General features: G+C 38.8%; 98 protein-coding genes, 1 tRNA gene and 4 pseudogenes (1 of these 103 running past the window's edge). 56 read left to right on the forward strand and 47 right to left on the reverse strand.

The annotated features are described in order from the left end of the window. Positions 1-53: 53 nt before the first annotated feature. The 4 genes from CDG56_RS00005 to gatC all read right to left on the reverse strand — a co-directional run bounded on the left by CDG56_RS00005 (position 54) and on the right by gatC (position 4,447). The gene (locus CDG56_RS00005) at positions 54-1,046 is read right to left on the reverse strand and encodes a hypothetical protein (RefSeq protein WP_087546528.1); all 993 of its coding nucleotides are present in this window, start codon (positions 1,044-1,046) and stop codon (positions 54-56) included. Positions 1,047-1,128: 82 nt separating this feature from the next. Then, on the reverse strand, positions 1,129-2,598 hold the full coding sequence (gene gatB, locus CDG56_RS00010) for an Asp-tRNA(Asn)/Glu-tRNA(Gln) amidotransferase subunit GatB (protein ID WP_087546529.1): 1,470 nt from the start codon (positions 2,596-2,598) through the stop codon (positions 1,129-1,131). Next, positions 2,598-4,076, reverse strand: a complete 1,479-nt coding sequence (gene gatA, locus CDG56_RS00015; protein ID WP_087546530.1) for an Asp-tRNA(Asn)/Glu-tRNA(Gln) amidotransferase subunit GatA — start codon at positions 4,074-4,076, stop codon at positions 2,598-2,600. Before gatA ends, gatB begins: the two co-directional genes overlap by 1 nt. A gap of 53 nt (positions 4,077-4,129) precedes the next feature. Continuing rightward, a complete protein-coding gene (gene gatC / locus CDG56_RS00020; protein WP_087546631.1) occupies positions 4,130-4,447 on the reverse strand; it encodes an Asp-tRNA(Asn)/Glu-tRNA(Gln) amidotransferase subunit GatC in 318 nt (105 codons plus the stop codon). Between the two features lie 133 nt (positions 4,448-4,580). On the opposite strand from gatC, the gene CDG56_RS00025 reads away from it, so the two are divergent. The 6 genes from CDG56_RS00025 (at position 4,581) to CDG56_RS00050 (ending at position 9,333) form a co-directional block, all read left to right on the forward strand. Beyond that, positions 4,581-5,621 carry a rod shape-determining protein gene (locus tag CDG56_RS00025; RefSeq protein WP_087546531.1) on the forward strand — a complete coding sequence of 347 codons (1,041 nt, stop codon included), beginning with the start codon at positions 4,581-4,583 and terminating at the stop codon, positions 5,619-5,621. 17 nt (positions 5,622-5,638) lie between these two features. Beyond that, entirely contained in the window at positions 5,639-6,496 is an 858-nt protein-coding gene (gene mreC, locus CDG56_RS00030; RefSeq protein ID WP_005161943.1) for a rod shape-determining protein MreC, read from the forward strand. Next, positions 6,483-6,974, forward strand: a complete 492-nt coding sequence (gene mreD / locus CDG56_RS00035; protein ID WP_087546532.1) for a rod shape-determining protein MreD — start codon at positions 6,483-6,485, stop codon at positions 6,972-6,974. Before mreC ends, mreD begins: the two co-directional genes overlap by 14 nt. Next, entirely contained in the window at positions 6,962-7,522 is a 561-nt protein-coding gene (locus CDG56_RS00040; protein WP_087546533.1) for a Maf-like protein, read from the forward strand. Before mreD ends, CDG56_RS00040 begins: the two co-directional genes overlap by 13 nt. 48 nt (positions 7,523-7,570) lie before the next feature. Beyond that, positions 7,571-9,025, forward strand: coding sequence for a ribonuclease G (gene rng, locus CDG56_RS00045; RefSeq protein ID WP_087546534.1), 1,455 nt, complete (start codon positions 7,571-7,573; stop codon positions 9,023-9,025). Between the two features lie 134 nt (positions 9,026-9,159). Beyond that, positions 9,160-9,333: a PA1571 family protein gene (locus tag CDG56_RS00050; protein ID WP_005161929.1), complete on the forward strand. Its 174-nt coding sequence runs from the start codon at positions 9,160-9,162 to the stop codon at positions 9,331-9,333. Positions 9,334-9,373: 40 nt separating this feature from the next. Here CDG56_RS00050 and CDG56_RS00055 read toward each other — a convergent pair whose 3' ends face one another. Further along, entirely contained in the window at positions 9,374-10,759 is a 1,386-nt protein-coding gene (locus CDG56_RS00055) for a WS/DGAT/MGAT family O-acyltransferase (RefSeq protein WP_005161926.1), read from the reverse strand. 183 nt (positions 10,760-10,942) lie between these two features. After that, complete coding sequence (locus tag CDG56_RS00060; protein WP_087535743.1) at positions 10,943-11,677, reverse strand: phosphoadenylyl-sulfate reductase; 735 nt, start codon at positions 11,675-11,677, stop codon at positions 10,943-10,945. A 172-nt stretch (positions 11,678-11,849) separates the two neighbouring features. Here CDG56_RS00060 and thrH point away from each other — a divergent pair, with 172 nt between their 5' ends. After that, on the forward strand, positions 11,850-12,467 hold the full coding sequence (gene thrH, locus CDG56_RS00065; protein ID WP_087546535.1) for a bifunctional phosphoserine phosphatase/homoserine phosphotransferase ThrH: 618 nt from the start codon (positions 11,850-11,852) through the stop codon (positions 12,465-12,467). Positions 12,468-12,554: 87 nt separating this feature from the next. Here thrH and CDG56_RS00070 read toward each other — a convergent pair whose 3' ends face one another. Beyond that, on the reverse strand, positions 12,555-13,829 hold the full coding sequence (locus CDG56_RS00070; protein ID WP_087546536.1) for an OmpP1/FadL family transporter: 1,275 nt from the start codon (positions 13,827-13,829) through the stop codon (positions 12,555-12,557). A gap of 296 nt (positions 13,830-14,125) precedes the next feature. Beyond that, positions 14,126-15,325, reverse strand: a complete 1,200-nt coding sequence (locus tag CDG56_RS00075; protein WP_087546537.1) for an OmpP1/FadL family transporter — start codon at positions 15,323-15,325, stop codon at positions 14,126-14,128. A 487-nt stretch (positions 15,326-15,812) separates the two neighbouring features. Between CDG56_RS00075 and kdpA the strand changes: the two genes are divergently transcribed. From kdpA to CDG56_RS00100, 5 genes are read left to right on the forward strand one after another with little or no spacing between them, the layout of a single operon-like run. After that, complete coding sequence (gene kdpA, locus CDG56_RS00080) at positions 15,813-17,504, forward strand: potassium-transporting ATPase subunit KdpA (protein WP_087546632.1); 1,692 nt, start codon at positions 15,813-15,815, stop codon at positions 17,502-17,504. Positions 17,505-17,520: 16 nt separating this feature from the next. Beyond that, the gene (gene kdpB, locus CDG56_RS00085) at positions 17,521-19,533 is read left to right on the forward strand and encodes a potassium-transporting ATPase subunit KdpB (protein ID WP_087546538.1); all 2,013 of its coding nucleotides are present in this window, start codon (positions 17,521-17,523) and stop codon (positions 19,531-19,533) included. 9 nt (positions 19,534-19,542) lie between these two features. Beyond that, entirely contained in the window at positions 19,543-20,178 is a 636-nt protein-coding gene (kdpC, locus tag CDG56_RS00090) for a potassium-transporting ATPase subunit KdpC (RefSeq protein WP_087535746.1), read from the forward strand. Between the two features lie 13 nt (positions 20,179-20,191). Beyond that, positions 20,192-22,840 (forward strand): sensor histidine kinase, encoded by a 2,649-nt coding sequence (locus tag CDG56_RS00095; protein ID WP_087546539.1) that lies wholly within the window; start codon positions 20,192-20,194, stop codon positions 22,838-22,840. 11 nt (positions 22,841-22,851) lie between these two features. Continuing rightward, positions 22,852-23,556, forward strand: coding sequence for a response regulator (locus tag CDG56_RS00100; protein ID WP_005161904.1), 705 nt, complete (start codon positions 22,852-22,854; stop codon positions 23,554-23,556). A 53-nt stretch (positions 23,557-23,609) separates the two neighbouring features. Here the strand turns inward: CDG56_RS00100 and CDG56_RS00105 are convergent, their stop codons facing one another. Continuing rightward, entirely contained in the window at positions 23,610-25,070 is a 1,461-nt protein-coding gene (locus CDG56_RS00105) for a coniferyl aldehyde dehydrogenase (RefSeq protein WP_087535749.1), read from the reverse strand. Positions 25,071-25,198: 128 nt separating this feature from the next. Here CDG56_RS00105 and CDG56_RS00110 point away from each other — a divergent pair, with 128 nt between their 5' ends. From CDG56_RS00110 to CDG56_RS00125, 4 genes and pseudogenes are all read left to right on the forward strand, one after another. Continuing rightward, a complete protein-coding gene (locus tag CDG56_RS00110) occupies positions 25,199-26,263 on the forward strand; it encodes an AraC family transcriptional regulator (protein WP_087546540.1) in 1,065 nt (354 codons plus the stop codon). 111 nt (positions 26,264-26,374) lie between these two features. Next, a complete protein-coding gene (locus CDG56_RS00115) occupies positions 26,375-26,938 on the forward strand; it encodes a phosphatase PAP2 family protein (protein WP_087543251.1) in 564 nt (187 codons plus the stop codon). Between the two features lie 132 nt (positions 26,939-27,070). Then, a complete protein-coding gene (locus CDG56_RS00120; protein WP_087546541.1) occupies positions 27,071-28,483 on the forward strand; it encodes a glutamine synthetase family protein in 1,413 nt (470 codons plus the stop codon). Between the two features lie 413 nt (positions 28,484-28,896). Then, a pseudogene (locus CDG56_RS00125) lies at positions 28,897-29,133 on the forward strand (metal-dependent hydrolase); the annotation flags it as partial. Between the two features lie 86 nt (positions 29,134-29,219). Here CDG56_RS00125 and CDG56_RS00130 read toward each other — a convergent pair. Then, a tRNA-Arg gene (locus CDG56_RS00130) sits at positions 29,220-29,295 on the reverse strand. 70 nt (positions 29,296-29,365) lie between these two features. Beyond that, on the reverse strand, positions 29,366-30,724 hold the full coding sequence (locus CDG56_RS00135) for an amino acid permease (RefSeq protein WP_087535753.1): 1,359 nt from the start codon (positions 30,722-30,724) through the stop codon (positions 29,366-29,368). A gap of 368 nt (positions 30,725-31,092) precedes the next feature. Here CDG56_RS00135 and prpF point away from each other — a divergent pair, with 368 nt between their 5' ends. From prpF to CDG56_RS00165, 6 genes are all read left to right on the forward strand, one after another. Further along, positions 31,093-32,286, forward strand: a complete 1,194-nt coding sequence (gene prpF, locus CDG56_RS00140; protein WP_087546542.1) for a 2-methylaconitate cis-trans isomerase PrpF — start codon at positions 31,093-31,095, stop codon at positions 32,284-32,286. 368 nt (positions 32,287-32,654) lie between these two features. After that, positions 32,655-34,163, forward strand: coding sequence for a hypothetical protein (locus CDG56_RS00145; protein ID WP_087546543.1), 1,509 nt, complete (start codon positions 32,655-32,657; stop codon positions 34,161-34,163). Next, the gene (locus CDG56_RS00150) at positions 34,154-36,220 is read left to right on the forward strand and encodes a hypothetical protein (RefSeq protein WP_087546544.1); all 2,067 of its coding nucleotides are present in this window, start codon (positions 34,154-34,156) and stop codon (positions 36,218-36,220) included. Before CDG56_RS00145 ends, CDG56_RS00150 begins: the two co-directional genes overlap by 10 nt. A gap of 9 nt (positions 36,221-36,229) precedes the next feature. Next, positions 36,230-36,907, forward strand: coding sequence for a hypothetical protein (locus tag CDG56_RS00155; protein WP_087546545.1), 678 nt, complete (start codon positions 36,230-36,232; stop codon positions 36,905-36,907). 254 nt (positions 36,908-37,161) lie between these two features. Next, positions 37,162-38,073 carry a polyprenyl synthetase family protein gene (locus CDG56_RS00160; RefSeq protein ID WP_087546546.1) on the forward strand — a complete coding sequence of 304 codons (912 nt, stop codon included), beginning with the start codon at positions 37,162-37,164 and terminating at the stop codon, positions 38,071-38,073. A gap of 108 nt (positions 38,074-38,181) precedes the next feature. Next, entirely contained in the window at positions 38,182-38,490 is a 309-nt protein-coding gene (locus tag CDG56_RS00165; RefSeq protein WP_227519031.1) for an MmcQ/YjbR family DNA-binding protein, read from the forward strand. Between the two features lie 47 nt (positions 38,491-38,537). Here CDG56_RS00165 and CDG56_RS00170 read toward each other — a convergent pair whose 3' ends face one another. From CDG56_RS00170 to CDG56_RS00185, 4 genes are all read right to left on the reverse strand, one after another. Then, positions 38,538-39,389: an SPFH domain-containing protein gene (locus CDG56_RS00170; RefSeq protein WP_004664547.1), complete on the reverse strand. Its 852-nt coding sequence runs from the start codon at positions 39,387-39,389 to the stop codon at positions 38,538-38,540. Between the two features lie 18 nt (positions 39,390-39,407). Beyond that, positions 39,408-39,869, reverse strand: coding sequence for an NfeD family protein (locus CDG56_RS00175; protein WP_004664545.1), 462 nt, complete (start codon positions 39,867-39,869; stop codon positions 39,408-39,410). A 153-nt stretch (positions 39,870-40,022) separates the two neighbouring features. Then, positions 40,023-40,940: a patatin-like phospholipase family protein gene (locus CDG56_RS00180; RefSeq protein ID WP_087546547.1), complete on the reverse strand. Its 918-nt coding sequence runs from the start codon at positions 40,938-40,940 to the stop codon at positions 40,023-40,025. Between the two features lie 62 nt (positions 40,941-41,002). Continuing rightward, positions 41,003-41,629, reverse strand: coding sequence for a 1-acyl-sn-glycerol-3-phosphate acyltransferase (locus CDG56_RS00185; protein WP_087546548.1), 627 nt, complete (start codon positions 41,627-41,629; stop codon positions 41,003-41,005). A gap of 144 nt (positions 41,630-41,773) precedes the next feature. On the opposite strand from CDG56_RS00185, the gene CDG56_RS00190 reads away from it, so the two are divergent. The 5 genes from CDG56_RS00190 to CDG56_RS00210 all read left to right on the forward strand — a co-directional run bounded on the left by CDG56_RS00190 (position 41,774) and on the right by CDG56_RS00210 (position 48,458). Continuing rightward, positions 41,774-43,021, forward strand: a complete 1,248-nt coding sequence (locus tag CDG56_RS00190) for an MFS transporter (protein ID WP_087546549.1) — start codon at positions 41,774-41,776, stop codon at positions 43,019-43,021. A 337-nt stretch (positions 43,022-43,358) separates the two neighbouring features. After that, the gene (locus CDG56_RS00195; RefSeq protein ID WP_087546550.1) at positions 43,359-44,489 is read left to right on the forward strand and encodes a porin; all 1,131 of its coding nucleotides are present in this window, start codon (positions 43,359-43,361) and stop codon (positions 44,487-44,489) included. Positions 44,490-44,793: 304 nt separating this feature from the next. Beyond that, positions 44,794-46,434, forward strand: coding sequence for a phosphoethanolamine transferase (locus CDG56_RS00200; RefSeq protein WP_087546551.1), 1,641 nt, complete (start codon positions 44,794-44,796; stop codon positions 46,432-46,434). A 14-nt stretch (positions 46,435-46,448) separates the two neighbouring features. Then, entirely contained in the window at positions 46,449-47,126 is a 678-nt protein-coding gene (locus CDG56_RS00205; RefSeq protein ID WP_087546552.1) for a response regulator transcription factor, read from the forward strand. Positions 47,127-47,132: 6 nt separating this feature from the next. Further along, positions 47,133-48,458, forward strand: a complete 1,326-nt coding sequence (locus CDG56_RS00210; RefSeq protein WP_005161867.1) for an ATP-binding protein — start codon at positions 47,133-47,135, stop codon at positions 48,456-48,458. Positions 48,459-48,500: 42 nt separating this feature from the next. Here CDG56_RS00210 and CDG56_RS00215 read toward each other — a convergent pair whose 3' ends face one another. The 3 genes from CDG56_RS00215 to CDG56_RS00225 all read right to left on the reverse strand — a co-directional run bounded on the left by CDG56_RS00215 (position 48,501) and on the right by CDG56_RS00225 (position 51,383). Continuing rightward, complete coding sequence (locus CDG56_RS00215) at positions 48,501-49,304, reverse strand: serine/threonine protein kinase (RefSeq protein WP_087546553.1); 804 nt, start codon at positions 49,302-49,304, stop codon at positions 48,501-48,503. A 61-nt stretch (positions 49,305-49,365) separates the two neighbouring features. Further along, positions 49,366-50,082: a phosphatase PAP2 family protein gene (locus CDG56_RS00220; RefSeq protein ID WP_087546554.1), complete on the reverse strand. Its 717-nt coding sequence runs from the start codon at positions 50,080-50,082 to the stop codon at positions 49,366-49,368. Positions 50,083-50,195: 113 nt separating this feature from the next. After that, positions 50,196-51,383 carry an ammonium transporter gene (locus tag CDG56_RS00225; RefSeq protein ID WP_087546633.1) on the reverse strand — a complete coding sequence of 396 codons (1,188 nt, stop codon included), beginning with the start codon at positions 51,381-51,383 and terminating at the stop codon, positions 50,196-50,198. Between the two features lie 414 nt (positions 51,384-51,797). Here CDG56_RS00225 and CDG56_RS00230 point away from each other — a divergent pair, with 414 nt between their 5' ends. Next, complete coding sequence (locus CDG56_RS00230) at positions 51,798-53,468, forward strand: sensor domain-containing diguanylate cyclase (protein WP_087546555.1); 1,671 nt, start codon at positions 51,798-51,800, stop codon at positions 53,466-53,468. 102 nt (positions 53,469-53,570) lie between these two features. Continuing rightward, positions 53,571-54,590 carry a molecular chaperone DnaJ gene (locus CDG56_RS00235; RefSeq protein WP_087546556.1) on the forward strand — a complete coding sequence of 340 codons (1,020 nt, stop codon included), beginning with the start codon at positions 53,571-53,573 and terminating at the stop codon, positions 54,588-54,590. 57 nt (positions 54,591-54,647) lie between these two features. Here CDG56_RS00235 and CDG56_RS00240 read toward each other — a convergent pair whose 3' ends face one another. The 3 genes from CDG56_RS00240 to CDG56_RS00250 form a co-directional block, all read right to left on the reverse strand. Continuing rightward, positions 54,648-55,310: a hypothetical protein gene (locus CDG56_RS00240; protein ID WP_087543287.1), complete on the reverse strand. Its 663-nt coding sequence runs from the start codon at positions 55,308-55,310 to the stop codon at positions 54,648-54,650. Next, positions 55,303-56,769: an AAA family ATPase gene (locus CDG56_RS00245; RefSeq protein WP_087546557.1), complete on the reverse strand. Its 1,467-nt coding sequence runs from the start codon at positions 56,767-56,769 to the stop codon at positions 55,303-55,305. Before CDG56_RS00245 ends, CDG56_RS00240 begins: the two co-directional genes overlap by 8 nt. 66 nt (positions 56,770-56,835) lie before the next feature. Further along, a complete protein-coding gene (locus tag CDG56_RS00250) occupies positions 56,836-59,736 on the reverse strand; it encodes a valine--tRNA ligase (protein WP_087546558.1) in 2,901 nt (966 codons plus the stop codon). A gap of 404 nt (positions 59,737-60,140) precedes the next feature. Here CDG56_RS00250 and CDG56_RS00255 point away from each other — a divergent pair, with 404 nt between their 5' ends. Both CDG56_RS00255 and CDG56_RS00260 read left to right on the forward strand, forming a co-directional pair. Then, entirely contained in the window at positions 60,141-60,803 is a 663-nt protein-coding gene (locus CDG56_RS00255; protein ID WP_087546559.1) for a hypothetical protein, read from the forward strand. A gap of 18 nt (positions 60,804-60,821) precedes the next feature. Then, the gene (locus tag CDG56_RS00260) at positions 60,822-61,628 is read left to right on the forward strand and encodes an SDR family NAD(P)-dependent oxidoreductase (protein WP_087546560.1); all 807 of its coding nucleotides are present in this window, start codon (positions 60,822-60,824) and stop codon (positions 61,626-61,628) included. A gap of 19 nt (positions 61,629-61,647) precedes the next feature. On the opposite strand, the gene CDG56_RS00265 is transcribed toward CDG56_RS00260, so the two are convergent. From CDG56_RS00265 to sdsA, 8 genes are all read right to left on the reverse strand, one after another. Beyond that, entirely contained in the window at positions 61,648-62,085 is a 438-nt protein-coding gene (locus tag CDG56_RS00265) for a YbjQ family protein (RefSeq protein ID WP_087536966.1), read from the reverse strand. A gap of 8 nt (positions 62,086-62,093) precedes the next feature. Next, positions 62,094-62,444 carry a YbjQ family protein gene (locus CDG56_RS00270; RefSeq protein ID WP_005161831.1) on the reverse strand — a complete coding sequence of 117 codons (351 nt, stop codon included), beginning with the start codon at positions 62,442-62,444 and terminating at the stop codon, positions 62,094-62,096. Positions 62,445-62,553: 109 nt separating this feature from the next. Further along, positions 62,554-64,014, reverse strand: a complete 1,461-nt coding sequence (adeK, locus tag CDG56_RS00275; protein WP_087546634.1) for a multidrug efflux RND transporter AdeIJK outer membrane channel subunit AdeK — start codon at positions 64,012-64,014, stop codon at positions 62,554-62,556. Positions 64,015-64,019: 5 nt separating this feature from the next. Beyond that, a complete protein-coding gene (gene adeJ / locus CDG56_RS00280; RefSeq protein ID WP_087546561.1) occupies positions 64,020-67,193 on the reverse strand; it encodes a multidrug efflux RND transporter permease subunit AdeJ in 3,174 nt (1,057 codons plus the stop codon). 12 nt (positions 67,194-67,205) lie between these two features. Continuing rightward, positions 67,206-68,456: an efflux RND transporter periplasmic adaptor subunit gene (locus CDG56_RS00285; protein WP_087546562.1), complete on the reverse strand. Its 1,251-nt coding sequence runs from the start codon at positions 68,454-68,456 to the stop codon at positions 67,206-67,208. Continuing rightward, a complete protein-coding gene (locus tag CDG56_RS00290; RefSeq protein WP_087546563.1) occupies positions 68,443-69,093 on the reverse strand; it encodes a phosphatase PAP2 family protein in 651 nt (216 codons plus the stop codon). The genes CDG56_RS00285 and CDG56_RS00290 overlap by 14 nt, the downstream gene beginning before the upstream one ends. A 152-nt stretch (positions 69,094-69,245) precedes the next feature. Continuing rightward, the gene (locus CDG56_RS00295; RefSeq protein WP_087546564.1) at positions 69,246-71,297 is read right to left on the reverse strand and encodes a site-specific recombinase; all 2,052 of its coding nucleotides are present in this window, start codon (positions 71,295-71,297) and stop codon (positions 69,246-69,248) included. Positions 71,298-71,311: 14 nt separating this feature from the next. Further along, positions 71,312-72,289: an All-trans-nonaprenyl-diphosphate synthase gene (gene sdsA / locus CDG56_RS00300; RefSeq protein ID WP_005161816.1), complete on the reverse strand. Its 978-nt coding sequence runs from the start codon at positions 72,287-72,289 to the stop codon at positions 71,312-71,314. A gap of 449 nt (positions 72,290-72,738) precedes the next feature. Between sdsA and rplU the strand changes: the two genes are divergently transcribed. The 8 genes and pseudogenes from rplU to CDG56_RS00340 all read left to right on the forward strand — a co-directional run. Then, positions 72,739-73,050: a 50S ribosomal protein L21 gene (gene rplU, locus CDG56_RS00305; RefSeq protein WP_004664501.1), complete on the forward strand. Its 312-nt coding sequence runs from the start codon at positions 72,739-72,741 to the stop codon at positions 73,048-73,050. A 17-nt stretch (positions 73,051-73,067) separates the two neighbouring features. Next, entirely contained in the window at positions 73,068-73,322 is a 255-nt protein-coding gene (rpmA, locus tag CDG56_RS00310; RefSeq protein ID WP_004640422.1) for a 50S ribosomal protein L27, read from the forward strand. A 198-nt stretch (positions 73,323-73,520) separates the two neighbouring features. After that, entirely contained in the window at positions 73,521-74,219 is a 699-nt protein-coding gene (lolA, locus tag CDG56_RS00315; protein ID WP_087546565.1) for an outer membrane lipoprotein chaperone LolA, read from the forward strand. A gap of 120 nt (positions 74,220-74,339) precedes the next feature. Next, positions 74,340-75,104: a DUF3298 domain-containing protein gene (locus tag CDG56_RS00320; protein WP_087546566.1), complete on the forward strand. Its 765-nt coding sequence runs from the start codon at positions 74,340-74,342 to the stop codon at positions 75,102-75,104. Between the two features lie 117 nt (positions 75,105-75,221). After that, complete coding sequence (serS, locus tag CDG56_RS00325; protein ID WP_087536960.1) at positions 75,222-76,493, forward strand: serine--tRNA ligase; 1,272 nt, start codon at positions 75,222-75,224, stop codon at positions 76,491-76,493. A gap of 67 nt (positions 76,494-76,560) precedes the next feature. After that, positions 76,561-77,937 (forward strand): siroheme synthase CysG, encoded by a 1,377-nt coding sequence (gene cysG / locus CDG56_RS00330; protein ID WP_087546567.1) that lies wholly within the window; start codon positions 76,561-76,563, stop codon positions 77,935-77,937. A gap of 133 nt (positions 77,938-78,070) precedes the next feature. Continuing rightward, positions 78,071-78,541 carry a tRNA (cytidine(34)-2'-O)-methyltransferase gene (locus CDG56_RS00335; protein ID WP_004664488.1) on the forward strand — a complete coding sequence of 157 codons (471 nt, stop codon included), beginning with the start codon at positions 78,071-78,073 and terminating at the stop codon, positions 78,539-78,541. Positions 78,542-78,582: 41 nt separating this feature from the next. Further along, positions 78,583-78,909, forward strand: a pseudogene (locus tag CDG56_RS00340) (NADPH-dependent FMN reductase); the annotation flags it as partial. Positions 78,910-78,962: 53 nt separating this feature from the next. On the opposite strand, the gene CDG56_RS00345 reads toward CDG56_RS00340, so the two are convergent. The 8 genes from CDG56_RS00345 to rpoD all read right to left on the reverse strand — a co-directional run bounded on the left by CDG56_RS00345 (position 78,963) and on the right by rpoD (position 87,238). Continuing rightward, on the reverse strand, positions 78,963-80,366 hold the full coding sequence (locus CDG56_RS00345) for an APC family permease (protein ID WP_171063565.1): 1,404 nt from the start codon (positions 80,364-80,366) through the stop codon (positions 78,963-78,965). 252 nt (positions 80,367-80,618) lie between these two features. Then, entirely contained in the window at positions 80,619-81,803 is a 1,185-nt protein-coding gene (locus CDG56_RS00350) for an iron-containing alcohol dehydrogenase (RefSeq protein WP_087546569.1), read from the reverse strand. A 1-nt stretch (position 81,804) separates the two neighbouring features. Continuing rightward, positions 81,805-82,338, reverse strand: a complete 534-nt coding sequence (locus CDG56_RS00355) for a hypothetical protein (RefSeq protein ID WP_005161783.1) — start codon at positions 82,336-82,338, stop codon at positions 81,805-81,807. Positions 82,339-82,419: 81 nt separating this feature from the next. Then, positions 82,420-83,088 (reverse strand): lipoyl(octanoyl) transferase LipB, encoded by a 669-nt coding sequence (gene lipB, locus CDG56_RS00360; RefSeq protein WP_087546570.1) that lies wholly within the window; start codon positions 83,086-83,088, stop codon positions 82,420-82,422. A 133-nt stretch (positions 83,089-83,221) separates the two neighbouring features. Continuing rightward, positions 83,222-83,860, reverse strand: coding sequence for a hypothetical protein (locus tag CDG56_RS00365; protein ID WP_087543314.1), 639 nt, complete (start codon positions 83,858-83,860; stop codon positions 83,222-83,224). Positions 83,861-83,896: 36 nt separating this feature from the next. Continuing rightward, positions 83,897-84,805, reverse strand: coding sequence for a lysozyme inhibitor LprI family protein (locus CDG56_RS00370; protein WP_087546571.1), 909 nt, complete (start codon positions 84,803-84,805; stop codon positions 83,897-83,899). Between the two features lie 122 nt (positions 84,806-84,927). Further along, complete coding sequence (locus tag CDG56_RS00375) at positions 84,928-85,215, reverse strand: YbeD family protein (RefSeq protein WP_004664473.1); 288 nt, start codon at positions 85,213-85,215, stop codon at positions 84,928-84,930. Between the two features lie 139 nt (positions 85,216-85,354). Then, positions 85,355-87,238: an RNA polymerase sigma factor RpoD gene (gene rpoD / locus CDG56_RS00380; protein ID WP_087546572.1), complete on the reverse strand. Its 1,884-nt coding sequence runs from the start codon at positions 87,236-87,238 to the stop codon at positions 85,355-85,357. A gap of 350 nt (positions 87,239-87,588) precedes the next feature. Here rpoD and CDG56_RS00385 point away from each other — a divergent pair, with 350 nt between their 5' ends. Beyond that, the gene (locus tag CDG56_RS00385; RefSeq protein WP_004664469.1) at positions 87,589-87,789 is read left to right on the forward strand and encodes a PA3496 family putative envelope integrity protein; all 201 of its coding nucleotides are present in this window, start codon (positions 87,589-87,591) and stop codon (positions 87,787-87,789) included. 76 nt (positions 87,790-87,865) lie between these two features. Continuing rightward, positions 87,866-88,390 (forward strand): YecA family protein, encoded by a 525-nt coding sequence (locus tag CDG56_RS00390; RefSeq protein ID WP_005161776.1) that lies wholly within the window; start codon positions 87,866-87,868, stop codon positions 88,388-88,390. A gap of 170 nt (positions 88,391-88,560) precedes the next feature. Here the strand turns inward: CDG56_RS00390 and tmpT are convergent. The 3 genes and pseudogenes from tmpT to CDG56_RS00405 all read right to left on the reverse strand — a co-directional run bounded on the left by tmpT (position 88,561) and on the right by CDG56_RS00405 (position 90,945). After that, a pseudogene (gene tmpT, locus CDG56_RS00395) lies at positions 88,561-89,205 on the reverse strand (thiopurine S-methyltransferase). Between the two features lie 47 nt (positions 89,206-89,252). After that, on the reverse strand, positions 89,253-89,864 hold the full coding sequence (locus CDG56_RS00400) for a DedA family protein (protein WP_087546573.1): 612 nt from the start codon (positions 89,862-89,864) through the stop codon (positions 89,253-89,255). A gap of 148 nt (positions 89,865-90,012) precedes the next feature. Continuing rightward, complete coding sequence (locus tag CDG56_RS00405) at positions 90,013-90,945, reverse strand: rhodanese-related sulfurtransferase (RefSeq protein WP_087536951.1); 933 nt, start codon at positions 90,943-90,945, stop codon at positions 90,013-90,015. Positions 90,946-91,054: 109 nt separating this feature from the next. On the opposite strand from CDG56_RS00405, the gene CDG56_RS00410 reads away from it, so the two are divergent. Further along, the gene (locus CDG56_RS00410) at positions 91,055-91,546 is read left to right on the forward strand and encodes a DUF1289 domain-containing protein (protein WP_087536971.1); all 492 of its coding nucleotides are present in this window, start codon (positions 91,055-91,057) and stop codon (positions 91,544-91,546) included. Here the strand turns inward: CDG56_RS00410 and CDG56_RS00415 are convergent. Continuing rightward, entirely contained in the window at positions 91,543-92,199 is a 657-nt protein-coding gene (locus CDG56_RS00415; protein ID WP_087536950.1) for a DUF2306 domain-containing protein, read from the reverse strand. The genes CDG56_RS00410 and CDG56_RS00415 overlap by 4 nt on opposite strands. A 69-nt stretch (positions 92,200-92,268) precedes the next feature. On the opposite strand from CDG56_RS00415, the gene CDG56_RS00420 reads away from it, so the two are divergent. Then, positions 92,269-92,934, forward strand: coding sequence for a YARHG domain-containing protein (locus CDG56_RS00420; protein WP_087546574.1), 666 nt, complete (start codon positions 92,269-92,271; stop codon positions 92,932-92,934). Positions 92,935-93,006: 72 nt separating this feature from the next. Here the strand turns inward: CDG56_RS00420 and gltA are convergent, their stop codons facing one another. Further along, a complete protein-coding gene (gene gltA / locus CDG56_RS00425; RefSeq protein ID WP_005161757.1) occupies positions 93,007-94,281 on the reverse strand; it encodes a citrate synthase in 1,275 nt (424 codons plus the stop codon). A 900-nt stretch (positions 94,282-95,181) separates the two neighbouring features. Here gltA and sdhC point away from each other — a divergent pair. The 9 genes from sdhC (at position 95,182) to sucD (ending at position 107,057) form a co-directional block, all read left to right on the forward strand. Further along, on the forward strand, positions 95,182-95,583 hold the full coding sequence (gene sdhC, locus CDG56_RS00430; RefSeq protein WP_018676974.1) for a succinate dehydrogenase, cytochrome b556 subunit: 402 nt from the start codon (positions 95,182-95,184) through the stop codon (positions 95,581-95,583). Beyond that, positions 95,583-95,948 (forward strand): succinate dehydrogenase, hydrophobic membrane anchor protein, encoded by a 366-nt coding sequence (sdhD, locus tag CDG56_RS00435; protein WP_087546575.1) that lies wholly within the window; start codon positions 95,583-95,585, stop codon positions 95,946-95,948. Before sdhC ends, sdhD begins: the two co-directional genes overlap by 1 nt. A 12-nt stretch (positions 95,949-95,960) precedes the next feature. Further along, positions 95,961-97,856, forward strand: a complete 1,896-nt coding sequence (gene sdhA, locus CDG56_RS00440) for a succinate dehydrogenase flavoprotein subunit (protein ID WP_087546576.1) — start codon at positions 95,961-95,963, stop codon at positions 97,854-97,856. Between the two features lie 14 nt (positions 97,857-97,870). Beyond that, positions 97,871-98,581 carry a succinate dehydrogenase iron-sulfur subunit gene (locus CDG56_RS00445; protein ID WP_005161752.1) on the forward strand — a complete coding sequence of 237 codons (711 nt, stop codon included), beginning with the start codon at positions 97,871-97,873 and terminating at the stop codon, positions 98,579-98,581. A gap of 740 nt (positions 98,582-99,321) precedes the next feature. Then, on the forward strand, positions 99,322-102,162 hold the full coding sequence (locus CDG56_RS00455) for a 2-oxoglutarate dehydrogenase E1 component (protein ID WP_087546577.1): 2,841 nt from the start codon (positions 99,322-99,324) through the stop codon (positions 102,160-102,162). Continuing rightward, positions 102,162-103,358: a 2-oxoglutarate dehydrogenase complex dihydrolipoyllysine-residue succinyltransferase gene (gene odhB / locus CDG56_RS00460; RefSeq protein ID WP_087543331.1), complete on the forward strand. Its 1,197-nt coding sequence runs from the start codon at positions 102,162-102,164 to the stop codon at positions 103,356-103,358. Before CDG56_RS00455 ends, odhB begins: the two co-directional genes overlap by 1 nt. Positions 103,359-103,417: 59 nt before the next feature. After that, a complete protein-coding gene (lpdA, locus tag CDG56_RS00465; protein WP_087546578.1) occupies positions 103,418-104,851 on the forward strand; it encodes a dihydrolipoyl dehydrogenase in 1,434 nt (477 codons plus the stop codon). A gap of 136 nt (positions 104,852-104,987) precedes the next feature. Beyond that, a complete protein-coding gene (sucC, locus tag CDG56_RS00470) occupies positions 104,988-106,154 on the forward strand; it encodes an ADP-forming succinate--CoA ligase subunit beta (RefSeq protein WP_087546579.1) in 1,167 nt (388 codons plus the stop codon). Positions 106,155-106,166: 12 nt separating this feature from the next. Beyond that, on the forward strand, positions 106,167-107,057 hold the full coding sequence (sucD, locus tag CDG56_RS00475) for a succinate--CoA ligase subunit alpha (protein ID WP_004664438.1): 891 nt from the start codon (positions 106,167-106,169) through the stop codon (positions 107,055-107,057). Between the two features lie 121 nt (positions 107,058-107,178). Here sucD and CDG56_RS00480 read toward each other — a convergent pair whose 3' ends face one another. The 3 genes from CDG56_RS00480 to trpS form a co-directional block, all read right to left on the reverse strand. Continuing rightward, on the reverse strand, positions 107,179-108,885 hold the full coding sequence (locus tag CDG56_RS00480) for a flotillin family protein (RefSeq protein ID WP_087546580.1): 1,707 nt from the start codon (positions 108,883-108,885) through the stop codon (positions 107,179-107,181). 30 nt (positions 108,886-108,915) lie between these two features. Continuing rightward, positions 108,916-109,560 carry a YqiJ family protein gene (locus CDG56_RS00485; RefSeq protein WP_087546581.1) on the reverse strand — a complete coding sequence of 215 codons (645 nt, stop codon included), beginning with the start codon at positions 109,558-109,560 and terminating at the stop codon, positions 108,916-108,918. 425 nt (positions 109,561-109,985) lie between these two features. Beyond that, positions 109,986-110,999 carry a tryptophan--tRNA ligase gene (gene trpS / locus CDG56_RS00490; protein WP_087543340.1) on the reverse strand — a complete coding sequence of 338 codons (1,014 nt, stop codon included), beginning with the start codon at positions 110,997-110,999 and terminating at the stop codon, positions 109,986-109,988. A 165-nt stretch (positions 111,000-111,164) separates the two neighbouring features. Here trpS and CDG56_RS00495 point away from each other — a divergent pair, with 165 nt between their 5' ends. The 3 genes and pseudogenes from CDG56_RS00495 to CDG56_RS16830 form a co-directional block, all read left to right on the forward strand. Next, the gene (locus CDG56_RS00495; RefSeq protein WP_087546582.1) at positions 111,165-112,088 is read left to right on the forward strand and encodes a DUF808 domain-containing protein; all 924 of its coding nucleotides are present in this window, start codon (positions 111,165-111,167) and stop codon (positions 112,086-112,088) included. Positions 112,089-112,130: 42 nt separating this feature from the next. After that, positions 112,131-113,024 (forward strand): neutral zinc metallopeptidase, encoded by an 894-nt coding sequence (locus tag CDG56_RS00500; protein WP_005161727.1) that lies wholly within the window; start codon positions 112,131-112,133, stop codon positions 113,022-113,024. Between the two features lie 18 nt (positions 113,025-113,042). Next, a pseudogene (locus CDG56_RS16830) lies at positions 113,043-113,172 on the forward strand (IS5/IS1182 family transposase); the annotation flags it as partial. Positions 113,173-113,448: 276 nt separating this feature from the next. Here the strand turns inward: CDG56_RS16830 and CDG56_RS00505 are convergent. Then, positions 113,449-113,886 (reverse strand): universal stress protein, encoded by a 438-nt coding sequence (locus tag CDG56_RS00505; RefSeq protein ID WP_046738777.1) that lies wholly within the window; start codon positions 113,884-113,886, stop codon positions 113,449-113,451. A gap of 237 nt (positions 113,887-114,123) precedes the next feature. On the opposite strand from CDG56_RS00505, the gene CDG56_RS00510 reads away from it, so the two are divergent. After that, positions 114,124-114,915: a barstar gene (locus CDG56_RS00510; RefSeq protein WP_227519028.1), complete on the forward strand. Its 792-nt coding sequence runs from the start codon at positions 114,124-114,126 to the stop codon at positions 114,913-114,915. Positions 114,916-114,919: 4 nt separating this feature from the next. Here the strand turns inward: CDG56_RS00510 and CDG56_RS00515 are convergent, their stop codons facing one another. Continuing rightward, positions 114,920-115,343: the 3' portion of a CatB-related O-acetyltransferase gene (locus CDG56_RS00515; protein ID WP_087546583.1), read on the reverse strand. The gene runs 203 nt beyond the window's last position; only the last 424 of its 627 coding nucleotides appear in the window; the start codon falls outside the window, past its right edge; the stop codon is at positions 114,920-114,922.

The following is a 115,343-nucleotide window of genomic DNA, read 5'->3' on the forward strand; positions in this document are numbered from 1 at the left end:
CGCTTTAGTATCATGTTTGAAGAGCGTGTAACCAAGTATTTTTAAAACTGTATTTACACAGAATTATTTACACCCTCTATGTTTAATTTTTTCCCATTAATGTCATAGCCTGCCCTATGTGCACAATCATGTCGAATTTTTACAGCATCAATCAACCAACTTAAATTTTCAGGAAGTGTGCAGTTTAAAACGTTTATAAAAAGAGGCATCACTGCTTCAATGTTATGGAATGACATTTCTTCTAATGATTTTTTTACTTTTTCCTTTAATGTATTTTGCCAATTAGGTAATTCTTCAATCTTAAATTTCGTATCCTTAACTTTGCCATCACGGGTTGCTTGTTTGAGAATAAGTTCATTATCACCTAATACTGTTTTAATAAATGTTGTTGATAAATAGTTTTCTAACGTAGCTATCAAGAATCCATGTAGCATAATAAATACATCTTCATTAAGAAAACCGTTATATTTAATAGATACTATTTTATTAGCTTGAGAGATTTGTTCTTGAAAAATTTTCATAGGGCGTGTTTGGTGATATAGCCATAAAAACTCTTCGTGAGACAAAAAACAAAATGTTCTTTGAAAGGATGATTTGAAAAAATCTTCGGTTGTAATTTTCGTTTGTAGATTATTTTTTAATGTTTCTCTAATTTTCATATAAAAATTGGTAATTAAAGCCTCATCATTTGAAAAATAGTTTTCAATATCTTGATAAAAGCTATCATATTCAGGTAAAGAAAAGAAATTATTAGGTAGTTTGTCTAATAAACGACCTTCTATATCTCGGGAAAAATATTCTGTATAAAATTGACCTGAAATTGGCGAGGATGACGGTTTTTGTCCAACAAAACCTACTTTAACTTGTCCTATAGTTCGTGCGGTAGGACTAGTTGTAGAATAATTAACAAGAGATAAATTAAAAGTTGATTTAAAACCGTAATCATCCCATTTTGTCGGTGTAAATACTGCTAAATAACCATTAAATAGTGATAGGTTTGGAAATTCTTTTTCATTTAAATCATTAAAATATAATTTGATACTCATTATTTTATTCCTTTAGTTAATATTATAAAACCCCACATTAAGTGAGGTTTTATATCATGAAATTAATTAACTAGCCAATAAATCAACCAATCAATTTCTTCATTAATTCATTCACTTGAGCTGGGTTAGCTTTACCTTTTGCAGCTTTCATGACTTGACCAACCAGACCGTTAAAGGCTTTTTCTTTACCAGACTTGTACTCTTCAACCATTTTTTCATTGGCTGCAAGCACTTCTTTGATAATCGCTTCAATCGCACCTGTATCAGTTTCTTGCTTTAAGCCTTTTTCAGCAATAATATCATCCGCAGATTTTCCTTCTGCTTCCCACATAAAGCCAAACACTTGCTTGGCAATTTTGCCGTTAATGGTATTGTCGACAATACGCGCAATCATGCCACCCAACTGCTCAGCAGAAACAGGAGAGTCCGCCAATTCTAGGCCCGCTTTGTTTAAAGCACCTGAGAATTCGCCCATCACCCAGTTTGCAGAGACCTTACCTTGCGCAGCACCGCCAGCAGCAGCGACAACAGCTTCGTAGAAGTCAGCCATTTCGCGTGACAGCGTCAATACATGTGCATCGTATTCAGTTACACCGAAGTCAGCAATAAAACGCTCACGGCGAGCAGCAGGCAACTCTGGAAGCGCAGCACGTGCCGCTTCGATCTGCTCATCGGCAATGATCACTGGCAATAAGTCTGGATCAGGGAAGTAGCGATAGTCGTTCGCTTCTTCTTTTGAACGCATTGAGCGAGTTTCCATCTTGTTCGGATCGAACAAACGGGTTTCTTGGTCGATCGTGCCGCCATCTTCCAAAATTTCCATTTGGCGTTCAATTTCAACATTGATCGCTTGCTCAATGAAACGGAATGAGTTGAGGTTTTTCAACTCGCAGCGTGTACCAAAAGGTTGACCCGGACGACGTAATGACACGTTACAGTCGGCACGGAATGAGCCTTCTGCCATGTTGCCGTCAGAAATACCTAACCAGCGTACAAGCGTGTGAATCGCTTTAATATAAGCAATCGCTTCTTCAACCGAACGCATATCTGGCTCAGATACGATTTCAAGCAATGGTGTGCCCGCACGGTTTAAGTCGATACCCGACATACCTTCGAATTGGTCATGAATCGATTTACCTGCATCTTCTTCAAGATGGGCACGGGTCACGCCAATGCGTTTGGTCGTACCATCTTCCAGTTGGATGTCGATATGACCCAAGCCTACAATCGGATTGTCCATCTGGCTGATTTGATAGCCTTTTGGCGAATCTGGATAGAAGTAGTTTTTACGCGCAAACACAGATGCTTGATCTATATAGGCATCAATACCCAAACCAAAGCGAATTGCAAGATCAACCACTTCGGCATTCAATACAGGCAATACGCCCGGCATGGCTAAATCAACAAGGCTGGCTTGTGTATTTGGGTCTTGACCAAATTCAGTCGATGAACCTGAGAAGATTTTAGACTTTGTGGCAAGCTGAGTATGGATTTCGATCCCGATAACGACTTCCCAACCGTCAATTAACTTTAACTTTTGAGCTTCAGTCATTATGCATTCTCCTCAGCAATTGCCGCACGTTTGGTATGCCAGTCTGTATTTTGTTGATATTGATGCACAATCGAAAGCAATTGTGATTCTGACCAGTAGTTACCGATCAACTGTAAGCCCACAGGCAAGCTGTCTTTATCAAAACCAACAGGTGCGTTGATGGCTGGTAGACCTGCCAAGTTCACTGCAAGGGTATAGATATCGCCTAAATACATTTCAGTTGGACTGAGGTTTGCACCGATCTTATATGCTGTGGTTGGTGCAGATGGTGCAGCAATCACGTCAACATTTTCAAATGCTTTCAAGAAATCTTGCTGAATCAAACGACGTACTTTTTGTGCTTTGACATAGTAGGCATCGTAGTAACCCGCAGACAGGGCATACGTCCCGATCAGGATACGACGTTGTACTTCAGCACCAAAACCTTCTGAACGTGAGCGTTTGTACAAGTCCATTAAATCCACTGGATTTTCACAACGGTAGCCATAGCGTACACCATCAAAACGTGACAGGTTCGAAGAAGCTTCCGCAGGGGCGATCAGGTAGTAAGTCGGTACATAGGCTTCAGTCATGTTGAGATCAATCTCAACCAAGATTGCGCCCATTTCTTCTAACTTTTTCAATGACTCTTCAACACGTGCTTTCACATCTGCATCTAAACCAGCTACATTAAAGTATTGCTTTGGAATACCAATGCGTAAGCCTTTCACTATTGTGCTGTTTAGATTTGCAACGTAGTCATCGACTTCTTTATTCACCGAAGTTGAGTCTTTGGCATCATGACCTGCAATCACATTCATCAAGTAAGCACAGTCTTCCGCAGAACGTGCCATTGGACCGCCTTGATCGAGTGAAGAGGCATATGCAATCATACCGAAGCGTGATACACGACCATAGGTCGGTTTTAAGCCTGTTAAGCCGCAGAATGAAGCTGGTTGGCGAATTGAACCACCCGTATCCGTACCTGTTGCAATCGGAGCTAAGTCCGCAGCAACAGCCGCAGCGGAACCACCTGATGAACCACCTGGGACATGATCTAATGCCCACGGGTTACCTGTCGCGCCAAAATATGAACTTTCAGAGGTTGAACCCATTGCGAATTCATCCATATTCACCTTACCTAAAGTCACAAGACCTGCAGCTTTGGCTTTGGCAACGACGGTCGCATCGTAAGGTGAAATGAAGTTATCCAACATTTTTGAACCGGCAGTGGTTTTAATGCCTTGGGTACAAAAAATGTCTTTGTGTGCAAGAGGAATACCTGCCAACGCATGTGCATGACCTGACTTAAGTGCAACATCAGCAGCATCAGCTTCAATAAGTGCTTGTTCTGCCGTCACCGTTACATAACTTTTTACTTTCGGGTCAATTTTGGCAATACGTTTTAAATAATGTTCGGTCAATTCGCGTGATGAAAATTGAGCTTGTTTGAGCCCTTCAGAGAGTTCACGGATTGATAAGCGATGTAAATCTGTCATATGAAAAATTTCTTTACATTCTAAATATAAAATATTGATTAATCGAATAGAAATTATTCAATTACGCGAGGTACAAGGTACAAGCCTGCTTCTGTTGCAGGAGCGACCGCTTGATATTCATCACGATGGTTGCTTTCACTTACAATATCAGCACGTAAAGGTTGCGGATTATCAAAAGGACTTTTCAAAGGCTCAACGTTATCGGTATTAATGCCTTTTAGGCTTTCCATCATGCCAAGAATTTTATTTAAACTTTGAGCATATTCAGTAGATTGCGTGTCATTTAGAGACAAGCGAGCAAGATGTGCAATCGCTGAAACGGTCTTTGCATTTAAGTCCGTTGTCTGCTGAGCATCTGATGATGTAGACATAACTTTACCTAATTCAGTATCAAAAAATTGCAAAATATCGTGCGTTATAATAAGCGATTGACTTGTTCAAAGCATCACATTTCGTTAAAGTTGCCACCCTGTATCCACACAAAGTTTAATTGAGAACGCCCCCGTGATTTTAAAACGACTAATTGGCTTGTTTTCGCCGGATTTAGCCATTGATTTAGGTACTGCAAATACCCTTATTTATGCACCAGGCCGTGGCATTATATTAAATGAACCAACAGTTGTGGCCATTCGTCACAGTGGCTCACAAAAAATTGTGGCGGCTGTAGGGATTGATGCTAAACAAATGTTAGGCCGTACACCAGCGAATATTTCAGCGATTCGTCCAATGAAAGACGGTGTGATTGCCGACTTTGAAGTCACTGAGACCATGTTGAACCAGTTTATTGGCAAAGTGCATGAAAAGCGTTTGTTTCCACCAGCACCGCGTGTGGTGGTCTGTGTGCCATGTAAATCAACATTGGTTGAACGCCGTGCCATTCGTGAGGCTGTGTTCAATGCAGGTGCGCGTGATGTGCGCTTGATTGAAGAGCCGATGGCTGCCGCAATTGGCGCAGGTATGCCAGTTGAACAGGCATGTGGTTCAATGGTGGTTGATGTGGGTGGCGGTACGACTGAGATTGCGATCATTTCATTACAAGGCTGTGTTTATGCCGATTCATTACGTATCGGTGGCGATGTATTTGATGAGCAAATTATCAATTATGTGCGTAAAGCGCATGGTTGCGTGATTGGGGAAACCACGGCCGAAGTGATCAAGAAAGAAGTGGGTATGGCGATTGCTGATGGCAAAACCCTTGAGATTGAAGTGCGTGGCCGTAATCTGGCAGAGGGTGTACCCCGTGCGATTACCGTAACTTCTGATGAAATTACTCAGGCGATTTCTGATCCTTTGCAAAGTATTGTGAGTGCTGTGAAATCCGCGCTTGAACAAACCCCGCCAGAACTGTCTTCGGATATTGCAGAGCGTGGTATCGTGTTGACGGGTGGTGGTGCGTTGTTGCGTAACCTTGATAAACTGCTGGCGCAAGAAACAGGTCTACCTGTGATTGTTGCGGATGACCCTTTAACTTGCGTCACACGTGGTGGCGGTAAAGTCTTAGAGTTCTTTGATAATCCGAACCATGACATGCTTTTTGTTGGCTAAATCATAAGGACTAGGCGGTGCAACCGAATCTTTTTTCAAGACAACCGCCATCTTTTCGCTCATTTATTATTGCGGTTATTTCATGTTTGGTGGTGCTTTTCTTTGATTGGCGCATGCCTTATGTGATTCAACCTGCAAGAGATGTCTTGTATGCAGCGTATAATCCAATTTATGCGCTGGCAAGTTATCCTGTATTGTCGCGAGAATGGCTGAACCAACAAACCAAATCTGAAACTCAATTGCGCCGTGAAAATACCGCAATGCAGGCTGAACTCCTTCAAGCTCAAGTTCGACTCCAAAAACTTTCAGAACTCTCCGCGGAAAATAATCGTTTAAGGGGGCTTTTGGATACGCCATTGATTATTGATGGTCGTATGCAAATTGCAGAAGTGATTGGAACAGATGCCGACCCATTACGCCATATTATTATCATTAACCGTGGCTCTGTGGATCACTTAAAAGTTGGACAAACTGTTCTCGATGATAAAGGGATTATGGGACAACTGATTAATGTGTACCCGCATAGTTCTCGTATCATGTTGTTATCAGATAAAGAACATTCGCTGTCTGTGCGTTTAGAACGGACAGGGATGCGTGCGATTGTCTCTGGGACAGGTGATTTAGGTCGCCTAAAAATGGAATATGTTCCGACGAGCGCCAACATCCAAGTGGGCGATAAAGTATTTAGTTCGGGTTTGGGCGAACATTTTCCTGCGGGCTATTTGGTGGGTACTGTTTCTAAGGTTAGCCGTCATACTTCAGGTGAGTTTGCAGAAATTGATGTTATTCCTGCGGCACAGCTTGCCAGTGGTCATCATGTGGTGGTGTTATTTTCAGAATCTTTAGCGCAGGAGCAACCTTATGCCGATCGCTAGATTGAGTTTTGAAAAACGCAAAGATCCACTTTGGATGATTATCATCTCAATTATTATCGGGTCTATTCTTTTAGTTTATCCGATTGCTTACGAAGCTTCAGGATGGCGACCATCCATTATGCTGATAACCATGCTGTTCTGGATTCTTTATCAACCTAGTTGGTGCGGGGTTTGGTTCGCCTTTGGAGTGGGGATTTTCACTGATTTATTGTTAGATGCGCCTTTGGGTTTAAATGCACTAAGTTTTGTTTTGATTACGTTTGGTACGCGTTATTTTATTCGTGAACGCCGAATTTTAACTTTCGCGAACTCATGGGTAATCGCTGTACTTGCAATTATTGCACATTTAACCTTTTTGTGGATGAGTCAAACAATATCGAGTACACATTTTTCAATAGCGCGACATTGGCAACCGCTTGTTAGTAGCGTGATAGGATGGCCGATGGTTTATTACTGCTTACAAAAATGGCGCGTATAATTTTAGCTTCGAGTTCACCTCGTCGTAAAGAACTGCTACAACAGTTAGGGCTGGACTTTGAAATATACAGTCCAGATATCGATGAAAGTGTCCGAGAAAGTGAAATTGTTGAACACTATGTTGAACGATTGGCGAGAGCAAAGGCACATGCTGTTCTAGGTTTATTTCCTGATGCAATTGTGATTGCTGCGGATACCAGTTTAAGTTTTGCAGGTAAGATCATTGGAAAACCACAATCAAAGCAGCACGCATTTGAAATCTGGTCAACAATTTCTGGGCAATGGCATGATGTGTACTCTGGAATTTGTGTGGCAAGCTCTGTCCAATCCTTAAGTAAAGTGGTTAGAACTCAAGTCGAGTTGCAACAGTTAAGTCATACCGAAATGGAAAAATATTGGGCAACGGGTGAACCTGTTGGAAAAGCAGGGGCGTATGCAATCCAAGGGATCGCAGCTCAATATATTCCCCAAATTCGGGGGAGTTATAGTAATGTGGTCGGTTTACCGTTGTACGAAACAGCACTGTTATTAGAAAGCGTTAAAATTTAAAGTAGACACTTTCGGATATAAGAATTTTTATAAAATTTTGAGTGGATTATGGCAGAAGAATTGCTAATTAACGTCACACCGATGGAGTGTCGTGTGGCTTTAATTGAAAATGGTACGGTCAATGAATTATTTGTTGAGCGTACTGTAAAACGTGGTTTAGTGGGTAATATTTATAAAGGTAAAGTGGTACGTGTACTGCCGGGTATGCAAGCTGCTTTTGTTGATATTGGATTGTCTCGGACTGCTTTTTTACATATCAATGATATGGTCTGGTCACGTTCGCAACCTACCCCAAATGTTTTCGAGCTTCTGCATCCGGGACAGATGTTGACGGTTCAAGTGATGAAAGACATGTTGGGAACTAAAGGTGCACGTCTAAGCACAGATCTTTCTATCCCATCACGTTATCTAGTATTAATGCCTTATGGTAATCATATCGGTGTATCACAACGCATTGAATCAGAAGAAGAGCGTGATCGACTTCGTAGCATGATTGAGCGCATTCAGACAGAACACAGCTTACCGGGTAGTGTGATCGTTCGCACCGCAGCGGAAGGTGTAGATGAAGCTGCGATTGCACAAGATATGTGTTATTTGAGTAAGCTTTGGGAGTATATTCAACGTAAGCAAAAAGAAGTTGCGACACCTGAACTTATTTTTGAAGAATTACCTTTACCACAACGAATTGTCCGTGATTTAGCCAGTGATGAAACGGCAAAAATTTATGTCGATTCTCGTGAGATTCATGCCAAGTTAAGTGAGTTTGTGCAGGAGTTTGTGCCAACGATTGAAAATCGTCTGATTCACTATCCCGGCGAAAAGCCACTTTTCGATTTGTATAACGTCGAAGAAGATATTCAAAAAGCGTTGCAGACCCGTGTCGCACTTAAGTCAGGCGGCTATCTGATGATAGATCAGACTGAAGCCATGACCACCATTGATGTGAATACAGGCTCTTATGTGGGTGGCCGTAGTTTAGAAGACACGGTATTTAAAACCAATATGGAAGCGACACAAGTCATTGCGAGACAACTTCGTCTACGTAATTTGGGTGGCATTATCATTATTGATTTTATTGACATGCAAGAGCTTGAGCATCGACAAGAGGTCATGCGTCAGTTTGAACGTATGCTTGAACGTGATCATGCCAAAACAAAAATCACCCAAGTTTCAGAGTTAGGCTTGGTTGAAATGACACGTAAACGTACACGTGAGTCTTTAGAACATTTATTATGTGAGTCATGCCCAACTTGTCAGGGACGTGGATATGTGAAGACCGCAGAGACAGTATGTTACGAGATATTTCGAGAAATTTTGCGTTATGCCCGTGCATTTGATTCCAAGAGTGGCTTTACTGTCGTTGCACATCCAGCAGTCATTGATCGGCTACTCACAGCAGAAGCCCCAGCCGTGGCCGATTTGGAACATTTCATTAATCGCGTGATTAAATTTCAGGTCGAAAATCTGTATACGCAAGAGCAATACGATATCATTCTGAGCTAAAGTTGTAACAAAATTTCGCTTAATCCTTGTTACAACTGAAATTTTACTTTCTATCATGAATTTTAAATACTAGAACCATAGAATGAGCCATAGGTATCTTGAGTACCTTAGCAAATAATATGAGGTATATAATTATGAATGTGAGCGAAAGATTAGTGAATCATGGTTTTAAGCATGTTTTAGACAGTAATCCAGTCAATACATGTTATATGGTTGATAGCCAAGGTAAAGAGATCCAAATTACTACGGCAATGATCCGTTTAGCCTGCCATCAACTATTACAGCGTTGTCGTACAATTAAAAAATAAGGGGCGATTTAAAGCCCCTTAATTCTTTTCAGTACGATGCTTAATTTACAACTTTCTGTTGTGGCTGATCTTGAATCACTTGCTCATAGCGTTGAATTTCATCTTCTAGATGAGCGAGAAGAGTTTGCATTTTTGGCACTGTATTACGACATGCAATCAAACCTACTTCTAACTTATCTAAATAACTTGTCATTGTAATATTTAGTGCTTGGCCATCCATGACGATTGAAGCAGGATAGAGCGCATCCAATTTTGCGCCATTCCAATATAATGGTTCACGTGGACCTGGTACATTCGAAATCACTAGATTAAATGCCTGACGTTTCGGTAACATTCCTGAAGCGATGTTTAAACCTGCTGGTCCATAGACTAATGCACTATAGTTCAGGATTTCATTTGCAGTCATGCGGTTAAAACGCTGCTTTGAATTCTGTACGCTACGGCGAATAATTTCTAAACGTTCAATTGGGTCTGCAATATGAGTGGCTAGGTTTGCCAAAATCATGGTAATACGATTGCTGAAATCAGAATCATCGGTACGCAATGAAGCAGGAACCATCGCAATCAAAGGTTTTTTTGGCAAACTATTTTGATTAATCAAATATTCACGTAATGCACCAGAGCAAACTGCTAGTACCACGTCATTGAGTGTTACACCAAGTGTTTTAGCGATAAGGCGGAAACGTTCCAACTCAAAAGATTGTGCAGCAAAACGGCGAGAAGAACTCACACGTTGGTTTAAAATCGATGGTGGTGCTTGAAAAGTTGAGACATAATCAGGATTTTTCCCGATTTCCTTAAATAAGGTTTGTGAAAGTTCCTGCATCACTTTAGGTGCAACTTCACACTGGGACTTAATTGTATCCAGAACGCCCTTGATTTTACTGACAGCAGGGGCTTTAGGTGCCTTTAAGCGTTTAGTACGCTTTCCTTCGACACACCATAATGGTACGACATGCTTTTCATTTGGGTCTTTGGAGAGTGATTTTTCGATCAATCGCATTCCTGCAACACCATCTACCATCGCATGGTGAATTTTGAAATACATTGCAAAACGATTGCCTTCAATGCCTTCAATAATGTCACATGTCCATAGTGGTTTAGCACGGTCAATCAGTGAGCTATGCTGTTGTGAAATATAAACCAGTAATTCACGGATACGGCCTGGGTTTGGCAAGGCAATATGGCGGAAATGGTGGTCAATATCGAACTCTTCATCCTCTCCCCAAAACAGCCCATTGAGCTGGTTGTTAAATGGAGGAACCGGAATACTCTTCGATTGACGGATATCTTGAACAAGATCATGCACGAATGTCGGAGATGCATTTTCTGGGATTTCAAATAAAAATAATCCGCCTACATGCATAGGTTGCTGTCTTTTCTCTAATGAAAGAAAAATAAAATCAATAGGGTGTAATGGGCGCATAGCAGATATAGCCTCTCATTGCATTTTTTATAAGATACTCTTTGAGCTCTTATTAGAATTATTGAACCGTCGTGTAAAGTATATACGGTTTGCTCTGGTTAAAATATGACTTTGTACAAGGTAGTCAGAAAAAATAAAACCACTGATGAATCAGTGGTTTTTATATACCAAATCTGCTAGGAATTATTTTTTCAGATTGCCCGAGTGTAATCCGCACTCTTTGTGAGTTGCTTCTTCCCACCACCAACGACCTTCACGTTCATGTTGGTTTGGTAATACAGCACGAGTACATGGTTCACAACCAATTGAAATAAAACCACGTTCGTGCAGCGGGTTATATGGAATTTCCATCATTCGAATATAACTCCATACATCTGCACTGCTCCAATTTGCAAGCGGATTATATTTAATCAATTGCTTGCCCTCACCTGAAAATCCAACATCCGCTTGCACCACTGGGATCTCATTACGTGTGCCTGGGCTTTGATCTTTACGTTGACCTGTAATCCAACCATCCAAAGTCGCTAATTTTTTACGTAAAGGTTGTACTTTACGAACGCCACAGCATTCCTGATGACCATCTTCAAAAAAGCTAAATAAACCCTTTTCATTTACCAACTGCTGTACAGCAGCGGATTCAGGAAAGCAAATTTCGATCTTAATATTGTAATGTTTACGCACAGTTTCAATAAATTGATAGGTTTCTGCATGTAAACGCCCTGTATCTAAACTAAACACACGGAATGGTTTACCAAGACGCGAAGCAATATCAATTAATACAACATCTTCAGCACCAGAAAATGAAATTGCAATTTCGCCTTCTTGGCTTAAAGCAAGCTCTAAAATTTCTCGTGGTGATTTATCTGAATATTCAGCAGCGAGCGCATCTACAAGGTCAATAGTCGGAATAACAGTCATAGGTGTTCCTGGCGAAAGGCTTGGGTACAATTGTAAATCATTCTAAGCAAAGCCATTTGCTTGTCTTCGATTTTAATCTTGCAGAATAAAATCGTTTTATTTAACAACAGCGCAAAAAATGAAAATCTTAATGGTATGATACAGCAATTTTTAATCAACATTGGATGCATTCATGGAAATCGTATGCCTAGACCTTGAAGGGGTACTTGTACCAGAAATCTGGATTAACTTTGCCAAGAAAACAGGAATTAAAGAATTAGAAGCGACGACGCGCGATATTCCAGATTATGATGTTTTAATGACTCAACGTTTAAACATTTTAAAAGAGCATGGTTTGGGTTTAAATGATATTCAAGCTGTGATTGCTGATATGGGACCATTTGAAGGTGCAAAAGAATTTGTTGAATGGGTACGTACACATTTTCAACTGATTATTTTATCTGATACTTTTTATGAGTTTGCACATCCATTGATGAAACAACTGGGTTGGCCAACGATTTTCTGTCACAAACTTGAAACTGATGAAAATGGCATGATTACGGCATATAAATTACGCCAGCCTGATCAAAAGCGTCAGGCGGTGAAAGCATTACATGGTTTAAATTTCCGTGTGATTGCTGCAGGTGACTCTTATAATGATACGACCATGTTGGGTGAAGCGGATCATGGTTTCTTATTTGATGCGCCAGAAAATGTTATTGCTGAATTCCCACAGTTTCCACCATTGCATGGCTATGAGGCACTAAAACAGGCGATTCGTTCTGTTTCACAACGCGATATTCCAGAATAATTAAAATTTCTAAGCTTTTTATGAAAGGTAAAGGAAATTTAAAAATAAAAGGCGCTTTTAAGCGCCTTTTATTTTTTTTACTATTTATTAGAATTTATAACCAATTTTCAAACCATAAGCGATCGCATCATTATTTTCAAACTCAGCTACGTAGTTAGGCGTATTAAATTGAGAACCTGATTGAGCTTTAGCATCTCCTAACCAGAAATACTTTACGCCACCAGCAATAAAGTAATTCGGGGCAGGGCTATATTGAACTCCTAGGCCTACATTCCAATAACCTTCCGTTGGTCCGAGTGTTGTAACTGGGTTACCTGCACCGGAATCCCAACCTACAGAAACATTACCAGCCCAATGATCATTGACTTTACGGCCTACGCCAGCAGTTACAGAATATTGGTCGTCAGCATAAGCCACTAGATCAAAGCCGTCTTTTTTACCAGTTGAGTCTACAACTGGTTTTTGTTGTGATGCAAAACCAAATTTAGGAGGTCGTACTGAGAAATCTTTCCAATTGACCCAACGTAAATTAGCAAAAGCAATCGTATTTGCCATAATTCCTGTTTGGAAATCTAAATTGACCGATTGTGGTGTTGTAATGTCTGTATTCTCATTGGGTAAAGCATTTAGACCATTAAATAACCCAGCACTCTTAAAATGTTCAGTCGTTTCAGCTGAATGCTTTATTTTTGAACGATATGTTGCAGATGCTTTTAACGCAATTTCTGGAATTTGATATGCAGCACCAGCTAACCAGCCCAATTCACCATTTTCCTTGGTAATAAAATTATAGCCACCGAAGGTCGCACTACCCCCGTATGCTGTGCCTCGAAGTTGTACATCGACAGTTACGGTCTGATAGACAGGACCTGCATATAAGTTGAAATTCTTATTTGGCTGAAAACCAAAAATTAATGATAAATTTTGTGTATCAACTTTAGCGCTAGTTGTTTCAATACCATTATGGAATGTACCTTGTCCTGCTAAAGCTGCAGGTAATGTGTTTGGAAGTTTTTCTGGAGTTAGAGAATATTTTGCTTTTGAGCCAAAAGGTTGGTCGTAAATTAAACCAAATGAAAATTGATCTGTAACTTGAAGTTTGAGTGCAGCTTGGACAGTCTGGTACGATTCTGCCATCTCACCGACTGAAGCATTTGAAATTGGTGAACCAATAAATGGATAATTATCTTTGGTTTTACCTGATACATTTGGATCAAGAACTGAAATACCTGCTTCAAAATAGTTGCCTGCTTGTAAAAAAGGGGCAATAGATTGACCTGAACGGTCTAAAGCTGCCGCAAAAGCTGAAGTGGTTGGGAGTAAGCTAAGTAAAAGAGCGTGCTGAATCGCATTAATCTTCATTGGTATTTTCTCTCATATCACTCTGTAACAAGAATGTTGCGAAAAGTAACATAATTTTTATGGCTCAAAATATTTTACAAATGTCCATAAATGAACTGATAAAGTCATGAAAATTTCTTGAGAAGTGTAGTCTTATATACTATTCGGTTTATTTGTAAATTCTTGTTAAGACTTTGATTAATCATGTTTTTCTATATTTTAAGAATAATCCATAATAAATTTTGAACAGTATTTATTTTTAGCATAGCAATAAAAAAGACCATCAAATGATGGTCTTTTTTTATTGGATGTGTTGATTAGAAACGGTAACCGATTTTCATACCATATGCGATTGCATGGTTATCAGTGAAGTCAGCAAGATAGCTATCGGTATTAAATTGAGCACCAGATTGAGCTTTAGCATCACCTAGCCAGAAGTATTTCACACCACCAGAGATAAAGTAGTTAGCTGCTGGACTAAATTGAACGCCTACACCAAGATTCCAATAACCTTCTGTTGGACCAAGTGTTGTAATAGGGTTTCCTGCACCAGAATCCCAGCCTACAGAAACATTACCAGCCCATTGTTCATTTAATTTACGACCAACACCTGCATTTACAGACCATTGATCATCAGTGTAGGCAACTAGATCAAATCCTTTTCCACCAGCTGCAGCTGTCGCTGCATTAGCTGCAACACCAAAAGCGTAAGGACGGATTGCAAAATCTTTCCAATTTACCCAGCGAACATTTGCGAATGCAACAGTGTTCGCCATAATACCTGTTTGAAGATCTAAGTTTACAGATTGAGGCGTAGTGATATCTGTAGAACCTGTAGCATTATTTAAAATCGCTGCGATTGGTCCAGCCCCAGCAGATGATTCATCAATATTAACTTTATGTTTAATTTCAGAGCGATATGTAACAGAAGCTTTCAAAGCAATTTCAGGAATTTGATATGCAGCACCAGCTAACCAACCAGCAGCAGAGTCTTCTGGAATATCGGCATTATAGCCACCAAAAGCATTTATCCCACCATAACCAGCACCACGTAATTGCACGCCACCTTTTACAGTTTGGTATACGCCACCTGCATAAAGATTAACGTTCTTAATCGGTTGAACACCAAAAAGCATAGAAATATTTTGTGTGTCAACTTCAACTTTTGTATTACCTGCAGCATTAGTAAATAATGTTGAATCGTGATATTCAGCATCTGCACCAAATGGTTGATCATAAATCAAACCAAATGATAAATAATCCGTTAATTGTAACTTGAGAGCAGCATTGTAAAATTGATAATCTCCACCCATGTCACTAATATTTTGACTACCAGTTGCAGCTGTAGATTGACCTTTTACTGTTGGATCTAGAACCGAAATACCAGCTTCGAAATAATTGCCTGGTTGTAGAAAAGCAGACACAGACTGACCAGAACGGTCTAATGCTGCTGCAAATACTCCAGTTGCAGGTAGCGTCGCTAAGATCATGGCAGTGCTAAGATGTTTTAATTTCATTTTAAATCTTTCCTTGAACTTCAAGATTTTTTAGGTAGAGAAGCTATCATTGATAAGCCAAATCATTTACGACACATGATTTGCTATAACTCCATGTAACAAAAATACCATAATTAAAATAAGAGTAAATGTTCTAAATGAACTACTCAGTACGATTGATTACATGAAAATGCACAAAAAAATGCTATTTAAATTTGTATGCATTTGTGTTTTGTTGGTAATATATTGATAAATATAAAGTATTGCTAATAATTTAAGGTGTTTTGTTTTTGCATTTCTTTTTAATTTTTTTTTAATAAGGTCAAAGATTTTTTGTAAAAATTAAGAAATTTTTCTCCATAATTTTTTTTAAAGCATTCTTTGGCATTACAGAGAAGAGTTTAGGAATAATTTTACGCAAAATTTACGTCTACTGGTTTTTTCAATATAGAGAATTTACGCTCTCAATTTCCATACTAATGATGACCTATTTTAAATGGCATTTGCTATGTGGGAATTTATTACTGTATTTGTCTTTTCATTGTTGTTGGCTTATCCGCTCGGACACTATCTTGCGGATGTAATGCAAGCCAAACCAATGAAAAGTGACGCTTTGTTTAAAAGGATTGAGCAACCGATTTATGCGCTACTGGGCGTCAAGCGCAGTGGGATGAACTGGCGACAATATTTGGGTGCTTTTGTTCTGAGCAATGTTCTACTGCTTGCTGCAAGTGTCACTATTTTAATGACACAGGCATGGCTACCATTGAATCCTGATCATATCCCGAATATGAATTGGGATTTGGCTTTACATACCACCATTTCATTTCTGACCAATACCAACCAGCAGCATTACTCGGGGCAGTCTCAACTCTCTTATCTATCGCAAATGACCGTGATTGTAGGATTGCAATATTTGTCGCCACTTATGGGACTTGCCTTATTAGTCGCAATGTTAAGAGCATTATTTTTACAATCAGCTCAACAACAAGACCTAGATCAAAACAAATGGAATCGTATTAATTTGGGTAACTACTGGATGGATATCATCCGACCACTATTTCGATTTTTCATTCCTTTGGGATTTATTTTTTCTTTACTACTCACTTTTCAAGGTGTGCCAGCAACCTTATCTGCGGGGCCAACAGCGCAAGTTTTAGAGCAAAGCACAGAAGTCAAAACTCAAGATATTCCACTCGGCCCAGTTGCACCGATGGTGGCGATTAAACAACTGGGTAGTAACGGTGGCGGTTGGTATGGCCCAAACAGTAGTGTGCCTTTAGAAAATTCAACCCCATTGTCGAATGTGATTGAGATGATTGCCATTTTACTGATTCCACTTTCTGCGGTGTTTATGGTTGGACATTTTATTCAACGTAAAAAACTGATGTGGATGATTTTTGGCAGCATGTTGCTGATGTCTCTTTCTTCAACGCTATTGACCCTGTGGGCTGAAAAATCTTCGCTCACTCCAAATACTGCTTTGATGGAAGGGAAGGAAATGCGTTTCGGTGCTGAAGCATCGGCATTGTGGGGAAGCTTGACCACACAAGTGAATAACGGCTCAGTCAATATGATGCATGACTCTGCCTCACCACTGACGGGATTGGTTGAACTGTGCAATATGTTGATCAATGCCATTTGGGGTGGGATTGGTTGTGGGCTATTACAGTTCTTTATTTACCTGTTTCTTGCCGTATTTATCGCAGGTTTGATGACGGGGCGTACCCCTGAATTGTTTGGTCGAAAAATTGAAGTCACTGAAATTAAGTTATTGGCTTTTGTAATCTTGTTACAGCCTGTGGTGATTCTTAGTTTGACTGCAATTGCCTTTCCCTCCATGACAGGGAATTCAAATCCAGCTTTTCACGGCATTAGCCAAGTGTTTTATGAGTATGTCTCTGCCTATGCCAACAATGGTTCTGGTTTTGAAGGCTTAAGCGATAACACTTTATGGTGGAACCTAAGTGCCAGTGTAGCGTTATTGGCAGGGCGTTATAGCGTATTGATTATTCCAGTCTTAATTGCAGTCAGTTTAGCAACCAAACCGCAAGCAGCCGAAAGCAAAGGTTCTTTACAGATCGAATCTCCAACCTTTGCCCTGACTTTAATCGGGATCGTGCTGATCCTCACCTTGTTGCAATTTATGCCCGTGTTGGTGATTGGGCCAATTGCTGACTATTTGTCGATAAAAGTTTAAGCGTGGAGCAAGCACAATGAAACATTCAAATGCGACACAACAGATGGATATTTTTAATAAAGAAATTATTCAACAAACTTTCCATAAATTGCTGCCTCAACACGCGTTTAAAAATCCAGTGATGGCATGTGTCTGGGTGGGAACGGTTTTAACCCTTGTTGCCACTTTGATGGGAAATGCCAGTTTAGGTTTTGGTTTGGCCCTAAGTTTGATTTTATTGGTCACGGTCTTATTTGCCAATTATGCCGAAGCGGTCGCAGAAGCCAAAGGTCGTGGACAAGCTGCATCTTTACGTCAGGCGCGTGAAAACTTAACGGCTAATCGAATTGCCGACCTGAATGCCGTACCGACAGTGATTTCTGCAAATTTACTGAAAAAGGATGATCTCGTCATCGTCAAAGCAGGTGAAATTGTTCCTGCGGATGGTGAGATTATTCAGGGTTTTGCCACGATTAATGAATCAGCCGTTACAGGTGAATCTGCGCCCGTACTGCGTGAAGCCAATACCGACCGTTCAGGGGTGATTGGCGGAACTAAGGTTTTGTCCGATGAAATTATTATTCGAGTCAGTAATGAAGCAGGGCATAGCTTCTTAGACCGTATGATTGCCTTGGTGGAAGGTGCCAACCGTCAAAAGACACCAAATGAGATCGCATTGAGTATCTTACTCAATATTATGACCATCACCTTTATTGTGGTGGTGCTGACTTTACCTGTTATTGGATCAATGGTCGGGATCAAAATCAGTATCGTCTTACTGATTGCACTGTTGGTCTGTTTGATTCCAACTACGATTGGTGGCTTGTTGCCTGCGATTGGGATTGCGGGGATGAACCGTGCGTTAAAAGCCAATGTCTTAGCCAAATCAGGGAAAGCGGTTGAAGTTGCAGGTGATATTGATGTGTTGCTGTTGGATAAAACAGGCACGATCACCTATGGCGACCGTCAAGCCAACGCCTTTTATCCATTGGCAGGTGTAACGCTAAGTGAATTGCGCCAAGCAGCCATGCTGACCTCTTTTGCTGATCCAACCCCTGAGGGTAAATCCGTGGTGAGTTTGGGTAAAGAAATGAGAGAGAGCATTCGTGAGCCTCAAGATGCCGAATTCATTCAGTTTAGTGCATCGACACGGTTGTCTGGCGTGGATTTGGCGACAGGGCAAAAGATTCGTAAAGGTGCTGTCGATGCCATTCTTAACTTTACCCATCAAAATATTCAAGACAACATTGAGCTGAAAACTCGTGTAGAGCAAGTCGCATCCAAAGGCGCAACGCCATTGGTTGTTGCATCGAATCATACAATTTTAGGTGTGATTGAATTGTCGGATGTGATTAAACAAGGGATTAAAGAGCGCTTTGCATTGTTACGAGAGATGGGGATTAAAACCATCATGGTAACAGGGGATAATCCTTTGACCGCAGCTGCAATTGCCGCTGAAGCAGGTGTAGATGATTATATTGCTGAAGCTAGACCAGAAGATAAGTTAGCCTGTATTCGTAAAGAGCAAGCCGCAGGAAAATTAGTCGCAATGGTGGGTGATGGTACCAATGATGCACCAGCCTTGGCGCAAGCTGATATTGGTTTAGCCATGAATTCGGGTACTCAGGCTGCCAAAGAAGCAGGCAATATGGTGGACTTGGATTCCGATCCGACCAAATTGCTAGATGTGGTTGAAATTGGTAAACAGCAATTGATTACTCGTGGAGCATTAACCACTTTTTCGTTAGCAAATGACGTATCTAAGTATTTTGTGATTTTACCTGCATTGTTTGCCGTGGCGATTCCACAACTTGGGGTACTTAATATTTTACAGCTTAGTAGTCCAAGCAGTGCCGTGATTTCCGCTTTGATCTTTAATGCTTTGATTATTCCAATGCTGATTCCATTGGCACTCAAAGGCGTTCAATTCAAACCTGCCAGTGCGCTGCAATTGTTACGCCGTAATATGCTGATCTATGGTGTAGGTGGTGTGATCTTTCCGTTTATTGTGATCAAGCTGATTGACCTTGTTGTGTCATTGTGGATTTAGGAGTTGGAAATGAATACTTTATTGAGTCATGAGCAATTGAATCAACAGGACTTGGCATTATCTAATCAAGGACATTCAGTCCTACGCCCGAGTATTGGTTTGATCTTGGTTGGCTTTTTGATTGCAGGTGTGTTGTATAGTGCGATAAGTGTTTCCATTGCGCAGTTGATCTTTCCCAAACAAGCCAATGGTAGTGTCATTGAACTGGATGGTAAAATTATTGGTTCAAGCTTGGTAGGGCAAAACTTTGTTAGTGAACAATATTTCCATGGACGACCAAGTGCGGTAAGTTACAATGTCGATGGCATGGCAGGCAGTAATTTGGCAATCTCTAATCCTGATTTACAAGCACAAATTAAAGAGCGAACAGTGCGATTTGCCCAGAATAATCATATTACTGAGCAACACGTGCCGAACGATATGGTGACAGCATCAGGTAGTGGGATTGATCCTGATATTTCACCTGAAAGTGCTTTTTTACAAGTGAAACGAGTGGCACAGCAACGTCATTTACCTGAGCAACAAGTTCGTGATTTGGTACAACAACAAATTCAGCCTGCACAGTTCGGCGTATATGGGCAAGCGCGAGTGAATGTGTTGCAGTTAAATTTAGCCTTAGAGCAATTGTCATCGACCATACGTTGATAGAGCAGACCTTATGCAGATCGACCGAAACAATAAAGCAGATGCATGGTTGGCACATAGTCAACGTGAACAATCTGGACGTTTAACCATTTTCTTGGGTGCAGCACCTGGGGTTGGGAAAACCTATGCCATGCTGACCCGAGCGCATGAACTGATGCAACAAGGGCAGCATGTGATGGTTGGGGTCGTAGAAACCCACGGTCGATCTGATACCGAACGTTTGATTCAAGGGTTGAATGTTATTCCAAGAAAGTCTGTGGAATATCAGGGGCGAATGTTGGAAGAGATGGATCTCGACCAAATTCTTAAATTAAAGCCTCAAATTGTGCTTGTTGATGAATTGGCCCATCGCAATATACCCAATAGTCGGCATGAATATCGTTGGCAAGATGTCAATGAGTTGTTGGATGCAGGCATTGATGTGTATAGCACCTTAAATATTCAGCATTTGGAAAGTCTGAATGATGTGGTTTTTCAAATTACGGGGATTCGGGTCACTGAAACTGTCCCCGATGCATTACTGAAACGTTTGAAAGACATTCGACTGGTTGATTTACCTGTTCCTGAATTATTAGAACGAATGAATCATGGCAAGATTTATTTCGCCGATGTTGCCCCTCATGCATTACAAGGTTTTTTTAAAGCTGCAAATTTGACAGCGTTACGTGATCTGTCAATTCAAACTGTTGCAGGGCAAGTCGATATTGATTATCGAGAAAAATTTGTTGCGCAAGGGCAGATTATTCCGATTCAAAATCACGTCATGTTGGCAATTGATGGTTCTGAATTCTCTGAAGATTTGGTACGCCGTGCGCATCGGATTGCGGAAAGGCGCAATGCAACGTGGAGCGTCATTTCGATTCAAAAAAGTAAGGTTGAAACGCCTCAAGCCTTTGCAGTGACGAAGGCTTTTAATCTAGCGCGTAAGCTCGGTGCCGATACCTATTTGCTGTATAGCAATCATATTGCATCGACCATTTTACAGGCGGCTTATGATCATGGTGCATCTAATATTTTGCTCGGAAAAAGCCCTCAAAAATCGTTATGGCAGCGCCTATTTTCAGATCATATTGCCGATCAACTGTTAGAGAAACAGCATCCTTTTGAAATCACCTTTGTTCAGCCTTTAAAAGCCAAAAATAATGAAAAGCATTTGCAGAAAGATGTGGCGCATTCATCTTGGCTGGAACAAGGCTTGGCGTTTAATCAACGTGAAGTGTTTGAGAGTATTATCATTGTATTGCTAGGACTGATTGTGGCTGCAATCAGTGATCATTTTATTGGGTATAGTGATTTAGCCTTAATTTTTATTGTGACCGTATTACTAGTTGCGATACGCGCACGCATGTTGATTACAATTATCAGCGTATTCATCTGTTTTCTACTCTATAACTATTTTTTTATCGAACCTCGATTTACCTTTATGATTAGTGCTGAACGAGGCGTGATTACCATCATTACGTTTATTGTCTCAGCCTTACTGGTCGGGCGTTTAGCCAACCAATTACGTGCGCAGGTCTTGAGTTTACGTGCTGCAAATTCAGTCTCGTTACAGTTGCAAGAATTGGAAAGGAAACTATCGACCTGTGTGGATATTGAACAGGTATTAACCGTCGCCAAACAACATTTGGAAACCTCATTAAATGCCACGGTCTGGTTAAAAGTTGAAAATCAGTCTTTGGGTGATGTTTCTGCTTTAAATGAAAAAGATCAAATAGCCGCAGATTGGACGCAGAAGAATGCGAAACCCTGTGGACGCTTTACCAACACACTGACCAATTCTGAATGGTGGTTTATTCCACTAAATTTAGTGAAAGAATATGGCGTGATTGCAATTCGGTTTAATCAAAATGCTCAAACCATCAGTTTTGAATTACAACGTTTAACTGAGTTGATGATTGAGGATATTGCCCAAACTGTTGCTCGGGTACAACTGTCTTTACAGTTAGAAAATTCTCGTGTGGTGGCTGAAACGGAAAAGTTGCGTTCAGCTTTACTTTCTTCGGTCTCGCATGATTTACGTTCACCCTTAGCCGCGATGATTGGTTCAGCAGATACGCTTAAATATTATGGCGAACAGATGCCTGAAAGCGATCGACATGAATTATTAGACACCATTCACATTGAAGGGGAACGACTGGATCGTTATATTCAAAACCTATTGGATATGACTCGACTAGGTCATCAGGGTTTGACTTTAACTCGTGCTTGGATCGGTGCAGATGAGCTGATTGGCTCGGCAACTCAACGGCTGAAACGCTATCAGCCTGAGGTGAAAATCGAAGTTGCTTTGGCGGAAGAACTTCCGCAATTGTATGTGCATCCTGCTTTGATTGAACAAGCCATTTTTAATGTCTTGGAAAATGCTGCAAAATTCTCACCAGAGAATGTTCCGATTGAAATAAAGATTCAGCAAGAGGAACAATTTCTGCAAATTGACATTATCGATCAAGGGATTGGCATTCCCGAAGATGAACGCGAGCAAATCTTTGATATGTTCTATACCATGCAGCGTGGCGATCGCGGTAAAACGGGGACAGGTTTAGGGCTTGCGATTGTCAAAGCAATTATTGGCGCACATATGGGCAGTATTGAAGCTTTTGCTGGAACAGGTGGTCAAGGCACCTTAATTCGCATACGATTACCGTTATATCAGGATTAAAATTATTATTTATGCCGCAAACAACCCATCCGAATGCATCAATTTTAATTATTGATGATGAACCTCAAATTCGAAAATTTTTAGACATTGCTTTGCGTGCGCAAGGTTATCAGGTGCATGTTGCTGAAAATGGCATGAAAGGCTTAGAAATTTTGGCAACACGAGGTGCGGATTTACTGATTTTAGATTTGGGTTTGCCAGATATGGAAGGACAGGAAGTATTGACTGAGATGAGGCAATGGTCAGATATTCCTGTAATTGTGCTATCTGCCCGTCCTGATGAAAATCAAAAAATTAAATTGCTCGATGCAGGTGCAAACGACTATGTCACTAAACCGTTTAGCATTCAGGAATTATGTGCCCGTATTCGGGTAATGTTTCGCAATAAACCACAACAGTCTGAACAGAATATTGTATTTGATGATGGTCAATTATCTGTGGACGTGGCTGAACATGCGGTGACGTTCGCGAATGAAGAAATTGTTCTCACAAAAAAGGAATTTCAACTGTTAGCACTATTGATTCGTCATCAGGGGAAGATTGTTACGCAAAAGCAAATTATGACCGAGTTATGGGGCATTAGTCATGAAGAAGATACCCATTATCTTCGAATCTTGGTGAAAAAACTCCGCAGCAAAATTGGAGATTCTGCGGTCACTCCAAAATATATTTTTACCATTGCAGGCGTGGGGTTACGTTTCCAAGGACAATCCTAAATTGAAAAATAAAAAGAGAGTTTGCAAAACTCTCTTTCTGACGAATAAACCGTTTATTTTAAGTTTGGATCGCCTTTTTTCAAGAAGAAACTTAATGCCAGTTTTTGTACCCAAGTGCCATAAGGTGGATAGAATAATTGCGTTGGGAAGAAGCGATGGCGAGCAAAAACCGTTTTCGCATGTGAAAGCTCACGGAAACCTTCTTCACCGTGATAAGTCCCCATACCCGAGTTACCAATACCACCAAATGGTGCATCATGGTTGACCACATGCCAGCCCCAATCATTAATCGTGACACCGCCTGAATGAGTTTGTTTTAAGATGTAGTCACGTTCGGTTGAATCATGGGTGAAACAATAGAGTGCTAAAGGTCGTTCACCTGCTTTGATATAGGCAATTGCATCATCAAGGCTATCGTAAGCCACTACGGGCAATACTGGGCCAAACAGCTCTTCTTTTAGAATACGCATATCGGGTGTGCAATTCAGTACAATATGTACAGGCATACGACGCGCATCTTTGTCACGATCATATTCGGCACAGGCAATAATTTGAGCGCCTTTGGCTTTGGCATCGTCTAGGATTTCTAATAGGCGTTTGAAATGGCGATCATTGACGATAGAGGTATAGTTAGAATTATTGCTGATGTTACTGCCATACATCGCCGTAAAATTCTTTTTACATTCTTCTGCAAACTGATTCACTTGTTCTTTGGGTACAAGTGCATAGTCAGGTGCAACACAGATTTGCCCACAATTGGTTGCCTTACCATGCAATACCCGTTTAGCTGCATCGGCTAATGGATAATGACGGCTGACAAGCGCAGGGGATTTACCGCCTAATTCTAATGTGACAGGCGTTAGGTTTTCTGCTGCTGCACGCATTACCACTCGACCAATTGCAGGTGAACCAGTAAATACAATATGGTTAAAAGGGAGTGATGTGAATTGTGCAGGATTAAGAATTTCTTCACCGAAAATACAAACTTCATCTTCAGAAAAAACTTCAGCCAGCATACGTCTCAGCACTGCATTAGTTGCAGGTGTAATTTCGGGCAGTTTAATCATGACTCGATTGCCCGCAGCGATTGCCGCAACCAATGGACCAAGCGCCAAATAAACGGGGAAGTTCCACGGCACAATCACACCGACCACACCTTTCGGTTGATATTGGACAGCCAGACGGTTTGATAAAAACAGTAATTCAGTACTTCGTTTACTCGGTCGCATCCATTTACGTAAATGTCGAATGGCATGTTCTGCTTCCAAAACAGAGCCTAATAAATCCAATAGCTTTGATTCATCTACCGATCGAGAACTAAAATCGCTATTGATAGCAGTTGCAATGACGTCTTGATAACGAATAATTTGTTTTTTAAGTTTGAATAATTTTGTACGTCGAGCATCGAGATCAGGATAAGGATTCGCATCAAAAGCAGCACGTTGTTGGGCGAATACCAAGTGCATATGTTTAGTTGCCGAGTCGCTAAATTCCTGCGAATGAGAAAGTGTCATTGTTGCTCCTTCCATGCTTATTGGTAGAAATAGACTTTATGATTGATTGAATTTTTAGTCGATGTTAAATTGAGACAACAAAAAGTAATTTAGTGCCATTATCTACTGATCGAATGGATAAAGTAAAAATGCCTAAACAGAATATTGAGCAAAATATTTATATTGAAGCTCGTTATGATCATACGCTATTCGGTCAAGGCACGCCTATACTTGGTTTAAGCAGTTTGTTTGATGAAATGCAAAAACAAGGATATTCCATCGCTCAGATATTAGATGGTACGGGTATTACGCATGATGCGTTAACAAGTGCGACCACAACAATATCTCAATATCAAAAGTTGAAGTTATTTCAAAATATCCAATCTTTGTCTAAAGATCCATTGATCGGGCTTAGGGCAGGCCAAAAACAAAAATTATCAGATTTCGGGGTGTACGGTTATGCACTGTACTCTTCCCGTAATTTTCAACAAGCCGTCGAACTTGGTATTCGACATATCAAACTAGCCAGTCCTGTACTGCAAAAATCATTTTATATACAAAATGATACTGCAATTTTTGAAGCTAAAGAAATTATTGCTTTAGGGCATTTATTACCATTAATTTGCGAGTTTTGGTTTAGTTCAATGCAGACCTTAATTCAGTGTGTACTCGAAGCGCCATTTCAATCTAAAAGGTTATTACTGCCTTATCCTGCCCCTGAATATGCAGATGAATATCAAAAGGTATTTGGTTGTGTTGTAGAGTTTGATGCAGAGGTGATGCAATGGCATTTCGATTTAGCATGGTTAGATGCACCTTGTCCAAATGCAAATCCGATTACTGCGGATATGTGTCAGTCTTTTTGTGAACGGATGTTGGGTGATGAAAATGATGAGGAATCTGAACTGATCAAAACGATTCGTCTTATTTTCTTGGACAGTGTTGGGAATTTTCCAACTGCTCAACAGATGGCAGATCAATTACATCTATCTAAAAGAACCTTATATCGCCGTTTAGCCGATTTGAATGTGAGTTATCAAGAAATATTGGATAGTACGCGAACACGTCTTGCCGATGAATATCTAGCGGCGACAACACTGAGTATGGATGAAATTGCTGAAAGGCTTGGTTTTTCAGATACTTCAAACTTTAGGAAAGCGTATTGTCATTGGACGGGAATTTCACCTAATCAATATCGTAAAAAGTTTGCTTAGTGAAATGCAAGAGCTAGAGATTATTTAAAATTAATTTTGATAGAGATTTAATCATTCTTTCATGATTCGCTTATATATTGCGATGAGCGAATCTAAAAAGATAAATATGCAATGATATTTGAAAGCTTAAACATTTACTTGTTTGATTGCATAAACTCATTTGCGACTCAGAATGCGATTGTGGATAGAGTTGCCATATTTACAGCTCATGATTTAAATACAGTTTTTATATGTTTTCTTTTATTTTTATTGGTTTACCAATGGAAGATCTATAACTATTTATTCGCTAAAACACTTTTAATTGTGTTGCTTTCTTTAATCCTGAGTGATTTAGCTGAAATTTTCTATCATCATCCACGTCCGTTTGAAATAGGACTAGGTCATCAACTTATTGGGCATGGTCCAAGTTCATCATTTCCCAGTCAGCATACCCTAACCATCACAATCATTGCCTTTTCATATTGGTTAGCAGGCTTTAAGAAGATTGGTGTATTCGGTATTTTTGTCGGTATGGTCGTTGGTTTATCAAGGGTTTATGTTGGGGTTCATTTTCCATTTGATATCATTGGATCTTTTATGATTGGTTTGATGTTGGTTCTATCTGTCAATTATATCGTGAAGGAATTGACTGTTAGAATTCGTAAAATTACATCGGTCAGTGCTTATGATGTCTAACAAAATGCTAAATGGTTATTTGAATTTTACGATAAATTTATACTGAGCTGAGATAAGTTTATATTATCTTAACGTTACATATTTATAAGCATAAATTATTCTATTCGTAACAATATGAACTTGGTTTAATTTATGAATGCTGTCTTTGTAGAATTGAATCAGCTATTAAATTCTAATAATGTGATTAATCAATCAAATGAGCAAAAATCTGAAAATATTCTGCTCGATAAGGGATTATTTTTACAGGAAGTAGATCATTATTTAGAAAAGTATCCGAATACACAACATATTGATATTTATTTGTATGATTTGAATGGACATCTACGAGGTAAAAGAATTGATGTCAAATGCTTAACACAATTGGTGAAAGCATGTTATTTACCTATTTCTATTTATGCGATGAGTCTAAATGGAAATGTGATAGAAGAAACAGGATTGGGTAAATTTATTGGTGAACCAGATCATTTGTGTCAGCCTATCCTAGGTTCATTGCAACCTTGCGCCATTGAGCCTGAAACTAATGCTCAATTGTTATTGACGATGAAAGATGATCGCCATCAAGAATGTTTAATTGAACCTCGTAATATTTTAAAAAGAATACTCCAACAATTACATGAAAAAAATTATCACCCTTGTATTGCTGCAGAAATAGAATTTTATTTGCAGCCGTTGAATGGGGAACAGGAAGTTCAAGAATTAATAACTCAATGTTTTGATATTCATCTCTCTGATACACATCAACAAATTTTAGATGAGATTGAAGCTATCGCTAAACTACAGAATATTATAATTACAGGAATTATTTCTGAAGCATCTTTAGGGCAATATGAGCTTAATCTGCAACACACATGTGATCTTTTAAAGTTATGTGATCAGATTATGTTGTTAAAACGAACCATTAAACAAATTGCACATAAACACGGATTTCGTGCAAATTTTCTAGCAAAGCCAGATTTGTTAAAAGCGGGCAGTGGCATGCATTTTCATATGAGTTTGCTTGATCACGATCAAAACAATATTTTTAGTCCTCGGAAAGATGAGTTATCTCAAGATCTCTTAAAAGTCATCAGTGGTTTGTTATGGTTAATGCCAAGTTCTATGGCAATTTTGGCACCCAATTTAAACTCTTTTAGACGCTTTAAAACAGGTCATCATGTTCCCTTAGAGGCGAGTTGGGGGCTGAATAACCGTAATGTCGCTATTCGAATACCGTGCTCTGATCAAGAAAATCAAAGATTGGAATACCGTGTGGCAGGAGCAGATTGTAATCCTTATCTTAGCATTGCCATGATTTTGATTGGCACACTCTATGGTTTAACACACCAGTTAGAAGTGCCGAAACAAATCAATCAACTTACGTTTAAATCTAAACATTATTTATTGCCAATTGAGCAAATTGAAGCTTTAAAATTATTTAAAAATAACAAGATACTTGCAGAATATTTAGGTGAAGAATTTATGGAACTATGGTGCACAGTAAAACAAGCAGAACATCAAAGCGTTCATCGTCAAATCACATCAATTGAAAAGTCTTGGGATATTTAGGAGCATCTATTGTTTTATCTAGCCTTGATTTAGCAAATAACTGCTTTAAGGTCACAAAATATCTTTATAGGACAAATTGAGAAAATACATGAAAAACAAATTGACAGCATGAATAGTAGATTATAATTCAATCATAGTTCTAATTTGGAACTATGATTGAATTTATATCTAAGCTTGTTCAAGGGATGATGTAGCTCTTGTCGGTTTGCTGTTGAATATATGATTTCTTGATGGTCTTGTTAATGTAGTTCAAGCTGTTTGTGTTTTAGTTTTAGGGGAAGGAAAGCCATAATGTTACATAATACAATTACGGTGCGCCAAACGCAGTTTAAACCTGAGAAAATTAAAGTGCACTATACTGAATCTACGCTAATGTCACATTTTATCACAGCACTATCGATGAGCTTTCCATAGTGGGATTTATAACTAGTACGATTGTGATGACCAGTCATCTTGCCTGGCAAGACCGCAAAAATACCTTGTATTCCCCAGCACAACTTTTAAAAAATGCTCAAACGCTTTTAGGGCTGACTCAAATGACATGGCGTCTACTGCCTGATTATTTAGCATTCTATAAAGCTAGTTTTCATCCGTCTGATATAGACCAGCAAGATTTACTCACCGAAGTGAAAGGATTATTAGCTAATTAAATAGTTAAATTTATTTTTAAAAATTAATTATTTATCGTTTTTTACTTTATTCAAGGATGCGAGTGTTTATATCTCAATTATCTAAATGGTGCGCTCAGCGGGACTCGAACCCACGTCGGTCGCTTAGGAGGCAACTGCTCTATCCAGTTAAGCTATAAGCGCATAATTTTATGATTATAAACAAAAAAGTGATTGCCTAAGCAATCACTTTTTGATGAATTTGATCAGATATTTAGTCTTTCGCTTTAAGATTTAAAGCTTTATATAGCACAAACATCAATACAATCCAGATTGGGATCATCAGCACAGATTCTTTGAAACCTTGTTGCCACATGATGTACAGTACGACTGCAATGAAAACTAAGACTAAGTAGTTACTGATTGGTGACCATAACGCAGGGAAACTCGTTTTTAAATTCTTTTCCTTGACCATCGCTTTGAATTTTAAATGAGTTAAGCTGATCATCGCCCAGTTAAGCACTAGAGCGCCAACCACCACATACATCAAATGACCTAAGGCATCTTCTGGAACAAAATAGTTCAACAGTACGCAACCAAAAATCAATAAAGCAGATAATAAAACAGCAGGAATCGGTACACCTTGTTTATTTACTTTAGCGAAAACTTTAGGCGCATTCCCTTGTTGTGCTAAACCGAAAAGCATACGGCTATTGGCAAACATACCGCTGTTATATACAGATAAAGCTGCTGTTAAGATAATGAAGTTAAGTAAATGAGCCGCCCAACTAATTCCCATTTGACTAAAAATCATCACAAATGGACTTTTGTCTAAACCACCTAAATCCAGTTGGTTCCAAGGCACAAGTGAAAGGAGAATCGCTAATGAGCCAACATAGAAAACCAAAATACGCACAACAACTTGATTAATTGCTTTTGGAATGGTTTTCTTTGGATCATTCGCTTCTGCCGCAGCCATACCAATCAGTTCGATTCCACCGAAAGCAAACATAATAAAGGCAAGCATGTAAAACAAACCATCAAAACCGTTTGGAAAGAATCCACCATGTGACCAAAGGTTACTAAATGAGGCTGTTGAATTCGCATCTGCTGTGAAAAGTAAAAACAAACCAAATAAAATCATAGCGACAACAGCTGTGACTTTAATGATAGCTAACCAAAACTCTGATTCACCATATAATTTAACGTTAGTTAAATTAATTGCCGTAATAATGACAAAGAAAAATAACACTGATTGCCAAGCCGCAATATGAGGCCACCAGTAGTTAATGTATTTTGCAACCGCAGTCAGTTCACTCATCGCAACAAGGATATATAGTACCCAATAATTCCAACCTGATAAGAATCCTGGAAACTTCCCCCAATATTGATAAGCAAAATGACTAAATGAACCAGCGACAGGTTCTTCGACAATCATTTCACCTAATTGGCGCATGATGAGAAATGCAATCAAACCACCGATTGCGTAACCCAAAATAATTGATGGTCCAGCAGACTGGATGACTTGCGCAGAACCTAAAAATAAGCCCGTACCAATAGCTCCACCCATAGCAATGAGCTGGATATGGCGGTTTTTTAGTCCACGCTGAAGTTGAGAAGAATCGTTGTTCAAAGGACTGAGCTCGACGAGGAATAAGTGGAATATTCTAATAGATTGCAAAGTTTTAGCCTAGTAAAAGTACAGCTTGGCTATGACTGGAAAGTAGTTTTTAAAAGTTATTTAAAATCATATATTTGAACGAATGGTAAACTAAGTTGTGGTGGTATTTTAGACATTTAAATCAAAATTTTGTTTTTTAAACAGCAGTTGTTTATTTTCGTGCCATTGTTGAGTTATTCAACTTTACTCAATATATACGATGTGCTTTATCTATTCCGTTTTGCTTTAATCGTATAGTCGTATGGCATTTCAGATGACTCTACGATAATTTAAGCTCACATTCACTTGCACCAAGAACATGATAAAAGGATGAAATTGACATGAGTTCATTACCACAAATTAAAGTCCCTGCAACCTACATGCGTGGTGGCACGAGTAAAGGTGTCTTTTTCAATCTCAATGATTTACCTGAAGCCGCACAAGTTTCTGGAAAAGCACGTGACTTGCTCTTGCTACGAGTTATAGGAAGTCCAGATCCTTATGGTAAACAGATTGATGGTATGGGCGGTGCAACTTCAAGTACCAGTAAAACTGTGATCTTGGCAAAAAGTGCCGAGCCAGAGCACGATGTCGACTATTTATTTGGACAAGTTTCAATTGATCAAGCTTTTGTAGATTGGAGTGGTAACTGTGGCAACTTGACAGCAGCAGTCGGTTCATTTGCGATTTCTAATGGTTTGGTCGATGCAGATCGTATTCCTGAAAATGGGATTTGTACGGTACGCATTTGGCAAAAGAATATTCAAAAAACCATTATTGCACATGTCCCAGTAACCAATGGTCAGGTTCAGGAAACAGGTGATTTTGAATTAGATGGAGTGACTTTCCCTGCAGCAGAGGTTCAAATTGAATTTTTAGACCCTGCTGATGATGGTGAAGAGGGTGGGGATATGTTCCCTACAGGAAATGTTGTTGACCAATTGGTTGTGCCTGATGTTGGAACATTCCAAGCGACATTTATTAACGCAGGTATTCCAACTATTTTCTTGAATGCTGAAGATATTGGCTATCAAGGAACAGAATTACAAGATCATATTAATGGGGATGCCGCAGCCTTAGCACGTTTTGAAAAAATTCGCGCATATGGTGCAGTTCAGATGGGCTTGATCAAAGATATTTCAGAAGCAGCAGCACGTCAGCATACACCTAAAATCGCTTTTGTTTCAGAACCTAAAAGCTATACTTCTTCAAGTGGCAAAACTGTTGAAGTAACAGATGTTGATTTATTGGTACGTGCATTGTCTATGGGTAAGCTACATCATGCCATGATGGGGACAGCAGCCGTGGCGATTGGAACGGCAGCCGCAATTCCGGGTACTTTAGTGAATTTAGCAGCAGGTGGTGGCGAGCGTGAAGCAGTTCGTTTTGGTCATCCATCAGGCACTTTACGTGTCGGTGCTCAAGCCGAGTTAATTGATGGGAAGTGGGCTGTCAAAAAAGCGATTATGAGCCGTAGTGCACGTGTATTGATGGAAGGTTGGGTACGTGTGCCGGGTGATAGCTTTAGTTCATGATTCTAGATAGTTAATCTTCTAGAAATTCTAAAATATTTCGGCTTAAAGACTTTCTCTGTCTAATCATTTATTCCTAGAAAGTCTTTAAGTACTATGCGATACATATTTATAAATATCCTGTGGTTTTAGCGGCAGGTAGTGAATGATGTAACTATAAAATAGTTTTAATATCCATATTTCATTTTTATTTTTAAGATGAATTTATCCATGATCTGGAGTGTCAAAATAATAAATTTAGACTGTTTGGGTTTTTAAGATAATTTCTATAAGAAACTATTATTTAATGTTAATTTTTTCTTTATATTTTTTTATTTATAGATTACTTTATGTGATATTGATTTTCTATATGAAAAAGTAAAAGGTATTATATGAAAAAATGGTTGTGGGCTTTAGGTTTTTGCGGGGTTATATCAAATATTGCTCATGCCGAAATTGTTAGTGTAATTGGTATAGGTAAATCTCCTATTATTAAAAAAGATCAAAATCTTACTCGAAATACAGCATCTGATTTAGCAAAAGCTGATGCAGTATCCGCTTTGATTATTAAAATTAATGGAATGCAATCATTATCAGAAGCAAAACTTTTATTACCACAAATTATAAATCAAGTGAATCCTGCCTATTTCTCAAATTTAGGCAGCCAAACTGATGGTGAGAATAATCTAGTTACTCGTGTTAATTTAGAAATTGATGACAAAGAATTTCGTACAATATTAAATGATTATGGTTTGTCAAAGAAAAATAGCCGTACAAGCCCTATCATGATTGTTATGGATGAGTACTTCGGTGTTCCTCGAGATAATAGTAAACCAGTAAAAGAGTTTACATCATATTTTAATGACCAAAGTTATAGTAATGATGAAAAAGCGGCTTATTCAAGCCGTGAAAAAGCCAGTGCTTCCTCAAGAGAAAGCGCATCTTCTCAAGGGCGCTCTAGTAGTGGCTATGTAGGTGGCTATGACAACTGGTATGGTTCAGGAGCTTATGCAGCAGGCAGTAAAACAAGTCATAATAATAAATCAAGTTCTTCAGCATCTGCGAGTTACAGTACATCAGAAGATGCAAGTTATTCTCAAAAAGAACGACAAAATAATATTCAAAGTTTTGTGAAATATGTTGAATACCAAACGCCCAGTGTTGTTCCAGAAAAAGTCAATCAAACCTTAAATAGTATTGCTCAAAATGCAGCTAAATATGATCTACGTTTAATGGATTCAGATTTATTTAGAAGTAAATATTTAAAGGGTCGTAATATGACGATTCAGCAATTATTAAGTGATTCTGAATTGGCTAAATTTGCTGCTGCTGCTCGTGAAACAAAAGCAGACTGGTTTATGGCAGGTTCAAGTAATATTTTTGATCGTGGTCGTTCATCAGCAACAGGACAATATGTATGTGATGGTGCCGTGACATTTAAGGTCTATTCTGTAGATGATGCGACATTAATGGGTGGGGAAACGCGGACTGAATCAGCATCAGGAGCAACGGCTGAGGCTTGCCGTACCAATGTTGCGGCTAAATTAGGAGAGTTGGCAGTCAGTAATGTCGGGCCACAGATTTTAAACTATGCCAAGAACCGTTCTATGTACGGTAAAGAAATCACGATTTTTGTAAAAAGTATCACCAATAACGTCTCTACACGTTTAGGAGACGATTTATATGAAGCCCTTGATCAGATTGCTGGTACAGAAAATATTAATATTCGTAGTCAAGATGGGAAATTGGTTGAAATCACAATGGGGTATAAAAGTGATAAACCACTTACTGTCGAATTAAATAAAGCACTTAGACAAGTTAATCAAACATTAGCATCTGCTGAAAGAATACAACAAGGCAATACGATTACTTTATGTATTGGTGGTTCACAATGCAAATAAAGACTAAATTATTAAGTTTGGGATTGCTCAGTTTTGTAAGTATAAATAGTTATGCGAATTTACAAATTTATCCATCTAAGGGATTATTTGGTTTAAATAGTTCTAAACATCAGTGTAAAAGTCTTTTGACCCCTTTATCAGAAATTATTGATTCATCGCTATCTTGTAATTTTGAAAAGGCAATCACACCTGAATTAAGAGTACAATTACAAGCAAATTTTGAGAAAGCACTAAAACAGGCTTTTCCTGATCAAGTCGTTACAAAAATTGAGCAAAATACTAAAAATCGTACTTATGTTGCATCTTTGGATGTAGTGCGTGCGAGTGAATATTTAGTACAGAAACAATCGACAACTGAAATATTTTTGCCTTTAACAGTGTCGTTTAAGTTGACTAATATTTTAACGGGTGAAGTAATATTTAGTGAAAGTAAAACATATGTTCAGCCCATTAAAGTAATGAGTAGTGAAATTGGTCAAACTGCCACTGATCAAAAAATTATTACACAGTATCAGAATAATATGCTGATTTTAGTACAGCAACTTGTAGAAAGTACAAAAGCTAAATTCAAGCTTTCAGAAATTAAAACAACTATTATTGATCGTTGGAAATCTTATCTGATTTTAGATAAAGGATTTGATCAAGGTATTGGCAAAAATGATGAGCTGAGTTCGAGTGAAGGTGATCTTATTCGGATTGTCCATGCTGATAGAGACTATGCGGTTGCAATTCCTATCATGCTGTATGGAAATACGAAAGAATTTAGTAAAATGACGTCTAATGTAAGACAGTCTATTCGGAAACCTAAAGCTCTTGTTATGGATATCATTCGTTTTGGAGATGAACCAAAAGAATTGGTTGAGCAAATCTTTTCTGATGCGACAGGAGATAATGCACCATTTACTTTAGTTCCTGTCAATCGTCGTTATAGTGCTCTTGCTCAGTCCATTAGTGAGGAAACGAAATTAGCGCAGGCTGAGGATATTAACCGTCGAGAACTCCCTGATTTTTTTATTCGTTTATATGTTACACCCACAATAGGTTATGAACAAAAAGTGGGACAACTCACTCAGCAGCAATTTGTTTATAGTGATGTCATGGCAGAAATGATTGATAGTTCTGGTCGAGTCATTCATGTTGCACATGCAAGTAATGAAATTAAGGATATCATTTCAGATGGTATGGGATTTTCATTGGAAAATCAGAAAGAAGTTGCACTTAAAAATGCATTAATTAAATTGGCAGAAACTTTTAAGAAAGATCTGAAATTTACTCGTACTGACTTGAAAGTAAGTAAATCAGATAATCAGATAATCAGTATTCAAGATCAAGGTAAACAATTGAATTTAGGGTTAAAAATTAATATTTATAACTCGCAAACGATTTCTGGTAAACAAGTGTTGATCCCGACTTGGGAGGCAACGGTCATTTCCCGTGATGGTAATGAAGTCACAGCACAACTCGATGCACCTATTGGGAAGAGTGACAATATCTCTGTTAAGTCAGGAGATATAATTCAAGTTGATACTCAAGAGAATGCTATAGATTCTAATCTATCACGTTCAATGTGCGCATTTTTAGCTACAGAACAAAGTGGTGAGATTCAATTTAAGCCTTTTACAATGATGACGTATTATGGATTTGCTAAATATTCTAAATACCCGTTCTATGCCACAGGTGTCGACTTAGAAAAGGGGCGCTCACTTAAAGATAATATTCAATATATGACCGAAAATGCTGGATTTAAAAAACAATTAAATCTTAAATTATTTGAACCAAAAACTTGTATACAACCAGTATTTAAAGTGAATGTACAACCTAATTCTCTGATATGTGATGCAAATGATAAAAACTGTCGTGCAACTCTAGATGTCACTACTGGTGTACGCTTATTTAATGAGAACCAACAAAAAATTGGAACTCAAGGGATTAAACAAGAAATTAATTTGAAAGGTTTTTCTATGCAAAACTATAAAGAAACTTATCTTTTACAATTATTAAATGATTTACCTCCGCTACTTCAACAAACTGCTCAAAAAGCTGATTCAACCCAATAAGGAAACCTTATGAACAAACTTATAGTTGCAACAATAATAATCGGTACAATTTCAAATGCACATGCCGGTTTTGGAGATTTTGCGTCTAAGATGACCCAAAATGTAATTGGTACATCAGCATCTAGCAATGTTAATGTTACCGATTTTTTAACACAAGCTAGTGCGACTAACTTACTTTTTCAAGAAAGCCGTGCAGCTTTAGCTGCTACGATTTCAACAAGTAAAATGAGTGGTGAAATTCAGGCTAAATTAAAAGCACTTAAGTCTACAACTAATTTACAAGAAAAAGAGGCTATTCTAGCTTCTTTGGAAAAACCAACTGATGAAGTGATGGCTGCAAGTAAAAAAGATGAAGCAGAAACAATTGCAACTATTAAAAATTTAAGTGCGGAGAAGAAAAAAAATTTACTTGCTGCTGCACAAAATTTTGGTATTGCAACATTAATGGCTAAAGATCTGGCTGGCGGAGCTTCACAGATTTCTACAGCGATTATTTCAAATCCACAATCATTAACATCAAGTGGATTTACAGTAGGTGGCGCTAAAAATTTAGTAGCTGATGTGACAGGTATTGCTAAGAACTCGTCAATGGCATTAGTTGAAGTACCACAACTTTTTAAAAAGGCTGGGGTTGAATTCACACCTCCTACTAGTTCGAAAAGTAAACCTCAAGATATTGAGCTCTGAACTAAGTAATTGATAAATCAATTTAAATTTTTCACTAATATTTAAAACACCAATAACAGTTGTTACTAGTGGGATAAGCATTAGTTTTTAATAAAACCGAGCCAATTTATTGGTTCGGTTATTATAAGTAAGCTAAACAATAAAAATTGATAAATTACAAAATCATTAAAAACGGCTGAATTACCTGTCATAACTAAATAGTGTTATGATGCCAGAGTTAAACCTATTTTATCAGATCATTTCCCGAGGCAATCGTGTCATCTATTTCTCAAGTTAATGCGGATGTTTTACAACAATCTCAACAACGTATTCAACAAGATTTATTGACAGCATTGGCTGCATTTTCTATTCCCGAACCTTTAAAGTCAGCCGTTCATCATGCAGTAATGTTGGGCGGCAAGCGTGTTCGTCCTGCATTATGTTATGCAACAGCAGCTTTATTGCCAAATCATAATTTTGCAGCGGTTCGTCGTGCTGCCGTTGCGATTGAGTTAATACATTGTTATTCCTTAGCACATGATGATTTGCCGTGTATGGATAATGATTTGTTACGTCGAGGTCAACCAACTTGTCATGTAGCATTTGGCGAAGATACTGCACTATTGGCTGGTGATATTTTACAGTCCATGGCATTTGAGATATTGGGCAGCCGTTTGTTTGATGAACAAGGTCAAGGTACAGATGCAGCCATTGTCTTAAAACAAATGCAGATTTTGGCGACAGCAAGCTCTAAAATGGTTTGCGGACAGGTGCTTGATTTACAAGCTGAAGGCAAACAAGTTGATCAAACTGAATTAGAAAATATTCACCGTAATAAAACGGGTGCATTGATTCAAGCTGCGATCATGATGGGTGCAGTGACTATCTTTACTGGGACAGATCAAGCAATTCCTAAACTACGCCAATTTGGGCAAAGCATTGGTTTAGCTTTTCAGGTTCAAGATGATATTTTAGATATTACAGCAAGCACTGAAATTTTAGGTAAAACTGCGGGTAAAGACGAGCAAGTGCAAAAATCTACTTATCCTGCATTGATGGGATTGGCTCAAGCTCAGGCTTATGCTCAAACTTTACACGATCAAGCTTTTGAAGCATTAGCATATTTCGGGGATGATGCTAAAGAACTTGTTGAAATTTCTCAATTCTTGTTAGCACGCCAAAGTTGATCTAAGCCAAGATCATAAACGATAAGAAATAAAATAGGATATGGTTTTATGAAGGACGATCAATTACAACAACTTACACTCGAGTATGGACAAGAACTTGCTTTTTGAATCCAGTCCCAACGCTTTGGACCAGATTGTGAGCTGTTTAAAATTTTTGACAAAATGTTTATGTTGATTGGTGCATATTCTGGAAAGTTGCTTGTAACTATCAAATGTAAGCCTGAGAAAAGCTTGGAATATCAAGAGCTATATCCTTCAATTTCTGCAGGTTACCATTTGAATAATAAACATTGGATATCAATTGCCAGCGGTGATGAAATTACAGCAGATTTGCTGCAAGACCTAATTAAAGATTCTTATGATTTGGTGGCAGGAAAATTGCCAGTTAAAGAACGAAAACTGATTCAGAATGTATAAAAAATAAAGCAGCGATAACGCTGCTTTATTTTGATTGGAAAGGGAGTTTAATGTTTCCCCATAATTCCACGGATAGCATTAAGTACATCCGATGGGAGTACCACAGTTTTTGCATTGCTTGATTTAGATAGATCCTGCATTGCTTTCACATATTGCTCACCCAATAAATAAGCAACAGGAATTTCTTTATCACCTACAGCAGTGGTGATCATTTCAATCGCACGTTGTGAAGATTCAGCAAGGACTACCTGAGCTTCTGCATCACGACGGGAAGCTTCTAAACGACCATCCGCCTCTAAAATCGCAGCTTGTTTTTCACCATCTGCTTTCGTCACCGTTGCACGACGTTGACGTTCAGCCGCTGCTTGTGCTTCCATCGCAGCTTGCATGGTGTGAGATGGTTGAATATCTTGAATTTCAACTGTTTTAAGGGTAATGCCCCAATCTGAAATGTCATCAGAAATGGCAGCTTTTAATTTCGCCTTAATGTGGTCACGAGATGATAAAGCATCATCTAAATCCATTTCGCCGACAATCGAACGTAATGAAGTTTGCACTAGGTTTTGAATCGCCCACGTATAATTTTCAATTCCATACACGGCTTTTTCTGGAGTTGTTAGATTGATATAAGCGACAGCATTCATCACTAAAACAGCATTGTCTCGAGTAATCACTTCTTGAGATGGAATATCTAACACAATATCTTTCGTTGTAATTTTATACGCCACTTCATCGATATAAGGAATAACAAAGTTCAGACCTGGGTTTAGGGTGGTATGGTATTTACCTAGACGTTGCACAATCCATTTATACCCTTGAGGAACAATACGCACCCCTTTAAAAATAGTTGTGCCAATAAAAGCTAAAAGTGCTAAGACAACAATAGTACCGACAGACATTGGAAACCCTCCTTATGTTTATGAGTTGCTATGTGGTTGAACGACTAAATCATTACCTAAAATATCAATTACTCGGACACGATCACCAACTTGTACTGGAGCTGTAGAACGGCAATTCCATTCATCAGAACCTAAAAGGGGCATGGGAAAGCGTACGACGATTTGTCCATGATCAAGTCCAGTTTTAATCACCATACCCACTTGACCTATTGTTGATTCACGCGCTAGACCTGCTTTAGTTTTATCAATTGAAAGTGGTTTGATAAACTTGAACCAAAGAATCGTACATAAAATTGATAAAATTCCCCATGTGACCACTTGGGTGGTAAAGCCCATCATTGGGAAAAGCCATAGTAAAATGCAGACCATAATTGCGGCTACGCCAAACCATAACGCAGCAAAAGCGGTCAAAATCAACTCTGAAAGGATCAGCAAAATTCCTAATACAAACCAGTGCCAAGGTTCAACTACAAACTCCATAGATTTGCTCGCATCATTAAACTGAGTTAGGTGAAAAAACATTCACTTTGGCACTGTAGCAGATCATTATGTTTATGAATATACAAAGATTGTTTTTTTAGATATTGGGGCTGATGATTATTATAGAATAGCAGCAGCCCCTGAAGATAATGATTAGAATTTAGCTTTTGGTGCAGGTTTGAATGCAGCAGGAGATTTCTTAAACGTTGCAATTGCATTTTGGATTGATGTAATTTTCGCTTGAGCCGATTTTTCGCCTTCTAAAATTGCTTGATTACTCGATTTCAGATCAAGTACACCCAAATGACCGACTTTCGGTTGAATTACAACATTTGCTTGGCTCAATTCTTCATTAATACTTTGTTGCCCCATAATATTAATGGTCTGATCCAATAAACCCCACATACTTAATGGTTTATCACCTGTTGGACGCGCAGATATATCGACTGCAATCACAATATCAGCACCCATATCTTTCGCAGTTTTCACAGGAATAGGACTGACTAAACCACCATCTACATATTTGGTATTACCAATCACAGCTGGAACAAAGACGTTGGGAATACTGCAAGAGGCTCGTACGGCTTGACCTGCATTTCCTTTAATAAAATCAGCTTTTTTACCATTGTCTAAACGAGTGGCAACCGCCGCAAAGCGAATTGGAAATTTTTCAATTGGTTTGTTACCAACTTGCGTATTGACATAGTTTTGCAGTTTTTGCCCAAGGATAATGCCTTGGCTATTGATGGTAAGATCACGCAAATCAGATTCTTGAAGTTTTAATGCGAGATTTTGCATTTGATAAGGGGTTTGCCCACTTGCATAAATACTTCCAACAAAGCTACCTGCACTTGTTCCAGTGACAATCTTAGCTTTAATACCATGAGATTCTAAAACTTTAATGACGCCAATATGCGCAAAACCTTTTGCACCACCTCCACCTAAAGCCAAAGCGATAACAGGTTCACGAGCTTTAATCGAAGTCGTAGGGGGAGCATTTTTTACAGTTTGATCACAACCAAATAAAGCTAAGCTGAATAAAGCCAAGCAAGACAGTCGAGCAATTTTCATATGAAGTGGAGATAAAATAGACAAAAAGATGGGCACATCAGAGCAGATTTACCCCTAATTTTCTAGTCCTTTTTCACTAGTTTTTGTAATGGTTCTGCCAGCCAAGCAGGATTCTTTGGAGAAAAATGACCAACATAATGCTGCATAATCTGTTCAAGGTCATTTTGATAGTGACCTGTTGGTGTAAATGCTCCTAAGCTGTAAATGGTTTTGCGATCGTAGTCGAAAGCAAACATCACAATGGGTATTGCTGCTGCATGAGCTATATGATAAAAGCCACTTTTTATTTTTTCAGCTTTTTTTCGTGTTCCCTCGGGCGCCATGCCAACCCAAATTTTGTCATATTTGTGAATAGTCGCAACCACTTGCTCAGTAAGACCATTGGTGCTGTCACGGTGAACAGGAATGAGTCCTGCCCAATCTAAAATTGACTTAAAAGGTGGTTTAAATAAAGTATCTTTTCCCAAAACTGTAATTTTTAAACCGAGCCCTCCAATTGCCAAGAAACCATACCAACCATCAATATTTGAAGTGTGTGGAGAAATAATAGCAACTGCTTTGGGTAAGTTTGGAATTTCTCCAACCACAGTCCAACCTTGTCCTAAAAACAGTTTTCTACACAAAGTACGACTGAAAGCCGTTCCACGCTGCGGAACTAACGGAGGTAAGTCAGGAAAATATTGTGGCATAAATCTGTAAATACGATGACAACTACAACTTATGTTAAACGCTCATGACAGGTCTCGCATTGGCAAAAACTAAGATTTTATTGCCAGATCAATGAAAGGATTGGATACTTGAGTTCTCTCTTTTGTTACTCTGGAAAACTGTAAATGCTTAATCTTCGACAGATTTACATTTTATTGTTTTCTTTATATTGGGCACAGGGATTACCTGTAGGTTTCATGACCCATGCCTTACCCGTAATTTTAAGGGCACAAGGTGTCTCTTTAGCACATATCGGTGGTTTTGGTTTACTGATGCTGCCTTGGTCGATCAAAATCTTTTGGGCGACGTATGTTGACCGTTTTGCACTCTCTCGTTTAGGGCATTACCGTAGCTGGATTATTCCAACGCAATTATCCAGTGTTTTTATTTTGGTTATTTTGTCATTTTTCCCTATTCAAGCACTTGATCAACCCAGTTATTTATTTATTTTCTTTGTCTTACTTTTTTTGATGAATTTTACTGGTGCGACACAAGATATTGCCACAGATGCTTTAGCTGTCAATTTACTCAAACAGGATCAACAGCATTGGGGTAATACTTTTCAAGTGATTGGTTCACGCTTAGGATTTATTGTTGGTGGTGGAGCAGTGCTTTGGTGTTTAGATTGGTTAAATTGGCAAAAGACATTTCTTATTTTAGCCATGTTGGTCTTTTTGAATACCCTACCTATTTTGTTTTATCGAGAGCCTAGGCATGATTTTACAAATAGCACGCAGACAACTTCTTCGATTTCATTTAGCCGATCAATTAAAAAATATCTTACGTATTTTACATCTTCTCAAGAGTTAAAAACGTGGTTGATGGTCTTATTGAGTTTTAAAGTTGCTGATGGTTTGGCAGGACCAGTACTCAAACCTTTGATGGTAGATATGGGGCTAAATTACACCCAAATAGGTGTTTTTATCACCATATTTGGTGCTATGGCAGCGCTGGTAGGAGCAGGTGTTGCAGGGCTTTTATTGAAACATTTTTCCAGAATACAATGCTTAATTACTTTCTCAATTCTGAAGATCATCAGTTTAGTTGCTTATACGGGCATTGCTTATGGCTATGAAACTAATCAGCAGATTACGCCATTTTGGTTATATATCGTCAATGCATTTGAAGATGCATGTTCAGCAATGTTATTGGTGGTCATCTTAACTTTGATTATGCAGTACAGTCGCAAAGCATTTGCAGGTACAGATTTTACTTTTCAGGTATCGATTATGGCTACCATGAGTGGTTTACTCTACTTAGGAAGTGGAATTTTGGCTGATGCGATTGGGTATTATCGTTACTTATGTTTGATTTGTATGGTTGCTATTTTGTGTCTATTCCCGATGTTCTATTGGAAAGAAAATACAAGATGAAAACAAATTTTTATTACAAATTTCTTTTAATATTTCTTAATTTTGAAATATAAAGGATAGTTTTTATATTGCTTCATTCGCAAAGTTTATTGTTTTAACTCAAAGTCTCGTGATTGCGTATAAGTATTTCTTATAGAATAGTGTTTTTAATAGTATTATTTAATTCATTGAAATTTATTAATAAAAAAACAATTTTTTATAAAATTCATAATATGTAGTTGATGTGTGTAAAAATTAAACTTTAGTCGAAAATAGAATAAATAAATAAGATTTTAATCGTTTTGTCATATAAAGTTAATGTGTAGGATTTGTTACAAATTTAGCTAGGACGTAAACAATGAAAATCAAAATTGTAACAGCAGCAGTGCTTGGTTTACTCGCAACTTCAACATTTGCAGCACCAACAATCTATGGTGAGATTGATGCCAGTGTTGATTATTTACCAGAAAAAAATGCAACGATTGGAAATAAAGATGTTTGGGAAATTAGCTCAAATAGTTCGTTCATTGGGATTAAAGGCGATGAAAAACTTACTGATCGTTTAAGCGCTGTATATGCTGCAGAATGGGGTTTAAGTGCTGATGGCGACACCACTGATTGGACTCAACGTAACCGTTTTGTTGGCTTAAAAGATAGCAAGTTGGGTACAGTTAAAATTGGTAAACATGACACACCAGTCAAGCAACTCTCAAGTGTTGTAGATACCTTCAACAACTATGTTGCTAACAAAGCAGATGTAACAGGGATTTTTACTGGCGAAAACCGTATTGATAATGTAGTGATCTATGAGTCACCTGCAGTCAAAGTTCTTGATGGTGCATTTAAATTTAATGCTTTACTGGCAACAGGTGAGGCGACTGGGATTAAGCAAAGCAGTGGTGGTGCCAAAGTTGAAGGTCAGGGCTTAGGTGATGCTTGGTCAGCTTCGGTAACTTATGAAAACCCACTTTTTGTTGCGGGTCTCGGTTATGACAAAGCGATCCCAAGTACGTTCTTAGGTAAAGGTATTTTAAATGCATCTGATCCTGAAATTGCTGGTGGATCAGTGTTTGCTGCTGCAAATACAGTTCGTGCGATTGGTCGATTAAATCCAATTGATGGTTTAGCGCTTAAAGCACTTTATCAAAGTTCAGAAGTTGAAGAAACTTCTTATGCTGATGCGGGTGATGCAACTAAATGGGCTGCAAAAGCTAAAAATATTGATGATGCACAAGGTTGGTTAGTCGGTGCTGAATATAACATTCCACAGTCTAAAAACTGGACAGTGAAAGCTCAGTACAGCCAAAACGATACCAGTTTCAAAGACAACAGTGCTGACTTCAAAGCTAAGCAAGTCATCGCAGGTGCGGATTACGCATTTAGTAAGCAAGTAAAAACCTATGGTTATGCTGGCTATTTAACGCTTGAGCAAGCGGATAAAAAAGACAAGCAACCTGTAGGTGGCCTAGGATTAGAATTCAAATTCTAATATCTTGTATCTAAAAACACCCCCTAAGTCTGACTTAGGGGGTGTTTTTTTATTTCTATTTTATTATGTTGTAATATAATCATTTAACTGAATAAAATGATTTTCGATAATAAAACTAAGATAAATTTTAGATGGAAAGTAAATGGAATTCATTGTTTTAAAATGAATTATTTTGAAATATACTTTGATGTCTAGATATAGATCCATTGTTTTGTTAACTCTCAATTATTTAGTTTAAGTCATTTTTAAGTTTTTATTCTTATCTTAAGCAAGTTAAGAAATCTATTTTCAGACTGTGAAGATCATGTTCCTACAGAAACTCAAGACCAAATCGATATCCTTGTTTGCATTTAATCTATTGCTTGCAATATGGTTAGGTATTTTTCTTAACTTTGCTTTTTATGAAAAAATCCAATCGCTTACGCCCTATACTGGGATAAAAGCGGGAATGTTTGTCGCAGCATCCGTTATAGTCGTTGTTGCAGCTTATCATTTTATTTTTCAGCTTTTTAACTGGAAATGGACAGCAAAACCAATAGCGATTGTTTTAGTTTTTATTGGTGGCTTTGCTTCATATGCTGTGAATACGCTTGGTGTTTTAATTACATCAGAACAAGTGCAAAATTTAATGCAAACTGATGTTGCTGAAGCACGTGATACATGGTCTTGGCATTTAGTTGTATGGACATTAGGAATGACAGTACTTCCCATCATTGCTATTTTGATGGTGAAGTTAAAGCCTGAACCAATGCTGCGTCAAATTGTAAAAAAAGTGATTGCTTCAATTGTTTCATTGGCTTTGGTTGGTGGATTATTGTTTGTTTTTTACGTTGATTTTGCAGCGATATTCCGTGAACACCGTGATTTAAAGGGAATGATCTCACCGCAAAATATGATTGCTTCATTTGCTTCATATTATAAGAAGAAAGCACCTAAAGAAAATTTACCGTTAGTGACTTATGGTGAAGATGCTTCAATGCAGAAAGCGAATGTTGCTGCTTTACCTAAATTGATGGTTTTAGTGGTGGGTGAGACGGCACGTGCAGAAAACTTTTCTTTGAATGGTTACGCTAAGAATACCAATCCGAAGCTTGCGAAACAGGATTTAATTAATTTTGCTCAAGTGAGTTCTTGTGGTACAGCGACAGCTGTTTCCGTACCATGCATGTTCTCAGGTATGCCACGTAAAGAATATGATGAACGACTTGCAAGCCATCGTGAAGGTCTACTGGATATTGCAAAACGTGCAGGTTATCAGGTGACATGGATTGATAATAATTCTGGTTGTAAGGGAACTTGTGATCGAGTTGAGCAATTTAAGATTCCAGAGCCAATTCAAAAGAAATGGTGTAAAGATGAAGAGTGTTTTGATGATATTTTAATTGATAGCCTGAAAGCTTATCTTGCAACAATTCCTAAAGATGATACGCGTCCACGCTTAGTGGTACTACATCAAATGGGTAGTCATGGTCCAGCCTATTACAAACGTATTCCAGCAGAATTTAAAGTTTTTAAACCAACCTGTGATACCAATGCGATTCAAGGTTGTTCGCGTGATTCACTTGTGAATAGTTATGATAATACCTTGCTTTATACGGATTATGTTTTGGACTCATTGATTGAAACGTTAAAAGGTCAAACACAGCACAAAGCAGGCTTGTGGTATTTATCGGATCACGGTGAATCAACAGGTGAAAGTGGCATGTATTTACATGGAGCGCCATATGCAATTGCCCCGACTCAACAAACCCATGTTCCAATGTTTATGTGGTTCTCTGATCTTTGGAAAAAACAAGCTCCAGAACAAATGAAATGTTTAGCGAAGCAAAATAAGAGTGAATTGAGTCAAGACAATTTGTTTCCAACGATGTTAAGTTTACTTGATGTCAAAACTAAGGTGATTGACCCTAAAAATGACATGTTAGCGACATGTTCTAACCCATAAGGTGAGATAAAGTCATGACCAAAATCTTGATGATCGAAGATGATTTTATGATTGCAGAGTCAACATTGACTCTGTTGCGCTACCATCAATTCGAGGTAGAGTGGGTCAATAATGGCGTAGATGGGCTATCCTTATTAGCAAAGCATCATTTTGATTTGGTTTTGCTTGATTTGGGTTTGCCTATGATGGATGGTATGCAGGTATTGAGACAAATCCGTCAGCGTAGTGCACTTCCAGTATTAATCATTTCAGCCAGAGATCAACTGCAAAACCGTGTCGATGGATTGAATCAAGGTGCGGATGATTACCTAATTAAACCTTATGAGTTCGATGAATTATTGGCACGAATTAATGCATTATTACGTCGAGGTCATGCAGAAACAGCACAACTTAAAAATCAATCGCAGTTATTGAAAAATGGTGATTTGGTTCTTGATGTCGAGCAGCATTTGGCGACCTTCAAAGGACAACAGATTGAGTTATCAAACCGTGAATGGGCAATTTTAATTCCGCTTGTAAGCCATCCAAATAAAATCTTCTCCAAAGCAAATCTTGAAGATAAGCTTTATGATTTTGATAGTGAGGTGACCAGTAATACCATAGAGGTTTATGTACATCACTTACGTGCAAAACTAGGTAAAGATTTTATTCGAACTATCCGTGGTTTGGGTTACCGACTAGGACAATCATAAATATTTATGAAAATATCTAAGCAATACTCACTGAAAAAAAGACTGATTTGGGGAACCTCGGTCTTTAGTTTGCTGCTTGGATGTTTATTAATTTTTACAGCTTATAAAACAGCTTTACATGAAGTTGATGAGATTCTTGATACACAAATGCAATATATGGCTGAGCGTTCGACTGCTCAGCCATTAACAACTGTTGTGAGTAAAGTTGAATTGCATCGCACATATCACGAAGAAGATTTGCTGGTTGATATTTGGGCTTATAAAGATCAAAGTCATTTATGGCATCAAACACACTTACTCATTCCCCCTGTAAAACAAGCGGGCTTTTATAGCCAAGACACGCCACAAGGTAAATGGCGTGTCTATGTCATTCCTTTAAAGGACTATCAAATACAAGTTAGTCAGCAGGAAGATGTTCGCCAATCATTTGCTTGGGAATTGGCAGGGAGTATGTTTGTTCCCTATATTATTTTATTGCCTTTTGCGATTTTGGTTTTAGCTTTTATCATTCGTTTGAGTTTAAAACCTCTCGACGATTTCAAAACAGAATTAAGGCGACGTGATTCAGATGGTTTAGCGCCCATTGATAGCAATGATTATCCTCAAGAGTTGATCCCAACTATTGAGGAGATGAATCATTTATTTGAACGAATTCAACATGCTCAAACCGAACAAAAGCAGTTTATAGCAGATGCTGCACATGAATTACGAACACCCGTCACTGCACTCAATTTACAGACCAAGATTCTGATTAGTCAATTTCCTGAACATGAAGCATTGCAAAATTTGAGTAAAGGCTTGGCGCGTATTCAGCATTTGGTGACGCAGCTTTTAGCTTTAGCAAAACAAGATGTTGGATTAAGTTTAATCGAACCAAATACTCACTTTCGTTTGAATGATGTCGCACTCAATTGTGTTGAACAGCTTGTTAATCTTGCAATGCAAAAAGAAATTGACTTAGGTTTTGAACGTAACGATTTGATTGAAATGCAAAGTCTTGAATCAACTGTTCATTCAATTATTTTTAATCTGATTGATAACGCGATTAAGTACACGCCAGATCAAGGTATTATTAATATTTCGGTTTACAGTGACAGTGACGATTTTGCTTGTATTCAAATCGAAGATAGCGGTGTCGGTATTGATGCTGAACAATACGATAAAGTTCTAAAACGTTTTTATCGAGTGCACCATCATTTAGAAGTGGGCAGTGGTCTAGGACTTTCAATTGTCGATAAAGCCACGCAGCGACTGGGTGGAAGCCTAGTTTTATCTCGAAGTCTTGATTTAGGTGGTTTATCAGTTCTGGTTCGCTTACCTAAAAAGCTTTAAGTTTAGCTATCGTTGATTTGATTGATTGAATTATCAAATGAGTTAACTGATTGTTTCAGAATGCTCTTTTAAGCAACGTAAAAACAATACACATTTCTGAATCCGTTTGCCATCATTACCCACTTTGCTAATCTTAAAATTCAGAACCCATTTTAAGCGTTTCCCAACTTTGCATACATCACTATAAACTTGCGGTTCAGCAAGGAGGGCTTGATAAAGAATTTGACTAGCATCGGATAATTGTTCAAATTCGAAATGATAGGCTGTAGAAAAAATAAATAGCAACCAGTCACGAACAAAACAATCATGTAGACTCAGGACTTCATGCGGGTCAGTTTCAAAATCAATAAAACTAAATCGGTTATTTTGATCGACGAGAATGTTGCGAGCGAATGCTTCGCTTAAATAGCCTTGTTTAGAATGAATATACTGAATAGCTTGAATTGCTTGGCTAAATAATAATGATTTTGAATGAATATCTTTTTGACAAGCCAATGCTTGATCTAGTTGTGAGACGCTACTTTGATGTTGTGATCCGATGTCTTCAAGCAAAATTCCTTTTTTTGAAACTGCAAGGACATTCGATGTAGAAACACCTAAAGATTTGAGTGTTTGAATCCGATGGTATTCACATTGAATTGCAGCAGAACCCCCTTGATTTGGAACAGGAGTAATTGCACCTAAATTAAATATTTTTGCTAACCACTTCAATGGGGTGTACAGCCATAAACCGTGACGTTCAGATGCTTTCTTTAACCATACTTTTTGAGAACCTAGATCATAGGCTTGAATGGAAGATTGTTGCTTAGTTAAAGTAGTTTCTAAGAAATTTTGAAAGTCATCCATCAGCAGCAAACAGTACCTAAGTGAATATCATAATCATGCATGAAGCCATGCGAGTAGGGCATCACTTTATCATATCAGGACTCATTTGCGTTAAAGAATTAGCCGCTGCATGAGCTAAATGACGTTTATAGGTGATCATATAAATCACAATATTGATAGCAAAGCAAATCCAAGCTGTCCATAAATTATGACTGAGGAAATGTGCACCACGCATCATTTGTGCCCAGCCCATTGCCAAGCCAAGTAATACACCTGCAAATAAATAAAACCAAGCTCTTTTACGCTGATCGAGGCGATAAAGAAAATAGCCTGTAACTAAGCCAAAACCTGTACTTGCATGACCACCTGGAAAACAATGTCCAGCGGTTGCTGAAAAATCCCAAATAAAACCTGTGACAGTCTTATGGGTCATATCCCATGGGCAAGCATGAGCAGCTTGTGCTTTCATTAGACCAATAATGCATGTACATAGCATACTGACCCAAAACATATAGCCATACTGCCAACGTTTCGCTTTGAATTTTTCTATTTTAAAAGAAGCGATCCACAGTAGGAAAAAGCTTACATAGACAATAGTTAAAACTTTTTTGACATAAGTATGATTGAGCTTTGCAAGATACCAATCGCCTTTCAAAGCAAAATCGCCAAAAGTTCCTACCCATGGTTGAATCAGATATAGATCTATAGCTCCACCGACTGGAAACACGAATAAGAGGATAAAAAAGCTCACAAATAATAAGAAACTTGCGATTAAGAAAAAACGTGTTTTTAAAATCATAGAGCATGCAATTCGGCAGAATGATAGTTTTGTTATTTAATAATTTGAAACTTAATTGTCTCTTAAAATGTTCATAAAAAAAGCGGCTGAATAGCCGCTTTAAAAAATTCTTTTTAAAACATTGATTCTTCTGAATTTGCTGAAATTTTATGAATTGAAAGATCCGCACCACGATATTCATCTTCTTGAGAAAGGCGAATCCCCATTGTAACTTTCAATATGCCATAAACGGTGAAACCACCAGCAAGCGCAATCACAATGCCTAAAACTGTTCCAATGATTTGAGAAATGATAGAGACACCTCCTAAACCACCTAATGCTTGTAGACCAAATATGCCTGCCGCAATCCCACCAAATGCACCACATACACCATGTAAAGGCCATACACCCAAAACATCATCTACTTTAAGTTTATTTTGTGTATAAGTGAATAAATACACAAACAAAGCACCCGCAGCACCACCAATTACAAGTGCACCAATTGGGTGCACAATATCAGAGCCTGCACAGATTGCGACCAAACCTGCGAGAGGGCCATTATGTAAGAAACCAGGGTCACCTTTACCCATGAAGTTTGCTGACAATGTACCACCAACCATTGCCATAAGAGAGTTAATCGCAACTAATCCTGAAATAGCATCAACGCGTTGTGCGCTCATGACATTAAAGCCAAACCAACCAACAATTAAAATCCAAGAGCCTAAAGCAAGGAATGGAATCGATGAAGGTGGATGTGCACTCACACGACCATCATGCTTATAACGACCATGACGCGCGCCAAGTAAGATCACTGCGGCTAATGCAATCCAGCCACCCATTGCATGCACAACGACTGAACCTGCAAAGTCATGAAAGCTCGCACCAAAAGAGCTTTCTAACCATTTTTGAAAGCCGTAGTTACCATTCCAAATCATGCCTTCGAAGAAAGGATAGATTAAAGCAATCAGAATTAAAGTGGCGATTGCTTGTGAACGCATTTTGGCGCGTTCTGCGATGCCGCCAGAAATAATTGCTGGAATCGCTGCTGCGAAGGTGAGTAAGAAAAAGCAACGCATTAGGTTATACCCATGGTCAGCCGCTAAAGTGCTTCCTGCATGGAAAAAGTTTTGTCCGTATGCAATCCAGTAACCGACAAAGAAATAAGCGATTGCTGAAATCGCAAAATCGGTCAGAATTTTACTGAGCGCATTGACTTGGTTTTTGTGGCGGACTGTACCAAGCTCAAGAAATGCAAAACCTGCATGCATTGCCAATACGAGTACTGCACCAAGCAGTAAGAAAAATAGATCTACGTTTTGCATAGTGGTGCTCAAAAAAAGTGCTAAATTTAATTTCGATGCAAACATTTGATTCGTTTTTTGCACCAAAATAGATTTAGTAAATCTAAAAACTTAAGCTGTCGTTGAACAACTCAATTTGATAAAAAATACAAAGCAAAAAACGCACCAATTTAGAAAGTAAATTGTAATTTTGGTGAAAAGTGGTGCATTTTTCTTAAAAATAGCACCATTTATTATACTTTGAGAATTAAATTCTTAAATATGAATACGTTATTGCAACCGAAAATTACAGCTTAAGCTTGAGTAATAGAACTTGAGTCTATTTTCATCGGATTCAGTATTTTTCCAACTACATTCGTTACTTTGACTTAATAATTCATAAAAGATCTTTGATATATTGCTGAGTTTAAAAAGTGATTTGCTATTAGGATGCAAATGAATATATTTCGCATAGATTCCTTTCGTAATCGACTACTGGTCCTGTTCGCAGGGATGTCTTTTATGTTTGGACTATGTATTACTTTATATATTGGTAAGACTGCTTCGGCGCAAATGAGTCAAACCAGCGGTCAGACCTTATATATTGCAGCGAAAAGTATCAGCAATACCTTGGCAAACTCGCTTACAGAACGTGAGCGAGAAATGGTGTTATTAAGCCAATCTCCATTTTTTGCTGAAGCTGATTTTCATAACCCGCGAGTACAACAACAACTTGAGCAAGTCAAAAAGTCTTATAAATATTATGCTTGGTTAGGAATCGCCAATACTCAGGGGCAAGTGGTCGTTGCAGCTAATCATTTACTAGAAGGGGCAGATGTTTCAAAACGCCCGTGGTTTATTCATGGTGTAAATCAAGTCTATCTAGGCGATGTACATAAAGCTGTTTTACTGGCCAAGAAAATTAAAGCGATTAATCCTAATGAACCATTACGTTTTATTGATTTCGCTACGCCAATTTATGATCCATCGACACAGAAAATTAAAGGCGTTTTGGCTGCACATGCAGATTGGAGTTGGGCGAGCCATGTATTAAGTAGTTCATTATCGGAAAATGCTGCACAACGCGGTATTGAGGTATTTATTATCAATCAGCATGGTGAAATTCTATATCCATTTAAAAGCATTGGACAAGTCCAGCCTCCTGCATTTCAGGCAAATCGTGGACATTATTTTTTGCATAATTGGAATGAAAAACAACAGTATTTAACTACAGATGTCCCTGTGCTTTCGCAAACTAAGAGCAATTTAGGTTGGCACGTGATTATTCGTCAGCCTATTTCGATTGCTTTAGCAGAAGTGAAATCACTGCAACATAAAATATTAGCTCTGGGCTTTATTTTGTCATTATTGCTGTTGCTACTTACTTATAAATTGGCGAATAAGTTTAGCCGTCCGATTGAATTATTAGCAGATTCAGCGCATGCCGTGGAAAAAGGGCAAGAAGATATTCAATTTGAAGCACAGACCAGTATTCGTGAGATTCGGGGCTTATCTCAGTCGTTGCAAAGCATGACCGATACCTTGCTTACTCAGAAGCATCAACTTCAAGATGCCAATGCCACACTTGAGCAAAAAGTTGCAGAACGTACGCACGAACTACAAGTTGCCAATGTCGAGTTAGCTCATATTGCGCGTTATGATGCACTTACAGGTTTACATAATCGCCGTGCTTTCAATGATTATTTATCCTATCTATTTAGTCAAATGTCGCGTACACAACAGACTTATGCAGTGCTATTAATGGATATCGATTTCTTTAAAAAGGTGAATGATACCTTTGGACATGAAACAGGTGATCAGGTATTGCAGCGTGTTGCAGAAATTCTTCCAACTGCTTTACGGATTACTGATTTCGTTGCACGCTTAGGTGGCGAAGAGTTTATTGCTTTGTTGCCTGTCACGTCATTGGACGGGGCTGCGGTATTGGCAGAGAAAATCCGATCTACGATTGAACAAGAACAAATTATTGTAAATCACGCCATCAGTTTAAGTATTGGTGTAAGTGTAGTCCTGTTAGATGATACTGATATGAATGATGCGATTCGTCGTGCAGATAAAAATTTGTATATTGCGAAGCAGCAAGGACGTAATCGAGTGATTTCTTGACTGCTATAGTGGATTAAAAAGTTGATCTAAATAGCTTTGGCAACGCACTACTTTTAATATTTGATTATTGCTAGGGTTTTTAAAATTTTTAGGTGAATGAGCATGTCCTTTGATCTCAAAGTTAGTTTACAACAAAGGGCTGAGCCGTCTGCGCAGCAGAAAAAGCTGAATCGCCTGATTGATAAAATTGAACAGCAAAAAATTAGCCTTGCCACATGGCAAAATGCCCAAGCTGAAATTCAGCAACATACTCGGCAGAAACTTTTACCCGTGTATAGCGAACTCCATGAAATATTATTTCAGCAGTTAGAACAACTTTGGAATATGTTACATAGCCATGAGTTTTCCAAAGCGGATATGCAGCAACTCGATGAAAAAACTGCCCAACTTGCACAAATGTTAAAGCGTTCTAAAATGTTGAAAGACGAACAGCTAAAGCTAGTGAAGCAGATTGATACTTTTTATCAGCAACATGCACAGCAATCGGTTAAAAAGAATAAAAAACTACAGTCAGCCAAGTTTGAATCTGATGAAAATTTTGAGCAGGATGCAGCATTAGAACAAGATGACTTTGAGCAGTATGTGGCTGAGCAACAACATGCACGGGAACAAGCCAAGCAACTGAGGCAACAGCAGAAACGTGAGCAAGCTGAGCAGATGGCAGCACAGTCACTCAAAACAGTATATTTAAAGATCGCTGCGATGATTCATCCTGACCGTGAACATGATGAGTCGAAGAAAGCAGAAAAAACTGAATTGTTTCAGCAAGCAAGTCAGGCGTATGAGCAGCAGGATTTATTTTATTTGTTGAAACTCCAGTTACAGCTTGAACAGAATAACGGTGTAGGAGTTAAAGAGTTATCTGCGGAACAAGTGAAGTTTTATAAACTGGCATTGGATGCACAGAGTCAGCAGCTTGAAAGTCAAATCGAGGAGATTTTAGATTCTTTTCAGTTGGTGAAAAAAGTAAAGACTGAGCATGTGCATATTGGTGATGTATATAAAGCCATAGATGCGGACTGTGCTGAGTTAAAGCAGCAATTGAAGTGGGAAAAAGAGCGTCTAAAGCACATGAAAAAGGTGAGTGGAGTAGAGATGCTGTTGGGGCATGGGGTGCTTTGATTTTTAAAAGAGTCTTTCTCTAACCTTATAGTACAAGGAGGGAAAGACGGTTTGTGCTTATTTTAAAATTTCAGATAAAAAGGGATCATTTCGAACATAGGTTTTCCAAAATGCAGAAAATGGATAATTCTGTTGAAGCATATTAGTAATATTTTCAATTAGATCTGCTTTTTGTTGCTGTCTAAGTCGATTCCATCCATTTTTTAATTGAAAACGTAAACTTTGTAAATAGGCATGTTCTTCTAAAATTTTTTCTTTTAGATACTCATGACTCACTTGTTGATTGCCACTATTCGCATTGTTGTAGCATTGCTCTAATAAAGCTATGGTTTTATTTGTTAATTCATATAAATCTGAGTCATTGTTTAAAGTATTAGTGAGTACAATTTTTCCATTAGGTACGCTTGGGGCTTGTAAAGCAATAGCAACATCCACATTATGATTTTCGTTACAGCAATCAAGTAATTCTTTGTGCCTTGAACCTTTAATTCCGTTACAGTGAGAGCATGAGTAATAAAGATTATTCCAATCTATTCTTAATTCTTCACTTTTGTTGAGATGGGGTAAAAAATGCTCCACATTTACATTACCGAAATCTGTTTGTTCACATAAATAACATTTAGATAAGAAATCTAGTTTCAATTGTTTGACTACTGCTGGATCTGTGTAATCAGAATTCGTCCATTCTTTTGGTTTCGCTGATCGAATTACTTTAAACATCAAGTTCTCCTAACTCTTGATTGTCTAATAAATGATTTAATGCTTTGAAATAAAAAGATTTTGACTCCACGTCAAGTTGTTTAGCATATGGAGTGATATTTTTTAGAGTTTCTCTAAGTTTTTCATAATTATTAGGATCACTATTTAAAATAGTGGAAATAGTTTGAATTTCTGTTTTTAAGTGATCAGATTGGGGGTTAACATGGAATAAACCTTTAATTACTGCTTCATAAGAATAATGACTTAAATCATCTTCAAAAAACTCGCCACTTGAAATATCATAAACTACAGTGTCATTATCAGTAGATGTAATTACAAAGGGTGAGTGGGTACTTACAATAAATTGGACTTTAGGAAATGCTTTTATCAGAAAAGGTAAAACTTTCTTTTGTAGAGATATATGAAGATGAACGTCTATTTCGTCAATAATAGCTATACCACATAATTCTTCAGGTGAAATATTTTGAAATTGTGCGCGTACCAGTAGGTTTGCATAGATATTAAAAACAGCCTTGAAACCTGAAGAAAGCGAATCAAAAGTGAAAGATATGTTTTTATCTTTTTGGATAATTAAAACTTCATCTCCATTTTTTGTAAACGAAAGCTCTATAGTTGGATTCTCTAAAATTGATTGGAGATCATTTTCAACTTTTAAAAACCACCTTTCTATTTCGTTTGTATCGAATATACGTGCGCCAAAAGGTTTTGATGGATAATTTTGTAGTGTTCTAAATTGTATTAAGGTATTAAAAGCCATTTTTTGATCAATTAAAAAAGCTTCCAATGCTTGTTCAACATCTTTTTTTTGTTGGTTTTCTTTAAAAGTTTCAAAACTTTGAAATACTTTTAAGGTAAATTGATCAGATTTAACTCTAGATGATTCGAAGTGATATATATTTTTTGAATGATCATAAGGGAGTATTTCCAACTCTTTACTTGTTTCTAAATAAGTTTGCGTTAATTCAATCAAAGAGTTGCGGAAATTATCAATATGGTGTGGATGGTTGTAGTAGTAATATTCTTCTAAATTAGAATTTGGGTTTTCGATAATTAAATGTTCATATTGAGTTTGATGGTCTGTTTTAAGGAAATAAGCTCTCTTTTTTCTATCAAAAAGTACATGTTTTTGGTTAATTAATTTTGTAATACTTATTAGTTGTGATTTGTAACTATTTTCAGATGTATACGAATTTCTAAATTTATTTATTTCCTTAATTTCTTGAGTCTTTAAACCTAGTGAAACAGGATAATTATTAATTCCTTTTTTTAGTAATTCAGATATTTGTTCCCGTAAAATATTTCGAGTGTATAATTCGGTATCCTTATTATTTTCTAATTCTTTTACTAATGTATTAAGAAATCTTGTTTTACCTGCGCCATTCTTACCGGTAATTACTAAATGTCTTCCGTTAATTGGTATTGTTTTGCTATGAAAAGAAATAGTATCTATGAAATTCATAAAAAATTAATAAAGGGCTGAATAATCAGCCCTTTATACTACAAATTAGGTTAAATTATCAACACATTAAAGGGCTGCAATTTGCTCCATATTCGCTTTAATCTTCGCTAATTGGTCAGCAAACTCAGCCAATTTCACTTTTTCACCCTCAACTACAGCCGCTGGTGCTTTCGCCACAAAACCTTCATTACCAAGCTTAGTCGCAATTTGGTCATGCTGCTTTTGTACTTTGTCTAAGTCTTTTTGTAGGCGACCTAATTCAGCTTTAGGATCAATCAAGCCTTTCATAGGTACAAATACAGACACATGACCCACAACAGAAGAAGAAGACAATGGTGGTTGCTCAGCATCAGCCAAGAACGTAATGCTTTCTACTTTCGCTAAAGCTTTAAACAAGGCTTCAATACGTGTGATCTGTGCTTTTTCCGCTTCAGTCGTATTTTGAAGCAACACTGGTAATAAACGTGCATTACCTAAGCCCATTTCACCACGGATGTTACGTACCGCACCAATCAAACCTTGTAACCACTGCATGTCTGCTTCAGCTTGCTCATTGATTTTCTCTTGAGCAGGCACAGGATATGCCGCAGTCATAATAGTTTTGCCTTCAATACCGAGCATTGGCGCAAGCGTTTGCCAAATTTCTTCAGTCAAGTACGGCATAATCGGGTGAGCTAAACGTAAAGACGCTTCCATCACAGCCAATAACACACGACGAACTTCAGCTTTGCGCTCTTCAGATACTTCAGCATCGTTCAATACAGGCTTGGTGAGTTCAACATACCAGTCGCAGTATTCATTCCAGATGAAGTCGTAAATCGCTTGAGCAGCCAAGTCTAAACGGTAGGTTGCAAAGGCTTGTTGAACTGCAGCTTCCGCTTTTTGTAAACGGCTGATGATCCACTGTTCAGGCAATTCCCAAAGATCAGGACGTGCAGTTTGCCCCACGGTTTGACCTTCAACATTCATCAATACGAAACGGGTTGCGTTCCAAATCTTGTTACAGAAGTTACGGTAACCTTCAACACGCTTCATGTCGAACTTGATGTCACGACCTGTGTTGGCAAGCGCACAGAAAGTGAAACGAACGGCATCTGTACCATACGCTTGAATACCTTCTGGGAATTCTTTACGGGTTAATTTTTCAATCTTCGCTGCTTGTTTCGGGTTCATCAAACCCGTCGTACGTTTTTGTACTAAGGTTTCAAGATCTACACCGTCAATCAAGTCGAGTGGGTCAAGTACGTTACCCTTAGATTTAGACATCTTCTGACCTTCGCCATCACGAACTAAACCATGTACATACACAGTTTTGAACGGAACTTGTGGCGTGCCATCTTCATTCTTCATGAAGTGCATGGTCATCATGATCATGCGCGCAACCCAGAAGAAGATAATGTCAAAACCCGTCACCAACACATCAGTTGGGTGGAAGGTATTGAGGAAATAGTTTTCCGCATCTTTCTTGGCATCGCCCGTCCAATCTAAGGTCGAGAACGTCCACAGCGCAGAAGAGAACCATGTATCCAGTACATCTTCATCTTGGCTGAGTGCAACATCGGCAGGGATGTTGTTGTTGGTACGTACTTCAGCTTCGTTACGACCAACGAATACATTACCTTCAGCATCGTACCAAGCGGGAATACGATGACCCCACCAAAGTTGACGAGAGATACACCAGTCTTGAATGTTGTTCATCCATGCCATGTACATGTTGCTGTACTGCTCAGGTACAAATTTGATGTCACCATCTTTCACTGCTTTAATCGCTGGCTCAGCAAGCGGTGCAATTTTGACATACCATTGATCCGTCAATAATGGCTCAACGATCACACCTGAACGGTCACCGCGAGGTGGTTTAAGCGAATAAGGTTGGATTTGATCTAACCAGCCTTCCGCTTCAGCTTGTTCAACCAGTTTTTTACGCGCAGCAAAACGCTCTAAACCAATGTAGTCTGCTGGTGCAGCGATGGTTTTAGAAATTTGCTCACCTGCTTTGGCGATGTATTCAAACTCAGCCAATACTTCCGCATTTTTGTTAAAGATGTTGATAATCGGCAATTCACAACGCTTACCGACTTCATAGTCGTTAAAGTCATGTGCAGGGGTGATTTTTACACAGCCTGTACCGAATTCTTTATCTACATATTCATCTTTCACGATTGGAACAGCACGACCCGTAATTGGCAGGATAATGTTCTGACCAACAAGGTGTGAATAACGCTCATCATCAAGTGCAACAGCAACGGCAGTATCACCTAACAATGTTTCAGGACGAGTCGTAGCGACAACAATGTGATCTTTACCATCGTGTGTACGAAGCGATTTGTCTTCAAAGAAGTATTTGAAGTGCCACAATGAGCCTGCTTCTTCTTTGTCTGACTCAACTTCAAGATCAGAAAGGGCAGTTTGTAATTTAGGATCCCAGTTTACGAGACGTTTACCACGGTAAATCAAGCCATCTTCGTGCAGTTTAACGAACACTTCTTTGACTGCATTGGATAAACCTTCATCCATGGTGAAGCGTTCGCGCGACCAATCCACTGAAGAACCTAAACGGCGGATCTGACGAGTAATCGTACCACCAGATTGTTCTTTCCATTCCCAAATCTTTTCAATGAACTTTTCACGACCTAAGTCATGACGGCTGATGTTTTGTGCGCCAAGCTGACGTTCTACGACCATTTGTGTTGCAATACCTGCATGGTCAGTACCTGGTTGCCACAAGGTATTTTTACCTGACATACGGTTGTAGCGGGTCAAGGCATCCATGATGGCATTGTTAAAACCATGACCCATGTGCAAGCTGCCCGTGACGTTTGGTGGTGGAATCATGATACAGAATGATTCACCTTGACCTGAGGGTTTGAAATAACCTTGTTGTTCCCAGATTTGATACCATTTCTTTTCGATCTCGGTTGGATCGTAAGTAGTTGCAATATTTTGAGCAGATTGAGCGTCAGTCATAGTACAGAAGATTAAAATTGAATAAAAAATTAGATCTATTGTAGCAAAAAAATGATGAATATTTTCATCAAAAAAAGTCGATGAAAACAGTTGGTTTTTTTCTTGAAAAAGTTAGATTTATGTGTGTTACATCACGCAATTAAAAATGTTTAAGCATAAAACAACGATATAAAAATATTAAAACTTAAAAAAGGACGGTTACGATGAGTTATTCAATTCTATTAAAAATTAATGAAGCAACACACGGTCAACCATTTTTGGCATTTATGCATGTTGATCGTGAATAGAATGTGGTAAATTCAGCATTTGAAAAGCCAAAAATGAAAGAAAAACAGAATCTAAGGATGAATAAGGGCTTATTGAATAAGCCCTTATTTTATGGAATCTAGAATAGGGTGATTAGAATGAATACTGCCGTTTTTTTAAATATTCATGCCGATACATACGCGCGATTTGCTCATATCCGTACGCAGCTCTTACAGGGTAGTAAAGAAAGCCAAGCAAATGCATTGGGGGCAGTTTTATCTGAAATTGCATGTGAAGTGATAGAACAAGTTTTTATGGTGCTATTGCAAGACAATCAACATCATTCACTCACAGGTGAATCTGAAAAAGTGATTCAGCAGATTTTAGAAGCAATCCGAAAATATATGCCATGGTCAGTGTCATTCTTTGGGAATGATCGTCTAGTTCCATTGGTTGAAGATTTATCTAAAACAATTCGAGTTGAAGATGAGTCGGTATATATGACTTATCCGATTGAGCAAGAGTTGACTCAACAGGTTAAAGCTTCGAGTCAAAAATTAGCTGAAGGGGAAAGTCGGGAAATTGCCAATTCACTGAAGTTGCTCACAGAAGTGATTGATGTAGGTGTCAATCATTTAATTCGTGAGCCGAAAAAGAGCCTAAAATTTAATTTTGTAGTCGATAAAACCTTAAATGGCGTCATTAATATGACGACACATTTAGGGTATAAGCGTTTAGAAAAATTAGGTACTCAACTTGATCAACAAGCTGCGGCAACTTATGTAGATCACTTTCTTAAATTTATGCGTCACCCTGCATAAATAAAGGAGATATATGACATGGCGAAACTTAAAAGTCTTGAAAATAAAGTCGTATGGATTACAGGTGCATCTTCGGGCTTAGGTAAAGCTTTGGCACGAGAGTGCGCTTTACAAGGTGCTCAAGTTGTACTGACTTCACGTCGTTATGATGAGTTGGAATCGGTTCGAGTGGGTTTACTTAAGCCTGAACAGCATCTTTCAATCGCTGCTGATATTACCGATGAAGCTCAAGTTCGCCATGCACATGAACGAGTTCTCGCAACCAAAGGACGTATTGATTGGCTGATTAATAATGCAGGCTTGAGTCAGCGTGCGTTGATTGAAGAAACGAGTATGCACACTGAACGTGCCATCATGGAAGTGGATTATTTCTCCCAAGTGTTCTTTACCAAAACCGTATTACCCACTTTGCGCAAACAAAAATCAGGTCGGGTGGTGTTTATTTCGAGTGTGGCGGGTCTTTTGGGAACCCAATATCGCGCGACTTATTCTGCGGCTAAGGCTGCAATTCACATGTGGGCCAATAGCTTACGTGCGGAAGTCGCCAAAGAGGGAATAGCAGTTTCAGTGGTTTTTCCTGGTTTTGTTAAAACCAATGTTTCATTTAATGCTTTAAATGGTGAGGGCAAACCACAAGGGCATCAAGATGAAGCCATTGAAAATGGTTTGGATGCCGATGTATTCGCCCAGCGTGTGGTTGAGGCTTTGATGGCAGGTGAGGAATATGTGGTTGTCGGTGGGAAGAAAGAGCAACTGGGTGTATTGGTGTCCCGTTTGTCGCCAAGCCTGTTGTATAAAATGATTCGTAAAACCAAAGTGAAGTAAAAGGAGTTTTTGCTCCCTTTTACTCATTTAAAATAGCCGTGCCATAAGCAAATACTTCAACCATACCACCTTGCATACCTAATTCTGTGGTGCTGAGACGAACTCCCATAATATGATTTGCGCCTATTCGATCTGCTTCTTGCTTGAGGCGGAGCATGGCTTCACGCCGTGCACGTTCAACCACACTTTCATAACTGGTCAGGCGACCACCGAAAAAGTTTTGAATATTGGCAAGTACGTATTTAAAGTAATCATGTGAGATGACAACATTGCTACTCACCAATTGCCCCTTTGCTGATGTTTCAATAAATCGATTGGTATCAATTCGAATATGGGCAAATTTTTTTTCTTTTTCATCTAGTTCACGTAAATGTTTTTGTTCGATATGACGACCAAATCCCCATCCGACTGAAAACAGAATCAAGAAAAGAATAACCTGAAAAATTAATCCACTCATAGACATACCTAAGCACTAAATGGATCAGGAAGTTTTGGTGTGATCGGCTGGACTACGACAGCTGTTCCATAGACAAAGAGTTCAGATGCACCTTGAGCGATATTTGAAGTCGAGAAGCGGATTCCGACAACAGCATTCGCACCCAAACTTCGCGCTTTATCAATCATACGTTGAGTTGCTTCTTGACGAGATTCTTCAAGTAATTCTGTATAACCTGTCAGTTCACCACCCACGATGTTTTTCAAACCAGCCATTAGGTCACGACCAACGTGTTTACTACGAACGGTGCTGCCATAAACAACATCTAACTGACGTAAAATAGTGTGCCCAGGCATAGATTCTAAACTGCTTAATAACATAGTATTTGTCTAAATCATTGATATGCTATCTTTGAAGATAAGAAAAATTTGCATGTGTTGCAATAAAAAAGCTCACCGAAGTGAGCTTTTAAACCGAAAATAATCAAAATTATTGAGCGGCGTGAATTTGTGCGCTAGACGGTTGTGGATTTACAGTTTCACTTGTATTGGCTTTTAAACCACCACCAAGCGTTTTATAGAGTTCCACTTGGTTATTTAAGTTCGCTTGTTGTAACAACAATAAACCTTGCTCAGCCGAATATGCTGAACGTTGCGCATCTAATACAGTTAAGTAACTATCAATACCTGCACGGAAGCGAGCATTAGAAAGTTTATAAGTCGTATTTGTCGCTTCAACTAAACGACGTTGAGCTGTTAAACGATCACCAATATTGGCACGCGTTGCAAGTGCATCATTCACTTCACGGAAAGCCGACTGTACTGACTTTTCATAGTTAGCAAGTGCAATTTTTTGATCCGTTTCAGAAATCTTCACATTCGCTTTGCGTGTACCCCAATCGAAGATTGGCATGTTAATACTTGGTCCAATAGACCATAACGCATTTCCAGACTTGAATAAATCACTCAAGTCAGTTGATGCATAACCTGCCGAACCAGTCAAACTAATGGTTGGGAATAATTGTGCTTTTGCTGCACCAATATTTGCACCAGCAGCACTCAGTTGATATTCGGCAGCTTTCACGTCTGGACGGTTATTTAACAAATCACTTGGTAAGCCTGCACTTAACGCATTTTGCTGGGTAATGCGAGTTACTTGTTGTTGAGGCAGCAAGTTCTGAGGAACAGGCTGACCAACAAGCAAGTTTAACAAGTTCTGCGCTTGAGCAATTTGTGTTTTGTAGTTAGCAACGTCATTACGTGCAGTTTCAACTGAAATTTGCGCTTGACGCACAGGAATTTCACTATCAATTCCGACATCGAAACGCTTTTTGTTCAAGTTAAATGACTCTTGCTGTGCTTTGAGGGTTTGCTCTGCAAGTTTGAGTTGTGCACTAGCAAATGAATAATTCAACCAAGCTTGAGTGACTTGGCTGATTAAACTGATTTGCGTTGCATCACGTGAACTTTGAGTTGCTAGATAACTGTCTAATGCAGCATCTTTTAAGCTGCGTACGCGTCCCCAGAAATCAAGCTCATAAGAGGTGAGACCTAAACCAACTTGATAAGTTGAATAAGGATTATTCGGATCACGAGAAGGGCTGACTTGGCGCACAGCACTACCGCTTGCTCCGATTGTTGGCAATTGATTGTTTTCTGAGATTTGATATTGCTGTTGAGCTTTTTGGATATTCAATGCAGCAGTACGTAAATCGCGGTTATTAGCAAGAGCCAAATCAATGACCTGTAATAAACGTTGGTCAGCAAAAAAGTCTTTATAACCTTGTTCAGCAATTGATTTTCCAGAAGCATTACCATAAGACGCGTAGCTTTCAGGAGTATTTGTGCTCACAACAGGCTCTGGCCCGCGCATACTTTGGCAGGCAGCCAAAGAGAACGCGAGTGCAGAGATTGCAATGCCACGACTGGAAATAGACCAAACAGTTTGCATCACGATCAATGCTCCTGAGTATTTAAAGTTTTAGGTTTGTACTTAAAGATACTACGAATCCACACGAAGAATACAGGGATGAAGAAGATACCTAAAAGTGTTGAAGAAATTACACCACCAAGTACACCATAACCGACTGAGTGCTGACTACCAGCACCTGCACCGCTTGCTAGGGCTAATGGTAAAACACCGAAACCAAAAGCAAGTGTAGTCATGATAATTGGACGTAAACGCATTTTTGCAGCATGTAAGGTTGCATCAAATAAATCTTCACCTTGCTCCTGCAATTCTTTAGCAAATTCTACAATTAAAATTGCATTTTTGGCAGAAAGACCTATGACTGCTACGATCGCGACTTGGAAGTAAATATTAAAGGACAGGTTTGGATCGCCTTTAATGACCATACCCAACCATGTCAATGTAAAGGCACCGATAATACCTAAAGGTACAACCAATAATACAGAAATCGGAATTGCCCAACTTTCATATAATGCCGATAGACATAGGAATACAATTAATAACGAAAGAATCAGTAAAGGCAGGGTCTGATTACCAGAATCACGTTCTTCTAAAGATAATCCAGTCCATTCATAGTCGAAGCCTTGTAAGCCCATAGACGGTAACTTACCAATGATTTCTTCCATTGCCAACATCGCATCACCAGAGCTAACACCCGGTGCAGGAGTACCTTGAATGTTGACAGATGATACGCCGTTATAACGTTCTAAACGTGGTGAACCATACGTCCATTCGCCTTTAGCAAATGCTGAGAATGGAACCATTTGACCTTTGTTATTGCGTACATACCATTTATTGAGGTCTTCTGGCATCATGCGAGTATCCGCTTCACCTTGGACATAAACTTTTTTGACACGACCACGATCAACGAAATCATTGATATAAGAGCCACCCCAAGCCATGCTCAAGGTGCTGTTAATATCACTAATACTGACACCCATTGCACCAGCTTGCGCTTGATCAACAGTGATTTTGTATTGAGGTGTATCTTCTTGACCGTTCGGACGAACACCTGCGAGACGTTTGTCTTGTGATGCCATACCTAAAATTGCATTTCTTGCCGCAATCAGTTTTTCATGGCCTTGACCACTGACATCTTTCAGCTGGATATTAAATCCTGATGATACGCCTAATTCTGGCATAGCAGGCAATTGTAATGGCATGATGTAAGAAGCATCTTTTACAATCATATTCAGTGCCATACCACGCTGAATAATCGCACCAATTTGTGATTCAGGTGTTGTACGTTCGCCCCAGTCTTTCAATTTAATGAAAGCGAGACCCGCATTTTGACCGACTCCAGTGAACGAGAAACCAGAAACGGTAAAGATCGAATCAACATGATCTTTTTCCTTATGCAGGAAGTAATCGGTCATTGTGGTAATAACTTTATCAGTACGTTCTAAGCTAGCGCTTGGCGGCAACTGAACTAAAGTCATAACTACGCCTTGGTCTTCTTCTGGTAAGAAAGAAGATGGCAACACTTTGTATAGACCAACCAAACCAGCAATCACTACGATATAAATGATCCCAGAGAAAATCTTATGATGGGTCATACGATTGACACCACCTTGATATTTTACTGATAGTTTATCGAAGCCACGGTTAAACCAACGGAAGAAGCGTGCAAAAATATTGTTGCTTTCTTGCTTGTTCGGATCATGTTGCTTTAACAAAGTCGCACATAGGGCAGGGGTAAACGTTAACGCAACGATCAAAGATAAAATCATTGCCGTTACTAAAGTGATAGAGAATTGACGGTAAATTACACCAGTTGTCCCCCCGAAGAAGGCCATTGGTACGAATACCGCCGTTAATACACTGGTAATACCAATTAAAGCACCAGAAATTTGACCCATCGACTTTTCAGTAGCAGGTACAGGTTCAAGGTGTTCTTCTTGCATCACACGTTCGACGTTTTCTACTACAACGATCGCATCATCGACCAACAGACCAATCGCTAGTACCATTGCGAACATCGTCAGCGTATTGATCGAAAAGCCAAAGATATTAATAACAGCAAATGTTCCCAATACCACCACGGGTACAGCAAGTGTTGGAATAATGGTTGCGCGCCAGTTCTGTAAGAACAGGAACATCACAATAAATACCAATACCACAGCTTCAATCAGTGTATGAACTACACTTTCAATAGATAGCTTAATAAATGGCGTTGTGTCATACGCAAGTTTGTCTTTTAAACCACTTGGGTAGTTATTACGAAGCTCTGATAAACGTTTCTCAACCGCTTTTGCTGTATCAAGCGCATTTGCTCCTGTTGCAAGTTTAATTGCAACACCACCCGCAGGATTACCATTGAACTTAGAATCAAATTGATAGTTATCCGAGCCTAATTCAACACGTGCAACATCACCCAAACGAACTTGTGCACCACCTGAGGTATTTTTCAGGAAGATGTTTTTAAACTGTTCAGGGGTTTGCAACATGGTTTGTGCATTTACCGTTGCGTTAAGAACTTGGCCTGCAGTTGATGGCGCACCACCGAGCTGACCCACCGCAACTTGCGAGTTTTGTGCACGAATAGCAGTTGCAACATCATTTGGCGTCAAGTTAAAGCTAGTCAGCTTTGCTGGATCTAACCAGATACGCATTGCATATGAACCACCAAATACTTGGAGTTCACCTACACCTGCCACACGACTCAGTGGCTCAGAAATATTTGAGTTCACATAATCTTTAATGTCAGAAGCAGAAAGGCTGTTATCTGGCGAATAAAATGCAATAACTTGCAAGAAGCTTGCACCAGACTTCGTCACTTTTACACCTTGACGTTGTACGTCAGCAGGTAACAGTGCTGTTGCTGATTGCAGTTTGTTTTGAACTTGTACTTGGGCGATATCTGGATCGACACCTTGTTCGAAGTTTAAGTTGATCGATGCTTGACCATTACCCGCACTGTTTGAAGAGATATAACGCAAACCATCCAAACCATTCATTTGCTGTTCAATGATTTGAGTAACCGTATTCTCAACAGTCTGAGCTGAAGCACCTGGATATGTTGCAGAAATTGTCACCGTGGGCGGTGCAATTGTTGGGTATTGCGCAACTGGCATTTTGGTGAGGGTGAGAATACCCGCCAGCATAATGACCAGTGCTATCACCCATGCAAAAATTGGGCGATGGATAAAAAATTGAGCCATGCAATCTACCCCTTAAGCTTGTGAAGTAGCTTTTTGTTCAGTTTTTGAAGAGTCAGCTTGTTTTTGTTCATTTGCTTTAGGGGCAGCATTTTGACCTTGTGATGCTTGAGGTTGGTAAGGCTTAGCCTTAACTTCTTGACCTTCTTTTACCTTTGCAACACCATCCACAATAACTTTATCACCAGCTTTTAAACCATCGGTAATAATCCAGTCTTGACCTTGAACCCCTGCTGTCGTCACTGGTCGAGTCTCTACAGCACCTTTCGCATTTACGACCATAGCAATTGCTTGTCCTGTAGGTAAGCGAGTTACAGCTGCTTGTGGAATCAGATATGCATTAGGTAGAACTGCTTGAGAAATTTTTGCAGTTGCGTACATACCAGGTAATAACAAGTGATTTGGATTTGGGAAAACGGCACGTAAAGTGACTGATCCTGTTTCAGGGTTAACACTCGCACCAGAGAATGCGAGTTGTCCTTCGATAGGATAATCTGAACCATCTTCAAGTGTGAGTTTGACGCGCGTATTATTACTACTATCTAAACTACCTTTACTCAACTGCTGACGTAAACGGAGCATTTCAGCACTTGATTGATTGATATCTACATAGATTGGATCAAGTTGTTGGATTGTCACCAACGGATCTGCTTGGTTTGCAGTAACTAAAGCACCAGAAGTTACCGAAGAACGACTAGATTGCCCTGAGATTGGTGCGCGAACAGTTGAATAACCTAAAGTAATTTCAGCATTTTTCAATGCTGCCTGAGCTGCAGCTACATCAGCTTCAGCCAATTTTACTTGAGCATTAATATCATCATATTCTTGTTTAGAAACGGCGTTAGTACCAACCAATTGGCGATAACGATTTTCTTTCACACGCAATGCATTTAAATTAGCTTGCTGACGTAATAAAGCTGCACGAGCATTGTCAGCAGTTGCACGGTTGGTATTAGCATCTATTTGATAAAGCGCTTGACCTGCTTCGACATAACTGCCTTCAGCAAATAAACGCTTTAAAATAACGCCACCCGTTTGTGGACGAACTTCTGATATTTGATACGCAGAAGTGCGCCCAGAAAGTTCAACATTTTGTTCAACACTTTGTGGTTGAGCAACGATAACACCAACTTCTGGAGGCGGCATTTTTTGAGCAGCAGCAGCTTGCTGTTCATCTTTAGGATCTTTGCTACAACCAACAAGCGCAATGCTTGTTGCTAATGCGCAAGCAGTGAGGGCAGGAGCCCAAAGCTTAGCCGACATCATTGTTCCACCTCAATTTAGATTTTTTATCTAAAAACAAATTGTTGCTGAAATTGCTTTGATACAGCCAAAACCAAAGCAACGAAGTCAAAATCAACCCAATACCCCAACCAGCCAATACATCAGTTGGGTAATGAACCCCTGCATAAACTCTAGATATCCCCATGATTATTAACCATAAAACAGATACTAAAACGATACTGGAACGATATTTGTGCTGTTGTGATAGCAACAGAACTAAACTCGATAGGGTTGCAGCATACAGGCTATGGGCACTTGGGAAGGATGCTCCATAACTTTGAACTAAATGATAAAACGCCAATGGTCTTGGTCGATCAATGCCCCATTTCATAAGCCAACCAATCACAATGCTACCGATCACGCTCAGGGCGACAAATATGACCTTTTTATAGTTTTTCTTTCGAATTTGATGGATACAAAAAAACGACGTTAAAACCAGTAAAAAGGGCATGCCTCCTAGGCGAGAAAACAGAACGGCTACGTGGTTAAGCGCAAACGAACGGTGTTCAAATAGCATTTGAACACCTCTAAGGTCTAAATTTGATATGCTTGGAGAAAACAGCCCAATCACACCGAATATGAAAAAAATGCAACCAATACAAAGCAGTAGGTACGGCATGCGAACCTCATTATTTGCTTAACCATTGTTCAGGGTTATATAATGTTTGAAAGTGTACTTGTGAGTACACTTTTGGTCAAGTCTTGAAATTTTATGATAATTTCATTTTCAGATTTTCTCAAGGTTCAGTAAAAAAACATAACAAAAATTGATTAATGTCTCACTTTTTGTTCACTTGATGCATCATCATCTACTTCGATTGGTTGCTTTGGTGGCCAAAAGAAATCACTTGGTCGTGTTAAGAAGTGGGTGAGTACCAATTTTGCCAATGGTTTCCATTGTGCGAAACGTACGCGACGAGCGCGTAAAGCAACAATAATAGTCAAAGTAAAGCTAACAAATAAGTTAGTCAGGCCGATGAGCATAACCCCTAAAAAAGACACGATGATTAAACCAATATCAGGGCTACCGATGGTCATAAGACCTTGAATAAAATTGGCAGAGGCAAAGGCAATATGTCGAATATCTAAAGGTAAACCAAGAATAAAACCAATGGTTCCCATACTGCCAAGCATGATGCCAAAAAGAAAATTACCAGCCAAAGCCCCAAGATTGGTTTCAATATAATTGGCAAATTTATCTAAACGCTGTTGTCCCATCCAGCGTTTCAAACGATGGTGTTGTTTTAAACGAGGACCAACCTTTCGGTAGATGGCCAAATTATCGAAGTAGCCTGCAAGTAGTCCTGAGAAAAATAAGCATATTCCAGCAATTGCAGCATGGGGTACAGCTAACGAAGTAAATGGATTTAGATCATGTAAGGTTTTGGTTGCTTTTGTTGATGAAAGCAAAGGTTCATGTAGATTGTATTGCCATAAAAAAGTAATTAAAGCTGCTACTGGTATAGCAATCGAAATGTTACCGAGGATTGCAATAAATTGAGTTCGAATAATGTTGATAATCAGAGCAGCTAATTCAGCAATTTGAGCTGTTTTACTGCCTTTTTGGTGTTGTACTGTTGCGGCAAGTGCTGCCGCTGTCATCGCGGGTTGTTTAGTCGCAACGGTAAAGTGTAAGACATGGATAAGCATGAAGCCTAATGCATAATTCATACTATATAAAAAAGCATGTGTAAAAGGTGCGAGCACTAAACGAGCAGTTAAAATCTTTAAAGTGGCCATCGTTGCGATAATTGCACCAGCACCTGCTGCTGCTTTATACATACCCAAAAATCCAGCTCTATCAGTGCTTACATAATGTTCACCTGTTTTACTCGCATTTTCAGTGACCTGTAATGCAACCAGTTCGCTGGTTGAACTGAGTAAATGACGAACACTTTTTTCATCATAATGTGCCTTGGTGAAGTCAGTAAGTAATTCACCTAATGCAAGATAGCGTATCTCATTTTTACTTGCCAATAAGCTCAATAAAAGTTCAATACGATCAATTGCTTGCTCAAGTAGAGACAATAAATAGGTTAAGCTAACACTCACACCAATACGTTTAGTTGCACGGCGAATTTTGAGTACGACTTCACGGCATTGATCTAGCATCACGAATGCCTGAGAAGCATCAGGTGGTGGCATTACAACAACTGCATCTTGATCATCAATTTGTTTTTTATATTTCTCTATGAATTCAACAATTTCTCGATTTTGAACTAAGAAGGGGGATTCATATTCAATAATATCTGGCTGAGCATTAATAAATTCAGGATATAAACCTATACCACTGATTCGATAAGACAAAACGGTAATCGCTTTGATTAACTCATTTTTAGAAATTTGTTTTTCAACCGTATTACTTTGGCTTTCGGCTAACAGATTAAATAAAGTGATCCAGTCTTGATTCTCAATCAGATCAAGCCATTCGCTATCTGTTTCTTGGTAAAATACTTTTCCAATAAGAGTCTTTAACTGCTGACCGTCTTCAACCAATGGAAGAAAGTGCGCACCAAGGCGTTGACTCAGTTGATTCCAAAAACCATCTAATGAAAGAATACCACTATCAGCATATAAGCTAATCTGTTTGTATTGGCTAATCAGTTTGAGTAAGAAATTTTGTAATAGGAGCGCAGACGTCGGCGTCAATAATAATATTTTGATGAAGCCCTGAATCTGTTGTTTAACTTCGTCCGCGTCCTTTGGATTTTTTGGCCGTAAGCGGTTAATTAATTCAATGATAATATTTTCATCTAAAACAGCTTGGTTTTGATCAAGCTGTTCCTGCATTTTTAAAAATAAATCAGATAAAGTTAAATGCATAGGCACTCATAAAGTTATTGAAGTCGATGTAAGGCCATTAAGGTCAAATTAATCAGTGCTTGGCGATATTCATTATCTGGTAGCGCTTTAAGCGCTTCTAAAGCTGCATCCGTTTCTTGTTTGGCACGTTTTTGACAGTAGTCTAAGCCGCCTGAGTTGTGAACAATTTCAATGACTTTGTCCAAATGCTCGATACCACCTGTCGCGATACTGCGACGAATAATCGCATGATCATCTCCAGTTGAATGAGCTAATGCTGAAATTAACGGTAAAGTCGGTTTACCTTCCATTAAATCATCACCAATATTTTTACCTAATGTGTCGGCATCAGAGGTGTAGTCCAAAATATCATCAATAATCTGAAAGGCATTGCCAAAATGGCCAGCAAAACGGCGTAGTGGCTCACGATATTCTTCTCTGCCCGCCAGAATTGCTGCGCCTTCAGTTGCCAGTTCAAACAGGCGTGAGGTTTTACCATGAATAATTCTGAGATAGGTTTCTTCAGTGGTGTCTGGCTGGTGCTGGGCCTGAAGCTGTAAAACCTCGCCTTCCGCAATCTCACAGGTTCCTGTTGAGAAGTCCTTGAGCAAAGTGATGTTGTTTAAATCCACCAGCAAATCAAAGGCCCGTGCTATCAGGAAGTCACCCACCAGAACGGCGGTCTGATTGTTCCATGTTGCATTTGCGGTTGGACGACCACGGCGTAAGTTGGATTCATCAACGACATCATCATGCACCAATGTTGCAGTGTGTAGCATTTCGATAATTGCCGCTAAATGTTGGGCATGTTGCATGTTTGCGACGCCGCAAGCACGAGCAGCAAGTAAACACATGATTGGGCGCATACGTTTACCGCCAGCTTCAACAACATGTTTACTCACCGACATAACAAGACCAACTTTAGAACTTATACCTTCATTGATCAGGTGATCCATCGCAGCAAAATCTGTCGCAACAGGGGAGAGAATGTCTTGCTTGAAATCGATAACCATATGAAGGAAAACCTCGTATAGGTGGATAATGTTGCCAAGTGTATCAATTAATTTATTGCTAAACAGTTATACAAGTCATGTAATCTGTGATTTACAACAAGACGGTGAGTTTTTTGGTCTTAATTTAGTCAAATAAAGGCAATTCTCTATAAACCGATATCACTCTACTTATGACTTGATAAAAACACAGTTTGTTATTGTCGCAATTTGTTTTTAAAAATGTATTTCAAATTTTGATCAGAATCAATCAAAACAAGCCGACATCAATCTAATTGATTTCATTAAAAAATCCAAGCAACTTATCAATATCTCTGCATTTGTGCAAAATGACTTGTTGTTTGATCAATTTTCACTTAAAATTTCTCCCCTTGTATAACCCCAGTGGCGTTCGTTTTAAGCTCGGTATATCCCTTTATCGACACGACGACACGGGCATGTTGGAGTACATTATGTACGCAGTAATCCAAAGCGGTGGTAAACAGCACCGTGTTGTTGAGGGTGAAACCCTTAAAGTAGAATTGTTGAAAGCAGAAACTGGTTCAACTATTACGTTTGATGACGTATTAATGGTTGTTAACGGTGACAGCATTCAAATCGGTGCTCCAGTAGTAGCTGGCGCAAAAGTAACTGCAGAAGTAGTTGGCCATGGTCGTCACGACAAAATCCGCATCATCAAAATGCGTCGTCGTAAACACTACCGTAAGCAACAAGGTCACCGTCAATGGTTTACCGAGTTGAAAATTACTGGTATCGCAGGCTAACTCAGGAGTAAATAGACATGGCAACTAAAAAAGCCGGTGGATCGACGAAGAACGGTCGTGATTCGAATCCTAAGATGTTAGGTGTTAAAGTTTACGGTGGTCAAACTGTAACTGCTGGTAACATCATCGTTCGTCAACGTGGTACAGAATTCCACGCTGGTGCAAATGTTGGTATGGGTCGTGACCATACTTTATTTGCTACTGCTGACGGCGTAGTAAAATTTGAAGTGAAAGGTCAATTTGGCCGTCGCTATGTAACTGTTGAAGCTTAAGCTTTAATGGTTCAAAAAAACCCGCTTTTAGCGGGTTTTTTTATATTTACAATCTCTACATAAACGCTGTAACTTCATACATAATGCAGACCTTTGCGACACGAATTACACAAAACCAATGCTTTTCTTCATTTTTTAAATGATCAAAAACAGTAAGATGTCGTCATAACAGTAAAAATCTGATAGAAGGTTCATTTTATGAATTTCGTAAAAAAAATCGCTTATGCAACAACTTTAAGTGTAGCTACACTTGCTCCTGTTGTGAGTAGTCAGGTATTTGCTGCACCTGTGGCTGCATCGACTCAGCAGGCGACGAATAGTTTGGTTCAACAACTCTCTGGCTTACAAAGATTCACAGCAGATTTTGAACAAAGTACCAAAGTAGCTGCGAGTAATAAAGCAGTTCAGAAAAAAGGTTTAACTGCACAACATATGAACCAGACTTTTAAAGGTTCAATGAAAGTTGAACGACCTGGAAAGTTTTATTGGGAAACCACAAGTCCTGCTAAACAAACGATTGTGACTACAGGTAAAGTCGTCTGGATTTATGATCCTGATCTTCAACAGGCAGTACGTCAAAGTTTGGATGATCAAATTGCGAATACCCCAGCGCTTTTACTGTCAGGGAATACCAAACAGATTATGCAATCTTATCGCGTAACGCAGCCTGATCGTAGTAAGCTTTATTATACTTTGTATCCAAAACAAGAGGATGGAGCATTTCAAAGTTTAACGATTAGTTTTGGTGCAAATAAGGCACCTAACTTGATGGTCTTACAAGATTCTTTAGGTCAAACAACGAATGTTCGATTTACTAATGTAAAAGTTAATCCAACTATTCCTGCATCAGTATTTAATTTCACGCCACCGAAAGGTACGGATATTATTGATCAGTAATATTCTAAATACTCAAAGAGCTGCAATTACTGTTGCTCTTTGAGGTGAAATGTAGATACATTTCTTAATTTCATCTATAGGCAAGGCTTTGTATAGTGAAGAAAAACATCAGAGACTTGCATGACGATGAACTTTACACAATTATCAAAAAATATTCCGCTTCTTCCTATCCTGACAGTTATTGCATTAACAGGTTGCCAACCTAAAAAAGATACAACTAATGAAAAGGACAAAGTAGATATTCCACTCATTCAAGCGAAAGTTATTGCAGTCAAAATACCCAAACAAAAAGTCTGTTTAGAAGATGGTTGTACCAAGTATGATTTACAAAATGTTGAAACCAATCAAAAATGGATTGATGAATATTTTCTTAATCGTATGAAAAAGGCAGAGCCGAATGCCTTTGCTAATATCGCTGACCAGAAAGTCAAGCTGCCAGCCGATGAACCTTCACTCAGTGAAAGTAGTACTTACGTGCGTTTTGTGGGGCAAAACTATAATTTGGCGACTTTTGCCATTCAGACCTATAGTTACCCTGCGGGTGCGGCACATGGTATGTCGCATCAGGAATTTGTGAATTTTGATTTGTCGAATAAGAAACATATTACTGTTGCAGAGTTGTTGAAACCCGAAATGAATCAAAAACTTCGTGATGAGTTATATGCTGCTAATCAAAACTGGTTAGATGATCACCAAATTAAGAAAGATCAATTGCAAGTCAGTGATAATTTTTATTATGGAGTCAATGGGATCGTGTTCGTCTATCCATTGTATGAGTTGGCCTCTTATGCAGAAGGGATGAGCGAATTAACTTTACCGTATTATTCAGCCAAAAAATTTATCAAGTCTGAATATTTACCAAGCTTACCGAAAGAGCCAAATTAGTTGTTAGTCAGCATCTAAACATTGTTTATAGATGCTGATAGTTTATTGCCAATCGCTGTATTTTTTTAGGTTAAAGCCTTACACTATAGCCAGTTTTTTCTCTATTCATGATTGATTATGATCGACCCAAAATTACTCAGAAATAATATTGAAGCAGTGAATGCTGCTTTAGCAAAACGTGGTATTCAGCTTAATGTACAAGAATGGGCGGATTTAGAAGCACGCCGTAAAGAATTGCAGTCCAAAGCTGAAAACTTGCAGGCAGAGCGTAATGCGGGCGCAAAACAGGTTGGTCAAATCAAAAAGTCAGGTGGGGACGCGTCTGAAATCATGGCGCGTATGGCTGCCATTGGCGATGAAATCAAAGCTGCTGAAGTTGCGCTTGCTGAGTTGCAAACTGAACTAGAGCAAAAATCACTGGCGATTCCTAACTTACCTGATGAATCTGTTCCAGAAGGTAAAGATGAAAGCGATAATGTTGAAATCTTAAAGTGGGGCACACCACGCCAATTTGATTTTGAGATCAAAGATCATACTGATCTTGGTGAGTGGATGGGTGGGCTTGAGTTTGAAACAGCAACCAAATTAACAGGTTCACGTTTTAGCGTACTCAAAGGTCCTTTGGCACGTCTACAACGCGCTTTGACGCAGTTTATGTTAGATACGCATACGCTCAAAAATGGTTATACCGAAGCGTATGTACCTTATTTAGTCAATGCAGATAGTTTACGTGGTACAGGTCAGCTGCCTAAATTTGAAGAAGACTTATTCAAGTTGCAAGGTGAAAAAGAATATTACCTGATCCCGACCGCAGAAGTGCCAGTAACAAACTTTGTGCGTGACGAAATCTTAGATGCAGATCGTTTACCACTTAAATACGCAGCACATACACCATGTTTCCGTAGTGAAGCAGGGTCTTATGGTCGTGATACCCGTGGTTTGATTCGTCAACATCAGTTCGATAAGGTCGAAATGGTGCAAATTTCAAAACCAGAGCACTCAATGCAGGCGCTTGAAGAACTAACTGCACATGCAGAGGGCATTTTGCAGGCATTAGGCTTACCATATCGTAAAATTTTGCTCTGTGGTGGTGATATGGGTTTTGGTGCAACCAAAACTTATGACTTAGAAGTATGGGTGCCAAGCCAAAATACCTATCGTGAAATCTCAAGTTGCTCAAACATGGGCGATTTCCAAGCACGACGAATGAAAGCACGCTACCGCGTAGATCAGAAGAAGATCGAATTGGTGCATACGTTGAATGGTTCAGGTTTAGCTGTAGGTCGTACTTTGCTTGCAGTGATGGAAAACTATCAACGTGCGGATGGTTCGATTGAGATTCCTGAAGTGTTACGTCCATATATGGGCGGTATTAGTTATATCGACTAAAATGCATCGAATTTGTGCATAGTTTTTGCTTTAGCTCAATCAGATCTAAAAAATATAGAGGCGTATCGTGGAAATTTTCCCAATCTCTTTAAAGTTGCAGCAGCAACGTTGCCTGATTGTGGGTGGTGGGCATATTGCCTACCGCAAAGCAAACTTGTTAGTCAAAGCTGGTGCGATTATTGATGTGATTGCACCAGAGATTGAGCCTGATTTGCAACAATTAGTTGAGAAGTCACTGGGTCAATATATCCAAGCCCCTTTTTCTGTAAATATTTTAGCAACGCCTTATCGCCTAGTGATTGCAGCGACAGATCAGCCTGATGTGAATAAAGCTGTCTTTGAGCAATGTGAGATACGTAATCTTCTCGTCAATAGCGTAGATGATATTCCAAATTGTCGTTTTATGGTGCCTGCAATTATTGATCGGTCACCACTCGTTATTTCTGTGGCTTCAAATGGAGCTTCGCCTGTTTTATCACGTCAAATTCGTACACAGTTAGAAAGTTCTATTCCACATGGTATGGGTAAATTAGCTGAGTTTTCTGGTCAATGGCGTAAACAGGTGAAAGAAAAAATTGCCAATCCAGATGAGCGTCGTATTTTTTGGGAAAACTTATACGCAAGCCCACTAAAAGAACAAGTCTTTAATGACAATCTTGAGGTGGCAAATAATTTAATTGAACAAGCCTTAACAAAATGGACTGCACCGAAAGGTGAAGTCTATTTAGTGGGTGCGGGTCCTGGTGATCCAGAGTTGCTGACTTTAAAAGCATTACGCTTGATGCAACAAGCTGATGTGGTGATTTATGATCGTTTGGTCTCTGCAGCAATCTTAGAATTGTGCCGCCGTGATGCTGAAAAGATTTATGTCGGTAAAGCACGTTCTAATCATTCAGTCCCGCAAGATGGTATTAATGCTTTGTTGGTTGAATATGCACAAAAGGGTAAGCGTGTTTGCCGCTTAAAAGGCGGTGATCCATTTATTTTTGGGCGTGGTGGCGAAGAGATTCAAGAATTAGTTGAAGCTGATGTTACATTTCAAGTTGTGCCGGGTATTACAGCGGCTTCAGGGTGTTCTGCTTATGCAGGTATTCCACTCACGCATCGTGATTACGCACAAAGCGTACGTTTTTTAACAGGACACCTTAAAGAGGGATCACCAGAACTTCCTTGGAATGAGCTAGTGTATGAAAACCAAACTCTGGTGTTGTACATGGGCTTAGTTGGTTTAGAACGCATTTGTGAGCAACTGATTGCTCACGGCCAGCGTCCAAATATGCCAGTTGCACTTATTTCCAAAGGTACCACGCCAGATCAAAATGTGGTGGTTGGAACTTTAGCGGATATAGCGACCAAAGTATCTGAGCATCATATCGTAGCACCGACTTTAACCATTATTGGTGAAGTAGTTAGTCTGCGTGAACAGTTAAAATGGCATGAGTGAGGAGAAGCAGCGATTGATTATCGCTGCCCGAACGCAAGACGAAGGCTATGCCTGAGTGAAGCTAATGGCCATATTTTTTAGTAAATTAGGTTCTGTGCTAAGCTAGCCAATATATGTATAAGTGAGTAATTAAGTGATTCATGTTGTCCTATACGAACCAGAAATACCTGCAAACACAGGTAATATTATTCGTTTGTGTGCCAATACAGGTGCTCAATTGCATTTAGTGAGACCTTTAGGTTTTGAACTAGACGATAAGAAATTGAAGCGAGCAGGTTTGGATTACCACGAATGGGCAAGAATGCAAATTTGGGACAATATCGAACTCTGTCTTGCCGATTTAAAAACCAAAGGTGTTGAGCATGTTTTTCCATTGACCACTAAAGGTACAGCGACACCGCATACAGTCGATCTTAATCGTCCAGTTGCTTTGTTGATGGGGCCTGAAACTCGTGGTTTACCTGAACAAGTGCGTTTAATGTTCCCACAAGAGCAATGGATTCGTCTGCCAATGGCTGAAAATTCAAGAAGTTTAAACCTCTCTAACGCAACCGCCGTGATTGTCTATGAAGCGTGGAGACAACAGGGTTTTAAACAACTTTAATTCCTTGGGTTAGAGATCACCATACGGGCTTGCAACAACTAAGGTTATGGTTCACACGTGGTTGGCAAGATAAAGTTTTTGCAGGCTTTACAAACAGTGCAAGTTTAAATGGTGATAAACAAGTGACGTTGATTCAATTACAAACCTTAGCTTCTCAGCATGGTGGTATTTGGGTGAGTTTAGGTTTACTTCCAGCCAATACCAAAGCCGCAAAACGCGAAGATGTGAATAATTTAGGCGGTTCTGTTGGTTTACTGGTTCAATCACCTTCTGATGCGAGTGTAGATGAGATTCCAACAGGGGACTTAGAAACAGCGAAGCTGTATGCGGAACGTGTTAAATCAATTGTTGAAAAACTGCATAGCTAAGTTTTTGAGTTAATAAAAAGGCGCATTTAGCGCCTTTTTAGATTTAGATGATTTTATTCGTGTTCATTGTGTTGAGGTGCATTATATTTAAAGCCTTTGGTTTTATAGCCTAAATATAAAACACCAAACATTGCCCACCATAAACCGTATTTTAATGCTGTATCTTCAATTTCTAGCCACATAGCGAAGACACTCAGGAAGCCACAAAGAGGAATGATGACAAAGTTTAAAATATCTTTGAAATTCTTTGTACGGCCATCACGTAATGCATAGCGAGAAATCACTGAGAGATTTACAAAAGTAAATGCAATCAAAGCACCAAAGCTGATCATTGAAATCACAACATCCAAACTCATAAAACCAGCGCTTAATGCGACCAATCCTACAATGATAATATTATAAGATGGGGTATATGTTTTATGGCTAATATGGCCGAAGATTTTCTTGTTAATCACACCGTCCCGACCCATCACATACATCAGACGTGATACGCCTGCATGGGCAGAAATCCCTGATGCCATGACCGTCACAATCGCAAAGGCAAGCACATAGGACTGGAACAGCGAACCACCCACCAGCAACAGGATGTCAGGTTGGGTTGCGGCGACGTCCTCAAAATAAGTTTTAGGATCATTCGGAAAGTAAATTTGCATAAAGTAGGTGCTGATAATAAAAATTACACCTGCGAATAATGCAGTCAAGAAAATCGCTTTTGGTAAGGTCTTTTCAGTATCTTTGGTTTCTTCTGCTAGAGAGCTTAGCGAGTCAAAACCTGTAAATGAAAAGCACAGTAAAGTCGCACCTGTAATTAACGCGCCAATAGAGGTTAGCTCATTCCAGAACGGTTGTAAGCTCCAAAGTTGATAGCGTGTTTCTGCAGTAATTGGACCTTCTGCGTTATACCCCATTTGTAGTTTGTTATAAACCAAATAGGTGAATACACCGATGACGATCAGTTGAACTAAAACAATCAAGCTATTAAAGTTTGCAACAAAACGAGCGCCACGCAGGTTGATGCCAGTCATAAAGGCAGTCAGGATAATCACCCAGACCCAGTGGTTTACATTTGGAAATAAGGCATCCAGATAGATTCCCGCCAAGATGATATTGACCATCGGTGATAGTAAATAATCGAGCCAAGAAGACCACCCCACCATAAAGCCAACATTTGGGTGGATTGATTTTTGAGCGTAAGTATAAGCCGATCCAGAAGATGGATAACGGCGAATCATGTGCCCATAGCTTAGCGATGTAAACAAAATCGCAATCAATGCCACAATGTAAGAGGTAGGAACGTGGTGATGACTTTCTTCTGATACCAGACCGAAAGTGTCAAACAAGGTCATCGGTTGAATATAAGCCAAACCAATAATGATAATGTGCCAGAGACCTAGCGTTTTTTGCAGTTTAGCTACCGATGGAGTCCCAGAAATATTTGTCAACGGCGTTATCCTCATAATCGTTGATCAAAGATCAGCTATGGTTTTAAGGGTCATTTGAGACAAAAATAACCCCTGCTACAAAAAAAGAAGTGCGCCAATTTATCGTAATTTATTATAAATTGTCAGTACTTTTATGCTTCTTTTAGCAATTTTTTTGCCAATTCGCCAAAGAAATAGATGAATAAAGATTCATTTAAAATGGCAAAGCCCCGATAACGAGATTATATCGGGGCTTTGAAAGTTAAATTATTTATTTAACTTAATGAATTACCATGCTTTTTGCAAAATTGCACGAAGATCTTCTAAATTCGCTTCTTTTGGGTTGTAAATGATTGAACCATCATTTAACGCTTTTTCAGCAACTTCGTCTAACTGCGCTTCTGTCACTTTACCCGTTTCACGTAAAGTGCGTGGAAGTTTAGTAAGCGTGAATAAACGATCACGCATGGTTAAAATAGTTGTAATGGCTTTTTCGGCTCGCAGATGAGCAGGTGTCTGTGCATAAATATCTGCACCTGCAAGTGGAAGCAATAATTCACCAATCTTAGCACCATTGACTTCTTTGTTGTATTCAAGCACATATGGCAAGAATAAGTTCATGCAAAGACCATGGGGTAGGTGAGCCACCGCACCCAGAGCATGACCAAGTGAGTGTACTAAACCTACCATTGAATTAGAGAATGCGATTCCCGCCATAGTTGATGCTTGAGCAAGCTCTAAACGACCTTGTGCATCACTTGGATTGTCTAAAACTTTGAATAAGTTTTCACTAATTTTCTTGATGCCAGCACTTGCATAAGCATCGCTTAAAGGATTCGCTGCTAAGCATGTATAAGCTTCAACACAGTGAGTTAGTGCATCCATACCTGTCATTGCGGTTAGGTGTGGTGGCAATGTTTGTGTCATGCGCGGATCAAGAATTGCAGCATGTGGCATCAAGTAATAAGAAGCAAACGCAAGTTTGACATTTTTTTGCGTATCAGAAACGACAGCAACCATAGTTGCTTCAGAACCTGTACCAGACGTTGTCGGAATCACGAAAAATGGTTTTAATGGTTTTGGTAGGTTATGCGCACCTGAGTATTGCAATAAATCATCGCCACCTTCTGAAACTAAAATATTAGTTGCTTTCGATGTATCAATAACCGAACCACCACCAATCGCAATAATCGCATCACATTTTTTTTCACGATACAGTTGTGCTGCTGCACGTACTACTTCCAGGCTTGAATCAGGTGGAACGTCATCAAAAATTGCACCAATTACAGCATCTGTTGTGCTAAAAGCAGCTTCAATTGGGCTGAGTAGACCATTTGCACGTACGCCTTTATCGGTAATGATCATTGGGCGTTTTGAACCAAGAGTCGCAAGTTCAAAAGGGATATGCTCTAACGCAGCATTACCAGCAATTACCTTTACAGGACAAAAAAATTCGTAATAAGGCTTAGCCATGTTATGCGCTCCGTTTGAAATATGATTGTGCGACTTTGAGGTAGATATTTTTTGCGCCAGTGAATTTTTCTTTGAATGTTAATTCAGCTGGATAACGTTTCACAGCAAGTGAGGCAATTAATTTAGGTAGAATTAACGCTTCCATTTTATTTAAACAACGCACTAAGCGAATGGCGCTTGAAACATCACCATCAGCAATCATACGGTCATTGGCAAATGCTTGAGCAGTACTTTCTTGGAAAGAAAATACCAGAAAAGCATGAGTTAAATGTTTGAAGGTAATTGTTAAATCAGGTTTGCCTTTATAGTTGGATAAAAGCTCTAATTGTTTTTCTTCGGTCACTCGTGCAATAAATGCAGGACCATTTGGGAAAACATTCATTGAAAGTATAAAGCCAACTGGAAATTTAGAGACTTCCTGTTGTACTTCGTCATCCACTTGGCTTGCCATTACTAAACCACGACCGACGACATCCATCATGAGTTTTACGTAGGCAAATTGCAAAGTGGGCTTCACTGCTTTGGTCGAAATCACTCGCGTATCCCTTGTTAAAATTATGCAAAAGCAAATTTAGAGTAATTACTCTAATTTATTTCTTTGGAATTTAAAAGTAGTTTATTCAGATTTGACTATAAGGTCATGAAAGAAATTCGTATTTTGTAAATAGCGAATAAAATCATGACAAAGTTGCTCAAAGCTTGGGTAATCTTCAAGCAAGTCTTGCAAGCGTACCATTTCTAAACCTGCGTATCCACAAGGATTAATGGTTTGAAAGCCTGTTAAATCACAATCAATATTTAAGGCTAAACCGTGGTAACTACGACCACGGCGAATTTTAAAACCTAAAGACCCGATTTTACGACCATCAACATAGACTCCTGGCGCATCAGGCTTAGCGTAAGCGTCAATGTTGTATTGTTTCAGCAAGTCAATCATGGCTTGTTCAGCAAAGCTGACTAGAGTTCGAACATGCCATTTCAAACGGTTTAAATCTAATAGGAAATAGGCAACGAGTTGACCCTTACCATGCCAAGTGACCTGTCCCCCGCGATCAGTATGGACAACTGGAAGGCTGCTGTGCGTAAGGATATGTTCAGCTTTGCCTGCTTGCCCTTGAGTCAAAACATCTTGATGTTGTAATAACCAAACTTCATCGGGTGTGGTTTCATCACGATGAGTTGTGAAGTCTTTCATTGCTTCAAAACGAGCTGTGTAGTCTTGTAGATCATTGAAACAACGAATGATTAAGGAGGGAGTATTAACTTGAGGGCTTAAAATATCCATAGGAATAGATAGATTCATTTGATTCTAGATTATTGTATTTAAAATGGGTATTAAAAGATATTTTTTTGTTTCGAAATAGATTCTCATAACTCTATAAAAGCTATGAAATTCTATTTCAAAAAAATTTATGAATTTATTCGTAATATTCTTCATTAGAATATTGAGTATCAGGTTCATGTTGTTGACCATTAAAGCCAATTTTCCCACTATCTACTTGTGGTTTAATAAATGCATAAAATAGCGTGTCCGAAAGAAGCGTAGTAAGTTTGTCTGAGTTGGTAATAGTTGCAAAAATTTTATCACCTTTGTCAGAAGGCTGTAAGATATAGTCCAAAGTGATTTTTGCTTTACTTTGAGTAAAATCAAGTTCTAATTTTTGTGCTTGGTCTTCTGTATTTGATGTATTAGCAATATTACGGACACTGTCAGATTTTTTAATAATATCTGATGGGATTGTGGCTGTTAAATCAATTGCACATTCTGTTTTGGGACTATCTGGATCAATATGATTGGTACGACTATCCATTAAATTAAACTGGATAGATTTAGCTGATACTCGAAGTTTACTTGTATCTACATCTTCCAAAAGATTTTTCTTGATTAAATCTTTTAATCCTATATCAAGTTTTTTCTCTAATTGTTCTTGTAGGTTTTTCTGTAGTAATACAATAGCATTAGGATCATCACATTTAAGATGCTTTTGACCCGTAAATGAACATCCGTGTAGTATAGGGAGGCCAAACAGGCAGCTAAGTAATACGAGTTTTTTCATAAAAAATTCCAATATCTTTAGTGTAAGGGAAATAGGTTAATAATTAGAATCAAGTTGATAAATAGCTTGTTTTAATTGATCCACTCGAGAGTTTGTCATTTCTGTTTCACAGTTAAGGGTAGTGATTTCTTCTTCACCATATTCGGCATTATTACCTTGTAGTTTGCATTCGAGTTCACGTTTTTTTAACCATGTTTTTTGGCTATCTAATAATTGACTACGAATCTCTTTGGTTGTTGCATTCCAAACTAAATTAAGATTCGCGTTTGCGGCATCAATTTGTTGTTGAGCTTCGTTTATACGTAATTGTGCATATTCAGTTTCAGCCTGTGCTTGTGCTTGAGCCGCTTCTGCTTCTGCTTGTTCAGCTTGCTGTTTAGCACTTTGTTTAGCAGCTTTAGTGAGAGAGTCAATAGTGATTTTTGCAACAAAATTTGAAATAAGATTCTGATTTTCTAAAGAGACATAGATTTTCTTTGCGTCATCTGTGGGTTGAACTGAATATTCTAATTCGTGTTTTAATTGGTTTAATTCGAATTTAAGATCATCTAAAACAGCCTGCTGTGCAATATCTGTTTCGTCTGATAGCTTTCGACTTTCATTCGCAGCATCTATAATCTGTGATGGGATCTTAATATCTAGTTCAGCCGCACAAAATTCTTTTTTACTATTAGGGTCTGAGTTGTTAGTTCTGACATCATTAACTGTAATATCAAATTGTTTAATTGTACTTCTGACTTTTCCCATATCTAGGGTTATATTTTGAGTATTGATAAGTGTTTTAACTTGTTCTGATGTTAATTGATCAATATCTTTATTTATAAGTTCGATGACTAGTTTACGAGTATCCTCACTATTACATTTAGCAGAATTAAAAGATAATTTTTCACAACCAACGAGGAAAGACGTTGAAATAATACAGAACAGAAGGGTTGTTTGTTGCACTTATTGTTACTCCTAGTAATATATGGCTATTATAGTAACAAAAACATTACAAATTGTCGCTGATTATAATTATTTGTATATTGCGAAAAATATAGGGATATATTGTATATCCCTATATTGTATTAAAGCGCTGTCTTAATTAAAGGACAGGCTGCAAGATCAGCATATAGCGCATGAACTTGTTCTAACTCTTCAAAGCGTAATTGTGCGGTTAAAGAGTGGTATTTACCTGTACGTGAAGGTTGTACTTTTACTGTACCACCATCGAATTCAGGGAAGTGCTTCTGCAAAATATCAACAACAGCCACTCGAAGTTCATCCCCTGCATTACCAATCAATTTGATTGGATAGTCCATCGGGAAAACCCAAAGATGTTCTTGTAATTCACGAGAAGGAGTGCGGTCTAACATGAGCAACCTCTTTAATTTGAAACGCCTGCATCAGTGCAGGCGCTTATGATCTAATCACTAGATGGGGATGAAGTGTTGAACTTCAAGTCCTGCGCTAAACCAATACCATGCATTGGTCTAGCACAAGATTTCTCAAAGATTAGTCGTTTTCCAAGAATGAACGTAAATGTTCAGAGCGAGAAGGGTGGCGAAGTTTACGTAACGCTTTCGCTTCAATCTGACGGATACGTTCACGTGTTACGTCAAACTGTTTACCTACTTCTTCTAAAGTATGGTCGGTTGGCATATCGATACCAAAACGCATTTTTAAGACTTTAGCTTCACGTTCTGTTAAGTTTTCAAGCACTTCACGTGTCGCTTCTTTTAAACCTTCTGAGGTCGCAGCATCGACTGGAGATGTGATGTTTGAGTCCTCAATGAAGTCACCAAGATGCGAATCTTCATCATCACCGATCGGTGTTTCCATCGAAATCGGTTCTTTTGCGATTTTAAGTACTTTACGAACCTTAACCTCGTCCATTTCAAGACGCTCACCTAATTCTTCAGGTGTCGGTTCACGTCCCATTTCTTGAAGAAGTTGACGTGATACACGATTGATCTTGTTAATCGTTTCAATCATGTGGACTGGAATACGAATAGTACGCGCTTGATCGGCGATTGAACGAGTAATCGCCTGACGAATCCACCAAGTTGCATAAGTCGAGAATTTATAACCACGACGATATTCAAACTTGTCTACAGCCTTCATCAAACCGATGTTGCCTTCTTGAATCAAATCAAGGAATTGTAAGCCACGGTTAGTGTATTTCTTCGCAATTGAAATAACCAAACGTAAGTTTGCTTCAACCATTTCTTTCTTGGCACGACGTGCTTTCGCTTCACCAACTGCCATACGTTTAGAGATATCTTTGATATCTTTTACGTTCAAACCAAGGTCTTTCTCAATATCGGCAATTTTCTGTTGGAATGCCAATACGTCAGGGCGCACTTTTTCTAAATGTGCTTTGGTTTCAGTAGGGGCTTTCGCGATTTGTTCATCTAACCAAGCTGGATTTGACTCTTGTTCAGGGAAGGTTGTACGGAATTGATTACGATCCATACGACCACGACGCACTGCATAACGCATGATTTCACGTTCGTTGGTACGAATTTGCTCATGTGTGCCACGAATCATTTCTGAAATGATGTCAAATAAACGTGGTGTGAATTTGAACATCATAAAGACAGCAGCTAAAGCTTCTAGTGCAGCTTTTGCTTCGTCACTATTGCGACCATGTTTTGCTACAATTGCTTTTGTATCATTCCAAGCAGCTTCTAGTTCAGAAAAACGAACTTTGGCGATTTCAGGATCTGGACCTGAATCACCTTCAGAATCATCATCACCTTCAGATTCTTCGTCTTCGTCATCATCGTCAAGTTTTACATCTTTCGTCGCAGGTGAAGCGCTTTCAGCTTCTTCAAGTTCTGCTTCTTCTTCCAGTACTTCTGGAATGTCATCATCAGTTTCTGGGTCTAAATAGCCAGAAAGAATATCGGCAAGACGACGCTCACCTGTTAAAAAGTCATTATATTCTTGTAAAACGACTTCAACAGCATTTGGCCAATAAGCAATTGAATGTAAAACGTCACGAATACCTTCTTCGATACGTTTTGCAATGCTAATTTCGCCTTCACGCGTTAAAAGTTCAACTGTCCCCATTTCACGCATGTACATACGTACAGGGTCAGTGGTACGACCAGGCTCGCTTTCAACCGATGCGAGTACGGCAGCAGCTTCTTCTTCAGCGACTTCGTCCGCAGCTTCAGTAGATTCACCAAACATGGTGTCATCAGTTTCTGGCGCACGTTCATGCACTGGAATACCAACGTCTTGAAGCATCTGGATGATGTCTTCAATCTGCTCACTTTCCGTAATTGAGTCTGGTAGATGATCGTTAACCTCAGCGTAAGTTAAGTAACCTTGTTCTTTGCCTCGGCTAATCAGAGCCGCTACTTGCGAAGTAGGGGAATTCATATCGCTCATCTTTGCTTACTCTTTTGTTGAATCTGTGGCGGTGAAAAACCGTGCATGATAGCACAATTCACGAGGAATGTTTTGGATTTGATCCGCTAGCTTTAAATAAAAAATAGGTTGGATTGAACTGTAGTTTCTTAGATATTGGGATGTGTCATAATTTTTCAAGCAGAGAATTCCTATTCAAGAATTTTTTCATTTGTACAATTGTTAGAATATAAATACACAAAAAAAACGATGAAAAAAAGTACAAAACACCATTTTATAGTAAAAAAATCAAATAAAACTTGACAAGGTCTGATAAGACCGATAAATAGCGGCTAGACCCATTTATATTTTTTCATTTAGAGGTACTGTTAGTGTCTTCTACAGATTTCGAATTAGATGATGATAACTACGGTGAGGATGATGTTGGTTTTGATGAGTCATCAGGCAAAATCAGTGCCAAAGAATCATTAGAAAAGCGCCGTTTGATTGATGATCTACTCGCTCAACGCCGTTTAGAACGAGAATTAAAAGATTTCGATTATGATTTCGACGACGATGATTTGGATGACTAAAGTGAAGCAAAATTGCTAAGACTTTATGTTTGAAAATGTTATGCTGTTGCCGTGTATTTAAAATTTGGATCATAAAATGAGCACATTAGATTTAGACTTATTGAGTAATTTTCTTGACGGTGATCAAAATGAGCACGGTTTAGATTTTGCAGCGACTCATGGCTTTTTGTGTGCTATTGCGGTTGGTCCAAAATTTGATCGTTGGTTGGATGAGCTTTTTGAGAGTAATCAAAAGAAAGTTCCTAGTGAAATCATTGAACAAATCAAAGCTTGGTTAGAGTCTATTCGCCAAGATTTAGCCAATGAAAACGGAATTGAATTCCCTTTTGAAATTGAAGAAGCAGATGTTGATTCAAGTTTAGGTGATTGGAGCGTTGGTTTTGTTGATGCAATGTTCTTAAATGAAGAGGCATGGTTTGCTCCAGAGTTTGAAGAACAATTGGTTGATTTAACTTTACCAATTATGGTGTTTAGTGGCATTGATGAAGAAGATCCACAAATGGAATCTTTCCGCCGCAATGGTCAATTGATGGATGAATTAGCAGAAGAAATTCCTGATAATTTGAACGAAATTTATCTTATGTATCACACGCCAGCGTGATGCTACATCTTATGCAGTTACAAAAGTAATGCATAATTTGACACCAAATTAAATATTAAACGTCCTTTAGAGGACGTTTTTTATATCTCGTTTGGGAGTTAAGGTTTTTGTGATTGAGGAAGCATCAAGTGGAGATCACTATTCAATGCTTTTATATTTCTCTTCGCTATTTAATCTATTTGTGGTGATTTGCCCAGAGACCAAACATTTTCATAGGCGATTACTTTACCCTTAAGATTCTCTGTTATTGTTTCCAATAATTTAATTTGATAATGCGTTGCATAGTGCTCAGTTAATTCATGTTCAGAAACGGAGAATGGTGGTCCTTTAAGTGAGTTTTGATCATATTCAAGGCTAATTAATAGCTGAGGTGCTTGTTTTGTAATGTCTAACAAATGTTGTGTGTATTGGCTTCGCATTTGCGGTGGAAGAGCGATTAGGGCAGCTCGATCATAAACAGCATCTACATCACCAAGTTGTTGTGCTGTTAACTGGAAAAAATCACCAACGAATAATTCAATTTGAGGATGTTGATAGTGAGTCAATTCACCTGATTATGCCTCTTTAAAGCTCAATCCTAAATTTGAAATAAGATCTTGGATTGCAATAGGGCTAAGATCAATACCAACTATTTGATAACCCTGATTGATTAGCCAGCTTATATCTAAACTTTTACCACAAAGTGGAACAAAAATACGAGCATGAGGCTTTAAATCTAATGATCTAAAATATTGGGTGAGTAGGGCGTGAGGTTGGTCTTGATGAAAACCAATATTATTGTTTTGCCATTTGTCATGCCAAAAATCATGTTGCATTATTTGAACCTCAGTATCCATTTAAATAGAGTTGAAAATGTCATCTACTATTTTTTTGATAAATAGAATTTTTTGATTAAGAACCAAAGTACGTATGCTATTGCAATAGCTAAAATAATAGTGCCAATACGCTGTGTAATAGCACTCATCAATGCTGGATTTTCACTAAAATGATAACCAACATAGGCAAGAAGAGTGGTCCAAAGAATTGTACCTGCAGCACTGTAAGCCATGAACTTACTAAAAGGCATTTTGCTCATACCTGCTGGGATACTAATTAAAGAGCGAACTGCAGGTACCATACGACCAAAAAAAACGATCCTATGCCCATATTTTTCAAACCAAGCCAATGATTTTTCAAGATCAGCAACACTAATACGTAGGTATTTTCCGTAGCGTTCGACAAGAGTAAAAAGGTGGTGTTGCGGGATCTTTCTACCAATCCAATACAGTAATGCCGCGGCTAGAAGTGAGCCGATACTACCAGCAATAATCACTCCGATTAAAGTCAGTTCACCTTTTGCCACAGTATAGCCTGCGGATGGCATAATGATTTCGGATGGAATTGGTGGGAAAATATTATCAAGAAACATTAAAAATGCGATACCCAAGTATCCTAGTTTCTCCATGATGGATAATACCCAGCCTTCCAGTCCCATAGCGCCTAAATGTGATTTGTGAGTTAGGGGTTAGAATAATGCTTGTCTAGATAACTCTCAATGATGTATTGGTTAATAATTTTGATGATTAAAATAAAAAAAAAGCCTTAGTTTGAGCTAAGGCTTTTGATTAAATCTTTATACTTATTTATAGGCGTTTGCGTTTTGCCGCTGCAATTTGTGACTGACGCATACGGAAGCCAGCTTTTTGTTTATCCGTAGTTTTATCAATACAGTAAACACAAGACACACCGTGTTCATAGCTTGGTAATTCAGCTTCAACCTTAGTAAGTGGCCATCCACAAGCGTGACACTTAATATTTTCACCTTCTGCAACGCCGTGAGTCACCGCAGTACGACCATCAAATACAAAGCATTCACCTTCCCACATACTTTCTTCGGCAGGGGTTTCTTCTAGATATTTTAAAATACCGCCTTTGAGATGATAAACTTCATTAAAGCCTTCTTGAAGAAGGAGAGAAGTTGATTTCTCGCAACGAATACCGCCCGTACAGAACATCGCAATTTTTTTGTCTTTATGTTGTTCAAGGTTTTGTTTTACATATTCCGGAAATTCACGGAAACTTTCAGTTTTCGGATCAATCGCACCTTTAAATGTACCCGCTTTGTATTCATAGTCATTACGAGTGTCGATCAGGATCACGTCATCACGACTAATCAGATCATTCCACTCTTTAGGATCAAGATAGTGGCCAACTAAATCACGTGGCTTAACGTCGACACCTAAAGTGACAATTTCATTTTTAAGTTTAATTTTCATTTTACGGAATGGTTTTTCAGAGCTTTCAGACTCTTTATATTCCATTGCATTGAAACCTTCGTTTAAAAGGAATTGATGAACGGTATCAATCGCGGCACGGTCGCCAGCAACAGTTCCATTAATTCCTTCAGACGCTACAATCAGAGTTCCACATAAATTGATGCTCTTCACTAAGTTCAAAAGACGTTGTTGCAGGTCTGCTGCATCTGAAACTTCTTTAAATTGATATAGCGCCGCAACAACCCAATTATTGGTCGCTTGCTGTTCTACAGGTGCAAGCTGTTCTACAGTAGCGTTCATGGATAACTCCAAATGTATTAAGATAGAAAAATAAGGCGCACATTTTAGCGTGAAATCTGAAAATAAGCGAGAAAGCCATAAAACAAATATGGTTTTAAAGGAGTTGGTTTTGAGTAACGATCGTCGAATTCCATCATTGACCCCCTGTGCAGGACGTTGCTCAACGGTATTTGGTGATCTGGTTTGTCGTGGTTGTCGACGTTTTAATCATGAAGTGATTCAGTGGAACACCTACACGTCTGAGCAAAGACTCATGGTTTGGAGGCGATTGGATGCACAATTGAATCAAATATTAGTACCTTTGCTACCTCATGCGAATCTTCAACATATTGAAGGTTTTATTCACAGTAAACATATTCGTGTCTTAGAGACAGCAACGACAGGGCGGAAGTTGTATCATGCTTTGAAAATTTGCGAGAAGAATAAGCATTTGGCACATGATAGTGGGCTTGGTATTACAGAGTCACAGGTTAAACCCATTTGGGATGAGTTTGAGCGACGTGTGCTGGCTTTGGCGAAGGCGAGTTATGAATTGGCATGGTTACGTGCAGATGGTATCAGTGCAACCTTGTTACGTGCCTTAGAAGAAGATGAGATCTAAAAAGATTTTTTACGAAAAGTTAGCCAATAAATAACCATTTCAGCAATTAATACATTGATCGTCCAGCCCAGCCATGCTTCAAGCTGATAAATGTGGATTGGTGTAAGCCAATCCCAATAGGGTTGAATTTGGTAAAGTGCAAGTTTCCATGTTCTTAAGCTTAATGCAGATAATGCTAAAGCAAAACTTCGAATCATCCAGTTACGATGTGCAATCCATTTTTTTTCAAAAGCATAATAAAGTGCAAATAGGGTACTTGTTCCCCATAATAATCCAAGAATGACAAAGCAGATTTGAGTACTTAGACCTCCATTTGCTGAGATTGCAAGAATGAAGCCGCTAGGCAAGGCGGCTCCAAGTGTTGCAATAATATAAAGCCAGCCCGCATAGCGATGTAAACGTGGTGTGTTGTTACGAATTGAATTTGAGAATTGGGTAAAACCCGCCAATAATACCAAGCTGCTAGTGATAACATGAGTTTGAAATGCAAAGCGCCAAGGCTGAGAGTGTACGACATCTTGCTTAAGAACTAAAAAATTGGTGCTATCCGACCAAGGGAAATAATTCAGGCAGATTTTAAGCATTAACCAAGATAGATAGCCGAAAACTAATATGATGATCAATTGAGAGAATCGGTTGAGTATTTTCCACATAAATATTGATCACTGATATGCTGTGCAAGCAAAATAATTTAAATAGTCTTTTTAGATGAGAACATTAAAATGAATAAGCCTAAACAATTATTAATTGCGATTGCTATTTTATCAAGCACTCCGCTGACTTTAGCACAGCCCGCTCAAATAGCACCTTCATGGACAGGGTTGTATAACAATGAACAAAAAATTTCTTTGTTTATGCAGCAAAAAGGTAATGATGTTAATGGTTATAGTGTTTTGAATGGTAAGCAACTAAATTTTAAAGGGAAAATTAAGCAAACTGATTCAAATTATACATTAACCTTGAATGAGGTTGGGCAAGGTGTGGATGTTGGTCGATTCGTATTGAATTATAAGGGGAATACTTCACCGATTGAAGCGCAATGGTTGTCTGTAAGTCAAACGGTAAAACCTAAATTTTTTAGTTTAAATGCACAGCAATGTAAATATGCAAAAGGGCAAGGGGAATTTCCTGATGCTTCGGTGCGTTTGTTGAAAGATGCTGATTTACAAGTGCCTTTAGGGCAGTTGCAATATATGCGTAATGAGATTTATGCACGTCATGGTTATGCTTTTCAGAACAAAAATTGGGCAACTACATTTTCGCAATATGATTGGTATATGCCTTGCTATACCAATGTGGATACACGTCTAACTCAAATTGAAAAAGAAAATATCAAGCGGATTAAAATGGTCGAACCTTATGCAAAAGATATAGATTGGGGGCGTTAAGATATTTCTATTTTTTGTGCATAAAAAAGCTGCCATTTGGCAGCTTTTTTAACATTAATTTTAAAAATAAAATTAACGTTTGATGTCGCGTTGAGTCGAGCCTGTGTAAAGCTGACGTGGACGACCGATCTTGTAAGGACCGCTGTGCATTTCTAACCAGTGGCTGATCCAACCAACAGTACGTGCAAGAGCGAAAATTACAGTAAACATTTCTGTTGGGATACCAATCGCTTTTAAGATGATACCTGAGTAGAAGTCTACGTTCGGGTAAAGCTTACGCTCTACGAAGTACGGGTCGTTCAATGCAATACGCTCAAGTTCCATAGCAAGCTGCAATTGTGGATCGTTGATGCCTAATGCTTCAAGAACTTCGTCACAAGTTTGCTTCATTACTTTAGCGCGAGGGTCAAAGTTTTTGTAAACGCGGTGACCGAAGCCCATAAGCTTCACTTCTTTACGTTTTACTTTTTCCATGAATTCAGCAACGTTTTCAACGCTACCAATTTCATCTAACATTTTAAGTACAGCTTCGTTTGCACCACCGTGAGCAGGTCCCCAAAGTGCAGAGATACCAGCAGAGATACATGCATATGGGTTCGCACCAGTAGAACCAGCAAGACGAACTGTAGACGTAGATGCATTTTGCTCGTGGTCAGCATGAAGCGTAAAGATACGATCCATTGCACGTGCAAGAACAGGATTTACTTTGTAGTCACGATCAGCAGGCGTAGCAAACATCATGTGCAAGAAGTTTTCTGCATAACCTAAGTCATTACGTGGGTAAATGAATGGTTGACCTACAGTGTACTTGTAGCTCCACGCTGCAAGCGTAGGGATTTTCGCGATTAAGCGAATTGCAGTAATTTCACGATGGTTAACATCTTCGATGTCTAAACCGTTGTGATAAAACGCAGATAATGCACCTACTACACCAACCATGATTGCCATAGGGTGAGCATCACGACGGAAACCATTGAAGAAACGGCTTACTTGGTCATGAACCATAGTGTGGTTGCGAACTTTAGCATCAAATTCTGCTTTCTGTTCAGCATTTGGAAGCTCGCCATTTAATAATAAGTAGCAAGTTTCTAAATAGTCTGCTTGAGTCGCTAATTGATCAATCGGATAGCCACGGTGTAATAACACACCTTTGTCACCATCAATGAATGTGATCTTAGATTCGCAAGCAGCTGTCGCCATAAAACCAGGATCGAAAGTAAAATGACCAGATGCTAATACATCTTTAACGTCAATTACATCTGGGCCCAATGTGCCGCTGTAAATTGGTAATTCAATTTCTTTGCCATCAAGCTGTAATACGGCTTTTTTGCCAGTTGCTGCAGACATTCAATAGATCTCCTGTCCTGGTGAATGATTATCTGACTCGAAATCCTAATCTTGTCATGTGCGAATCAGACGGTGTCAAAATTTGCTATAAGATTAGTGGCTACTAAAATTTTGTCAATTATACTTAGGGATAAAAAATAACGTTATTGCAGTCAACTAGTCATTTAGTATCAAAGAAAAAATTGAGTAAAATCACAGCATCGGTCGAGTATGATATGTCAAATCAGGTTTGAGGTGCATAAAAAAAATGAAGCACCAGTACAATTGTAAGTAAATTTTTATCCGAGTTATATTTTGGTGCTTAAAAAATAAATACTTACCACAATTCAAAAGCCTATATATCTCAGGGTTTAGAATTAACTATCCATTAAAAAATAGATTAAAAGTTTTATATATTGAGTCATAATTGATTCATTATGGTGCGATTAACTGTATAAAAAATAGCTTATTTTTTGTGGCTAATTGGTGTGAGGAAACAGATTATTGATCCCTGATATTTAATATATAAATGAGGGATATTATTTTCGCCTATATTTAAGATTGTATTTTTTGATTAATTTTTAGACATTAAGTGGAGTGTTATTGAAATATATTAGAAATAATTTTGACAAAAAATTTAGTAAACTAAAAAATAATAACTTATATTTTATTTTTATATAACAGTAATATATTGGGTTTTATTGCTGTTTCCAACGCAGCTTAAACACGCATTAAATGTGAATGATTCTTATTTCATTGGATTTTCGACTAAAGCGAAAACTGATTGTTTGTATTTTGATATTTCACGTTTTATAATTCGTTGTCGTTATATAGGTTAGGCGTGCATTATGCTTGCCTGACTATGCCAGCTTTCCTTTGAATTAATTCAAACAAACTCCAGATGGAGTTTCTACCTACAGGATGCCCGCTGTGAAAAGCAACAGACCTGTCAATTTGTCCATGGGTCAGGTGTTAGCGGTAAATTTACGCTCACCCGTGGCTATTGCATCAATTCTACACCGTTTATCAGGTGTAATCGTTTTCTTATTAGTCGCTGTTCTTTTGTGGATTTTGGATAAATCTTTATCTTCACCAGAAGGATTTGACTACGTTAAAAATGTCGTTTTCGGAAATATCTGTGTACGTTTTATCGTATGGGTATTTGTAGCTGGCTTAATTTTTCACTTCATTGCTGGGGTAAAGCATTTACTTGCTGATCTCGGTTTTGCTGAGGAACTTCAAAGCGGTCGTATCGCAGCTACTATTTCATTGATCTTGTCTGCGATTGGTATTCTCGCGGCATTTGTATGGATTATGTTCTGATGAAAAGTGCTACAGGTTTAACAGGTTCAGGTTCTCGCGATTGGTATATCCAACGTGTCAGTGCTGTAGTTTTGGCTGCTTACACTGTGGTGATGTTCGGTTGGATCTTGTGTAATAGCGGATTCGGTTACGAACAGTGGGCTGGCTTTATGTTGACTCTACCAATGAAGATTTTCTCTTTATTGGCAGTATTGTCACTTGTTGCTCATGCTTGGATTGGTATGTGGCAAGTCTTTACTGATTATGTAACGACTCGTCAAATGGGTTCTTCGGCTTCAGGTTTACGCCTTGTACTCACTACAGCTGTCATTATTTCAGTGTTCGTGTACGCAATCTGGGGTATCCAGATTTTCTGGGCAAATTGATAGGAAGAGATCATGGGCGCAATTAACCCTAAAGAAGATTATTCAAATATTCAAAACCTCACTTTCGATGCAGTTATTGTTGGTGGTGGTGGTTCTGGTATGCGTGCTTCTTACCAACTTGCTCAAGCTGGTTTAAAAGTTGCAGTATTGACCAAAGTATTCCCGACACGTTCGCATACTGTTGCTGCTCAAGGCGGTATTGGTGCATCGTTAGGTAACATGCAAGAAGATAACTGGCATTATCACTTCTATGACACGGTTAAAGGTTCGGATTGGTTAGGCGATCAGGACGCAATCGAGTTCATGACACGTGAAGCGCCAAAAGTTGTTTATGAGCTTGAACACTTAGGTATGCCGTTTGACCGTAACGAAGATGGTACGATCTATCAGCGTCCATTTGGTGGTCACTCTGCAAACTACGGTGAAAAAGCTGTACCACGTGCGTGTGCTGCTGCTGACCGTACAGGTCATGCATTACTTCATACTTTGTATCAAAGTAACGTAAAAATGGGTACTCAGTTTTACGTTGAATGGATTGCATTAGACCTAATCCGTAACGAAGCAGGTGATGTTCTTGGTGTAACCGCAATTGACCAAGAAACAGGTAATATTGCAGTATTCCAAGCGAAAGCGACTTTATTTGCTACTGGTGGTGCTGGTCGTGTTTATCGTGCATCAACCAATGCTTATATCAACACTGGTGATGGTCTTGGTATGGCTGCTCGCGCAGGTATTCCATTACAAGATATGGAATTCTGGCAATTCCACCCAACGGGTGTTGCGGGTGCGGGCGTATTGTTAACTGAAGGTTGTCGTGGTGAGGGTGGTATCCTTCGTAACAAAGACGGCGAACCATTCATGGAACGTTATGCTCCAACTTTAAAAGACTTGGCGCCACGTGACTTTGTATCACGTTCAATGGACCAAGAAATTAAAGAAGGTCGTGGTTGTGGTCCTAAGGCGGATTATATCTTGTTAGATATGACGCATTTGGGTGCTGAAACGATTATGAAACGTCTACCATCTGTATTTGAGATTGGTAAGAAGTTCGCAAACGTTGACTGTACCAAAGAGCCAATTCCAGTTGTACCAACAATCCATTATCAAATGGGTGGTATTCCTACGAATATTCATGGTCAAGTGGTTGTACCACACGGTGTTGAAGAGGGTGAATTCTCTGCGCACTATAATAAAGATACCAAAGAGTATTCTTATAAAGGTACACGTGACTATGTGAAACCAGTAAAAGGTTTCTATGCGATCGGTGAATGTTCTTGCGTATCAGTACATGGTGCAAACCGTTTAGGTACAAACTCATTGCTTGACCTTGTGGTATTTGGTAAAGCAGCGGGTGAACACATCATTGACTACGTGACTAAACATCATGGTGATGACTATCAACCGCTTCCGACTGATGTGTTGGAAAACACATTAAAGCGTATTCGTAAGTTAGATGATTCAACCACGGGTGAAAATGCGCAAGAAGTTGCTGATGCAATCCGTGACATCGTACAAGATCACGCAGGTGTATTCCGTACTCAAGCATTGCTTGATAAAGGCGTAAAAGAAATTCTTGCGATTGAGCCACGTGTTCGTAACATTCATTTGAAAGACAAATCTAAAGTATTTAACACAGCACGTGTTGAAGCATTGGAAGTTGAAAACTTGTATGAAGTTGCAAAGGCGACTCTAATTTCTGCTGCTGCACGTAAAGAATGTCGTGGTGCGCATACAGTTGTTGACTATGAGTTAGCACCTGATCACCCAACTTATTCATACGGTCGCCGTGATGATGAGTGGATGAAGCATACTTTATGGTATTCATCAGACAACCGTCTTGAATATAAGCCGGTACGTTTCAGCCCATTAACGGTTGAAGCAATTGAACCTAAGCCACGTACATTCTAATCGGGAGAACAAAGATGAGTAGAGGTACTCGTACATTCGAAATCTACCGCTATGATCCTGATAAGGATAAAGCGCCGTACATGCAAACTTTCAAACTTGAGTTAACCGATAAGCACCGTATGTTGCTTGATGCGTTACTTGCGTTGAAAGTACAAGATGAGTCATTAACATTCCGTCGCTCTTGCCGTGAAGGTATTTGTGGTTCGGATGGTGTGAACATCAATGGTAAAAATGGTTTAGCGTGCTTGTGGAATTTGAACGATTTACCAGAGAAGATTGTGATCCGTCCTTTACCTGGTTTACCAGTGGTAAAAGATTTGGTTGTAGACATGAACCAGTTCTATGATCAATATGACAAGATCCAACCGTTCTTGATTAACAATCAGCCTGCACCAGCAAAAGAGCGTTTACAGTCTCAAGCAGATCGTGAACATCTTGATGGTTTGTATGAATGTATTCTATGTGCATGTTGTTCAACATCATGCCCATCATTCTGGTGGAACCCTGATAAATTCCTCGGACCATCTGCATTGCTAAATGCTTATCGCTTTATCATTGACTCTCGTGATACCGCAACACAAGAGCGTTTGGCTCGTTTAGACGACCCATTCTCTTTGTTCCGTTGTAAAGGGATCATGAACTGTGTATCAGTTTGTCCTAAAGGTTTAAACCCGACGAAGGCAATTGGTCACATTCGTAATATGTTGTTAGACCAAGCTGGTTAATACAGTTTTCTGACATGTGAAAAGGGAACTTTTTAAAAGTTCCCTTTTTTATTTTGTTTAAATCCTTTTTTGTGTTGGGGGGTGCAAGGCTTATTATCGAGTCCTTAAAAAATATTATTGAGTGTTGAAATTTATAAATTTTGAGCTTAATAAAAATGACTTGGATGAATAGGAAAAATGAATGATCTATTTTTAGGCGCTCTGCATAATGTTTGTGCAAGAATTGTAGAAAATCTTTAACTTTGGTCGATAAGGGTGCAACAATTATAAAAAGGGCGGTATATTAGAATATAATTAAGAATGTGTATTTCGCTGCTTTATAGATGGTATGTGTCAAAAAAATCAATTCGTACATGAGAACATGTTACGATTTCTGCCACGACCCGAAGCAAAAAATAAGCATATTCCTGATGTTATATCGCTCTAATGCTTACCAATTGTATGGGTATAGTTTGGGTTAAAGTCAATTTAGAAAAGTTAATATTTTTGTTAATTTTTCTAAAATGGTTTGCAAAAAATTGCTCGATTTTATCGAGTATAAGGATGAGTTATGTGCTTTGAATTGAAAGTGCATAGCTCATTTATTACATCAAAAGGAATACTCCTGATGTGTAGTGATAATGTCTCAAGGTTGGATGATCTTGAGTAGTAGTGTCATGTTACCAATTTGATACTATGAATCATGGGTGTGCTTAAAAGGCAACCTGTATTATTTTTTGCAATAGGAAATGGGTCCAAAAATGCAAGAAGTTGCTGACGCACTGCGTCTTGACACTGAACTTTCCGCTGATAGTGCAGCGTATATTGAAGAGCTTTACGAACAGTACCTAACTTCTCCAACCTCAGTGTCAGAGGATTGGCGTGAATATTTCGATAAATACCCTAAAGGTGATCAACCACACGGCAGTGTGCGCGAGCAATTCCTCCTTTTGGGTCGTAATTCAAACCGAGTTCAACCTGTTGTACAAAGCACTGTAAGTACAGAACATGAGCGTCGTCAAATTGGTGTATTACAACTGATTGCTGCTTATCGTAACCGTGGTCATCAAAAAGCCAAACTTGATCCATTAGGCCTTGCGAAACGCGAAGAAGTTCCAGATCTTGATTTATCTGCACACGGTTTAACCAAGTCTGATTTAGATACTGTATTTAATACAGGTAACCTCGCAATTGGTAAAGCAGAAGCAACATTGTCTGAAATGGTTGAATCCATGGAAGCAATTTACTGCTCTTCAATCGGTGCAGAATACATGCATATCGTTGATACCAAAGAAAAGCGTTGGATTCAACAACGTTTGGAAGGTGCTCGTGGTAAATTCAACTTTACCAATGATCAGAAAAAAGGTTTTCTTGAGCGTTTAACCGCTGCGGAAGGCTTAGAGAAATATCTTGGTAATAAATTCGTTGGTGCAAAACGTTTTGGTGTAGAAGGCGGTGAGTCTTTTATTCCAATGATGAATGAAATCATTCAACGTGCAGGCAGTGTCGGTTGTAAAGAAGTTGTGATCGGGATGCCACACCGTGGTCGTCTCAACCTTCTTGTGAACATCATGGGTAAAAATCCAGCGGATCTTTTTGGTGAATTTGAAGGCAAGAGCCTACATAAAAAAGGTTCTGGTGACGTTAAGTATCACCAAGGTTTCTCTTCAAACGTAATGACTCCGGGTGGCGAAGTTCACTTAGCATTGGCGTTTAACCCATCGCACTTAGAGATCGTTGGCCCGGTTGTTGAAGGTTCGGTTCGTGCACGTCAAGTTCGTCGTAAAGATATTGGCGGCGATGACGTTCTTCCAGTGATTGTACATGGTGATGCTGCATTTGCGGGTCAAGGTGTAAACCAAGAAACCTTCCAAATGTCACAAACACGTGGTTACACAGTGGGCGGTACCGTTCACATCGTGATCAATAACCAAGTGGGCTTCACAACTTCTGATCCGCGCGATACACGTTCTACAGAGTATTGTACTGACGTTGCGAAGATGATTCAGGCGCCGATTTTCCATGTGAATGGCGATGATCCTGAAGCTGTGATTTTCGTAACTCAGCTTGCACATGATTTCCGTCATACTTTCCGTAAAGATGTCATCTTAGACTTGTTCTGCTACCGTCGTCGTGGTCATAACGAAGCGGATGAACCATCTGCAACTCAACCATTGATGTATCAAGTGATCAACAAGAAAGCAACAACACGTACGTTGTATGCTGATCAATTGGTTCAAGAAAAAGTGCTTGATCGTGCAAGTGCTGATGCCATGGTTGAAGGTTATCGCTCTGACTTAGAAGCAGGTAATCATGTTGCCAATGCTTTAGTTCGTGAACCAAACAAAAAAATGTTTGTAGATTGGTCGCCATATTTAGGTCATGAATACACAGATATTTGGGATACAACTTTTAGCATCGATCGTCTAAAAGAACTTGGTTTGAAAATGAATACATTACCAGAAGGTTTTGTATTACAGCGTCAAGTTCAGAAAGTGATCGAAGATCGCGTGAAGATGCAAACAGGTGAAATGCCACTCAATTGGGGTGCTGCAGAAACTCTAGCTTATGCATCTTTGCTTGACGATGGTTTCCTTGTGCGTATCACGGGTGAAGATGTGGGGCGTGGTACATTCTCGCACCGTCATGCCAAATTACATAACCAAGTCGATGGTTCGGTTTATATTCCACTTTGCCATATTAAAGAAAATCAGCCTCGTACTGCGGTCTATGACTCTTTGTTGTCAGAAGAAGCAGTGCTTGCATTTGAATACGGCTATTCAACGACATTGCCAAAAAGCTTAATCGTTTGGGAAGCTCAATTTGGTGACTTCGCAAACTGTGCACAAGTTGTTATTGACCAATTTATCGCTTCGGGTGAAACCAAGTGGGAGCGTGTGTGTGGTCTAACCATGTTGTTACCACACGGTTATGAAGGTCAAGGTCCAGAACATTCATCTGCACGTTTAGAGCGTTTCTTACAGCTTTGCGCTGAAGACAATATGCAAGTGATGACACCGACAACACCAGCGCAGATTTTCCATGCATTGCGTCGTCAAGCGGTTCGTCCGATTCGTAAGCCAATGATTGTAATGTCACCAAAATCATTACTCCGTCATAAACTTGCGACTTCAACTTTAGATGAATTAGCAAACGGTTCATTCCAAACTGTGATTGATGAAGTTGATCAAATCAATAAAGCTGATGTGACTCGTTTAGTTCTTTGTGGTGGTAAGGTTTATTACGATTTACTCGAAAAACGTCGTGAGCTTGGTCTAAACCATATTGCGATCGTTCGTATCGAACAATTGTATCCATACCCAGAACAACGCTTAGCTGAGGTTATGGCTCAGTATTCAAACATTCAAGAACTTGTTTGGGCACAAGAAGAGCCGAAGAACCAAGGTGCTTGGTTATTTATCGTTCCTCGTTTATATGAAGACGTTCTTAAATCAGGTAAACAAATTCGTATTAGCTATGCTGGTCGTGACGCATCTGCCGCACCTGCTTGTGGCTCGCCATACTTGCATGCAAAACAACAAGCTCAGCTTATCAATGACGCACTTGCGATTGAAGTTGAACAATCAGGAGATTCTAAATAATGGCAACCGAAATTAAAGCACCGGTATTTCCAGAGTCAGTTGCTGACGGTACGATCGCAACTTGGCACAAGAAAGTAGGTGAACCTGTATCACGTGATGAAGTGATCTGTGACATTGAAACCGATAAAGTTGTTTTAGAAGTGGTTGCTCCAGCTGATGGTAGCTTAGTTGCAATCATCAAAGGTGAAGGCGATACAGTTCTTTCTGACGAAGTGATTGCTCAATTCGAAACTGGTGCTGTTGCTGCGGCTGCTCCTGAAGCTGCTGCACCAGCAGAAGCGGCGCCTGCTGCATCTGCCCCTGCGGTGGCTGCATCAACTCAAGCAGTTGATCAAAACCAAGCGCCTGCAGTTCGTAAAGCATTATCTGAAACTGGTATCAATGCTGCTGACGTTCAAGGCACAGGCCGTGGTGGTCGCATCACTAAAGAAGATGTTGCTAGTCATCAAGCTAAACCTGCTGCATCAGTTCAACCATTAAGCGTTGCTGTCGGCGAGCGTATCGAGAAACGTGTTCCAATGACACGTTTACGTAAGCGTGTTGCTGAGCGTTTATTGGCTGCGACACAACAAACTGCAATGTTAACAACGTTCAACGAAGTTAACATGAAACCAATCATGGAAATGCGTAAGCAATATAAAGATGCTTTCGAAAAACGTCATGGTGCACGTTTAGGCTTTATGTCTTTCTTTGTTAAAGCAGCAACAGAAGCTTTAAAACGCTATCCAGCTGTAAATGCGTCGATTGATGGTGATGATATTGTTTATCACGGTTTCTATGACATCGGTGTAGCAGTTTCTTCTGATCGTGGCTTAGTTGTGCCAATCCTTCGTGATACTGATCGTATGAACTATGCTGAAGTAGAAGGTGGTATTGCTGCATATGCTGCTAAAGCACGTGAAGGTAAATTATCGATCGAAGAAATGACTGGCGGTACGTTCACGATCACGAACGGCGGTACTTTCGGTTCATTGCTTTCAACACCTATTTTAAACCAGCCACAAACTGCAATCTTGGGGATGCATAAAATCCAAGAACGTCCTATGGCGGTAAATGGTCAAGTTGAAATCTTGCCAATGATGTACTTAGCACTTTCTTATGACCACCGTTTAATCGATGGTAAAGAAGCTGTAGGTTTCCTTGTAACAATCAAAGAATTGTTAGAAGAGCCAGCTAAACTCATTCTTGATCTTTAATACTACATATATTGCCTCCCATATAAAGTGATCCTTTATATGGGATTTTGGAGATAAAAATGTCTCAACAGTTTGATCTTGTTGTCATTGGCGGTGGTCCTGGTGGTTATGAAGCAGCGATTCGTGCAGCTCAACTTGGTTTCAAAGTCGCTTGTATCGAAAAACGTATTCACAACGGTAAGCCATCTTTGGGTGGTACATGTTTAAACGTGGGTTGTATCCCTTCTAAAGCATTGCTTGACTCTTCTCACCGTTATGAAGCAACAATTCATGAGCTTGCTGAACACGGTATCACGACTGGCGAAGTTAAATTTGATTTAGATACTTTGTTAGCACGTAAAGACAAAGTTGTAGATCAATTGACGGGTGGTGTTGCTCAATTACTGAAAGGTAATGGTATCGAGTGGTTACAAGGTACGGGTAAATTACTTGCAGGTAAAAAAGTAGAATTCACACCCTTTGAAGGTGAAGTACAGGTTTTAGAACCTAAATATGTCATTCTTGCGACTGGTTCTGTACCTGTAAATATTCCAGTAGCTCCAGTTGATGAAGACTTAATCGTTGATTCTACTGGTGCATTAAAATTTCCAGAAGTTCCTAAACGTCTTGGTGTGATTGGTGCAGGTGTTATTGGTTTAGAACTTGGTTCTGTATGGCGTCGCCTTGGTTCAGAAGTTGTTGTGTTTGAAGCATTAGATGCTTTCTTACCAATGGCAGACAAAGCATTGGCGAAGGAATATCAAAAAATCTTGAAAAAACAAGGTTTAGATATCCGTATCGGTGCAAAAGTTTCTGGTACTGAAACCAATGGTCGCGAAGTAACGGTTAAATATAACCAAGCTGGCGAAGACAAAGAACAAGTTTTTGACAAGTTAATCGTTTGTGTCGGCCGTAAGGCATATGCAGAAGGTTTATTGGCAGAAGATTCTGGCATTAAATTGACTGAACGTGGTTTGGTTGATGTGAATGATCAGTGTCAAACATCTGTTGAAGGTGTTTACGCGATTGGTGACTTGGTACGCGGTCCAATGCTTGCTCATAAAGCAATGGAAGAAGGCGTAATGGCAGTTGAGCGTATTCACGGTCATGCTGCTCAAGTGAACTATGACACAATCATCAGCGTTATTTATACACATCCAGAAGCTGCTTGGGTTGGTTTAACTGAAGAACAAGCTGCTGAAAAAGGTCACGAAGTTAAAGCAGGTCAATTCCCGTTTGCGGTGAATGGTCGTGCGTTGGCTGCTGGTGATACTGCTGGTTTTGTGAAGTTCGTTGCTGATGCAAAAACTGACCGTTTATTAGGTATGCACGTTGTGGGTCCAAATGCATCTGATATCGTACATCAAGGTATGATCGCACTTGAGTTTGTATCTTCAATTGAAGACCTACAATTAATGACTTTTGGTCATCCAACTTTCTCAGAAGTTGTACATGAAGCCGCGCTTGCTGTTGATGGTCGTGCCATCCACGCGATTCAACGTAAACGTAAATAACAAAATAAGTGTGGTTCGCCACACTTTTTAATTAATGATGGTTGAAATAAAAACAATCATTTACTCAACTTGTAACAGTCTATAATTTATAATATATCTAGACTGTATGACAATAAACTACATAGTAGGTAACTGAATGAACTTACATGAATATCAAGCTAAAGCATTATTGAAAAAATATGGTATGCCAGTACAGGAAGGTATCTTGGCAACAAATGCAGATGAAGCCGTTGCTGCGTTTGAACAGCTTGGTGGTAAATTTGCTGTAATGAAAGCACAAGTTCATGCTGGTGGTCGTGGTAAGGCTGGCGGTGTAAAAGTTGCGAAATCAAAAGAAGATGTTATCGAATTTGCAAACAATATTATTGGTACGCGTCTTGTAACCTATCAAACAGATGCAAATGGCCAACCAGTAAATAGTATTATTGTTGCTGAAGATGTATATCCAGTTGAGCGTGAGCTTTATTTGGGTGCGGTTGTCGACCGTTCTAGCCGTCGTATTACTTTCATGGCTTCTACCGAAGGTGGTGTAGAAATCGAGAAAGTTGCAGAAGAAACACCTGAAAAAATTATTAAAGTTGAAGTCGATCCACTTGTTGGCTTACAACCATTCCAAGCACGTGAAGTTGCATTTAAATTAGCATTAAAAGATAAACAAGTTGGTCAATTTGTTAAAATCATGACAGCTGCATATCAAGCATTTGTAGAAAATGATTTTGCTTTATTTGAAATTAACCCACTTTCAGTACGTGAAAATGGTGAAATTTTGTGTGTTGATGCAAAAGTAGGCATTGACTCAAATGCGTTATACCGTTTACCAGAAGTTGCTGCTTTACGTGATAAATCTCAAGAGAATGAGCGTGAATTAAAAGCATCTGAATTTGATCTTAACTATGTTGCTCTAGAAGGTAATATCGGTTGTATGGTGAATGGTGCTGGTCTTGCAATGGCAACGATGGATATCATCAAACTTTATGGTGGTCAACCTGCAAACTTCCTTGACGTTGGTGGCGGTGCAACCAAAGAGCGCGTAATCGAAGCGTTCAAAATCATTCTTGCTGATACGTCTGTTCAAGGTGTTCTAATCAACATCTTCGGTGGTATCGTACGTTGTGACATGATTGCTGAAGCAATTATTGCAGCGGTTCAAGAAGTAAATGTCACTGTACCCGTTGTTGTTCGTTTAGAAGGTAACAACGCTGAGTTAGGTGCTAAATTACTTAATGAATCAGGTTTGAAATTAATTTCTGCGAATGGTTTATCCGATGCCGCAGAAAAAGTTGTAGCTGCAGTGAAAGCGTAAGGAGTATCAATCATGAGCGTATTAATTAATAAAGACACTAAAGTATTGGTACAAGGTTTTACTGGTAAAAACGGTACTTTCCACTCTGCACAAGCTTTAGACTACGGTACAAAAGTTGTTGGTGGTGTTACTCCGGGTAAGGGTGGTACAACTCATCTTGAACTGCCTGTATTCAACACGATGAAAGAAGCGGTACGTGAAACAAATGCGGATGCATCTGTTATTTATGTACCAGCACCATTCGTTTTAGACTCAATCGTTGAAGCGGTTGACTCAGGTGTTGGTTTAATCGTTGTGATCACTGAAGGTGTTCCAACCATCGACATGCTGAAAGCGAAACGCTACTTAGAAACTAACGGTAACGGTACTCGTTTAGTTGGTCCTAACTGCCCAGGCGTGATCACTCCGGGTGAATGTAAGATCGGTATTATGCCTGGTCACATCCACCAACCTGGTCGTATTGGTATTATTTCACGTTCAGGTACATTGACGTATGAAGCGGTTGCTCAAACAACTAAGCTTGGTTTAGGTCAATCTACTTGTATCGGTATCGGTGGTGACCCAATCCCAGGTATGAATCAGATCGAAGCGCTTCAATTGTTCCAAGACGATCCAGATACTGATGCAATCATCATGATCGGTGAGATCGGTGGTACAGCGGAAGAAGAAGCTGCTGAATTTATCAAATCTAACGTGACTAAACCTGTAGTTGGTTACATCGCTGGTGTAACTGCGCCTAAAGGTAAGCGTATGGGTCACGCTGGTGCGATTATTTCTGGTGGTCAAGGTACTGCTGAAGAGAAATTCGCTGCATTTGAACGTGCGGGAATGGCTTACACGCGTAGCCCAGCTGAGCTAGGTTCTACTATGTTGCAAGTGCTAAAAGAGAAAGGTTTGGCGTAATACGTTAGATTTTAATCTTTAAAAAAACCCCAATAGAAATATTGGGGTTTTTTATTGATCAAGTTTTTGATTTTCATAAAAAAGAGCCTTATTACTAAGACTCTTAATAGATCGAAAATACTTATTCAGCTTTAGGTTTCAACCCTTGAGTTAAACCATTGATATCACCGCCTTGTAAACCTAACTCACTCATTAAGCTATCAATTAACGGTGCTTGTGAACGGTAGCGTAGGGCGCTATTCACAACCTGATCAGACAAAGAAGTTTGACTACTTTCTATTGTTTCACCTGATGCAAAACCACCTGCAAAGCTACTTAAACCATTCACCTGTAAAATTTTGATGTCATCAATATTTTCCATTGGTTTCACACTTTCACGAATGATTTCAGGTAAGTGTTTAAGTAATGCCAGACGAACTTGCATTTCCACTTGTTCAGCAGAAAGGGTATTGGCGGCTTCATTGACTGCACGAGCACCTTCCGCATCAACTTGATATTGTTTCTCTAAGGCTTGAGCAAGCAAGATTTTAGCATCGGCTTCACCTTTCGCTTTTAAGCGAATTTTTTCAGCTTCGGCTTCAGCAGCAATACGTACAGCTTCTGCTTCATCAGCAGCGGCTTTCTTACCTGCATCAGCAGCTACGGTAATGGCAATTGCTTCTTTCTCGGCAGTCTGTTTGGCTGCAACTAGTTCAACCGCTTTTTGACGTTCAGCACGTTGTGTTTCACGTACCGTTACAACTTCTTCTTCGGCTTTTACGGCTTCGGCACGGGCTTTATCTGCTTGGGCTTTGGCTTCTGATTCTGCACGAGATTTTTCAGCAATCGCAATGGCACGATCTTGTTCAGCCAATTCAATGGTTTTCTTTTGTTCAACCTGTGCTTTTTGAATCAATTGTGCTTTTTGAATATTTTCATTTTCTACATCACGAGCCGAAGCAATACGTTTGATTTCAACTTCACGTTCAGCAGCAATACGGGCTTCTTCTGCTTCACGCTTTTTAGCCGCTTCCTGAGCAGCAATTTCAGCACTTTGTTCGGCCTTGCGAATTGAAATTTCACGTTCCTGCTGTAGCTTGGCATATTCTTCTTCACGAGAAATTTGTAGTCTTGCCTGTTCTGCTTGCAGATTTTTCGCACGAATCGCCAGATCAGCATCCTGCTCAATGTCGTTACGCTTTTTACGACGATCTTCGATGGTTTCAGTTAGTTTGGTTAAACCTTCTGCATCAAAGGCGTTTTGTGGATTAAAGAATTTAAAACTGGTCTGGTCTAAACCAGTCAATGACACTGTTTCAAGTTCTAAACCATTTTTAGATAAATCTTCAGAAACGACTTGCTGAACCTTTTGTACAAAGTCCACACGTTTTTCATGCAGTTCTTCCATTGCCATCTCAGCAGCAACAGCACGTAAAGAGTCAACAAATTTGCCTTCAACCAAGTCTTTCAATTCTTGAGGTGACATGGTTTTTCGACCTAATGTTTGGGCTGCCGTTGCAATTGATTCACCAGTAGGTTTGACTCGAACATAGAATTCAGCCATGACATCGACACGCATACGATCACGAGTGATCAGTGCTTGATCTGCTGCCCGTTTAACTTCGAGGCGCAGCGTATTCATATTCACAGGAATAATTTCATGTAAAACAGGGAGGACAATTGCTCCTCCGTTCAAAATAACTTTTTCACCTCCAAAACCTGTTCGTACAAAGGACACTTCTTTGCTGGAACGGGTATATAGGCGAGCAATCACGACGCCGATAAAAATGAGTGCTGCAAAAATAATACCGGTGATGATTAAAATTTCAGTCAATGCTGAACTCAACATTTAAAACCCCTCATTAAATTAATATATAAATTAAGCACTAATTGCTTGGAATCCAATTTTTGTTCTTTGGGTTAAAATCACATCTTGCCCTTGATAAAAAATAATATCTAACTCGGGTTCAACCAAGACATAATGGGTTTGACCGAATTGATCTTTTACCTTGGCTTGAGCAGGGGAGTTTTGTTTGGCTTGTCCTAAAATAATTTGTGCTGTACGACCAATCAGTTCATCACTATGAATGGCTGTGGTTTCATCTTTTGGAATAATTTTACTGATCAATGCTGCACTTGTTCTCACTAGTGGCATACATAAAAATAAACACATAGGAGCAATGATCCAAGCAGATAAATAATGCTCTGTTAAGTGGAAAAAAATATCCTGAATAATGAGACCTGTGAGTGAGTAGACCGTTAAAAAGATAATTAACCAAATGAGAAGAGGAACTTTTCCTAGATAAAGCCACTCTAAAAGCTGAGTAAAAATACCGTTAGTATGTTCAATAGAAATATCGGCATGATCAACATCAACTAGACTGTCTGGTAAAAATTGATCAATGAAACTACTACTACCGCCAAATAATAATAAAATTAATTCTAGAGCACCTATAAATAGGCATAGCATTAATGAAATACTAAAAACAATGTTTGATGGATGTGTTAATAAATCCCATATCATTTGTATTACTCTTATTTCTTTTAGAGATAATGAATAAAATTTTTATAAAAATAAATCATTTATAAGATTAAATGTAACTTGATTTAATTTCAACCCAAATCATTAATATTATTAAAAACAAAAAAAAACGCAATGATTGGGGTAGTCATTGCGTGAACAACGAATCTGCAGAAACAGTTTCGGTTGAAAGAAGAAATGTCATGAGATTAGTGTTTACTGATCTACTTGGCTATAGTACAAAAAAACCTGACAGAGTTCATAGGTATTCATGTAAACTAGTGTTAATGGATGTTAAGGGATGTTAATAGGTGACAAAAATTGTTAGTTTTAGATAGGTGTTAAAAGTTCTTAAATTGAACTCAAATCAAATGGTTAAATAAAAAAAGCCTAAATACTAGGCTTTTTTGCGATAAAAGTAACGTAAATTAGAATTTAAACAAACCTAATCCGCTTTTCACTTCATCTAATGTTTGCTGAGTAATGTCACGGCATTTATGTGTACCATGTTTTAAAATGTCCATAATATAATCAGGATCTTTTTCAAGTTCAGCTCTGCGTTCACGAATCGGCAGGATCAATTCTTTGAGTACACCTTCTAGGCGTTTTTTCACCGTACCATCACCTAAACCACCACGACGATAATGCGCTTTTAGTTCTTCGATTTCTTCTTTATTTGGATCAAACGCATCAAGGTAAGTAAATACAATATTACCTTCGACTTGACCTGGATCCTCAATTCTTAAGTGATTTGGATCGGTATACATTGCGTTGACTGCTTTTTTAATGTCTTTGTCAGAAGCATTCAGCACAATAGTATTACCTAAAGATTTAGACATTTTTGCTTTACCATCAAAACCAGGTAAGCGTCCCATATTCGATAATAATGCTTTACACTCAGGTAATAAGTCATGACCAATTTGGCGGTTAACGCGACGTACAACCTCATTGGTTTGTTCAATCATTGGGATTTGATCTTCGCCAACAGGTACTACAGTCGCTTTAAATGCGGTAATGTCTGCTGCTTGAGCCACTGGATAACATAAAAAGCCAGCAGGAATATCTCGTTCAAAACCACGCATTTGAATTTCTGACTTAATGGTTGGATTGCGTTCTAAACGAGCAACCGTCACAAAATTCAGATAGAGCATGGTCAGTTCATTGAGAGCAGGCAAGCATGATTGGACACAGATCGTTGTTTTGGTTGGATCAATACCAACAGCCAAATAATCTAATGCAACTTGAAGAATATTATTACGGACTTTATCTGGATTATCAGCATTATCAGTGAGTGCTTGAGCATCTGCTAATAAAAGGTGTTGATGATGACTGTCTTGTAAACCAACACGAGAGCGTAATGAGCCAACAAAGTGTCCAAGATGAAGTTGTCCAGTAGGGCGGTCGCCTGTCAAGATGATTGGACGTTGATCAGCATTACTCATGATATATTCCAAGATTCAGTAGTTTCATAAATATAAAGATTGATATTATTGTACGGGAAATAAAATTTTTTCGTCAGCGATTGCTTAAACTTTTTCTTAAAATAATGTTGTGAATTTATTGAGGAATTCTACAATAGCGAAATAAATACAAACTAGGAAATAAAAATGGCGAGTGGATTATTGTTATTACTCGATGATATTGCAACGATTTTAGATGATGTTGCGGTAATGAGTAAGATGGCTGCAAAAAAAACAGCAGGGGTGTTGGGTGATGATTTAGCACTAAACGCGCAGCAAGTCAGTGGTGTACGTGCAGATCGAGAGTTGCCTGTGGTATGGGGAGTTGCTAAGGGTTCTTTCGTTAATAAACTTATTTTGGTTCCATTAGCATTACTGATTAGTGTAGTTGCACCTTGGTTAATCAATCCTTTATTAATGATTGGCGGCTTATTTCTATGCTATGAAGGAGTAGAAAAAGTTGTACACATGCTCCAGCATAAAAAAGCAAAAACAGCTGAGGAAGCCAGTGAAAGCTTGGAACAGATCGAAATAGATTTAGACAAGTTTGAAAAAGAAAAAGTAAAAGGTGCGATACGTACCGATTTTATTTTATCTGCTGAAATTGTGGTGATTTCGTTAGGTACAGTTGCAACAGCAGCATTTATGACTAAAGTGACTGTATTGAGTGTGATTGCAATCGTAATGACCGTAGGTGTTTATGGTTTTGTTGCAATGATTGTGAAAATTGATGATTTAGGCTTATATTTAACACATCAAGCATCTGCGTTTAAAAATAAAATAGGTCGTGGTCTACTCGCATTTGCTCCTATTCTAATGAAAACATTATCTATTGTTGGAACGGTTGCAATGTTTTTGGTAGGTGGTGGAATTATTTCGCATACAGTTCCTTTATTACATCATTTTACTGAAGAAACTGTTGACCATTTAGAGTTGATTCCAAGTTTTGGTTCAATTATTGGTGCCTTGACACCAACATTGATTAATTTAGGAATCGGCTTTATTGCAGGTGCGATTGTATTAATGGTTGTTATACTTATTCAAAAATTTTGGTCAAAAGCATCTGCATAAATAAAATGCTCAATCACCATCATTATCATATGTGAGGTTAATATGCGTTGGAAAGGTCGTCGTGTCAGTACCAATGTTGAAGATCGTCGTGGTGGTGGCGGAGCAAAAGCAGGTGGTATCAGTATTATAGGTTTGATCGTTGCATTTGTTGCGTGGAAGTTTTTTGGAGTAGACCCACAACAAGCCTATCAAGCAACTCAAGCGGTTACCAGTGCTCAGTCTTCACAACAGGGTGTTGCGCCACAAAATTTAACTGCTGAACAGAAAGAGGCAAGTGATTTTGTTGGAACTATTCTTGCGGATACAGAAGATACTTGGACGCCGATTTTTCAAAAACTTGGCATGACTTACACGCCACCACGCTTAGTTTTGTTTAGCGGTGTCGATAAATCAGCTTGTGGTAGGGCACAAGCAGCGATGGGGCCGTTTTATTGTCCTGCTGATCAAAAAGTTTATATCGATACTGCTTTCTTTAAAGATATGCGCCAGCAAATGGGTATTTCTGGTGAGCAGAATCAGACAGAACTTTCTCGTCAAGATCAAGCAGGGGATTTTGCACAGGCTTATGTTATTGCGCATGAAGTCGGGCATCATATTCAAAATCTATTGGGCATCTCTGGTCAAGTACAGCAAGCACGTGCACAAGCTAGCCAAACACAAGGAAATCAGCTTTCTGTCCGTTTAGAATTACAGGCAGATTGTTTTGCTGGTATCTGGGCGCATCAGAATCAACAACGCACTCAATTTTTAGAACAGGGTGATATTGAAGAAGCAATGGATGCTGCCGAGAAAATTGGCGATGACTATTTACAACGTAGAGCTACAGGTCAGGTTGTTCCGGATAGTTTCACACATGGCAGTAGTGAACAACGAATGCACTGGTTTCAGCAAGGTCTGAAATCTGGAGATATCAATCAATGTGATACTTTTAAGTAAAAACGATGAATATTTGTTCTTAAATTATTAGGCGATAAACTCTGCTCAAGGAATTTTGATAGTCAAGTGAATGAGATTCATGCACGCATAGCAGTCCTCAACAGATTTGCGGAATTAGGTCGACCCACTTACCCAAGTTACGCCTTAAATTTAGCTCAATTAGGGGGCTTTACATTTCAAATCTGTGTGCAAAAAAGCCCTTAAGTACTAAAGATACCAATGGTGTACTGAATGATCTTAAGAAAGAAAACATTCAAGCAAATACACAGTCACTGATGATTGTTTCTACGACTGAGTTACCAAAAGAAGTTTTACAAAAAGCAAAACCTATTGAATTAAAAACTCAATAATCAAAAAATAACCCTTATGAAACTTAAGGTTTCATAAGGGTTGCGATGTCTTCTAAAACTAAAAATCAGAATATTTAACGTACGACCAAAACAGGGATATGGCTTTCACCTAATACTTTTTGAGCTACGCTGCCTAAGATAAATTTTTTGAAACCAGTCCGACCGTGTGATCCCATAATAATCAGATCAGCACCTAAGTTCTGTGCAGCACTGATAATTTCCCCATTTACAGAGAAGCCTTCCAACACTTGAGTTGCGACTGTCAATCCTAAAGCTTCAAATTTCTTTTCCGCTTTGGTTAAATTTTCTTGAACGTAGCTACGAACACGCTCTATCAATTCATTACTTTGACCGAGTCTAAGGTATGCATCTGCCAAATATGGGTCTAAAGTCATCACTTCAACCACAGTGATTTCACTATTTAGGGCTTTTGCAAGTTGAGCTGCTTGTTGAATGACATTATCGGAGATTTCAGAGTCATCAATTGCAACCAAGATTTTTTGATAAGACATGGTTATTACTCCTTATTATTACAATTTTAAATTAAATAAACTTAAGTTTTTTGTGCAAATTACGATCTATGTTTTTATATTACCTGTATTTTTCATGAAATAAAACCTAGTAAATTTATAGGAATATTTTTCAAAAAAACATTTAAATAGTAAGCTAAATAAGGTAGTTGCTAATTTATTTTATATATCTGATATAGATATAAGAATAGTTATTTTTTATAAAATTCTGGATGTTAAATGATTAAACAAGAGATGAAAGTAATTTTTTTTAAACATGATTTTGAAGATGAAATAGATCATGTAATTTATACTTTAATTGTTGATGATTTTTATTATGATAGTAAGAAGATTATTTTTAAAAATTGTTTGTCAGAAATTATTCTGCAAGAAATGATGGATTTAAAATTATTAATTTATAATAAAAAACATGATTACTTCGGAATTTTAATAACTTGCAATCAAGAGGGGAAGAATCAGAGTATTGAGGATGGACTATATTTTACTTTTGATTTTGCTTATAAAGAAAATGATCTTGTTATTTATGATAATAAGGAAGAATTAGAAGAAATTTATAGTGATAAAGAATATTCTGATTTAGATTCTTTTTTTAAAAGAAAAGAATTGATTTATAAATATTTAAATCATGAATGTGGCGAAAAGTATTGGTTCAGTTTGAGTTTATTTGAGAAAACATGTTGGCTACATATTGCTCTCTTTCTTGCTAGGTTAGAAAATCATGAGTCTGAAAAAGTCAAAGAAATTACTTTGGATGGCTACTATATAAAATCTGAATTGGATTTGTATTGCTATATTGGTGAAGAAGTGTGTGGTGTGCTAGGTTATATGGGAGCTAACTTCTCTGCATTAAGAGATTGTTTAGATGGAAGTATTAGTAGACCTGTACAGCCTCCTTTAAAAATTGTATGGAAAAATTTTGAATATTCAAAACATCATTTTGTAGGGCAGTATTGTGAAATTCAGGATATGGTTAACTTTATTTCAGAATATGCTGTATTAGAATTAAACTAAGTAGCTATTTCTTATCAATTTTTAGAAATTGAAAAAGTTGATTAATATCATCAGTCTGCAAATATTCACGCATTTTTAAAATTTGCTTTTCATCTAAGTCATACAATTTGAGGGAAAGCAGTTTTTCGATGTCTTGTTCAGGAAAACGATATTTTATCACTTTGGCTGGAACACCAGCAACAATTGCATAAGACGGTACATCTTGGGTGACCACAGCACCTGTTGCCACGATAGCACCTTCACCCAATTTTACTCCCTGCATAATCATGGCGCGGCTACCAATCCAGCAACCATCGGCAATCACGGTATCACCAGCAGGCAAGAAACTACGGGTGTCAAAAGGGAAGGTCGAAATCCAATCAGGACGGTGTAATTGATTGCCACCCATCATAATCACGCATTCAGCACCAAAACAGACAAAATTGCCA

The sequence above is a fragment of the Acinetobacter sp. WCHA39 genome (genome assembly GCF_002165385.1).
Lineage (GTDB): Bacteria > Pseudomonadota > Gammaproteobacteria > Pseudomonadales > Moraxellaceae > Acinetobacter.

Bases quoted from the DNA above. Each gene is read 5' to 3' on its own strand.
- CDG56_RS00295 (WP_087546564.1), bottom strand. From the start codon at position 71,297: ATGCATTTAACTTTATCTGATTTATTTTTAAAAATGCAGGAACAGCTT.
- CDG56_RS00230 (WP_087546555.1), top strand. From the start codon at position 51,798: ATGAATATATTTCGCATAGATTCCTTTCGTAATCGACTACTGGTCCTG.
- lipB (WP_087546570.1), bottom strand. From the start codon at position 83,088: ATGGATATTTTAAGCCCTCAAGTTAATACTCCCTCCTTAATCATTCGT.
- CDG56_RS00500 (WP_005161727.1), top strand. From the start codon at position 112,131: ATGCGTTGGAAAGGTCGTCGTGTCAGTACCAATGTTGAAGATCGTCGT.
- serS (WP_087536960.1), top strand. From the start codon at position 75,222: ATGATCGACCCAAAATTACTCAGAAATAATATTGAAGCAGTGAATGCT.
- CDG56_RS00240 (WP_087543287.1), bottom strand. From the start codon at position 55,310: ATGTTTAAAGTAATTCGATCAGCGAAACCAAAAGAATGGACGAATTCT.
- CDG56_RS00420 (WP_087546574.1), top strand. From the start codon at position 92,269: ATGAATAAGCCTAAACAATTATTAATTGCGATTGCTATTTTATCAAGC.
- CDG56_RS00415 (WP_087536950.1), bottom strand. From the start codon at position 92,199: ATGTGGAAAATACTCAACCGATTCTCTCAATTGATCATCATATTAGTT.
- rplU (WP_004664501.1), top strand. From the start codon at position 72,739: ATGTACGCAGTAATCCAAAGCGGTGGTAAACAGCACCGTGTTGTTGAG.
- CDG56_RS00100 (WP_005161904.1), top strand. From the start codon at position 22,852: ATGCCGCAAACAACCCATCCGAATGCATCAATTTTAATTATTGATGAT.
- CDG56_RS00040 (WP_087546533.1), top strand. From the start codon at position 6,962: ATGGCGCGTATAATTTTAGCTTCGAGTTCACCTCGTCGTAAAGAACTG.
- CDG56_RS00290 (WP_087546563.1), bottom strand. From the start codon at position 69,093: ATGCCGTACCTACTGCTTTGTATTGGTTGCATTTTTTTCATATTCGGT.
- trpS (WP_087543340.1), bottom strand. From the start codon at position 110,999: ATGAGTAATGCTGATCAACGTCCAATCATCTTGACAGGCGACCGCCCT.
- CDG56_RS00320 (WP_087546566.1), top strand. From the start codon at position 74,340: ATGACGATGAACTTTACACAATTATCAAAAAATATTCCGCTTCTTCCT.
- CDG56_RS00055 (WP_005161926.1), bottom strand. From the start codon at position 10,759: ATGCGCCCATTACACCCTATTGATTTTATTTTTCTTTCATTAGAGAAA.
- sucD (WP_004664438.1), top strand. From the start codon at position 106,167: ATGAGCGTATTAATTAATAAAGACACTAAAGTATTGGTACAAGGTTTT.
- CDG56_RS00005 (WP_087546528.1), bottom strand. From the start codon at position 1,046: ATGAGTATCAAATTATATTTTAATGATTTAAATGAAAAAGAATTTCCA.
- kdpC (WP_087535746.1), top strand. From the start codon at position 19,543: ATGAATACTTTATTGAGTCATGAGCAATTGAATCAACAGGACTTGGCA.
- CDG56_RS00070 (WP_087546536.1), bottom strand. From the start codon at position 13,829: ATGAAGATTAATGCGATTCAGCACGCTCTTTTACTTAGCTTACTCCCA.
- CDG56_RS00225 (WP_087546633.1), bottom strand. From the start codon at position 51,383: ATGCAAAACGTAGATCTATTTTTCTTACTGCTTGGTGCAGTACTCGTA.
- CDG56_RS00405 (WP_087536951.1), bottom strand. From the start codon at position 90,945: ATGAACGCTACTGTAGAACAGCTTGCACCTGTAGAACAGCAAGCGACC.
- CDG56_RS00180 (WP_087546547.1), bottom strand. From the start codon at position 40,940: ATGAAAATTGCTCGACTGTCTTGCTTGGCTTTATTCAGCTTAGCTTTA.
- CDG56_RS00270 (WP_005161831.1), bottom strand. From the start codon at position 62,444: ATGTTATTAAGCAGTTTAGAATCTATGCCTGGGCACACTATTTTACGT.
- lolA (WP_087546565.1), top strand. From the start codon at position 73,521: ATGAATTTCGTAAAAAAAATCGCTTATGCAACAACTTTAAGTGTAGCT.
- CDG56_RS00350 (WP_087546569.1), bottom strand. From the start codon at position 81,803: ATGGCTAAGCCTTATTACGAATTTTTTTGTCCTGTAAAGGTAATTGCT.
- CDG56_RS00510 (WP_227519028.1), top strand. From the start codon at position 114,124: ATGATTAAACAAGAGATGAAAGTAATTTTTTTTAAACATGATTTTGAA.
- CDG56_RS00060 (WP_087535743.1), bottom strand. From the start codon at position 11,677: ATGACTGTTATTCCGACTATTGACCTTGTAGATGCGCTCGCTGCTGAA.
- CDG56_RS00400 (WP_087546573.1), bottom strand. From the start codon at position 89,864: ATGGGACTGGAAGGCTGGGTATTATCCATCATGGAGAAACTAGGATAC.
- kdpB (WP_087546538.1), top strand. From the start codon at position 17,521: ATGAAACATTCAAATGCGACACAACAGATGGATATTTTTAATAAAGAA.
- CDG56_RS00485 (WP_087546581.1), bottom strand. From the start codon at position 109,560: ATGATATGGGATTTATTAACACATCCATCAAACATTGTTTTTAGTATT.
- CDG56_RS00050 (WP_005161929.1), top strand. From the start codon at position 9,160: ATGAATGTGAGCGAAAGATTAGTGAATCATGGTTTTAAGCATGTTTTA.
- CDG56_RS00185 (WP_087546548.1), bottom strand. From the start codon at position 41,629: ATGCCACAATATTTTCCTGACTTACCTCCGTTAGTTCCGCAGCGTGGA.
- CDG56_RS00375 (WP_004664473.1), bottom strand. From the start codon at position 85,215: ATGTTAGACCGCACTCCTTCTCGTGAATTACAAGAACATCTTTGGGTT.
- CDG56_RS00250 (WP_087546558.1), bottom strand. From the start codon at position 59,736: ATGACTGACGCTCAATCTGCTCAAAATATTGCAACTACTTACGATCCA.
- lpdA (WP_087546578.1), top strand. From the start codon at position 103,418: ATGTCTCAACAGTTTGATCTTGTTGTCATTGGCGGTGGTCCTGGTGGT.
- CDG56_RS00345 (WP_171063565.1), bottom strand. From the start codon at position 80,366: ATGAGGATAACGCCGTTGACAAATATTTCTGGGACTCCATCGGTAGCT.
- CDG56_RS00190 (WP_087546549.1), top strand. From the start codon at position 41,774: ATGCTTAATCTTCGACAGATTTACATTTTATTGTTTTCTTTATATTGG.
- CDG56_RS00220 (WP_087546554.1), bottom strand. From the start codon at position 50,082: ATGATTTTAAAAACACGTTTTTTCTTAATCGCAAGTTTCTTATTATTT.
- CDG56_RS00505 (WP_046738777.1), bottom strand. From the start codon at position 113,886: ATGTCTTATCAAAAAATCTTGGTTGCAATTGATGACTCTGAAATCTCC.
- gatA (WP_087546530.1), bottom strand. From the start codon at position 4,076: ATGACAGATTTACATCGCTTATCAATCCGTGAACTCTCTGAAGGGCTC.
- adeJ (WP_087546561.1), bottom strand. From the start codon at position 67,193: ATGGCTCAATTTTTTATCCATCGCCCAATTTTTGCATGGGTGATAGCA.
- rpoD (WP_087546572.1), bottom strand. From the start codon at position 87,238: ATGAGCGATATGAATTCCCCTACTTCGCAAGTAGCGGCTCTGATTAGC.
- CDG56_RS00390 (WP_005161776.1), top strand. From the start codon at position 87,866: ATGAGCACATTAGATTTAGACTTATTGAGTAATTTTCTTGACGGTGAT.
- CDG56_RS00105 (WP_087535749.1), bottom strand. From the start codon at position 25,070: ATGACACTTTCTCATTCGCAGGAATTTAGCGACTCGGCAACTAAACAT.
- CDG56_RS00255 (WP_087546559.1), top strand. From the start codon at position 60,141: ATGAATACTGCCGTTTTTTTAAATATTCATGCCGATACATACGCGCGA.
- CDG56_RS00195 (WP_087546550.1), top strand. From the start codon at position 43,359: ATGAAAATCAAAATTGTAACAGCAGCAGTGCTTGGTTTACTCGCAACT.
- sucC (WP_087546579.1), top strand. From the start codon at position 104,988: ATGAACTTACATGAATATCAAGCTAAAGCATTATTGAAAAAATATGGT.
- gltA (WP_005161757.1), bottom strand. From the start codon at position 94,281: ATGTCTGCAGCAACTGGCAAAAAAGCCGTATTACAGCTTGATGGCAAA.
- rpmA (WP_004640422.1), top strand. From the start codon at position 73,068: ATGGCAACTAAAAAAGCCGGTGGATCGACGAAGAACGGTCGTGATTCG.
- mreD (WP_087546532.1), top strand. From the start codon at position 6,483: ATGCCGATCGCTAGATTGAGTTTTGAAAAACGCAAAGATCCACTTTGG.
- gatC (WP_087546631.1), bottom strand. From the start codon at position 4,447: ATGTCTACATCATCAGATGCTCAGCAGACAACGGACTTAAATGCAAAG.
- CDG56_RS00285 (WP_087546562.1), bottom strand. From the start codon at position 68,456: ATGATGTCGGCTAAGCTTTGGGCTCCTGCCCTCACTGCTTGCGCATTA.
- CDG56_RS00480 (WP_087546580.1), bottom strand. From the start codon at position 108,885: ATGTTGAGTTCAGCATTGACTGAAATTTTAATCATCACCGGTATTATT.
- CDG56_RS00150 (WP_087546544.1), top strand. From the start codon at position 34,154: ATGCAAATAAAGACTAAATTATTAAGTTTGGGATTGCTCAGTTTTGTA.
- prpF (WP_087546542.1), top strand. From the start codon at position 31,093: ATGAGTTCATTACCACAAATTAAAGTCCCTGCAACCTACATGCGTGGT.
- thrH (WP_087546535.1), top strand. From the start codon at position 11,850: ATGGAAATCGTATGCCTAGACCTTGAAGGGGTACTTGTACCAGAAATC.
- CDG56_RS00495 (WP_087546582.1), top strand. From the start codon at position 111,165: ATGGCGAGTGGATTATTGTTATTACTCGATGATATTGCAACGATTTTA.
- CDG56_RS00120 (WP_087546541.1), top strand. From the start codon at position 27,071: ATGAATGCTGTCTTTGTAGAATTGAATCAGCTATTAAATTCTAATAAT.
- CDG56_RS00265 (WP_087536966.1), bottom strand. From the start codon at position 62,085: ATGAGTGGATTAATTTTTCAGGTTATTCTTTTCTTGATTCTGTTTTCA.
- sdsA (WP_005161816.1), bottom strand. From the start codon at position 72,289: ATGGTTATCGATTTCAAGCAAGACATTCTCTCCCCTGTTGCGACAGAT.
- CDG56_RS00210 (WP_005161867.1), top strand. From the start codon at position 47,133: ATGAAAATATCTAAGCAATACTCACTGAAAAAAAGACTGATTTGGGGA.
- CDG56_RS00245 (WP_087546557.1), bottom strand. From the start codon at position 56,769: ATGAATTTCATAGATACTATTTCTTTTCATAGCAAAACAATACCAATT.
- CDG56_RS00170 (WP_004664547.1), bottom strand. From the start codon at position 39,389: ATGTCTGTCGGTACTATTGTTGTCTTAGCACTTTTAGCTTTTATTGGC.
- adeK (WP_087546634.1), bottom strand. From the start codon at position 64,014: ATGCAAACTGTTTGGTCTATTTCCAGTCGTGGCATTGCAATCTCTGCA.
- CDG56_RS00155 (WP_087546545.1), top strand. From the start codon at position 36,230: ATGAACAAACTTATAGTTGCAACAATAATAATCGGTACAATTTCAAAT.
- CDG56_RS00445 (WP_005161752.1), top strand. From the start codon at position 97,871: ATGAGTAGAGGTACTCGTACATTCGAAATCTACCGCTATGATCCTGAT.
- CDG56_RS00215 (WP_087546553.1), bottom strand. From the start codon at position 49,304: ATGGATGACTTTCAAAATTTCTTAGAAACTACTTTAACTAAGCAACAA.
- CDG56_RS00075 (WP_087546537.1), bottom strand. From the start codon at position 15,325: ATGAAATTAAAACATCTTAGCACTGCCATGATCTTAGCGACGCTACCT.
- CDG56_RS00200 (WP_087546551.1), top strand. From the start codon at position 44,794: ATGTTCCTACAGAAACTCAAGACCAAATCGATATCCTTGTTTGCATTT.
- sdhC (WP_018676974.1), top strand. From the start codon at position 95,182: ATGCCCGCTGTGAAAAGCAACAGACCTGTCAATTTGTCCATGGGTCAG.
- sdhA (WP_087546576.1), top strand. From the start codon at position 95,961: ATGGGCGCAATTAACCCTAAAGAAGATTATTCAAATATTCAAAACCTC.
- sdhD (WP_087546575.1), top strand. From the start codon at position 95,583: ATGAAAAGTGCTACAGGTTTAACAGGTTCAGGTTCTCGCGATTGGTAT.
- CDG56_RS00145 (WP_087546543.1), top strand. From the start codon at position 32,655: ATGAAAAAATGGTTGTGGGCTTTAGGTTTTTGCGGGGTTATATCAAAT.
- CDG56_RS00455 (WP_087546577.1), top strand. From the start codon at position 99,322: ATGCAAGAAGTTGCTGACGCACTGCGTCTTGACACTGAACTTTCCGCT.
- CDG56_RS00205 (WP_087546552.1), top strand. From the start codon at position 46,449: ATGACCAAAATCTTGATGATCGAAGATGATTTTATGATTGCAGAGTCA.
- CDG56_RS00115 (WP_087543251.1), top strand. From the start codon at position 26,375: ATGATATTTGAAAGCTTAAACATTTACTTGTTTGATTGCATAAACTCA.
- rng (WP_087546534.1), top strand. From the start codon at position 7,571: ATGGCAGAAGAATTGCTAATTAACGTCACACCGATGGAGTGTCGTGTG.
- CDG56_RS00110 (WP_087546540.1), top strand. From the start codon at position 25,199: ATGCCTAAACAGAATATTGAGCAAAATATTTATATTGAAGCTCGTTAT.
- gatB (WP_087546529.1), bottom strand. From the start codon at position 2,598: ATGACTGAAGCTCAAAAGTTAAAGTTAATTGACGGTTGGGAAGTCGTT.
- CDG56_RS00235 (WP_087546556.1), top strand. From the start codon at position 53,571: ATGTCCTTTGATCTCAAAGTTAGTTTACAACAAAGGGCTGAGCCGTCT.
- CDG56_RS00365 (WP_087543314.1), bottom strand. From the start codon at position 83,860: ATGAAAAAACTCGTATTACTTAGCTGCCTGTTTGGCCTCCCTATACTA.
- CDG56_RS00095 (WP_087546539.1), top strand. From the start codon at position 20,192: ATGCAGATCGACCGAAACAATAAAGCAGATGCATGGTTGGCACATAGT.
- CDG56_RS00175 (WP_004664545.1), bottom strand. From the start codon at position 39,869: ATGGAGTTTGTAGTTGAACCTTGGCACTGGTTTGTATTAGGAATTTTG.
- CDG56_RS00260 (WP_087546560.1), top strand. From the start codon at position 60,822: ATGGCGAAACTTAAAAGTCTTGAAAATAAAGTCGTATGGATTACAGGT.
- odhB (WP_087543331.1), top strand. From the start codon at position 102,162: ATGGCAACCGAAATTAAAGCACCGGTATTTCCAGAGTCAGTTGCTGAC.
- kdpA (WP_087546632.1), top strand. From the start codon at position 15,813: ATGTGGGAATTTATTACTGTATTTGTCTTTTCATTGTTGTTGGCTTAT.